This is a genomic window from Amycolatopsis sp. NPDC089917 (assembly GCF_040684635.1).
Taxonomy (GTDB): Bacteria; Actinomycetota; Actinomycetes; order Mycobacteriales; family Pseudonocardiaceae; genus Amycolatopsis.
This window is the reverse complement of sequence record NZ_JBFBGL010000006.1, coordinates 56,191-171,533: the sequence shown is the minus strand read 5'-3', so window position 1 is coordinate 171,533 and position 115,343 is coordinate 56,191. Positions and strand designations below refer to the sequence as shown.

General features: G+C 68.8%; 99 protein-coding genes and 2 tRNA genes (1 of these 101 running past the window's edge). 46 read left to right on the top strand and 55 right to left on the bottom strand.

All coding sequences use genetic code 11. The features are described 5' to 3' along the window. The 4 genes in view from AB0N89_RS07395 to AB0N89_RS07380 are tightly spaced (at most 59 nt apart) and all read left to right on the top strand, a layout consistent with a single transcriptional unit that may run on beyond the window. Window positions 1-882, top strand: partial view of an amidohydrolase family protein gene (locus tag AB0N89_RS07395; RefSeq protein WP_364201169.1) — the 3' portion only. It extends 132 nt beyond the left edge of the window; only the last 882 of its 1,014 coding nucleotides appear in the window; its start codon lies off the left edge, out of view; it ends in the stop codon at window positions 880-882. A 1-nt stretch (window position 883) separates the two neighbouring features. Continuing rightward, window positions 884-1,600 carry an iron-sulfur cluster assembly protein gene (locus AB0N89_RS07390; protein ID WP_364201167.1) on the top strand — a complete coding sequence of 239 codons (717 nt, stop codon included), beginning with the start codon at window positions 884-886 and terminating at the stop codon, window positions 1,598-1,600. Continuing rightward, entirely contained in the window at window positions 1,597-2,622 is a 1,026-nt protein-coding gene (locus AB0N89_RS07385; RefSeq protein WP_364201165.1) for an NAD(P)-dependent alcohol dehydrogenase, read from the top strand. Before AB0N89_RS07390 ends, AB0N89_RS07385 begins: the two co-directional genes overlap by 4 nt. 59 nt (window positions 2,623-2,681) lie before the next feature. Beyond that, complete coding sequence (locus AB0N89_RS07380; protein ID WP_364201163.1) at window positions 2,682-5,132, top strand: DUF6493 family protein; 2,451 nt, start codon at window positions 2,682-2,684, stop codon at window positions 5,130-5,132. Here AB0N89_RS07380 and AB0N89_RS07375 read toward each other — a convergent pair. Further along, window positions 5,115-6,248 carry an SWIM zinc finger family protein gene (locus tag AB0N89_RS07375; protein WP_364201161.1) on the bottom strand — a complete coding sequence of 378 codons (1,134 nt, stop codon included), beginning with the start codon at window positions 6,246-6,248 and terminating at the stop codon, window positions 5,115-5,117. The two genes, AB0N89_RS07380 and AB0N89_RS07375, sit on opposite strands and share 18 nt — an antisense overlap. Before the next feature lie 228 nt (window positions 6,249-6,476). After that, a complete protein-coding gene (locus AB0N89_RS07370) occupies window positions 6,477-6,680 on the bottom strand; it encodes a hypothetical protein (protein WP_364201159.1) in 204 nt (67 codons plus the stop codon). Between the two features lie 157 nt (window positions 6,681-6,837). Here AB0N89_RS07370 and AB0N89_RS07365 point away from each other — a divergent pair, with 157 nt between their 5' ends. Beyond that, window positions 6,838-7,710 (top strand): helix-turn-helix transcriptional regulator, encoded by an 873-nt coding sequence (locus AB0N89_RS07365; protein ID WP_364201158.1) that lies wholly within the window; start codon window positions 6,838-6,840, stop codon window positions 7,708-7,710. 6 nt (window positions 7,711-7,716) lie between these two features. On the opposite strand, the gene AB0N89_RS07360 is transcribed toward AB0N89_RS07365, so the two are convergent. Then, the gene (locus AB0N89_RS07360; RefSeq protein ID WP_364201156.1) at window positions 7,717-8,910 is read right to left on the bottom strand and encodes a ThiF family adenylyltransferase; all 1,194 of its coding nucleotides are present in this window, start codon (window positions 8,908-8,910) and stop codon (window positions 7,717-7,719) included. 203 nt (window positions 8,911-9,113) lie between these two features. On the opposite strand from AB0N89_RS07360, the gene AB0N89_RS07355 reads away from it, so the two are divergent. Next, on the top strand, window positions 9,114-9,983 hold the full coding sequence (locus AB0N89_RS07355) for a DUF5753 domain-containing protein (protein ID WP_364201154.1): 870 nt from the start codon (window positions 9,114-9,116) through the stop codon (window positions 9,981-9,983). After that, on the top strand, window positions 9,973-10,206 hold the full coding sequence (locus AB0N89_RS07350; RefSeq protein WP_364201152.1) for a DUF397 domain-containing protein: 234 nt from the start codon (window positions 9,973-9,975) through the stop codon (window positions 10,204-10,206). The genes AB0N89_RS07355 and AB0N89_RS07350 overlap by 11 nt, the downstream gene beginning before the upstream one ends. Before the next feature lie 64 nt (window positions 10,207-10,270). On the opposite strand, the gene AB0N89_RS07345 is transcribed toward AB0N89_RS07350, so the two are convergent. Next, window positions 10,271-11,137, bottom strand: a complete 867-nt coding sequence (locus tag AB0N89_RS07345) for a TetR/AcrR family transcriptional regulator (protein ID WP_364201150.1) — start codon at window positions 11,135-11,137, stop codon at window positions 10,271-10,273. Window positions 11,138-11,224: 87 nt separating this feature from the next. Between AB0N89_RS07345 and AB0N89_RS07340 the strand changes: the two genes are divergently transcribed. Together AB0N89_RS07340 and AB0N89_RS07335 are read left to right on the top strand one after the other, a co-directional pair. After that, window positions 11,225-13,024 carry a right-handed parallel beta-helix repeat-containing protein gene (locus AB0N89_RS07340; protein WP_364201148.1) on the top strand — a complete coding sequence of 600 codons (1,800 nt, stop codon included), beginning with the start codon at window positions 11,225-11,227 and terminating at the stop codon, window positions 13,022-13,024. 39 nt (window positions 13,025-13,063) lie between these two features. Next, window positions 13,064-13,693 (top strand): hypothetical protein, encoded by a 630-nt coding sequence (locus AB0N89_RS07335; RefSeq protein WP_364201146.1) that lies wholly within the window; start codon window positions 13,064-13,066, stop codon window positions 13,691-13,693. Between the two features lie 18 nt (window positions 13,694-13,711). Here AB0N89_RS07335 and AB0N89_RS07330 read toward each other — a convergent pair whose 3' ends face one another. Then, window positions 13,712-15,094, bottom strand: a complete 1,383-nt coding sequence (locus AB0N89_RS07330; protein WP_364201144.1) for a PLP-dependent aminotransferase family protein — start codon at window positions 15,092-15,094, stop codon at window positions 13,712-13,714. Here AB0N89_RS07330 and AB0N89_RS07325 point away from each other — a divergent pair. Next, entirely contained in the window at window positions 15,093-16,316 is a 1,224-nt protein-coding gene (locus AB0N89_RS07325) for an aminotransferase class V-fold PLP-dependent enzyme (protein ID WP_364201142.1), read from the top strand. The two genes, AB0N89_RS07330 and AB0N89_RS07325, sit on opposite strands and share 2 nt — an antisense overlap. A gap of 56 nt (window positions 16,317-16,372) precedes the next feature. On the opposite strand, the gene AB0N89_RS07320 is transcribed toward AB0N89_RS07325, so the two are convergent. The 4 genes from AB0N89_RS07320 to AB0N89_RS07305 all read right to left on the bottom strand — a co-directional run bounded on the left by AB0N89_RS07320 (window position 16,373) and on the right by AB0N89_RS07305 (window position 21,422). Then, a complete protein-coding gene (locus tag AB0N89_RS07320; RefSeq protein WP_364201140.1) occupies window positions 16,373-18,415 on the bottom strand; it encodes a M3 family metallopeptidase in 2,043 nt (680 codons plus the stop codon). A 102-nt stretch (window positions 18,416-18,517) separates the two neighbouring features. After that, window positions 18,518-19,228, bottom strand: coding sequence for a histidine phosphatase family protein (locus AB0N89_RS07315; RefSeq protein ID WP_364201138.1), 711 nt, complete (start codon window positions 19,226-19,228; stop codon window positions 18,518-18,520). A gap of 308 nt (window positions 19,229-19,536) precedes the next feature. After that, window positions 19,537-20,376 carry an undecaprenyl-diphosphate phosphatase gene (locus AB0N89_RS07310; RefSeq protein ID WP_364201136.1) on the bottom strand — a complete coding sequence of 280 codons (840 nt, stop codon included), beginning with the start codon at window positions 20,374-20,376 and terminating at the stop codon, window positions 19,537-19,539. Continuing rightward, entirely contained in the window at window positions 20,376-21,422 is a 1,047-nt protein-coding gene (locus AB0N89_RS07305; protein ID WP_364201134.1) for an LLM class F420-dependent oxidoreductase, read from the bottom strand. The genes AB0N89_RS07310 and AB0N89_RS07305 overlap by 1 nt, the downstream gene beginning before the upstream one ends. 136 nt (window positions 21,423-21,558) lie before the next feature. Here AB0N89_RS07305 and AB0N89_RS07300 point away from each other — a divergent pair, with 136 nt between their 5' ends. The 3 genes from AB0N89_RS07300 to AB0N89_RS07290 all read left to right on the top strand — a co-directional run bounded on the left by AB0N89_RS07300 (window position 21,559) and on the right by AB0N89_RS07290 (window position 23,868). Further along, entirely contained in the window at window positions 21,559-22,524 is a 966-nt protein-coding gene (locus AB0N89_RS07300) for an aldo/keto reductase (protein ID WP_364201132.1), read from the top strand. A gap of 112 nt (window positions 22,525-22,636) precedes the next feature. Continuing rightward, complete coding sequence (locus tag AB0N89_RS07295; RefSeq protein ID WP_364201130.1) at window positions 22,637-23,650, top strand: hypothetical protein; 1,014 nt, start codon at window positions 22,637-22,639, stop codon at window positions 23,648-23,650. Beyond that, complete coding sequence (locus tag AB0N89_RS07290; RefSeq protein ID WP_364201128.1) at window positions 23,647-23,868, top strand: DUF5703 family protein; 222 nt, start codon at window positions 23,647-23,649, stop codon at window positions 23,866-23,868. The genes AB0N89_RS07295 and AB0N89_RS07290 overlap by 4 nt, the downstream gene beginning before the upstream one ends. Here the strand turns inward: AB0N89_RS07290 and AB0N89_RS07285 are convergent. From AB0N89_RS07285 to AB0N89_RS07255, 7 genes are all read right to left on the bottom strand, one after another. Further along, on the bottom strand, window positions 23,861-24,604 hold the full coding sequence (locus AB0N89_RS07285) for an SRPBCC domain-containing protein (RefSeq protein WP_364201126.1): 744 nt from the start codon (window positions 24,602-24,604) through the stop codon (window positions 23,861-23,863). The two genes, AB0N89_RS07290 and AB0N89_RS07285, sit on opposite strands and share 8 nt — an antisense overlap. After that, window positions 24,605-25,201 (bottom strand): helix-turn-helix domain-containing protein, encoded by a 597-nt coding sequence (locus AB0N89_RS07280; protein WP_364201124.1) that lies wholly within the window; start codon window positions 25,199-25,201, stop codon window positions 24,605-24,607. 40 nt (window positions 25,202-25,241) lie between these two features. Then, a complete protein-coding gene (locus AB0N89_RS07275) occupies window positions 25,242-26,120 on the bottom strand; it encodes an alpha/beta hydrolase (RefSeq protein ID WP_364201123.1) in 879 nt (292 codons plus the stop codon). Beyond that, window positions 26,120-27,442, bottom strand: a complete 1,323-nt coding sequence (locus AB0N89_RS07270) for a M20/M25/M40 family metallo-hydrolase (RefSeq protein WP_364201121.1) — start codon at window positions 27,440-27,442, stop codon at window positions 26,120-26,122. The genes AB0N89_RS07275 and AB0N89_RS07270 overlap by 1 nt, the downstream gene beginning before the upstream one ends. 310 nt (window positions 27,443-27,752) lie before the next feature. Continuing rightward, window positions 27,753-28,649, bottom strand: coding sequence for a serine hydrolase domain-containing protein (locus AB0N89_RS07265; RefSeq protein ID WP_364201119.1), 897 nt, complete (start codon window positions 28,647-28,649; stop codon window positions 27,753-27,755). Between the two features lie 194 nt (window positions 28,650-28,843). Continuing rightward, window positions 28,844-30,313 carry a trypsin-like serine protease gene (locus tag AB0N89_RS07260; RefSeq protein WP_364201117.1) on the bottom strand — a complete coding sequence of 490 codons (1,470 nt, stop codon included), beginning with the start codon at window positions 30,311-30,313 and terminating at the stop codon, window positions 28,844-28,846. 46 nt (window positions 30,314-30,359) lie between these two features. Then, the gene (locus AB0N89_RS07255) at window positions 30,360-31,910 is read right to left on the bottom strand and encodes a S8 family serine peptidase (RefSeq protein WP_364201115.1); all 1,551 of its coding nucleotides are present in this window, start codon (window positions 31,908-31,910) and stop codon (window positions 30,360-30,362) included. Window positions 31,911-32,141: 231 nt separating this feature from the next. Between AB0N89_RS07255 and AB0N89_RS07250 the strand changes: the two genes are divergently transcribed. From AB0N89_RS07250 to AB0N89_RS07240, 3 genes are all read left to right on the top strand, one after another. Next, window positions 32,142-34,985 carry an AAA family ATPase gene (locus tag AB0N89_RS07250; protein WP_364201113.1) on the top strand — a complete coding sequence of 948 codons (2,844 nt, stop codon included), beginning with the start codon at window positions 32,142-32,144 and terminating at the stop codon, window positions 34,983-34,985. Between the two features lie 35 nt (window positions 34,986-35,020). Beyond that, entirely contained in the window at window positions 35,021-35,191 is a 171-nt protein-coding gene (locus AB0N89_RS07245) for a hypothetical protein (protein WP_364201111.1), read from the top strand. 158 nt (window positions 35,192-35,349) lie between these two features. Continuing rightward, entirely contained in the window at window positions 35,350-35,988 is a 639-nt protein-coding gene (locus tag AB0N89_RS07240) for a carbonic anhydrase (protein WP_364201109.1), read from the top strand. A 196-nt stretch (window positions 35,989-36,184) separates the two neighbouring features. Here AB0N89_RS07240 and AB0N89_RS07235 read toward each other — a convergent pair whose 3' ends face one another. Continuing rightward, window positions 36,185-38,800 carry a M4 family metallopeptidase gene (locus tag AB0N89_RS07235; protein ID WP_364201107.1) on the bottom strand — a complete coding sequence of 872 codons (2,616 nt, stop codon included), beginning with the start codon at window positions 38,798-38,800 and terminating at the stop codon, window positions 36,185-36,187. Window positions 38,801-38,833: 33 nt separating this feature from the next. Next, window positions 38,834-42,754 (bottom strand): hypothetical protein, encoded by a 3,921-nt coding sequence (locus AB0N89_RS07230; RefSeq protein WP_364201105.1) that lies wholly within the window; start codon window positions 42,752-42,754, stop codon window positions 38,834-38,836. A gap of 754 nt (window positions 42,755-43,508) precedes the next feature. Between AB0N89_RS07230 and AB0N89_RS07225 the strand changes: the two genes are divergently transcribed. Both AB0N89_RS07225 and AB0N89_RS07220 read left to right on the top strand, forming a co-directional pair. Then, entirely contained in the window at window positions 43,509-43,835 is a 327-nt protein-coding gene (locus tag AB0N89_RS07225; RefSeq protein WP_364201103.1) for a hypothetical protein, read from the top strand. Between the two features lie 163 nt (window positions 43,836-43,998). After that, complete coding sequence (locus AB0N89_RS07220) at window positions 43,999-45,486, top strand: hypothetical protein (RefSeq protein WP_364201101.1); 1,488 nt, start codon at window positions 43,999-44,001, stop codon at window positions 45,484-45,486. 616 nt (window positions 45,487-46,102) lie between these two features. Here AB0N89_RS07220 and AB0N89_RS07215 read toward each other — a convergent pair. From AB0N89_RS07215 to AB0N89_RS07190, 6 genes are all read right to left on the bottom strand, one after another. After that, window positions 46,103-47,641 (bottom strand): S8 family serine peptidase, encoded by a 1,539-nt coding sequence (locus AB0N89_RS07215; protein WP_364201099.1) that lies wholly within the window; start codon window positions 47,639-47,641, stop codon window positions 46,103-46,105. Window positions 47,642-47,668: 27 nt separating this feature from the next. Continuing rightward, a complete protein-coding gene (locus AB0N89_RS07210) occupies window positions 47,669-49,129 on the bottom strand; it encodes a trypsin-like serine protease (RefSeq protein WP_364201097.1) in 1,461 nt (486 codons plus the stop codon). A 26-nt stretch (window positions 49,130-49,155) separates the two neighbouring features. Further along, window positions 49,156-50,709: a S8 family serine peptidase gene (locus tag AB0N89_RS07205; protein WP_364201095.1), complete on the bottom strand. Its 1,554-nt coding sequence runs from the start codon at window positions 50,707-50,709 to the stop codon at window positions 49,156-49,158. Window positions 50,710-50,985: 276 nt separating this feature from the next. Continuing rightward, window positions 50,986-53,742, bottom strand: a complete 2,757-nt coding sequence (locus AB0N89_RS07200; RefSeq protein ID WP_364201093.1) for a LuxR C-terminal-related transcriptional regulator — start codon at window positions 53,740-53,742, stop codon at window positions 50,986-50,988. Between the two features lie 288 nt (window positions 53,743-54,030). Further along, complete coding sequence (locus AB0N89_RS07195; protein ID WP_364201091.1) at window positions 54,031-54,444, bottom strand: hypothetical protein; 414 nt, start codon at window positions 54,442-54,444, stop codon at window positions 54,031-54,033. A gap of 144 nt (window positions 54,445-54,588) precedes the next feature. Next, a complete protein-coding gene (locus AB0N89_RS07190) occupies window positions 54,589-54,720 on the bottom strand; it encodes a hypothetical protein (RefSeq protein ID WP_364201089.1) in 132 nt (43 codons plus the stop codon). A 277-nt stretch (window positions 54,721-54,997) separates the two neighbouring features. Between AB0N89_RS07190 and AB0N89_RS07185 the strand changes: the two genes are divergently transcribed. Then, window positions 54,998-56,614 carry an FAD-dependent oxidoreductase gene (locus AB0N89_RS07185; protein ID WP_364201087.1) on the top strand — a complete coding sequence of 539 codons (1,617 nt, stop codon included), beginning with the start codon at window positions 54,998-55,000 and terminating at the stop codon, window positions 56,612-56,614. Window positions 56,615-56,837: 223 nt separating this feature from the next. On the opposite strand, the gene AB0N89_RS07180 is transcribed toward AB0N89_RS07185, so the two are convergent. Both AB0N89_RS07180 and AB0N89_RS07175 read right to left on the bottom strand, forming a co-directional pair. Beyond that, a complete protein-coding gene (locus AB0N89_RS07180) occupies window positions 56,838-57,245 on the bottom strand; it encodes a hypothetical protein (RefSeq protein WP_364201085.1) in 408 nt (135 codons plus the stop codon). 101 nt (window positions 57,246-57,346) lie between these two features. Beyond that, entirely contained in the window at window positions 57,347-60,190 is a 2,844-nt protein-coding gene (locus tag AB0N89_RS07175) for an NACHT domain-containing protein (protein WP_364201083.1), read from the bottom strand. 268 nt (window positions 60,191-60,458) lie between these two features. Here AB0N89_RS07175 and AB0N89_RS07170 point away from each other — a divergent pair, with 268 nt between their 5' ends. Further along, complete coding sequence (locus AB0N89_RS07170; RefSeq protein WP_364201081.1) at window positions 60,459-61,217, top strand: serine protease; 759 nt, start codon at window positions 60,459-60,461, stop codon at window positions 61,215-61,217. Between the two features lie 84 nt (window positions 61,218-61,301). Here AB0N89_RS07170 and AB0N89_RS07165 read toward each other — a convergent pair whose 3' ends face one another. Beyond that, window positions 61,302-62,156: a hypothetical protein gene (locus tag AB0N89_RS07165; RefSeq protein ID WP_364201079.1), complete on the bottom strand. Its 855-nt coding sequence runs from the start codon at window positions 62,154-62,156 to the stop codon at window positions 61,302-61,304. Window positions 62,157-62,263: 107 nt separating this feature from the next. Between AB0N89_RS07165 and AB0N89_RS07160 the strand changes: the two genes are divergently transcribed. Beyond that, window positions 62,264-62,635, top strand: coding sequence for a hypothetical protein (locus AB0N89_RS07160; protein ID WP_364201077.1), 372 nt, complete (start codon window positions 62,264-62,266; stop codon window positions 62,633-62,635). Here AB0N89_RS07160 and AB0N89_RS07155 read toward each other — a convergent pair. Then, window positions 62,619-63,428: an ESX secretion-associated protein EspG gene (locus tag AB0N89_RS07155; protein WP_364201075.1), complete on the bottom strand. Its 810-nt coding sequence runs from the start codon at window positions 63,426-63,428 to the stop codon at window positions 62,619-62,621. The genes AB0N89_RS07160 and AB0N89_RS07155 overlap by 17 nt on opposite strands. 320 nt (window positions 63,429-63,748) lie before the next feature. On the opposite strand from AB0N89_RS07155, the gene AB0N89_RS07150 reads away from it, so the two are divergent. After that, window positions 63,749-64,561, top strand: a complete 813-nt coding sequence (locus AB0N89_RS07150) for an arginase family protein (protein ID WP_364201073.1) — start codon at window positions 63,749-63,751, stop codon at window positions 64,559-64,561. 64 nt (window positions 64,562-64,625) lie between these two features. On the opposite strand, the gene AB0N89_RS07145 is transcribed toward AB0N89_RS07150, so the two are convergent. From AB0N89_RS07145 to AB0N89_RS07130, 4 genes are all read right to left on the bottom strand, one after another. After that, window positions 64,626-65,462: an undecaprenyl-diphosphate phosphatase gene (locus AB0N89_RS07145; RefSeq protein ID WP_364201071.1), complete on the bottom strand. Its 837-nt coding sequence runs from the start codon at window positions 65,460-65,462 to the stop codon at window positions 64,626-64,628. 137 nt (window positions 65,463-65,599) lie between these two features. Next, window positions 65,600-67,009, bottom strand: coding sequence for a HAMP domain-containing sensor histidine kinase (locus AB0N89_RS07140; protein ID WP_364201069.1), 1,410 nt, complete (start codon window positions 67,007-67,009; stop codon window positions 65,600-65,602). Continuing rightward, window positions 67,006-67,704: a response regulator transcription factor gene (locus AB0N89_RS07135; protein ID WP_364201067.1), complete on the bottom strand. Its 699-nt coding sequence runs from the start codon at window positions 67,702-67,704 to the stop codon at window positions 67,006-67,008. Before AB0N89_RS07135 ends, AB0N89_RS07140 begins: the two co-directional genes overlap by 4 nt. A 72-nt stretch (window positions 67,705-67,776) precedes the next feature. Further along, the gene (locus AB0N89_RS07130) at window positions 67,777-68,400 is read right to left on the bottom strand and encodes a transglycosylase SLT domain-containing protein (RefSeq protein WP_364201065.1); all 624 of its coding nucleotides are present in this window, start codon (window positions 68,398-68,400) and stop codon (window positions 67,777-67,779) included. Between the two features lie 78 nt (window positions 68,401-68,478). Between AB0N89_RS07130 and tatB the strand changes: the two genes are divergently transcribed. Beyond that, window positions 68,479-68,847: a Sec-independent protein translocase protein TatB gene (tatB, locus tag AB0N89_RS07125; RefSeq protein WP_364201063.1), complete on the top strand. Its 369-nt coding sequence runs from the start codon at window positions 68,479-68,481 to the stop codon at window positions 68,845-68,847. A 42-nt stretch (window positions 68,848-68,889) separates the two neighbouring features. Here tatB and AB0N89_RS07120 read toward each other — a convergent pair whose 3' ends face one another. Continuing rightward, entirely contained in the window at window positions 68,890-69,240 is a 351-nt protein-coding gene (locus AB0N89_RS07120) for a hypothetical protein (protein WP_364201061.1), read from the bottom strand. A gap of 221 nt (window positions 69,241-69,461) precedes the next feature. On the opposite strand from AB0N89_RS07120, the gene AB0N89_RS07115 reads away from it, so the two are divergent. Further along, window positions 69,462-70,280 (top strand): hypothetical protein, encoded by an 819-nt coding sequence (locus AB0N89_RS07115; RefSeq protein WP_364201059.1) that lies wholly within the window; start codon window positions 69,462-69,464, stop codon window positions 70,278-70,280. Window positions 70,281-70,850: 570 nt separating this feature from the next. Here AB0N89_RS07115 and AB0N89_RS07110 read toward each other — a convergent pair. From AB0N89_RS07110 to AB0N89_RS07090, 5 genes are all read right to left on the bottom strand, one after another. Further along, window positions 70,851-72,086: an acetyl-CoA hydrolase/transferase C-terminal domain-containing protein gene (locus AB0N89_RS07110; protein WP_364201057.1), complete on the bottom strand. Its 1,236-nt coding sequence runs from the start codon at window positions 72,084-72,086 to the stop codon at window positions 70,851-70,853. A 70-nt stretch (window positions 72,087-72,156) separates the two neighbouring features. After that, window positions 72,157-73,032 (bottom strand): PfkB family carbohydrate kinase, encoded by an 876-nt coding sequence (locus AB0N89_RS07105; protein ID WP_364201056.1) that lies wholly within the window; start codon window positions 73,030-73,032, stop codon window positions 72,157-72,159. After that, window positions 73,029-75,224, bottom strand: coding sequence for a hypothetical protein (locus AB0N89_RS07100; protein WP_364201054.1), 2,196 nt, complete (start codon window positions 75,222-75,224; stop codon window positions 73,029-73,031). The genes AB0N89_RS07105 and AB0N89_RS07100 overlap by 4 nt, the downstream gene beginning before the upstream one ends. 22 nt (window positions 75,225-75,246) lie before the next feature. Then, a tRNA-Thr gene (locus AB0N89_RS07095) sits at window positions 75,247-75,318 on the bottom strand. Between the two features lie 4 nt (window positions 75,319-75,322). Next, window positions 75,323-75,394 (bottom strand) — tRNA-Arg (locus tag AB0N89_RS07090). A gap of 264 nt (window positions 75,395-75,658) precedes the next feature. Between AB0N89_RS07090 and AB0N89_RS07085 the strand changes: the two genes are divergently transcribed. The 6 genes from AB0N89_RS07085 to AB0N89_RS07060 all read left to right on the top strand — a co-directional run bounded on the left by AB0N89_RS07085 (window position 75,659) and on the right by AB0N89_RS07060 (window position 84,432). Further along, window positions 75,659-77,647 carry a hypothetical protein gene (locus AB0N89_RS07085; protein WP_364201052.1) on the top strand — a complete coding sequence of 663 codons (1,989 nt, stop codon included), beginning with the start codon at window positions 75,659-75,661 and terminating at the stop codon, window positions 77,645-77,647. Between the two features lie 244 nt (window positions 77,648-77,891). Then, window positions 77,892-80,768 carry a type 2 lanthipeptide synthetase LanM family protein gene (locus tag AB0N89_RS07080; protein ID WP_364201050.1) on the top strand — a complete coding sequence of 959 codons (2,877 nt, stop codon included), beginning with the start codon at window positions 77,892-77,894 and terminating at the stop codon, window positions 80,766-80,768. An 18-nt stretch (window positions 80,769-80,786) separates the two neighbouring features. Then, complete coding sequence (locus tag AB0N89_RS07075; protein WP_364201048.1) at window positions 80,787-80,984, top strand: hypothetical protein; 198 nt, start codon at window positions 80,787-80,789, stop codon at window positions 80,982-80,984. An 89-nt stretch (window positions 80,985-81,073) separates the two neighbouring features. Then, window positions 81,074-83,962: an AAA family ATPase gene (locus tag AB0N89_RS07070; RefSeq protein ID WP_364201046.1), complete on the top strand. Its 2,889-nt coding sequence runs from the start codon at window positions 81,074-81,076 to the stop codon at window positions 83,960-83,962. Window positions 83,963-83,965: 3 nt separating this feature from the next. After that, window positions 83,966-84,205 carry a glutaredoxin domain-containing protein gene (locus AB0N89_RS07065; protein WP_093935230.1) on the top strand — a complete coding sequence of 80 codons (240 nt, stop codon included), beginning with the start codon at window positions 83,966-83,968 and terminating at the stop codon, window positions 84,203-84,205. Next, a complete protein-coding gene (locus tag AB0N89_RS07060; RefSeq protein ID WP_364201044.1) occupies window positions 84,202-84,432 on the top strand; it encodes a ferrous iron transport protein A in 231 nt (76 codons plus the stop codon). The genes AB0N89_RS07065 and AB0N89_RS07060 overlap by 4 nt, the downstream gene beginning before the upstream one ends. Before the next feature lie 78 nt (window positions 84,433-84,510). On the opposite strand, the gene AB0N89_RS07055 is transcribed toward AB0N89_RS07060, so the two are convergent. The 3 genes from AB0N89_RS07055 to AB0N89_RS07045 form a co-directional block, all read right to left on the bottom strand. Next, window positions 84,511-85,803, bottom strand: coding sequence for an aldehyde dehydrogenase family protein (locus AB0N89_RS07055; protein ID WP_364201042.1), 1,293 nt, complete (start codon window positions 85,801-85,803; stop codon window positions 84,511-84,513). A gap of 133 nt (window positions 85,804-85,936) precedes the next feature. Next, window positions 85,937-88,270, bottom strand: coding sequence for a chitobiase/beta-hexosaminidase C-terminal domain-containing protein (locus tag AB0N89_RS07050; RefSeq protein WP_364201040.1), 2,334 nt, complete (start codon window positions 88,268-88,270; stop codon window positions 85,937-85,939). A 189-nt stretch (window positions 88,271-88,459) separates the two neighbouring features. Continuing rightward, window positions 88,460-88,915, bottom strand: coding sequence for a hypothetical protein (locus AB0N89_RS07045; protein ID WP_364201039.1), 456 nt, complete (start codon window positions 88,913-88,915; stop codon window positions 88,460-88,462). A gap of 171 nt (window positions 88,916-89,086) precedes the next feature. Between AB0N89_RS07045 and AB0N89_RS07040 the strand changes: the two genes are divergently transcribed. The 3 genes from AB0N89_RS07040 (at window position 89,087) to AB0N89_RS07030 (ending at window position 91,496) form a co-directional block, all read left to right on the top strand. Next, on the top strand, window positions 89,087-89,917 hold the full coding sequence (locus tag AB0N89_RS07040) for a peptidoglycan-binding protein (protein WP_364201037.1): 831 nt from the start codon (window positions 89,087-89,089) through the stop codon (window positions 89,915-89,917). A gap of 125 nt (window positions 89,918-90,042) precedes the next feature. Further along, entirely contained in the window at window positions 90,043-90,666 is a 624-nt protein-coding gene (locus tag AB0N89_RS07035) for a cyclodeaminase/cyclohydrolase family protein (RefSeq protein ID WP_364201035.1), read from the top strand. Continuing rightward, complete coding sequence (locus AB0N89_RS07030; RefSeq protein WP_364201033.1) at window positions 90,663-91,496, top strand: bifunctional 5,10-methylenetetrahydrofolate dehydrogenase/5,10-methenyltetrahydrofolate cyclohydrolase; 834 nt, start codon at window positions 90,663-90,665, stop codon at window positions 91,494-91,496. The genes AB0N89_RS07035 and AB0N89_RS07030 overlap by 4 nt, the downstream gene beginning before the upstream one ends. A gap of 44 nt (window positions 91,497-91,540) precedes the next feature. Here the strand turns inward: AB0N89_RS07030 and AB0N89_RS07025 are convergent, their stop codons facing one another. Further along, window positions 91,541-92,113 carry a TetR/AcrR family transcriptional regulator gene (locus tag AB0N89_RS07025; RefSeq protein WP_364201031.1) on the bottom strand — a complete coding sequence of 191 codons (573 nt, stop codon included), beginning with the start codon at window positions 92,111-92,113 and terminating at the stop codon, window positions 91,541-91,543. A gap of 113 nt (window positions 92,114-92,226) precedes the next feature. Here AB0N89_RS07025 and AB0N89_RS07020 point away from each other — a divergent pair, with 113 nt between their 5' ends. Beyond that, window positions 92,227-92,967: a class I SAM-dependent methyltransferase gene (locus AB0N89_RS07020; protein ID WP_364201186.1), complete on the top strand. Its 741-nt coding sequence runs from the start codon at window positions 92,227-92,229 to the stop codon at window positions 92,965-92,967. Window positions 92,968-93,011: 44 nt separating this feature from the next. Here AB0N89_RS07020 and AB0N89_RS07015 read toward each other — a convergent pair whose 3' ends face one another. The 3 genes from AB0N89_RS07015 to AB0N89_RS07005 all read right to left on the bottom strand — a co-directional run bounded on the left by AB0N89_RS07015 (window position 93,012) and on the right by AB0N89_RS07005 (window position 97,286). Next, entirely contained in the window at window positions 93,012-94,469 is a 1,458-nt protein-coding gene (locus AB0N89_RS07015) for a cellulose binding domain-containing protein (protein WP_364201029.1), read from the bottom strand. Next, complete coding sequence (locus AB0N89_RS07010; protein ID WP_364201027.1) at window positions 94,466-96,799, bottom strand: cellulose binding domain-containing protein; 2,334 nt, start codon at window positions 96,797-96,799, stop codon at window positions 94,466-94,468. Before AB0N89_RS07010 ends, AB0N89_RS07015 begins: the two co-directional genes overlap by 4 nt. A 121-nt stretch (window positions 96,800-96,920) precedes the next feature. Next, entirely contained in the window at window positions 96,921-97,286 is a 366-nt protein-coding gene (locus AB0N89_RS07005) for an RNA-binding S4 domain-containing protein (protein ID WP_364201025.1), read from the bottom strand. 219 nt (window positions 97,287-97,505) lie between these two features. Here AB0N89_RS07005 and AB0N89_RS07000 point away from each other — a divergent pair, with 219 nt between their 5' ends. The 3 genes from AB0N89_RS07000 to AB0N89_RS06990 all read left to right on the top strand — a co-directional run bounded on the left by AB0N89_RS07000 (window position 97,506) and on the right by AB0N89_RS06990 (window position 99,810). Continuing rightward, a complete protein-coding gene (locus AB0N89_RS07000; RefSeq protein ID WP_364201023.1) occupies window positions 97,506-99,047 on the top strand; it encodes a GMC oxidoreductase in 1,542 nt (513 codons plus the stop codon). Between the two features lie 65 nt (window positions 99,048-99,112). After that, a complete protein-coding gene (locus tag AB0N89_RS06995; RefSeq protein WP_364201021.1) occupies window positions 99,113-99,340 on the top strand; it encodes a maleylpyruvate isomerase N-terminal domain-containing protein in 228 nt (75 codons plus the stop codon). Then, a complete protein-coding gene (locus AB0N89_RS06990; RefSeq protein WP_364201019.1) occupies window positions 99,247-99,810 on the top strand; it encodes a maleylpyruvate isomerase N-terminal domain-containing protein in 564 nt (187 codons plus the stop codon). Before AB0N89_RS06995 ends, AB0N89_RS06990 begins: the two co-directional genes overlap by 94 nt. Before the next feature lie 23 nt (window positions 99,811-99,833). Here the strand turns inward: AB0N89_RS06990 and AB0N89_RS06985 are convergent, their stop codons facing one another. Further along, window positions 99,834-100,313 carry a carboxymuconolactone decarboxylase family protein gene (locus tag AB0N89_RS06985; RefSeq protein ID WP_364201017.1) on the bottom strand — a complete coding sequence of 160 codons (480 nt, stop codon included), beginning with the start codon at window positions 100,311-100,313 and terminating at the stop codon, window positions 99,834-99,836. Beyond that, on the bottom strand, window positions 100,310-101,389 hold the full coding sequence (locus tag AB0N89_RS06980) for a dihydrodipicolinate reductase (protein WP_364201015.1): 1,080 nt from the start codon (window positions 101,387-101,389) through the stop codon (window positions 100,310-100,312). Before AB0N89_RS06980 ends, AB0N89_RS06985 begins: the two co-directional genes overlap by 4 nt. A 395-nt stretch (window positions 101,390-101,784) precedes the next feature. Between AB0N89_RS06980 and AB0N89_RS06975 the strand changes: the two genes are divergently transcribed. The 3 genes from AB0N89_RS06975 (at window position 101,785) to AB0N89_RS06965 (ending at window position 103,887) form a co-directional block, all read left to right on the top strand. Continuing rightward, complete coding sequence (locus tag AB0N89_RS06975) at window positions 101,785-102,930, top strand: Cmx/CmrA family chloramphenicol efflux MFS transporter (protein ID WP_364201013.1); 1,146 nt, start codon at window positions 101,785-101,787, stop codon at window positions 102,928-102,930. Between the two features lie 12 nt (window positions 102,931-102,942). Beyond that, window positions 102,943-103,542: an SUMF1/EgtB/PvdO family nonheme iron enzyme gene (locus tag AB0N89_RS06970; protein WP_364201011.1), complete on the top strand. Its 600-nt coding sequence runs from the start codon at window positions 102,943-102,945 to the stop codon at window positions 103,540-103,542. A gap of 81 nt (window positions 103,543-103,623) precedes the next feature. Then, on the top strand, window positions 103,624-103,887 hold the full coding sequence (locus AB0N89_RS06965) for an amphi-Trp domain-containing protein (protein ID WP_364201009.1): 264 nt from the start codon (window positions 103,624-103,626) through the stop codon (window positions 103,885-103,887). Window positions 103,888-103,980: 93 nt separating this feature from the next. Here AB0N89_RS06965 and AB0N89_RS06960 read toward each other — a convergent pair whose 3' ends face one another. Then, complete coding sequence (locus tag AB0N89_RS06960) at window positions 103,981-104,706, bottom strand: SDR family oxidoreductase (protein WP_364201007.1); 726 nt, start codon at window positions 104,704-104,706, stop codon at window positions 103,981-103,983. A gap of 93 nt (window positions 104,707-104,799) precedes the next feature. Here AB0N89_RS06960 and AB0N89_RS06955 point away from each other — a divergent pair, with 93 nt between their 5' ends. After that, window positions 104,800-105,474: a TetR/AcrR family transcriptional regulator gene (locus AB0N89_RS06955; protein WP_364201005.1), complete on the top strand. Its 675-nt coding sequence runs from the start codon at window positions 104,800-104,802 to the stop codon at window positions 105,472-105,474. Window position 105,475: 1 nt separating this feature from the next. On the opposite strand, the gene AB0N89_RS06950 is transcribed toward AB0N89_RS06955, so the two are convergent. Continuing rightward, window positions 105,476-106,333, bottom strand: a complete 858-nt coding sequence (locus AB0N89_RS06950; RefSeq protein WP_364201003.1) for a fructosamine kinase family protein — start codon at window positions 106,331-106,333, stop codon at window positions 105,476-105,478. A gap of 99 nt (window positions 106,334-106,432) precedes the next feature. Between AB0N89_RS06950 and AB0N89_RS06945 the strand changes: the two genes are divergently transcribed. After that, window positions 106,433-107,125 carry a hypothetical protein gene (locus AB0N89_RS06945; RefSeq protein WP_364201001.1) on the top strand — a complete coding sequence of 231 codons (693 nt, stop codon included), beginning with the start codon at window positions 106,433-106,435 and terminating at the stop codon, window positions 107,123-107,125. Here AB0N89_RS06945 and AB0N89_RS06940 read toward each other — a convergent pair. Beyond that, window positions 107,102-107,932: a helix-turn-helix domain-containing protein gene (locus AB0N89_RS06940; RefSeq protein WP_364201000.1), complete on the bottom strand. Its 831-nt coding sequence runs from the start codon at window positions 107,930-107,932 to the stop codon at window positions 107,102-107,104. The genes AB0N89_RS06945 and AB0N89_RS06940 overlap by 24 nt on opposite strands. A 57-nt stretch (window positions 107,933-107,989) precedes the next feature. Between AB0N89_RS06940 and AB0N89_RS06935 the strand changes: the two genes are divergently transcribed. Further along, the gene (locus tag AB0N89_RS06935) at window positions 107,990-108,853 is read left to right on the top strand and encodes an alpha/beta hydrolase (RefSeq protein WP_364200998.1); all 864 of its coding nucleotides are present in this window, start codon (window positions 107,990-107,992) and stop codon (window positions 108,851-108,853) included. Here the strand turns inward: AB0N89_RS06935 and AB0N89_RS06930 are convergent. Beyond that, window positions 108,850-109,227: a hypothetical protein gene (locus AB0N89_RS06930; protein WP_364200996.1), complete on the bottom strand. Its 378-nt coding sequence runs from the start codon at window positions 109,225-109,227 to the stop codon at window positions 108,850-108,852. The two genes, AB0N89_RS06935 and AB0N89_RS06930, sit on opposite strands and share 4 nt — an antisense overlap. A 162-nt stretch (window positions 109,228-109,389) precedes the next feature. Between AB0N89_RS06930 and AB0N89_RS06925 the strand changes: the two genes are divergently transcribed. Both AB0N89_RS06925 and AB0N89_RS06920 read left to right on the top strand, forming a co-directional pair. Continuing rightward, the gene (locus AB0N89_RS06925) at window positions 109,390-110,145 is read left to right on the top strand and encodes a thioesterase domain-containing protein (protein ID WP_364200994.1); all 756 of its coding nucleotides are present in this window, start codon (window positions 109,390-109,392) and stop codon (window positions 110,143-110,145) included. A 99-nt stretch (window positions 110,146-110,244) separates the two neighbouring features. Further along, a complete protein-coding gene (locus AB0N89_RS06920) occupies window positions 110,245-111,261 on the top strand; it encodes an alpha/beta hydrolase (protein ID WP_364200992.1) in 1,017 nt (338 codons plus the stop codon). Here the strand turns inward: AB0N89_RS06920 and xylA are convergent. Beyond that, a complete protein-coding gene (gene xylA, locus AB0N89_RS06915) occupies window positions 111,258-112,427 on the bottom strand; it encodes a xylose isomerase (protein WP_364200990.1) in 1,170 nt (389 codons plus the stop codon). The two genes, AB0N89_RS06920 and xylA, sit on opposite strands and share 4 nt — an antisense overlap. Before the next feature lie 96 nt (window positions 112,428-112,523). Between xylA and AB0N89_RS06910 the strand changes: the two genes are divergently transcribed. Then, entirely contained in the window at window positions 112,524-113,699 is a 1,176-nt protein-coding gene (locus AB0N89_RS06910; protein WP_364200989.1) for an ROK family transcriptional regulator, read from the top strand. Here AB0N89_RS06910 and AB0N89_RS06905 read toward each other — a convergent pair. The 3 genes from AB0N89_RS06905 to AB0N89_RS06895 all read right to left on the bottom strand — a co-directional run bounded on the left by AB0N89_RS06905 (window position 113,656) and on the right by AB0N89_RS06895 (window position 115,317). Then, on the bottom strand, window positions 113,656-114,117 hold the full coding sequence (locus AB0N89_RS06905) for a hypothetical protein (protein ID WP_364200987.1): 462 nt from the start codon (window positions 114,115-114,117) through the stop codon (window positions 113,656-113,658). The two genes, AB0N89_RS06910 and AB0N89_RS06905, sit on opposite strands and share 44 nt — an antisense overlap. Before the next feature lie 115 nt (window positions 114,118-114,232). Then, window positions 114,233-114,664 carry a hypothetical protein gene (locus AB0N89_RS06900; RefSeq protein WP_364200985.1) on the bottom strand — a complete coding sequence of 144 codons (432 nt, stop codon included), beginning with the start codon at window positions 114,662-114,664 and terminating at the stop codon, window positions 114,233-114,235. Between the two features lie 173 nt (window positions 114,665-114,837). Then, window positions 114,838-115,317 carry an Lrp/AsnC family transcriptional regulator gene (locus tag AB0N89_RS06895; RefSeq protein ID WP_364201184.1) on the bottom strand — a complete coding sequence of 160 codons (480 nt, stop codon included), beginning with the start codon at window positions 115,315-115,317 and terminating at the stop codon, window positions 114,838-114,840. Between the last annotated feature and the right edge of the window lie 26 nt (window positions 115,318-115,343).

The following is a 115,343-nucleotide window of genomic DNA, read 5'->3' as shown; positions in this document are numbered from 1 at the left end:
CTCAGCCCCGAATCCGAGCTCTGGTCCTACGAGGAATACCTCTACTACGGCGGCGCACGCCTGATGAAGGACCTCTTCCAGGACGGCTACGTCGACCACGCCATCTTCCAGCCCGCCCACCTCGGCGCCTTCTACAACACCGGCTTCGGCCAGACCGAAGAAGCCTTCGCCCTCACCCAGGCCCACCCCGACAAACTCACCTACAACCACTGCTTCGACCCACGCCTCGAACAAGCGGGCCTCGACCAGCTCCGCCGCGACGCCGAACGCTTCGGCCTCAAAGGCGTCAAGCTCTACACCGCCGAATGGCGCGGCGACTCCCGCGGCTACAAACTCGACGACCCCTGGTGCCGCCGCTACCTCGAAACCTGCCTCGAACTCGGCATCCGCAACATCCACATCCACAAGGGCCCGACCATCCGCCCCCTCGACCGCGACGCCTTCGACGTCGCCGACGTCGACAAGGTCGCCACCGACTACACCGACCTCAACTTCGTCGTCGAACACTGCGGACTCCCCCGGCTCGAAGACTTCTGCTGGATCGCCACCCAGGAACCCAACGTGCACGCCGGACTCGCCGTCGCTATGCCGTTCATCCACACCCGCCCGCGCTACTTCGCCCAGATCATCGGCGAACTCCTCTACTGGCTCGACGAAGACCGCATCCAGTTCTCCAGCGACTACGCCCTCTGGACCCCGAAATGGCTGGTCGAACGGTTCGTCGACTTCCAGATCCCCGAAGACATGACCGAATACGCGCCACTGACCACCGACCAGAAACGCAAGATCCTCGGCCTCAACGCCGCCGCGATGTACGACCTCCCGGTCCCCGAGGAACTCCAGGTCCGGCGCGTCGAAACCCAAGCCGTCTCGGTGGCCTGACATGCGCGAACACGACGCCTACACCGCACTCCACGCCGTCTACGACCCCGAACTCGACGAACCCATCACCGACCTCGGCTTCGTCCGCTCCCTCACCGTCGAAGACGACCACGTCACCGTCCACCTGAGGCTCCCGACGTCGTTCTGCTCACCGAACTTCGCCTACCTCATGGCCTACGACGCCAAAGACGTCCTCACCGCACTCGACGGCGTCTCACACGTCCTGGTCGTCCTCGACGACCACCACGACTCCGACCTCATCAACCGCGGCCTCGCCGCCGACGCAGGCTACCGCGGCACCTTCGGCGACGAAGCCGGACAAGACCTCGACGAACTCCGGCTCACCTTCCGCCGCAAAGCCCACACCGCCGCCATGGAACGCGCCCTCACCCTGTTCCTGCGCGAAAACCGGGAACTCGCCGAGGAACAACTGCACGACGTCACCCTCTCCGACCTCCCCGCCCACCGCACCACCCACGCGCTCCTGCGCCGACGGGCCGCGCTGAACCTCGACACCGCACCGGAAGCACCGGTCCTCGTCGACGACCACGGCACGCCCTACCCCCGCGAAGAAGTCCCCCTACGACTGCGCTTCGCCCGCTCCGTCCGCATCTCCGTCGACGGCAACGCCCACTTCTGCCGCGGCCTGCTGCGCACCCGCTACCCGGAATCCGCAGCCGACCAGACACCCCGCAACCAGGAGGTCCACGCATCGTGAAAGCGATCCAGGTCGTCGGCTACCACGAGAAGCTCCAGCTGACCGAGGTCGCCGAACCCGAACCCACCGGCCCCCACGACGTCATCGTCCGCATCGGCGGCGCCGGCGTCTGCCGCACCGACCTCCACATCCTCGAAGGCCAATGGGCCGGGAAATCCGGCGTCACCCTGCCCTACACGATCGGCCACGAAAACGCGGGCTGGGTCCACGCCGTCGGCAGCGCCGTGACCAACGTGGCCGAAGGCGACAAGGTCATCGTCCACCCCCTCATCACCTGCGGCCTCTGCCGAGCCTGCCGCTCCGGCGACGACGTCCACTGCGCGCGATCCCAATTCCCCGGCATCGACACCTCCGGCGGCTACGCGGAGTACCTCAAGACCTCCGCCCGCAGCGTCGTCAAAATCGACGACTCCCTCGAACCCGCCGACGTCGCCGCCCTCGCCGACGCCGGACTCACCGCCTACCACGCCGCCGCGAAAGCCGCCCGCAGGCTCAGGCCCGGCGACCGCTGCGTCGTCATCGGCGCCGGCGGCCTCGGCCACATCGGCATCCAGGTCCTCAAAGCCCTCACCGCCGCCGAACTCGTCGTCGCCGACCGCAACCCCGACGCCGTCGAACTCGCCGTCACCATCGGCGCGGACCACGGCATCGTCGCCGACGGCACCCAGATCGACCAGGTCCTCGACCTCACCGACGGCGAAGGCGCCGAAACCGTCATCGACTTCGTCGGCGAAGGCGGCGCCACCAAGGACGGCCTCGCCATGCTCCGCCGCGCGGGCGACTACCACGTCGTCGGCTACGGCGAGAACATCGACATCCCCACCATCGACGTCATCTCCACCGAGATCAACCTGATCGGCAACCTCGTCGGCTCCTACACCGACCTCTGCGAACTCATGGTCCTCGCAGCACAGGGCCGGGTGAAACTCCACACCGCGCAATACCCGCTCGAAGAGTTCCAGACCGCGCTCGACGATCTTGACGCCGGACGCATCCGCGGCCGGGCCATCCTCGTCCCCTGATCCTCGTGAGTGGCTGGGACGGCTAGAACCGTCCCAGCCACTCACGACACAATGGACACGTGCACCTCGACGCGCTCCTCACCGGCCAACCCTCGGACGTCCTCACCCGGACCCTCGAACTCCCCCGAGCCGAGCGAAAAGCCCTCATCACCGAACTCCTGGCCGCGTTCAAGGACAGCAGCGAGTTCGTCGAGATCGAACCCAACACCTACGGCGCCCGAAACCCGCTCAAAGGCCAGCAAGCCGCGACCGCGCTCTGGGCCGTCCTCCCCGCAGGCGACCCTCTGCTCCGCAGACTCTGGATCGCCTCACCCACGATCCTCGAACGCGTCCTGCAAGACCGATCGCTCGCCGAACGCAAGACCATCGCCCTCCGCATGATCGGCCATCAAACCGCCTGGGAAGCGATCCGCCGCATGATCCTCGACGGCGACCTCGAACCCATCCGCACCCCGGACTACCACGCGGGGTGGTTCCGCTGGGCCGGCCGCTTCGGCGGAAAACCCCTGGCCGAACGCCTCCGCACAGAACCCGAAGCACTCACCGAACTCTGGGAACTCCTCGAGATCGAAGGCAACGGCGACGCCAGCTTCGCCGCCTTCGACAAATACGTCCGCGACGAAGACAAATGGTCCACCGCACTCCTCCAACTCACCGCGACCGGCGAAGTCGACCGCACCAGACTGCTCGACCTCACCCTCGACATCCTCGCCCGCGACTTCGCCGCCTTCCGCGCCCAGTGGTTCGCGGCACTCCACGAAGCGCTCACCCCGACACCCGACGAGCGCGCGGCAGCACAAACCCGCTACGCCCGGCTCTGTGGAAGCAGCCTCCCCCGCACCGTCTCCTTCGCCGTCAAAGCACTGTCCCTAGTGGACAAACAAGGCGACCTCGACGACGAGATCGCCCTCCAGCACCTCCCCGCCGCCGCGGCCGGACGCGGCGCCGCCACCGCCAAACTCGCACTCAAGCTCACCACCCGCATCACCGACCGGCGCCCCGAACTCACCGACCTCGCCAACGAAGTCTTCGAAGCGGCGCTCACCCACGAAGCCTCCGACGTCCGCGCCCTCGCCACCGCACGACTCGGCATCACCCCCGACGCGCCGACGACCGTCGACGTCGCCGACTACCCGGAACCCGTACCGCCACCGTGGGAACAGCGCAAGACGCTGACCATCCCGCTCGACATCCCGGACACCTCGGCAGCCGTCGCCGAAGCCTTGTCCTCCCTCCTCGCCGACCCAGACCAGGCCGACCTCTTGCTCGCCACCCTCGACGGCGTCCACCGCGTCGCCGAAGACCTCAAGGACGCCCTCAAACCGCTGGTCAAACGCGCCACCAAGATCGCGGGCGAGAAACACGCCGCGGCCGTCCCGAAACTGATCGCCACCCTCGTTCTCGGCCTCAGCGGCCGCGACGTCGCCCACCCACCGCGGGTCGACGGCTGGCGCCGCCCACTCCACCACCGGGTCACCGCCCTCCTGGAAGGCACCGCCTGCCCCGTCTCCGCCGCCACCCACCGAGGCGGCTGGCTCGACCCCGTCGTCTTCGTCACCCGCATGCTCGAACACCCGGAAGCTCCCGAGGACGACGTCGTCGACGCACTGCTCCGGCTCGCCCCGGACACCCGGCCCGAAGCCCTCGCGCTCGCCACGACACTCACCGGCCCCCACGCCGAAACCATCCGCTACGCCCTCGGCGGACCGGCCATCGGCGACACCGGCTGGACCGCACTCGCCGCTGCCCGCGCCCGCCACCCGGAATCCTCCGACCCCGCCGCCACACTCCGCGGGAACCCCGGACCGCCCATCACCTGGACCGCGAAGGTCGGCCCCGCCGACTACGGCATCACCTCGCTGGACGTCGAACAAACGCCCGAACCCGTCGTCGCGCCGAAGACACCCTGGCTCGGCATCCGATTCGACGAACCGGATCGCCAATGGCTCGGCTTCACCGAATGCCATGAAGCCGTCTCCTCGCCCTACGACCGCGACCATCTCGAAGCCGCCGTCGCCGGAAACCTGTTCTACAACGACTACGAAGTCGGCTATCCGGTGGAGAAGGCGACCTTGCCGCCGTTCCTGGACAGTCCTTCGATCCCCGGCTACCCCGGCACGATGCTCATCGCCACCACGCTCGTGCTGAAACGACCCACCTCGGCACAGCTGGGCACCGACGCCGCGCTGACCTTGCTGGACCGGCGGATGCTCGGCCCCCGCGCACTCGGCGAGGCGCTGGGAGTGTTCGGCCCTCAGCTCGTCCCGACGAGGCTGGCTCCCCGTCTCTCGGTCATCGCGAACGAACACCCGATCGCCATCTTGTCCACATTGGACGCATTGCTGCCGAAGCTGGAACCCGCACAGCGTGGCCTCTTCGCCTTGCTGGAACTCGCCGCCGACCTGGTGGACCGAGGCGCGGGCACGATCAGCGCCGAAACCAAGGACTGGCTGGCGGGCTTCAAGGGCAGCTCGAAGGCAGCGAAGGCGGCGTCACGCCTCAGCCGCTGACATCCGGGCCGCCAGCACGTGGGAACACGGTCCTCGGCTCTCCTGATACTTGGCCCACCAAGTACAGGTACAACCCGCCGGGGACAACCGCACGCGCTGCACCGACCCGGCGCGCGTGATCTCGTAGCCGCCGTCGGGCAAGGACCGAACGGCCCCGTCCGCCACGAGCTGACGTGCCTTCGCCAGCCTGCCGTTCGCCGGAGCACTCCCACTCGGCAACTCCCGCGGGAACCACGTGCCGTCGACGACGTCGTGGCCGGCGCGACCCGCGACGAGTTCCGGCACGTCGAGCCCTGCCGCCAAGGCGTTCAGCCAGCCGCCCTCACCCGAGAAGCCCCGGGACGCCTCCGGGGACAACGTCACGACGAGCCGCGCTCGCTCCAACTGGAGCACCCAGCTCGCGACCTCGCTGCCCGGTCGCGTGTGGACAGTCAGCCCCTGGGTGAACCGGATGAGCGGCTCGACCACTCTCAGCCGATGCAGCCCGGACGCCGGGATCGAGTCCGGGCCGGACCGCGACGTCAACCGTAACCCGCCCCCCGACCGCACGGCCCACGATCTGCCGACGGCGGTGGGCAACCGTCGCAGGAAGGCCCGCGCTTCGACCTTGCTCAACTCCGCCTTCTTGACCGCGCTCGCCGTCACAGCGGCGACCTCGGCGAAACCCGCCACCCAACGATCCGGCAGCGGCACCACCGACTCGTCGTTCTGCCCGTCGAGGGTGCGCAGATGGATCCCCTCGCCGCGAACGGTCAAATGCAAGGGATCCTGCGCCACGACTCCGGCCAGGACGGTTCGCGTCGCGTCGGACAGGTCGACGTTCGTACAGCCCTCGCCGGCACTTCCCGTGTCCGGGAGATCGAGCCTGGCGTAGACACCACAGCACGGCGAGAAGGCCTCCGCTCGCAGCGTCGTCCGGTCCGCTGTGAACACCGGGTCGGACTCGGCGATGAGCCTGTTCACCATCGAAGGCGGCATCCAGAACCGCGTCCGCGCGACCTTCCCCAGCACGAGCAGCGCTTGAGCGGCCTGTGCTCCGGGTTCGAGGAAACCGTCGAAAAGCAGCGGTGTCCCGACTGTTTCCTCGACCGGCTCGAGCGAGATCTCGGTGATCATCGGGCAACCCTAGCCAGGCCCCCCGACATTCTTTGCGGTGTATTTCTTCAGATCTGAGAAGTTGATCTTGTTCACTGCTCTGCGGTATAGATCGTTATACACTTCTTGATCGAAGAGAGTTCCGACACTGTCGGCGGCAGGCCTCGAACGTGGCTTCGAGACCTGCCGCCGCCCTCCCCCGACCCGGAGGTTCGACGCATACGGCGCACTCCCCTCCCCTGGGGTCGACTATCTGGCCGGCCCCCAAGTGGCGCCCACGTCCGGGGCAGGGTCCTGATATTCCGAAACCAAGCCGGGGCGAGTGATCGTCACTCCCCCGCCCTGGAAGGACGCACGCTCGTCCTGGCCGCAGGTTCGTCCGGCCGCGTAGCCGATCGCCAGGCCCAGTGGCAGCAAGGCCAGTTCGGCGATTTGGATCCAGTTGGCGAACATCGGTCTCCCCGCTCTTCCGTCTACCTCGTCTCTCAATGCTATTCGCCAGCTATGCGCCCTCAAAGCGGCTATTCGTGTACTATTCGCGCATTAGTGCTGAGCCGGAGTAGCATGATCGCGCACCGAGCAGCAGCCGAACCCCCTGCGAAAGAAGACCATGCCCACGTCACCGCCCCACCCCGGCTCCGACCGCGCACGGCTCGCCACGAAACTCCGCGAGATCCGGGCCGCCACCGGACTGTCCGGCAACCAGTTCGCCAAAACCTTGGGCTGGCCTCAATCGCGAGTGTCCAAAATAGAGACCGCGACACAGTTCCCGACCGGCGACGACATCACCAGCTGGCTCGCCGCGGCAGGCGCCGCCGACGAAGAGGGCTTGGTCGCAGAGCTGCTCAAACGCGCTCGTGTGGAGTCGGTGTCGTTCCGCCAGGAATTCGGCAAGCCCGGCGGAGCGACCGCCAAGCAACGATCGGTCCGCGAGCAGGAGCAGCAAGCCGCACGTGTCGCCACGTACCAACCGGCGCTGCTTCCCGGACTCGTGCAGACACCGGACTTCATGCGGAAGCTGCTCGCACTCCCCTCAGGCCCGGCGCATACGGGCGGCGCCTCCCACGTGGACATCGAACAGATGGTGGCCGTCCGGATCGAGCGACAGACGCTGCTGCACGACCCGCGCAAAACCTTGCCACTGGTGATCGGCGAAGCCGCCTTGTGGACGCGTATCGGCGACCTGGAGACACAGCTCGGCCAGTTGGACAGGCTTCAGACCCTCGCCGGCCTCCGCACGGTCGACCTGCGAGTCGTGCCGTTCGCCACCGCCACGCCGATCGCTCCCTTGCACGGATTCAAGATCTTCGACGCCGAACTCGTCGTCGTGGAGACGTACGCCGGCGAGCAGCTGATCAGGGATCCGGAAGAGATCGCTTTGTACGAGCACATGTTCAGTCTCTTGCGAGCTGAAGCCGTGTCCGGGGCCGAGGCGGCCCGGCTGATCCAGAACGTGTCGCGACAGCTGGCGGCAGACTCTTGAGGAAGATCACCCGGCTGCCCGGCACGTCCGGCATTCCGCGTGCGGTGTTTCCAGGCTCGTGACGAAACTGTGGTCCATGGTCACGAGGCTGAAGCCGTACTGACAGTTCAGAGCGAGCTTCGGCGCATCGGTGATCAGGCACATCACAGCGTGCGCCACCAGGTTGCCCGCGACTCCGGCCGTCACCGCATTGGCGGCGTGCGCCGGAATCGTCGCGGCGGGCCGCCACGTCGCCAGCGGCGGCCGCGCGGCGTCGCGATCCTGCTCCGCGAGACGGGCGCATTCGTAGCACGGTCCCGCACCCGGCCGGTAGACGCCCAGGTTGACCTGAGGGCCATGGTATCCGCCGTACACCCAGGGCGTGCCCGTCGACGTACACGCCTGGTTCGTCCAGGTCCGGATCTCCGACGGGTGATCGGCGGTCATGATCAGCACGTCACAGTCCGCGGCCAGCCTCCGCAGCGACGCCACGTCCCCTATTCGTGTCGGCTCTCCGGTGACTTCGACATCCGAGTTGGCCGCTCTCAACCTGTCCACTGCCACGTCGACCTTCAGGAGACCCAAATGCTCTTCGGCGTAGAGGATCTGACGGCCGAGGTTGGACAGCTCGACCACATCCGGTTCGACGCAGTGCAGCCGTCCCACCCCTGACATGACAAGGCTCAGGGCGGCCGTGCAGCCGACGCCACCCACGCCGACCAGCACCACTCGCGCCTGAGCCAACAGAACCTGGAAGTCCCAGCTCGAACTTCTTCGCCTCAAATCGATCCACCGGTAGAGCGACCGGCTTCGCGAATGACGCTCGAGTTGTCGCGGGGTCAGCGCGACAACCGCCGGCTCGTCGGCGTCTTCGACATAGCCGAGCTCGGCCAACGTCTCGATGGCCGCGACGACCTCGTCGGGACACGAGTCCGGGAATCGATCAGCCAGATCTGTCACGACCCGGCTCACCGTTCGGGTTCCGTCGAGAAGGTCCAGTAACGCCCACACCGCACCGTCCCGGTCTCTCAACTCGGCGGCGATGCCGAACACCTCCCCGCCGATCCGGATCCAGCCGTCGCCGAACCGGACCGGACGATGCTCATCTTTGATTCGTGGACGCACCGGAACCCCTCCCAAGGTCAACCGTTGTCTCCGCTGTAAACGTGGCGAATCGCGTCGGTACGCTCCACCATCACGATCTCGATCATCGCCGGCCACCCCCTTTCCCCCGACCACGCCGAGCGCGAGCCGGACCCCGCCGACCCGCCCTTACCGGCGGAACCTCTACAATGTAGAGAGAGCTGTTGTAGACGCCTCAAATGTAGAGCTATACATTTGAGGCGTCTACATGCTTCTGCGGGGCCATGCGGGTGATCCTGGGGTCACCCTCCGTGATAAGACTATGAGGAGGTGGTGACTTCGTGGGCACACTGACCCCCACCGCCATCAAGCGCTGGATCGCACTCGAGATGAAGCGCCTCCGGGAGGCGGCGGGCTACGACCGGGCCGCCGCGGCCGAGCGCATCGGCAAGGCGACGACGGTTATCGCACACATCGAAACCTCGCGAAACCTGCCCGCCCCCGCCGATCTGGAACTCCTGCTCGATTTTTACGGAGTACCCGAAAGGGCGCCGCGATTCCTCGACCTGACCAAACGAGCGAAACGCGGCCGCGACTGGTGGATCAATTTCGACCATGGGGTGTTCGACTGGTTCAACCTGCATCTCGGCCTGGAAACCGGTGCCGCCCGGATCAGCACCGTTGACCTCGTCGTACTACCCGGCTTGTTCCAGACCCGCGACTACGCTCTCGCCATCATGAGAGAAGGCCGTCGCTGGGACAACCAAGCCGAACTCGAAACCATGGTCGACCTGCGGATGGCGCGACAAAAAATACTCGATCGCCCTGGGGACGCGCCGCAGATATGGTCGATATTGGACGAGAGCGTCCTCCGCCGTCAGGTCGGCGGACCGGCAGTGATGCGTGATCAGCTGCAGCATCTGATGGATTTGTCCGAACGGTCGAACATAGACATCCAGGTGCTTCCTTTCACCGCCGGCGCCCATGGCGCCTCGGATGGCATGTTCATTATTTTCGACTACCCGCCCGAATTCAGCGGTGACCCCGGAACCGTGTACGTCGAAAATCGACGCGAAGGCCTTTATTACGACGACAAAGAAGACCTGCGTCGATTTCGGAATACTTTCGAACGCCTCCAGGCGCAAGCGGAGCATCCGGGACGTACACGGAATTTCATACAAAACTTGGCAAGGGAACTCAATGAACAGTGACACCACCCGTCCTACCCTGCTCGGCCTTTCAGGTTGGTGGAAGTCGAGCTACAGCGCCGGCACAGGCGGCTGCGTCGAGGTCAACGACTCCGTGACCGGCTATGTGGGAGTGCGGGACTCGAAGCTCGGCGACAACAGCCCGGTCCTCGTCTTCGAACCGCACGAGATCCGGGCCTTCGTCCTCGGCGCGAAGAACGGCGAATTCGACCACCTGCTCACGTGATGCGCAGTGATCCGCTCCGGCAATCGGGTGATGGCCGGAGCGGAACACTCCGCGAGTGCGAGCTTCAGCCTCGAGCCTGACGTCGGCGATAGGCGCGTTGCTGGCAAGCCCTCGAGCAATAGTCCCGAGGCCTGCCCCGTCCTCCCCCGCCCAGAGGGTTGCCGCAGACAACGCACTCCCCTCCTTCACTTTCGTCACGAGTTACCTCACACCCCTGGTCTTCGATGAGCATCCGCACTCCATCGAGGGTGCGATTCAGCCCGAACTCGAAGGCGTCGAGCGGCGTGTCCATCCCCCCGCTCTTCCACAGCGCTTCCAAAGCCGGGTAGCGGTCGAGGCGCTCGAAGAGGGACTCTCGTTCGCTCCACCAGCGTTCATGGGACACGCCCGTGCGTCGCTGAAGTTCCGCGGCCTCCCCCGCCTGGCGTGCGACGGACTCGACGAATCCACCCACCAGGTTCACCACGGCGATCACCTGAGCAGGCTCCAGGCCACTCCGGGAAGCCACGTCCAGCGCGTGGTCGTAGCCGGCCATGATGTTCGGACCCGGGAGGCGGCGAGTTCCGGCACTGTGGACCAGCCAAGGGTGACGACGGTGCATCTTCCACGCCTGTCGCGCCCAGCGTTCCAAGCCTTCCCGCCAGCCGAGTCCGGCGGATGACTCCATCGGGAACTCGCCGTGCACGGCGTCGCGCATGAGTTCCACCAGTTCCGCCTTGCCGGGGACGTACCGGTACAGCGACATGGTGGTGGTCCCGAAGCGTTCCGCCACCTTGCGCATCGACAACGCGGCCAGCCCCTCGTCGTCCGCGACTTCGATCGCCGCCGCGACGACGCGGCCGAGGCTCAACCCGGGCCGATCCGGTTCGGGCGCGCCCCAGAGCAGCTCGATAGCGCGCTCCGGATCCGGCTGCGCGTCGTCTTCCGTCACCAGTGCTCCTTGACGCTCGTCACTCGGTCGTGTTTAGGTAATAAACCTCAGTGTATCTCATAAACCTTGTCGCAGGAGTGCTTCAGCATGCCCGAAATCAGGTTCTTCGTATCCCTCGACGGCCAGGACGACTGGCCCGGGACCGCCGACCGGCCGTTCGCGACTCCCCACGCGGCACAGGAGGCCGTTCGCTCCCTCACTCACGGGATGACCGGCGACATCGTCGTCACGTTCACGGCCGGCGTCCACCGCCTGGCTCGACCTCTTGCTTTCGATGAATCCCAGGGCGATTCCGGCGCGAACGGCTACCGTGTGATCTATCAGCCGCACGGCTACGGGACGCCAGAGCAGGCCGAGGTCGAACTGAGTGGAGGCCGCGAGATCACCGGCTGGTCAGCAGGCGGCGACGGCGTCTGGACGGCACCGGCCGGAGACCTGGCACCACGACGGCTCACCGTCGGCGGCCGCCCCGCGACGCGAGCGGCTCGCGCTATCGGCTTACCCGGAAACGTGACGAAAACAGCGGCTGGTTACGTCACGGACAGCGTGGAACCCCGATCATGGCCGGACCCGTCCGGTCTGGAGTTCGTGTACCCCGGCGTCTACCCGTGGTCGGAAGCCCGGATCGCCGTCGCGTCGATTTCCGGTGACGCCTCGTCGACCACCATCACCATGGCGCAGCCTGCCTTCGACAACGCCAGATCGCTCTATGACTCGAAGTGGTACGGCGCCGGCGGAGACGGGACTTGGGACGGGCTCGCCGCGCCGTCCGTGCTCGAGAACAACGTGGCCTTCCTGACCGAGCCAGGCACTTTCGCGGTCAGCCGCACCGAGTCGGGCGAGCACGTCCTGCACTACCGCCCGCGCGCCGGCGAGGAGATCGGCAAGACCATCGTCGTCGCCCCTGTGCTCGAAACGCTCCTCAGCGGACACGGCGTGCACGACCTCGTGCTGCGCGGCTTCACCTTCGCCGACGCGGCCTGGACGGGCCCCACCCGCACCGGCGGCTACCTGCACTATCACGGCAACGCTCGCTACGAGGACGGCGAGTTCCAGAAGATCGACCTCGGCGAGGACGTCGGCTACGTCCACGTCCCGGCAGAGCCCGTTCAGTTGCCGGCCAACGTCAGTGTCACCTCGGCCAGCCGGGTCGTGGTGGAGGACAACCACTTCACTCGCCTCGGCGCGGGTGGACTGCTGATCGAGGGCGGCACCGACGTCGAGATCCGGGGATGCGTCTTCGACGAGATCTCGGGCAGCGGAATCGCCGTCCACACGAGCACGCGGGTCTCGATCGAGGACAACCTCGTCCACCACGTCGGCACCGAGTACCGCGGCTCGCCCGCCGTCCTCGTGGTCGAGTCCGCGGAGACGATCCTCGCCCACAACGAGATCCACGACGTCCCGCACAACGGCATCGTGGTCACCGGCGGCGAGCGGGCCAAGGGCACTCAGGTGGTCTCGAACCTCGTCGAACGCAGTATGGGGAAGCTGATGGACGGCGGTGGTATCTACCTTTCGGCACCGCAGGGCTCGTCGTTCGCCGGTGGGGCGATGGTCCGCGGCAATGTCATCCGCGACGTCCTCACGTCCTACAACTTCGGGCTTTACGCCGACTACGGCGCCGCGTGGATCACCTTCCTCGGCAACATCGTGCACGGCGCCGACACCCCGATCGTGCTCCAGGTGGGCCCGCCGATGGAGAACGTCGCCTTCGTGGGCAACTTCTGGGATGTCCGGCCCGACGGCTACGACGCTCCGCCCGAGACGGTGACCGTGGCCGCGAACACCGTGCTTCCCAAGGAGACCTTCGCCGAGGCTGTCCGGGCCGATCCGGCGGGCGCCGACATCCTCGCGCGAGCGGGACGCCGCGGTCTGAAACGATGATCACCGCTCTTTCACCGATCATCGAGGAGTCCACGGACCATGCCGACCCAGTCCACCGAAACGCCCGGGACCCGCCGACGGCTCGCGCGGATCGCGACCGAGGTGCTCGCACCGTGGGTCTGGGTGCTCGGCCTGCCGCTGATCGTCGCCTGGAAGGTCACCGGCTTCCACTTCGGCGAGACCCTGCTCTGGGGTCTCATCGTCGGTGTCACAGGCTCGTTGATCCCGATGGCGGTGATCGTGCGGGGCGCCAAGAAGGGCAAGTGGGACAGCCACCACGTCACCGATCGGGCCGGACGGCTCGTCCCGTTCGCGGTCTGCATCGGCTCGCTGGCGGCAGGCTTCGTCCTCCTGGTCGCGGGCAGCGCCCCGCACGAGATGATCGCGCTCGCGGCCGCCGAGCTCGTCTGCCTGATCTCCGCGCTCGCGATCACCTTCGGCCTGAAATTCAAGATCTCGATGCACGCGATGGTGGCGGCAGGCGCGGCAGTGATGCTCATCCGCGTCTACGGCCCTTGGCTCACGCTGGTCTTCCTCGGCGTCGGCTGGGTCTGCTGGTCCCGCGTCGAGCTAGGCGATCACACCAGGGCCGAGGTCACCGCGGGGGCAGCGGCCGGCATCGTCCTCGGCGGTGGTGTTTACCTGGCCCTTGAAGCCGTACTGGCCTGAGCCCATCCGTATAGGTCGTTATACGACATTCCCGAGCCGCCGGACACCCTCGACGAGCTCGGCTACGTCGGCCGTGGCGGCGAATCCGAGTCGCAGGAACGGCCCGGCGGGCTCGGCGGCGAAGAAGCGCTCCCCCGTGCCGACCACGACTCCTCGCTCTCGCGCGGCACGGGCGAGAGCGTTCGCGTCACTGCCCTCCGGCAGCCTCACCCACAGGTGCAGGCCTCCGGAGGGCAGTCGCGTGACAGTCCATTCAGGACATTCCCTCGCCAGTGCCGCGGCCGCTTTCCCGCACCGTTCCCGTAGTTCCGCGCCCAGTTTCCGCACGTGGCGTTCCCACGACGGCGCACTGAGCAGTTCGAGCGCGGCCTCCTGCAGCGGCCGGGAGACGAAGAAGTCGTCGACCCGGCGAATCGCCTGCATCCGGCCCAGGACCGGTCCTCGCGCGATCAACGCTCCGATCCGCAGACTCGGCGCGGCGGCCTTGGTGACCGAAGTCAGGTGGACGACCGTGCCGTCGCGGTCGTCGGCGATCAGCGGACGCGGCGCCGTCGTCCCGTGCGACAGATGGCGGGCGAAGTCGTCTTCCAGCACGAACGCCCCCGCCGCCCGCGCCACCTCCAGCACTCGGGTCCGACGCTCGGCCGCGAGCACGGTGCCGGTCGGGTTGTGGAACGTGGGCTGACAGTAGAAGAGCCGGGCTTCGGTCATCGCGAACGCCTCGGCTAGCAGGTCGGGGCGGACCCCGTCGTCGTCGATCGGGACCGGCACTGGGCGGAGTCCCGCCGCCCGCGCCGCGGCGAGCGCTCCCGGGTACGTCGGTGATTCGACGAGCACTGGGCTTCCGGGCGCCGCGATGGCCCGGAACGCCATCGACAACCCGCTTTGCCCACCGGCGGTGATCAGGACGTCGTCCGGCGAGGCCGCGGCCGGACCCGCGAACACGGATCTCAGCGCGGCCAGTCCGGTGGCGGGCGCGCGATCCCAGGCGTCCGGCCGGCGGCCCGCCCGGGCGAGCGCCGCGCTCAGGAACCGGGTCGCCTGCAACGAGCGATGCGGATAGCCGCCGTCGAGGAGGATCGCGCCGTCGGGTGGCGGCCCAAGTGTGCCGGTCAGGGACCTGGTGTCGACGCTGCGATCGGTCAACGCGACGGTCTGCCACGCCGTGTCGAGCGGTTCGCCCGTCGCCGACGGCTTGTCCGCCACGTACGTCCCGCTGCCCGGGCGGGTCACGACCACGCCTTCGGCCGCCAGCTGGGCGATCGCGCGGGAGACCGTCACCGGGCCGACGCGGTAGCGCTCGATCAGCTCCCGGCTACTGGGCAACCGGTCCCCCGACGCCGCCGCGCGAACCAGTGAACGCAGCTGGGAGACAAGCGCGGAAGTGCTACTATCCGACATGAAGGAACATGATAGTGCTACTGAAGCCGGCACGGAATCACTACTGGACGTCCCAGCTCTGCGGGCGGACACGCCTGGCAGCGAGAAGGTCGTCCACTTCAACAACGCGGGCTGCGGGCTCCTGGCGAAGCCGGTCCTGACGACGATGCTCGATCACCTGGATCTCGAAGCCGGGATCGGTGGCTACGAAGCCGCTGCCGCACGGGCAGACGAGGTCGCCGGGTTCTACCGTGAGATCGCCGCTTTGATCAACGCGCGGGCACGCAACATCGCCTTCGCGGCGAGCGCCACGCACGCCTACTCCACGGCGCTGTCCTCGATCCGGTTCGAACCCGGCGACGTCGTCCTCACCACCCGCAACGACTTCATCTCCAACCAGATCGCGTTCCTGTCGCTGCGGAAGCGGTTCGGCGTCGAGGTGGTGCACGCGCCGGACGTTCCCGAAGGCGGTGTCGACGTCGAAGCGATGGCCGCGCTGATGCGCGCGCGAAGGCCGAAACTGGTCGCCGCCACACACATCCCGACCAACTCGGGACTGGTCCAACCGGTCGCCGAGATCGGGCGGCACTGCCGCGAGCTCGGTCTCACATACCTTGTCGATGCCTGTCAGTCGGTCGGCCAATATCCCGTCGACGTCGAGGAGATCGGCGCCGATCTGCTCACCTCGACCTGCCGCAAGTTCCTCCGCGGCCCTCGTGGTTCGGGGTTCCTGTTCGTCTCCGACCGATTCCTCGAAGCCGGGCACGAGCCACTGTTCATCGACATGCACGGCGCCCGCTGGACCGCACCCGGCGAGTACGAGCCCGCGGCGTCGGCCGCCCGGTTCGAGGAATGGGAATTCCCTTACGCCACGGTGCTCGGCTGCGCCGCCGCCGCGAGGTACGCCCGTGAGGTCGGCCTGGAGGCGATCTCACGGCGCACCCCCGCGCTCGCGGCTCGGCTGCGTGAGGGCCTCGGCGCCTTGGCGGGAATCCGGGTGCTCGACCGGGGCCCGAAGCTGGGCGCCCTGGTGACGTTCTCGATCAAGGGCTGGGAAGCGGTCCCCTTCAAGGAGGCGCTGGACGCCCGGCGGATCAACTCGGCACTCAGCCACCGGGAGTTCGCGCAGTTCGACTTCGGGGACAAGGACGTCGACTGGTGCCTGCGGTTGAGCCCGCACTACTACAACACCGAGCGGGAAGTGGACGACGTGATCGCGGCCGTCGCCGAACTCGCCGTCTGAACGCGGTTCCCCCGCCTGGGCACTGGGGGTGTCCGGGCAGGGGAACCGTCAGTGGGTCAGGCCCCGGCGAGACCACGGCGCTTCAGCAGCGGCTCGATCTCCGGGTCGCGGCCGCGGAACGCGCGGAAGGCGGCCATCGGGTCGATGCTGCCACCGCGGCCGAGCAGCTCCCGGCGGAAGTGGTCCCCGTTCTCCCTGCTGAGCCCGCCGTTCTCACGGAACCACTGGACGGTGTCGGCGTCGAGGACCTCGCTCCAGATGTAGGAGTAGTACCCGGCGCTGTAGCCGCCGCTGAAGATGTGCGCGAAGTACGTCGTGCGGTAGCGCGGCGGCACGGCCTCCAGCGCGACACCGGCCTTGGTCAGCGCCTCGACCTCGAAGCGCTGGACGTCGTCGACCTTGTCCTCGGTGCCGAGCCCGTGCCACGCCTGGTCGAGGAGGGAGGCCGCGAGGTACTCGGTCGTCGAGAAGCCTTCGCCGTACTGCTGCGACGCCAGGAGCTTGTCGACCTGCTCCTGCGGCAGCGGTTCGCCGGTCACGTGGTGCTTGGCGTAGTTGGCCAGCACCTCGGGCCAGAGCATCCACATCTCGTTGACCTGCGACGGGTACTCGACGAAGTCACGCGGGACGTTGGTGCCGGAGAACATCGGGTACTGGACGTTCGAAAGCAGCGAGTGCAGGGCGTGTCCGAACTCGTGGAAGGCGGTGACGACCTCGTCGAAGGTCAGCAGGGTCGGCTCCCCCGCCGGCGGCCTGGCGACGTTGAGCACGTTGACCACGACGGTCTTGGTGCCCAGGAGCTTCGTCTGGTCGACGAAGTTGTTCATCCAGGCACCGCCGCGCTTCGAGTCACGGGCGTAGTAGTCGAGCAGGAAGAGGCCGAGTTCCGCGCCGTCGGCGTCGAAGACCTCGAAGATCCGGACCTCGGGGTGGTACTTCGGCAGGTCTTCCCGCTCGGTGAAGCTCAGGCCGTACAGCTTGGACGCGGCGAAGAAGACCCCGTCGGCCAGCACCCGGTTCAGCTCGAAGTACGGGCGCAGCGCCGCGGTGTCGACCTCGAACCGGTCCTTGCGGACGCGTTCGGCGTAGAACGACCAGTCCCACGGCCGCAGGATCGCGCCGGGGATGTCGGCTTCGAGGTAGCGCTGCAGTTCTTCGGCCTCCGCCTTGGCGTTGGCGGCCGCGACCGGGGCGAGGCGTTCGAGCAGCCCCACCGCGGCTTGCGCGGTCTTCGCGGTCTCGTCCTCGATGACGTACGAGGCGTGGTCGGGGAAACCGAGCACGGCGGCCCGTTCGGCGCGCAGCCGGACCGTCTGCGCGACGACGTCGTTGTTGTCGAACTCGTTGCCGCGGTTGCCTCGCGAAACCGAGGCGGTGAAGATGCGCTCGCGCAGCGCGCGGTCCTCCAACGACGCCAGCGCGGCCTGCGCGGTCGGCAGGGTCAGCTTGAGGACGTATTTGCCCTTCTCCCCCGCGGTTTCGGCGGCCGTGGCGATCTCGTCCTCGCTCAGCCCCGCGAGTTCCGCGACGTCGTCGACGACCACGGCGAGTTCGTTGGTGTCCTTCAGCAGGTTCTGCTGGAAGCGGGTCGAAAGGGTCGAAAGCTGCTCGTTCAGCTCGCGCAGTCGTTTCTGGTCGGCTTCGGGAAGCCCCGCGCCGGCGCGGCGGACGTCGGTGTGGTGGCGCTCCAGGAGGCGGAGCGACTCGGTGTCGAGGCCGAGTTCGTCCTTGCGCTCGAACAGCGTGTTGATCCGGGCGAACAACGCCGGGTTCAGGTTGACGGCGTCGGCGTGCGCGGCCAGCCGCGGCGCCATTTCGGCCTGCACACGCTGGATCTCGTCGTTCGCGTTCGATCCGGCGAGATTGAAGAACACGCTGGAGACGCGGGACAGCAGCCTGCCGGACTTCTCGAGAGCGACGATGGTGTTCTCGAAGGTCGGCGGCTCGGCCGAACCGGCGATCTCCTCGATCTCGGCGGCGTGCTCGGCAAGCCCCGCTTCGAAGGCGGGAAGGAAGTGCTCGTCGGCGATCCGGTCGAACGGAGGAAGGGCGTAGGGCAGCTCACTCGGCGCGGCGAACGGGTTGTCCTGCGAAATCATCGGTGTTGCTCCCGGGTCGTCGGAACTGCTGTTCTGGCCACCTTACGGGCAGTGAGGGGCCGCTGGATGCCGTCCGTGGCGGTGACGCCACCGTCGGCGTGGTCACGCTCCGGTGGTACCGCCCACCACCGCGTCGGAGCTCTGCTTTCCTTTGCCGCGCTTGGCTTTCGCCTGGGGTTCGGGTGGGGCGATACCGGCCAGGTCGCCGCCGTTGTCGTTGACTCGCAACACGAACGGACGAGTCTCGGTGTAGCGGACCACCGAAACCGACGCCGGATCGACCACGATCCGCTGGAACGAGTCGAGATGCTGGCCGAGCGCGTCGGCGAGGATCGACTTGATCACGTCGCCGTGGCTGCACAGGAGCCAGACGGCGTTGTCGCCGTGTTTCGCGGTGATCCGGGCGTCGTGCGCGCGGACGGCCGCGACGGACCGGGCCTGCATCTCGGCGAGCCCTTCGCCGCCGGGGAAGACCGCGGCCGAGGGGTGCGCCTGCACTACCCGCCACAGGGGTTCCTTGACCAGATCCTTGAGCGCGCGACCGGTCCATTCGCCGTAGTCCACTTCGGACAAACCGGGCTCTTTGACCTTGTCCAGACCGCGCGCCTCGGCCAGCTTCGCGACCGTCTGACGGCAGCGGAGCATGGGCGACACGACCAGTGCGGCGAGTGGGACCGGCGCTAGGCGCTCGACGAGCGCGGCGGCCTGCGCCTGCCCGGTTTCGTCCAGGCCGACCTTGGGCGTGCGCCCCGCGAGGACGCCCGAACCGTTCGCCGTGGACTTGCCGTGGCGCAGAAGGATCACAGTACTCACGTGGCCCACCCTACGTGTCGTGCTTTGCCCCTCTCCCGCGTTTCGTCGTCTGGAGGCGGCCAGGCTCGTGAGTGGCAAGGCTGGTTCCAACCCGTCCTTGCCCTTAAAGACCACCATGCGAGTGTTCGTCGCGTGTATCCGGAAGGCCATTTGTGGTGCTCGGTGGCGATGGAGCCGCGGAAGCGTCGCGAAAGCCACTTTCGCGACGTCTGACGTCCCGAAAGTGGCTTTCGCGACCCTCGAAGCCCGGCAGGCGGGTGAGCGAAACAGCACGCCACACTTGCCTTACCCCTCGGTAGAACCACCCGTCACATGTGCGGGCCCGCGCCGGGGTCCAGGACACCGGCGAAGATCAGCACGAACAGCAGCACGCCGAGCACGAGCCGGTAGATCACGAACGGCACGAAGCTCTTGGTCTTGATGTAGGACATCAGCCAGGCGATGACGGCGTAACCGACGCCGAACGCGACCAGCGTCGCCAGGATGGTCGGCCCCCACTGCGCCGGAGCGCCGTCCTTGCCGATGTCGGTCAGCTTGTACAGACCCGAGCCGAACACCGCCGGGAGCGCCAGCAGGAACGAGTACTCCGCGGCCTCGGCGCGGGTGTAGCCGAGCAGCAGCCCGGCGCTGGTGGTGCCACCGGACCGGGAGACACCCGGGATCAGCGCCAGCGCCTGCGCGAACCCGAAGCCGAGACCGTGCGGGACGGTCAGGTGGTCGAGCGTGCGCTGCTGCTTCCCGATGCGGTCGGCCAGCAGCAGGATCAGGCCGAACACGATCAGCGTGGTCGCGGTGATCCGCAGGTCGCGGAAGCTCTCGTCGATGGCGTCCTGCAGCAGCAGGCCCAGCACCACGATCGGCAGCGAGCCGACGATGATCAGCCAGCCCAGCCGGGCGTCGGGGTCGTGGCGCCAGTCCTTCTTGTAGATCGAGAAGAACCAGGCGCGAAGGATCTTCCCGATCTTGCTCGAGAAGTACAGGATGACCGCGAGTTCGGTGCCGATCTGGGTGACCGCGGTGAACGCGGCGCCCGGGTCGTCCCAGCCGGCGAGCGCGGCGGTGATCCGCAGGTGCGCGCTGGAGGAGATCGGCAGGAACTCGGTGAGGCCCTGGACAAGGCCGAGGACCAGTGCTTCGAACCAACCCATCAGGCGGCACCGGCCAGTTCGATCGCCTCGGCCGCGACCTCGAGAGCGTGTGCGGAGCTCTCGGGGTCGGGCATCGAGGGCGCGACGGTCAACGTCGTGACGCCGGCTTCGGCGAAGGCCCGCATCCGCTCGGCGATGCGTTCCTTCGGTCCCAACAGCGACGTCGCGTCGATGAACTCCAGCGGGACGGCCGCCATCGCGCCCTCGTAGTCCCGGCCCAGGTACTTCTGCTGGACGTCGGCCGCTTCGCTTTCGAAGCCCATCCGGCAGGCGAGCTGGTTGTAGAAGTTCTTCTCACGGCTGCCCATGCCGCCGATGTACAGCGCCGCGTACCCGCGGACCGCGTCGGCGCAGGCCTTCCAGTCGTCACCGACCACGAGCGGGACGGTCGGGACGACGTCGAAGCCGTCGAGGGAGCGCTCGGCCTTGTCCGCCCCCGCCTGGATCAGCTTCAGCTGCTCGCCGGCGTGTTCGGGCGAGAAGAACACCGGCAGCCAGCCGTTCGCGATCTCGCCGGTCAGTTCCAGGTTCTTCGGGCCGATGGCGGCCAGGTACACAGGGATCTCTTCGCGGACCGGATGCACGGTCAGGGTCAGCGCCTTGCCGGGTCCGCCGGGCAGGGGCAGCTGGAAGTGCTCGCCCTCGTACTTGACCCGGTGACGGCCGAGCGCCTTACGGACGATCTCGACGTACTCACGCGTGCGGCCGAGCGGCGACGCGAACTTCACGCCGTGCCAGCCCTCGGAGACCTGCGGGCCGGAGACGCCGAGGCCGAGGCGGAAGCGGCCTCCCGAAAGCGTGTCCAGGGTCGCGGCGGTCATCGCGGTCATCGCCGGGGTCCGCGCGGGGATCTGGAGCACCGCGCTGCCGACGTCGATCCGTGACGTCTGCGCCGCCACCCACGACAACACCGTCGGCGCGTCCGAGCCGTACGCTTCCGCGGCCCAGACGACCGCGTAGTCCAGTTCGTCCGCCTTCTTCGCCAATGCCAGGTTGGCCGCGTCGTTTCCCGCGCCCCAATAGCCCAAGTTCAGTCCGAGTCGCACGGCGTGAATGTATCCATCCGGGTGTCCCTCCTCCGTTCAGGGTGTTGACAGCCGATGACCCGCCCGGTGGTACTCGATCACGACACGCTCACCTGCTCCGCGTCCCGCACCGGCCTTCCGGCTAGGCTCGCCCGTCGTGGAAAAGCGACAGCTCGGCCGGTCGGGACTGCGGGTCTCGCGGATGGCCCTCGGGACCATGACGTGGGGCGGCGACACCGACTCGGAGGAGGCGGCCAGCCAGCTGGTCGCGTTCGTCGACGCCGGGGGCACCCTGGTCGACACCGCCGACATCTACGGTGAAGGCGAGAGCGAACGCGTCCTGGGCGGGCTGCTCGGCGACCTCGTCCCCCGCGAAGACATCGTGCTCGCCACCAAAGCCGTCGCCCGCCGCACCGACGGCCCGTTCGGCGGCGGCGCCTCGCGCGGCGCCCTGCTGAGCGCCCTCGAAGGTTCGCTTCGCCGGCTCGGCACCGACCACATCGACCTGTGGCAGCTGCACGCCTGGGACAACACGGTGCCGGTCCACGAAACACTCGCCGCCCTCGAGTACGCCGTGACCAGCGGGAAGGCCCGCTACGTCGGCGTCTCCAACTACTCCGGCTGGCAGCTGGCGACCGCCGCGTCCCGCAGTTCCGCCGTCGCTCCCCTGGTCTCGACACAGGTCGAGTACTCGCTGCTGGAGCGCGGGGTCGACCGCGAGGTCGTCCCGGCCGCGGAACACCATGGCATCGGGATCCTGCCCTGGGCGCCGCTCGGCCGAGGCGTTCTCACCGGCAAGTACCGCACCGGGACGCCCGCCGATTCGCGCGGCGCTTCGAGCGTTTTCGCGGGCTATGTCGAACATCACCGGACCGATCGCGCGGCCCGGATCGTGCAGGCCGTCGCGACGGCCGCCGACGGCCTCGGGACCTCGCCGCTCGCCGTCGCGCTGGCCTGGGTCCGCGACCGGCCCGGAGTGGTCGCGCCCGTGGTCGGGGCCCGTGACACGGGTCAGCTGACCGGTTCGCTCACGGCCGAGGAAATCACGCTTCCGCCTGCCATCCGGTCTGCGCTCGACGACGTCAGCGCGATCGAGGTCGGGTACCCGGAACGCGGCCTCTGAGCCTCTCGAATACTGGATTAGGTGACTGTTGGGTGACACAGACGTGACGCGGTGGGGTTCCTGGAGGATGCTGGACAGGTCCGTTCGACGAATAGCAGGTGGAGGCACCAAGGTGGGTCGGCTGTCCGCCGTTTCCCGGATCGCGATCCCGCTCGCCGGTGTCCTGGTGCTGTCGTCCTGCAGTTCGGACGACACCCCGAACGACACCCTGCAGATCGTGCAGAACCCCGTCGCGGTGACCGCGGCGGTCTCCCCCGCTGTCGCGGTCAAGCCCGCGGGTTCGGTTTTCGCCGCGCCCGGTGTGAAGGCGCTGGTGATGGACGAGGCGACCAAGACCCTGGTCGTCGCCGTCTCGGAGCCGCCTTCCCTGCGCATCTACGACCTCGCGGCACTGGATGCCCCGAAGGCGACCGTGGCCCTGCCCGGCCCGGCGGAGCGGCTCACGGTGTCGGGTTCGCAGGTGCTCGCGAGCGTTCCCGGCAAGAGCCTGCTGGCGAAGGTCTCCCTGCCCGGTGGCTCGCTGGAGACGGTCCCGGTCGCGGGGCAGCCGTCGGCCGGTCTCGCCGACGGCGACGCGACGCTGGTGTCGGTCCGGGACCGCAAGGTCGTCGAGGTCCTGTCCAAGAACGCGGGCCCGAGGACCATCACCGGCCAGATCTACAGCGCCGACGACGTGCTGAACACCGGTGACGGCGTGGTCGTGCTCGACAAGCTGCGCACAGCCTTGTTCGCCGTCGACGTCACCGAAGGCAAGATCGGCGAGGGGCTGCGAGCCGGTGACGGCGCCGCCAACGCCGTCACCGACGATCTCGGCCGCGTCTTCGTCACCGACGCGCGGGCGGGAGCGCTGCTGGCGTTCTCCACGACGCCGTTGCTGCTTCGCCAGCGCTACCCCGTCCCCGGCGGGGCGTACGGCATCGCCTACGACCGCACCCGTGGCCTCGCCTGGGTCACCCTCACCGAACGCAACGAGGTCGTCGGCTTCGACGTCCGCGGCGGGGAGCCGATCGAGAAGCACCGGTTCCCCACCGTGCGGCAGCCAGATTCGGTCACCGTCGACGAGCAGGGCGGCCGTGTGGTCGTCGGCTCGGCCATCGGAGAAGGGATCCAGGTGATCACGCCATGACAGTTGTGGACGAGGCGGTGGTCGAAGGGGATTGGGAATACCGGCGGCTGCAACTGCCTCCCGGTGTTTCCCGGCGGGCGGCGGCGACGCAGCTGTCGATCCACGCCGAGTTCGCCGGCTGGGAGCTCTCGACCGTCCGGCTCTACTCCGACGGCACCAGGAGGGTGTGGTTGCGCCGCAAGCGCTCCGCCACACCCCTGCCCGGCATCATCACCTGAACACGCGGCCGAGCCAGTCGGCCCAGAGCGCGTCCTGTTTCGCGGCGTCGACGTCGCCGAACAGGTGATGCATCGCGACCATCGGCCCGACGAAGCCGCGGACGAACCGCAGGAGCGCGTCCGGGGTCCGGATCCCGACCGTGTGCGCGTTCGCGAAGTAGACCTCGCCATCCACAGTGGACACGCCGCTGGTGGACAAGCGGACCCGGTCCCCCGTCTCCGGCCGTCCGGCCAGGCCCAGTTCCCGTCCCAGTGCCAGCCACGCGCGGTCCCAGTCCTCGATCATCGGACCGAACACCGTCACCGGCGCCGCCTTCCGGCCGGCGAACCGATTGAGGTACTCGACCAGGGTGCGGAAGAACAGCTCGCCGCCGGCGGTCATCGCCTCGAACTCGTCTTCCCAGTCGTCGCCGGGAAGGAAACCGCTCGTGACGGTGCGCAGTACGGTACTGCCGCCGGATCGGCCCTCGATGAGGAACTCGTAGGCGACGAACCGCCCGTCCGGTGCCGGTTCCGTGCCGTAGACGAGCCGCTCCAGCGGGTCCCAGGACGTGATCGCCGACGTGGGCTCGTAACCGCCGAACGCGGTCTTCACGGTGCCGCCGACGCCGCCGTCGACCTCGTTGCGCCCCATGAACCAGGACGTGATCCCCGGCCCGGTCGCGATGGCGTCCCAGACCTGTTCCGGCGTCGCGTCGACCTCGACCCGGTCGGCGATTTCGAATTCGTGGCCCATTCAGCGCTCCTCGGGCTCGGTTTTGACGCTCGGGTGGACGGCGACGACGATCCGGTGGTCGCGGCCCTGTTCGGCGCCCTCGTCGTGGTACTTGCTCACCAGGTTCGTGATCGCGACGGTGAGTTCTTCGGCGAACGCGGCCCTGTCCGCGGCGGAGGAGAAGCGCACTTCGCCGTCGATCGCGAACGTCGCGACTCGCTTGCGTGCCTTGGTGGAGCCGGTGATCAGCAGGCCGACGTCGCGCACCAGCCTGCCCGCGACCGCGAGCAGCCACCGGGCGGAAAGACGGTCCGGGGACTCGGCCGGATCGGGCTGTACGGCCGAAAGCGCCGTCGGCGAGATGACGTACGAGGACGCCGTCGCGCGCATCATGCGCTCGGTGACGTTGCCCTTGCGCCGTTCTTCGACGAGTTCGACGAGCCCGTGCTTCTCCAGCGCGCGCAGGTGGTAGTTCACCTTCTGCCTAGGCAGGTCCACCCGCGCGGCCAGCATCGTGGCCGACGCCGGTTCGGCCAGTTCGGCCAGCAGCCGGGCCCGGACCGGGTCGAGTGAGACTTCGGCCGCTTCCGCGTCCTCGATCACCGCTACGGAGAACATGGCAGAAAGGTCCCACCGAAAACAGAACTTGTCAAGAACGTCAGTCTTGTCGGCGAGCTCCGTTCGCCAGCGCGAGGAGCCGGGGTACGACCTGCGGAGCCGCTTCCAGCGGGATGACATGCCCGACACCGGGTAGCACGACGGACGTCCCGTTCTCCACCGCGCTCGCCAGCTCCTCGACGTCCGCCGTGGGGACGAGTTTGTCCCGCTCCCCCACGATCGCCGTCACGGGCACCGCCCCGACCTGCGACAACGCCGATTCGCGCGTGTAGGCGTCCAGGGCGGGACGGAACGCGGACACCGTCTGCGGCCAGTTGCCGCGGATCATCCGCACCGCCAGTTCGACGTCGCCGGGGACCGGGTCGTCCCCGAAGAGCCACCACCGCAGCCCGGCGGTCACCGCCTTGCTCGTGTGCTCGCGGACGAGGCCGATCAGCTTCGTCCCGAACACCATTTCGAGGTCCCGGCCGAGCTTCCCGAGCGCGTTCGGCCAGATCGCGTCCGGGGTGACGCCGCCCGCCGACATGGCGAGCAGCCCGATTCCCGCCACCCTGGCCTCGAAGACGTCCGAGTGGCGCTGGGCGAGAGACAGGATCGCGAGCCCGCCCATGTCATGGCCGACCAGGACGATCTTGCCGTCGGGGATCACCTTGTCCAGTACCTCGGCCAGGTCGTCGGCGAGATGGCCCATGGTCGCCGACGCGGCCCGCACCTCCCCGGACTCGCCGTGTCCGCGCTGGTCGTAGGCCAGGACCGCGAGGGGCTCCTCCGCGGCGTCGGCCAGCACCGGCCCGATGGCGCGCCAGCTTCGCCTGTCGAGGGCGTAGCCGTGAAGGAGCACGACGGTCACCGGCGCCGACGGATCACCCCAGCGCTCGAAGTGCAGGGGTGTCCCGTCGGCGGCCAGCAGACCGGGCATCAGGCCGAACGGAGGAAGCGGTCGAGAACGCGCACGCCGAACTTCAGCGCGTCGACCGGGACGCGCTCGTCGACTCCATGGAACAGCGCGGAGAAGTCGAGGTCCGCGGGCAGCTGCAACGGGGCGAACCCGAAATTGCGGATCCCGAGCGACTGGAACGACTTCGCGTCCGTGCCACCGGAGAGCATGTACGGGAGAGTGCGGGCACCCGGGTCTTCGGCGAGGACCGCGTTGGTCATCGCGTCGACGAGGGCACCGTCGAAGGTTGTCTCGACCGGCGGGAGCTCCATCCACTCCTTCTCGATGTCCGGGCCGAGGATCTCCTCCAGCTCGGCGTTGAAGGCTTCGAGACGGCCGGGAAGGATCCGGCAGTCGACCGAAGCCTCCGCGACCGACGGGATGACGTTCGACTTGTAACCCGCGGTGAGCATCGTCGGATTCGCCGTGTCACGCAGGGTCGCGCCGATCATCCGGGAGATGTTGCCGAGCTTGGCGACGGAACCCTCGATGTCGTCCTCGGGGAAGTCCCAGCCGGTGATCTCGGTGACGCCGTCCAGGAACTCGCGGACGGAGTCGGTCATGACCAGCGGGAAGCGGTGGTTGCCGAGCCGGGCGACGGCCTCGGACAGCTTGGTGACGGCGTTGTCGCGGTGGATCATCGAGCCGTGGCCGGCGGTGCCGCGTACGCGCAGCTTCATCCAGCGGATGCCCTTTTCGGCCGTCTCGATGAGGTACGCGCGGACGTTGTCCTTCAGCGTGATCGAGAAGCCGCCGACCTCGCTGATCGCCTCGGTGACGCCCTCGAACAGCTCAGGCCGGTTCTCCACCAGCCACTGCGCGCCGTACTTGCCGCCCGCCTCTTCGTCGGCGAGGAACGCGAAGACCAGGTCGCGCGGCGGGACGATGTTGTTGATCTTGTAGTGGCGGGCCAGTGCGAGCGCCATGCCGCACATGTCCTTCATGTCCACGGCGCCGCGGCCCCAGACGTAGTCGTCCTGGATCGCGCCGGAGAACGGGTGGACCGACCACTCCGAGGCGTCGGCGGGCACGGCGTCGAGGTGACCGTGGATCAGCAGCGCGCCACGCGACGGGTCGGCGCCCGGCAGCCGGACGATCACGTTGTGGCGCTCCTTGCCGCCGGACTCGACATAGGTGATCTCGTAGCCCGCGTCGGTGAGTTTCTCGGCGACGTACTCGGCGGCGGCGCGTTCACCGACCAGCGTGTCGGGGTCACCGGTGTTGGTGGTGTCGATGCGGATCAGTTCACTGGTGAGGGTGACTGCCTCGTCGGCGGCGGCTTCGATCAGATTCGGTTCGGTCACCAGGCATTCCTACCATTGGTCACGCCCGCGGACCGGATGCCACCGCGTGGTGGACGGCGTGCGAAGACCCACTCCCCCGTTAAGAGCGCGCACTCGCCGGAAAGCCCCGCCAGGGCTCCGGGCGGCACGCGAATCCACCGGCGGCGGCATCCCCATCGACCTCGCCCCCGGAACCTACGCCGCCACCGTCGAACACCACGGCCGCGACACCGCCGGCCGCTCTGAAGACTGGCCGTCGTGTTCGACACCGACTTGCTGGTGACCGAACGTGGCCGCCGGTGTGGCATGGGGGCGCGTCAGCGCCGACGGCTCAGCGGCAGAGGGCGGTGACGACGAGCTTGCCCTCGGCCTCCGCGACCTTCCGCTGCCCCGCCGTGTCCTGATAGTCGAACTGTCCCTGGGTCGCGGATATCTCCAGGCGCCGGCTGCCATCCGGGGTGCTGAGCAAGTAGGTCTTGTAGCCGGGGATCTCGCCGACGTGGCCGACCGCGACGCAGCCGGACCCCAGTTCGTACCGGGCGAGTCCGAGACCGTACTGCGTGCTGGCGCTGTCTGTCTCCCGCATCCGGCCCATTTCCGCGTAGAGCTTCGGGGGCAGCAGCTTGCCGCCGGTCAGCGCGGTGATGAAACGGTCGAGATCCTTCGTGGTCGTGACGATCTCACCGGCGGCCCACGCCCAGGTGGCGCTCTGCCGGGTGATGTCGACGGTCGTCAGCCGTCCGTTGTCCTGGTAGGCCTGATAGGCGTGGGCGTGGTCGCCGGGGATGGTCGTGCGGGTGCCGGGAAGGCTGGTGTCGTGCATCCGGAGCGGCTGGAGGATACGGCGCTGCACCTGGGTGGCGTAGGAGGTGCCGGTCGCCTGCTCGACGAGGAGCCCCGCCAGCACATAGTTGGTGTTGGCGTAACTCCACCGGGTGCCAGGGGCGAACCGTGCCGGTTTGGCCAGCGACAGGCGGACGAGTTCGTCCGGCTGGTAGCGATGGAAGCGGTTCGCCACACCTTCCTTGCCGACCATGGGGATGCCGGGTTCGAACGTGGTGCCGTCCGGGCTGGTGTCGCCGATGTAGTTGAACAGGCCACTGGTGTGCTGCAGCAGCATCCGGACGGTGATCCGGCGGTCCAGTCCGAACCTCGGAAGGTAACGGCCGACCGGGGTGTCGAGGTCCAGCTTGCCCTCGTCGACGAGCTGGAGCACGACGGTGGCCACGAAGGCCAGGTCATCCGTCCCGCGAACTCGACCCGAACCTGTCTCGACCGCACCGAGAAGCAGCGGCCGTACCTGCTCCTGCCCCGGATCCCGCGCACCTGAGTACCGCCTCAAAACTGTGGAGCCCACGGCCATCCAGGGGACCACGGGCTCCACAGTTCCGGCGAAGACTCAGCGCCCCGCCGGGGCGGACGTCATCGGACGGTGAGGGTGTAGTCCGTCGTCCCGGTGGCGCCGGTGCTGTCCGTCGCGGTGATGGTCACCTTGTAGGTGCCGCGCTGGTACGGGCCCATGATCGTCATGCGCGAGGTACCACCGGCTTTGACGGTCTGCGGGCTGAAACTCGGCGGGTTGGGCAGGCCGGTGGCGCTGAGCCGGACGGGACCCGTGCCCCCGTTGACGGTGATCGTCGCGTTGGCGTAGCCACCGGGTGGGACGGTGCCGGAATTCGACGACAGGGACGGTTTCGGGCCGGTGGTGCTGCCGCCGTCGCCGACCGTGAGCGTGAACTCGGCGGTCTTGGCTCCGGAGGCACCCGTGGTGGTGACGACGACCTTGTAGACGCCCGACTGAGTGCTCGTCGCGGGTTGCAAGGTCAGCTTGGCGACGTCACCGGAGTTGACGCTCGACGAAGGCTGGAAGGTGGCGGTCGTGCCGGCGGGCAGGGCGGACGCGCTCAGTTCCAGCTTCTCCGGCCCTTGATCGCCTGCCTTGGTGGTGACGCTGGTGGAGACGTGCTTGCCGGGCTCGGCCTTGCCGGAGGACGGGGACAACGCCATCGTGAACTTGCCGTCGCCGGGCTGGGTCCCGCCGATCTCGGCGCGGGCCCAGTCACCCATCGCGTTGGTCAGGCGGGCCATGATGCTGTAGCGGTCGCAGGCGCTGGAGCCCCACGACGAGACGCCGACGACGACGCCGTCGACGATGAACGGCCCGCCGCTGTCACCCGAGCAGTCGGCGGTGCGCCCGTCGTTGTAGCCGGTGCACACCATGAGGTCGCCGTTGACCCGGATGTCGAAGACCTGGCAGCCGGCGGGGTCGTTGACCGGCATGGTGGTCTTGCGGAGTTCACCGGAGCCGCCGCCCGACGACGTCTTGCCGTAGCCGAGCGACGTGCCGGACTTGCCCGGCTGGGTGAGCGCGCTGTCCCCTGAGCCCGCCACCTTGGCCCACTGGCTCTCCGGCACCGGGATGTCGTCGACGGTGGTGACCACCGCGACGTCGTAGCCGGTTCGCCAGCCACCGGAGCCGGTGTAGCCGGGATGGGTCTTGAACGAGGCGACGGCCGTGCGGAACGTTTCGTCGCCCGGGGTGTTCAAGTCGTCGTCACCGTAGAAGTAGCTCTTGGCACCGGTGGTGTCGACCATGCAGTGCGCCGCGGTGAGTATCTTGCGCTTGCCGACGACGGAGGCGGTGCAGGACTGTCCCTGCGGACCGCCGCCCCCGACACGCATGCCCGCGATGACGAACGGATACTCCTTCACGGTGGTGCGTTCCCCGTTGACGATCCGGGTTCCCCAGTCTCCCGTGCGGAGCTGGTCGGTCGGGGTCGCGGCGACACTGACCTTGTCGGGCGGCGCGGCGACGGCGGTGGTGTTCAGGACCGGCAGCGCCACCGTGGCCAATGCCGCGGCGAGGACTACGGCGAACCGTGGTTTTCTCATCATTCTCCTTCGAGGAAAAGGGAACGGGGATGTCCGTCCACTTAGGTCAGAACGTGATGGACCAGCCCGTGAGCGTGCCGGCGTCGAAGCGGTAGATGTCGCGGACCGAGAGCCGCCACGTGCCGTTCGCGTCCTCGCGTGACGCGTCCACGGTGAAGCTCTGGTGCACACCGCCGGATTCGCCGACGCCGCCCGCGCGCTTGAGCGGGTAGGCCGTCCCGCTCGGTCCGATCAGGTCGAGGTCGAGGTCCGCGGTGAAGGTGTGATCGATGTCGACCCGGACCGCCAACGCGGCCGATGCTTTGCCCTGGCAGGAGTCCTGGCTCACGGAGGTGTCCACGGCCGGGCCCGCGTCGGGGATGGCCACGTCCTGGTCATTGCTCTTCACCCCGCATCGGGGCGGCGTGCCCCCGCCGATGTCTCCGACGTAGAGCACCTTGTTGGGCGAGTCCGTCCCGGGGTTGGTGATCAGGTCCGGGCTCGCGCTGCGCACCAGCGCGTCACTGACCTGCTGTGGGGTCGCACCGGCGTTCGCGGCCAGATACAGCGCCGCCGCGCCCGCGACATGCGGGGAGGCCATGGACGTACCGCTGCCAGTGCGGAACTTTCCGGTGTGGTCACTGGAATAGATGTTGCCACCGGGAGCGAAGAGGTCGATACAGCGACCGTAGTTCCCGCCGCGGGTGCGGTCTTTGTTGAACCAGCCGACGGTGAGCGCCTCGGGAACACGCGCGGGGCTGACGCCGCACGCGTCCTGACCGTTGTTCCCCGCGGAGACCGCCACTACGATCCCCTTGGCCACCATGGCTTTGACCTGATCGTCGCCGACACCGGCGACGTCCATGCCCAGGCTCATGTTCACCACGGCGGGCCGCACGGCGTTCTTGGCCACCCACTCCATGGCGCTGACCGTGGCCGAGTCCGGGCCGGAGCCCTTGCAGTCCAGCGAGCGCACGGCCACGACCTTGGCCTTCTTCGCCACCCCGACCGTCGCGCCCGCGATGGTTCCCGCCACATGCGAGCCGTGCCAGTAACAATCGCTCGCGTCGGTGTCGTTGTCGAGCGTGTCGTAGCCGTGGCTCGCCCTGCCTTCGAACTCGGGGTGCTGGGCGTTGACCCCGGAGTCGATGACGTACGCGGTCACCCCCTCACCCGAGTTCGGGAAGGTGTACTTCTTGTCCAGGGAGGCGGTCCGCTGGTCGATCTGGTCCAGACCCCACGAAGGCGGATTCGGCTGCTCGCCCGCCGCCCTGGTCGTGCCGTCCTGCTGGACCGATTCGACCGACGGATCGGCGGCGAGGCGTCGCGCTTGCCGCTCGGTCAGATTGCGGACCGCGAAGCCGTTCAGGGTGACCGAATAGGTGTCGGTCACCTCGCCGCCGTAGCGCCGGCTGAGCGCCACGGCCTGGCCCTCGGCCGCGGCGCGGGCGCCGTTGCCGAGGGTCACGATGTACTGCCCGGGATAGGGATGGCCGGCCTGCGCGACGGCGGCTTCCGCCTGCAGTGCCACGGCTTCGCCCGCCGTGGACGCCACCGCGGCAGCGGCGACCGCGACGGTGAACAAGCTCGAAAACCAGCGTTTCCTGCGCTCTTGCATCGATTCCTCCATCATGCGTTCGAGCGGCCGTCGGCAGGGACTGGAGACAGCGGGCCGCTCGGGAATCCACTTTTCGGCGCGGGAGGCAGGGAAACAAGCGTGGTCGAGACCCGTATGCGTACGGAATCGTGCGTACGCGCCGAATGCGGGTACTCACGGGGTTACGCCGCCCCGGTGGCCGACCTACCCTCTAGGACAGTCCTTTTCGCATGATCACGGGCAGGAGTGAACATGGGTCGTGGTGGCCAGAGACCGCTTCTCCCGCGCTCCGGCTCTGTGCCGATGGTCGGCCGGGACGAGGAACTGGCCGTCCTGCTCGGCGCGGTGGACCACGCGCCGTCGGTCGTGTTCGTGGAGGGACAGGCGGGGGTGGGCAAGACCAGATTGGTCGCCGAATTCGTTGCGACCGCACGCGCCCGTGGAGCGCGCGTGGTCGTGGGTGTGTGCCAGCCACCGCCCGAGCCGTTCCCGTACGGAGTGCTTTTCGACTGTCTCAGCCAGTGCGGTGAGTACCTCGACGACCCCGGGCCGGTGGCCGGCGCCCTGCGCGATCACCTGCCCGAACTCGCCGGGCTCCTGCCTCCCGCGCCCCGTGCGCTCGCCGACGCCGGCGCCGAGCGGCACCGGATCTTCCGCGCCGTGCGAGAACTTCTCCGTTCTCTGGGAGCCACCGTGCTCGTGCTCGAAGACCTGCACTGGGCGGACGAGGAGACCCGCCGGGTTCTGCGGTTCGTGCTGGCGAGCCCGCCGCCGGGCCTGTCGATCGTGGCGACCTATCGCCGCGAGGACCTTCCCACCGTGGCCCCGCTCGGCTACGCCTCGCACGTCCCGCACGGGGTCACCGGCGTCAACCTGATCCTGCGGCCCCTCGGCGCGGCGCAGGTGCGCGCCATGATCGACGCACTCGTGGCCGAGGAGGCGACCTCGAACCGGTTCGCCGAGGTCGTCCTGCGCGAGACGGCCGGGATCCCGTTCGTGATCGAAGAAACCGTCCGTGCCTTGCGCGACCCGCTGGCGGGCGTACGCGCGGAAGGTGACCTCGCACAGCGGATTCTGGAGGGCGTCGACGTACCGGTGCAGGTGTCGGACGCGATCAGGGAGCGACTGGGCAACCTGCCCGGCGCCGCGCGGTCCGTCGCCGAGGCCGCCGCGGTGCTGGGCGTACCGGAGACGATCGATGTCCTGAGCTCCGTGGCGGGTGAACAGGAGGTCGAGCACCTCGTCGCGCTGACGGACTCCGGGGTGCTCGTGGAGGAACCGGCGAACAGGTTCGGTTTCCGGGACAACGTCTCCCGGCGCGCGGTCTGCGCGTCGCTGCCCGGCCCTCGGCGACGGGAGTTGCACGAACGCGCCCTGGCGGCTCTGTCGGCCCTTGACCGGGTACCCGCCCGCCGCCTGTCCGCGCACGCCAAAGCCGCAGGCAGGAAAAGAGAATGGTGGTGCTACGCCGAACTCGCCGCCGAGGCCGCGGAGGACGTCAAGGACATGACCCTCGCGGTCGACCTGTTGTCCGAGGTGCTGACCGATCCGGAGATCGGCGTCGAGGACACCAACCGGCTGGCCGTCAAGCTGTGCGGCTACGCCTTGATGGGGCTGCCCGGCGGTGCGGTGACGGCGCGGGTCGAGAACCTGCTGTCGGACCCCAGGCTCACCCCGGAGGTCCGGGGCGAGGTGCGCCTGTGGTTCGGGCTGCTGCTGCAACGCGAGACCGGAGAAGTGGACCGCGGCGCCGACCAGCTCGCCCGCGCCATCGACCTGCTCGCCGATCAGCCGCACCGCACCCTGCGCGGGCTGGCCGCCATGGCGGGCCCGTACCTGGGGACGGCCTCCATCGCCGAGCACCGGTCCGCGCTCGGCCGGGTGGAAATGATCACCGACCACCTGCCCACCCAAGCTTCGCGGACCGTCCTGCTGGCCACGACACTCGGCGGGCGGCTCGTCATCGGCGACTCCAGTACCTGGGAGCGCGTCGCCCAGCTGCCGTCGCCGTCCGAAGTGCACGACCCCGACGAGATCCATCATCTGGCCCGGGCGCACTGCAACGTGGCGGACGCGTGCTCGTGGATCGGGCATTACGCGCGAGCGAGGGAGTTCCTGCGCAGCGGGATCACCTTGGCCGAGCGAGTCGCCTCTTCCTACGTGATCGGTACCGCTGAGGCCACCGCCGTCCGGCTCGACTGGCTCGACGGGCATTGGTCTGGCCTGGAACAGCGGATCGACCGGTTGGCCGGGATCTACGCGAACCTGCTGCTGACCACCGACCTGAACCTGACGCGAGGCTGGCTGGCGGCCGCACGCGGCGAATGGGTGCGAGCCGAGCGGGCTTTCGCGGCGGCGGGCTCGTATCCGCTCACCCAGGTGTTCCCGGTAGGCCTATCGGCGGCCGGGGGCATGGCGGGCATGCTGCTCAGCCAGGGCAAGGTCGCCGAGGCGGAGGAACACGTGGAACGCGGCGTGGCGATGCTGCGGAGCAAGGGCGCGTGGGTGTGGTCGGGCGACCTCTTGCCCCAGGCCGTCGACTTCTACCTGGCCGTCGACCGCGTCGACGCCGCGCGTCGGCTCATCGCCGAGACCATCGCCGGCCTGAGAGGTGTCGACGCCCCGCTGGCCGCCGCGGCGTTGACCGGCTGTCGCGCGAACCTGGCCGCGGTGACGGACGACCGCGGCGAGGCGGACCGGCTCTTCCGGAAGGCGATCAGCCTGCATCACGACCTGGGCCTGCCCTACCGGGCCGCCCAACTCGCCGAGCAAGCCGAAGGCGGAGACCTCCCCGACGCCACGGTGCTCGACGTGCTCGCCCAGACCTACGAATCACTCGGGGCCACGGTCGACGCCGCCCGCTGCCGCCACCGCCTCCGCAGCACCGGCGTCCCCACGCCGTCCCGGCGCGGGAGACGCGGCTACGGCGACGAACTGTCCCCCCGTGAACAAGATGTCGCCCGCCTCCTCGCCGGCGGCCACACCAACCGCGAAATCGCCCAGGCGCTGTTCCTCTCCCGCCGCACCGTCGAGGACTACGTCGCCAAAGTCCGCCGCAAACTGCACGCGTCCTCCCGCCATGACATCCGCCTCTGACCGTCGAAGGCCACCGGTCCGCGAGAGTGGCATATGTGATCTATCTGGCACATTCGGTGATGATCTTTGCTGACGATGGCAAGGGATCTCGGGCGACGGGCGACCTTCGGAGCGGCGGCGGGGCGTTGCTGGCCGGCGACCCCGCGGGCGCGGCCACATCCTCGGAACCCTCTGCCGGATCGTCACTGGCCACGCTCGCGACCTGAACGCCTGCGCGCCTTGAGCTTCCCGGCACTCCGGAAGGCGCACCGCCTCACCACCCGACAGCCATGATCGGTACACCCGACCACAGCACCGAGCGGTCGTCGGATACGCGCACCACGACATGTCTAATTTGTCCGGCTAGACGTTGTAGGGTGCACTCATGATCGACGCGTCCCAGCTGACCCCTTCCGAGGCCTTCGACCATCTGCTCACCGGTAACCACCGATTCATCGCGGGCACCCCGGAGCACCCGAACCAGGACGCCACCCGCCGCGCCGAAACAGCCCCCGGCCAGCGTCCCTTCGCCGTCCTCTTCGGCTGCTCCGACTCGCGGCTGGCCGCCGAGATCATCTTCGACCGCGGACTGGGCGACCTGTTCGTCGTCCGCACCGCCGGCCACGTCGCCGGCTCGGAGGTTCTCGGCAGCATCGAGTACGGCGTCAGCGTCCTCGAATGTCCCCTGGTCGTCGTTCTGGGCCACGACTCCTGCGGCGCCGTCGCCGCGACCCGCGCTGCGCTGACCGAAGGGCTGGGCACCAACAGCTTCGTCCGCGACGTCATCGAACGGGTCACCCCGAGCGTCCTCGCCGCCCGCGCCGCCGGGCTCACCAGTGACGACGACATCATCGACGAGCACATCCGCCACACCGTCGACCTCCTGGCCGACCGCTCCCGCCTGCTCGCCGACAAGATCGAAGCCGGGGAGACCGCGATCGCCGGACTCTCCTACCGCCTCGCCGACGGCAGCGCCCGGGTCGTCACCACCCGCGGATTGAAAACCGACGACGTCACCGGTTGACCCCCACCGGTACCGAGATGGGTATCCGGCGAGATTGTTCGTTTGGGCTCCGTTGACGGTGATCGGCTGACGGAGGCGGAGTCGGCCGAGACCATGATCGAACGCTACGGGATGTCCTGAGACAGACCCGGCATTACTCGTACGCGTACGAGTAATGCCGGGTTTCGCGCAGTCGTCCGACGCGTCCACGGAGTGGCTATCGCGTGTGCTTGTCCAGTTCGTCCATCGCCTGGTTCGCGGTCTTGCCGACCAGAGCCGGGGTGACGTCGGCGCGTTCCTCGGTGACGGTCCTCACGACGTCGGGCCGTTCGTTCTTGGTGCCATAGGCGACCATGGCGTCGAAGAGCGCGTTGCTCTGGTCGACCATCTGCTTGGTGACGACGACAGTGTCGCCTTCGTCGGTCAGCACGGACACGAGGGCCGGCGACAGGGTGGTCATCGTCCTGATGAATTGATCGCGCAGTGCCCTGTCCTTGTTGAAGATGTCCATGATGTCTTTCCCGGTGTCCATGATCACCCGCCCGTAGTGCGTCAGCGCGGGACTGGCGTTGCGCTGCATCAGGTCACGGACGTGCCCGGCCCCCGCGAGGATGTCGTCGGCGGGCACGTCGATGTCGGGGAACTGGTCCATGTCGGTGTCGCTGATGATGATTGGGATGAAGCAGATGCACAGCAGGAACACGTACTCGTGCTCCCGGCCGAGCACGCCGACCTGTTGCCAGGATTGTTGTGCCGCCAGGGTTTCCGGCGTGTTCTGCCCGTACAGGTCCCGGGCCGCCAGCACGGTGGCCTGCGCGGCGCTGAAGAACGCCGAGGTGGGGACGAGGTAGGTGGTCAGCGCGCGGAAGGCGATCTGCTCTGCCCTGTCCTCGCCGATCGCCTGGGCCATGATGACGTAGGCGCGGTTGGCGATCCCGCTGTTGTAGTGCACACCTCCGTTGTCCATGCAGGTGTACACGTACTCGTCCATGTGATCCGGTTGCCAGAACTTGGTTTCGTCGTTCCCGTCGTTGCCGTTGTTCGGATCGGCCATGTTCCGGATGACGCCCGCCGCGGATCCTGCCCCGATCGTCCAGTCGGTGGTGACGACCTTCCCGGTCGCGTGTCGTTGCACCATCTTGCCGAAGATGTCGGCATAGCTTTCGTTGAGCGCACCGGGTGAGCCGAGGTAGTCGAGATTGGCGGTGTACTGGATGACGCCATGCGTGAGTTCGTGCCCCGTCACGTCCGGGGTCACCATGTTGTCGCCAAAGTACATCGCGTCCCCGCCCCACCCCGCGTTGACCCAGTCGACCGCGTGGCGGACGTGCGAAAGGATGGTCATGCCCTTGCCGTCGATCCCGTCACGGCCGAACTTGTCCCGGTAGTAGGTGTAGGTGGCGCCGGTCCAGTCGTAGGCCTTGTCCGCGTCGAGCACGTCGTTCGGGCCGACGTGATGGCCACCCGCCCACACCGTCTCCGGGTTCGGCGCCTCCTCGCTGTCGGTCCCCTGGTGCTGGTCGTCGAGGACCTTGATGTCGCGGCCGGTCTCGAACTTGTTGTCCGACCACCGCAGGTGACCGTTGTGCGCGTCGACGTAGTAGTCGTTCGAGGTGTTGCTCGACGGGTCGGACAGCCACACCCGCCACACCAGCCTGGTGTCGGTCTTCCTGTCCTTCGCCGGACGCTCACCCCGGACGAACAGCTGGATCGGCGCGATCAGCTTGCCCTTGGGCAGGGCCTTGCGGGCGACCGCGAGCGCCTTGTCCGCGCCGACGTCCGGGGTGGTGGACACCGGGGTAAGATCGGGCCGGGCACTGCTGCTGATCGCCCGCACGCTTTCGCCGCCCGCGTTCAGGTGCATGAGGACCACGGCGTTGTGCACCGGGACGCCGTCGACCGTCTGCTGGTAGCGGATGTGCTTCTGGCCCAGCCGGTCGGTGTCCTCCTGGATCCGCTGGAGCTGCCGGGCCGGGTCGGGCAGGCCGAACAGGGCGGCGTGATCGTTCAGCCAGCCGCCGGTTCCATTCCTCAAGGGACTGTTGACCCCGATCAGGGACGGCACGTCGAGCTGGGTGTCCATGGCCAGCAGGAAGTCGCTGCCCGATTCCTGGCGCAACCGGTCGATGGTGGCCGCGGTCGCGGACGGGTAGCCTGCCCCGGCCGGTCTGCCTCCCACCGCCACCGTCGTACTCGCCACGAGCGCGATCACCATCGCGAGCACGGCGAACCTGTGCCTCGGCCCCGCCTGCGGGATCCGGGTGATCGCGAGCGCGCAGAGCTTGCCCAGCGACGCGATCACCAGTACCCACGCTCCCGCGAACCCCGCCGCCACCAACCATGGCGTGCTCAGGGCCAGCAACGCCGGGCTCGCCTCGGTCCTCGCGACCTCGACGATCAGCAGCCCGCCGCCGACCGTGACGACGTAGCCGAGGCCGATGCCGAGCACGCCGGCGAGGCCGCAGCCGCGCCACCGGGCGAGGAATGCCGTGACCAGCAGAGCCACCGCGGGGCCGAGCAGCACCCACAGCAACGGCGAGGCCTGGCCCAGCAGTTCGACCGGCCAGATCCGCCCCGCCCAGCCGGTGCCCGCGAACCGCCAGTCGACCGGAGCGCCGAGGCCCGCGCCGAAGGCGGTGAACACTCCCCCGGCACCGCGGCGAAGCTGGTCGGCCGCCGAGGCGTCGAACCCGGAGCCGGTAGCCGCGATCAGCAAGCCGAGCCAGGTCGCCCCGAGACCGGCGAGCGTCCCGATGACGGCTTTCGCGGCCCCCAGCCCGAATCTCGACAGCCACGCGTACCCGGCGCGTGATGACTTGTTGTCGTTACGCATTCGCATAGTCCTTGTCCGTAGTCAGGCGTGGAGTTACCGGACCTGCGTGGCGTCCGGGACCCGGCGCCATTTCTGCTGGGCCGATCCCGTGCATGCCGAGATCCGCAGCGCTTCACCGACCGCGGCCGAGGTCAGGCAGCCGCCCGCGCCGTTGGCCAGGCTCAGCCAGCCTCCGCCGGCGTCGGCCAGCGACCACCGCTGACCGGCGGCGCCTTCGGAATAGGCGACCAGTTGTGCCTGATCGCCCGGCCCCCTGCCGAGCACCTTCGAGCCGCCGTAGCCGGTCTCGATCACCCAGCTCCCCGTACCCTGCTCCCGCAAGAGCCACGCCTGGGGCTGCGGCCACCAGGGCTTGGGCTTGCGGGCCTGGATCTTCGTGCCCGGTGTCCGGTCGCCGAAATCGAGATCGACGGCGAACCCGTCGCTCGAGACCAGGGATTCGGTCGGTTGCTTCGTCGGCGGCAGGACGGCGCTCAGCTCAGCGGGCTGCCACCGCTGCGCGGCGCGGCCGTCGCATTCCGCGGCGACCAGTCCCGCTCCCGCGTTGCCGGCGGTCAGGCAGGTCCCGTCGGTGTTGTCCATCAGGTTGTACCAACCGGCACCGGCCGGGCGGAACATCCAGCCCTGGTAGCCGCCGCCCGGCACGTAGTCGACCAGATTCGCCTGGTGCGAGGCCGAACTGTCCAGCATCAGGTCTTTCCCGTCCGGGTTGCCCGAGTTCGTGACCTGGGTTTCGATCAGCCAGTTGCCGTTGCCCGCGTCGTGGAACGCCCAGCTCTTGTCGTCCCCGGCGAGCGTCGTCGCGCCCGCCCCGGTGACCGGCGCGCCCGCGCTCGAACCCGGGGTCGCGAGCAGTCCCGTGGCCGACTTCAGCTTGCCCGACTGCCCGTCCTTCACCGGCGCGTCGGCCAGTTGCCCGGGAGTCTTGCCGTCCTCTCCCTTGGCGGGGGTGTTCGGGGCGAAGATCGTGCCGCAGAGCACCTGCCACGTCTCGCACACCGAACTCGGCCCTGATTCCAGGGTCTCGCTGCCCGGCTGAGCCTGGTATCCGTGTTTGCCGAAGCGGGCGAGCTTGCCGTCGCTGATCATGACGAATTCGCTCCACCCGGACGAACACGCCCATTGCGTGGGCACCGGACGGCGGCAGCCGCCCGGGATCCCGATGCCGAAGGCGGCGTCGACCTTCTTCCGGAACGTCGTCCCGGCGGGATCGGCCTGCTTGAGCGTGTGCCACATCTCGCCGGTGCCACGGACGGTGCCCGCGACGGTCTGGAGCGGGAACCCGCCGAACCGGACGTCCACCACCTTGTCGCCCTTGATCAGGTAGGCGGTGTCCAGGGACTGGCCATCGGCGAACGCGGCGTCGACCCCGGTGTCGAAACCGGTACCACGCAACGAAGGCCAGCGTTCCGCGATGGGCGCCGGGCCCTCGCGCAACCAGTCGGAGCCGCGGTCCCCGCCCAGGCCTAGAACGAGGTACTGGTCACCGCTGAACAGGTATGCCTGCCGGTTCTCGCCGGGGATGACGAAGCCGCCGTCGATCTTGTTCGCGAACCTGGTGCCCCGGAGGGCGGGCCAGGTTTCGTAGATGCCCTTGACACCGCCGTCGATGTGGGTGCTGCCCTCGACCTTCGCGTACGCGGGACCGTGGAACACGTACACGTCGTTGTGGTCCAGCGTGAGCGCGGCGTCGATCGGCCGTCCCGGTGTCGGGCCGGGATCGGTGATCGAGCCGAGGCGCACACTGTCCGGTCCTTTACCCGGGGTGCCGACACACTTCAGGGAACTGCCCTTGGGTGTGCGGGCGAACTGGGTGAGGCAGGCGCTCAGCGCGCGCTGGCCGAACGCGTTCGGGTGGATGGCCTCCTGCGCCGCACCCTGGAAGTTCGGCTGCGGCAGCCACGGCTTGTCGATGCCGGGTACCCAGCGCACCCATTCCGCCTTCTCCGCGGGCTGCGGATTCGCCGCACTGTTCGCGGCCGTCGCCTGGGCGGCCCTGTCCGCGCACAGTTCGTGGCCGTCGAACGCGTCCCGCAGATCCAGGAAGTCCGCGCCGACCGACGAGGCCGCGCCGCGGAGCATCCCGCCGATGGCGGGGATCACCTTGTCGTGCGCCCAGGTCGCGTCGTCGTTGTAGAACGGGCAGCCGTCCCTGGTGTATCGCTGATAGTTCTCTTCCTTCTCGCGGAACCGGGAGCCCACCGGCATCGGCGCGGGATAGGACTGCAGCACCAGCCGGTAGGAATCGCGCTGGTAGCCGAGGCCCGCCATCGTGTCGATGATGTTCTGCAGGGTGGCGTGGATCTTCGGCTGCGTCTCCCGCAGTCCCTTGTCCAGCTTCTCCTGCTGGGTCTTGTTGCACCTCGCGGAGGTGGCCGGGTTGAGATAATTCGTCGCGCAGGTCGTCACGATGTCCGAGAAGCCCAGATCGTTGCCGCCGACCGAGACGGTGATCAGCTTGATCTCGTTGTCCGCCGCCACCTTCTCCAGCTGCTGGATCTGCGGTTTCTCACCCTTGAAGGTCTCCGCGAGGACATGCTGGGTCAGCGCCCCGGAACAGGCCAGGTTGAACCGTCGTTCCGGCGGCACCCCGGCGACGTCGGCACCCTTGATCTCGGCGACATCGGACCGGTCGCATTTGTTGCCACTCTGGTAACCGGTGTTGTCCACATAGGCGCTCATCCCCCGGTCGGTCCCCCAGACCGAGTCCTTCTCCGGGGTGTTCGCGTTGCCCGCCCAGCGTCCTGCCTCACCGGAGATGTACGAGTCGCCCATGGACACGATCGCCGGGGACCTCAGCGAGCACGAGTAGTCGTCGGCCGCCGCCCGGAGATTCGAGGCGGGTGCCGGGAGACACTTGTCCTCTCCAGCTTTGCGGAGGGCCTTGTCGGTCTCCTTGCGGAACACGACCGGGTAGTGATCCGAGTCCGTCGAGGTGATGTAGCTCTGGCGGAATCCGGTGTACTCCTGCCTGTCCCGCTCGGGAGACGGCATGTGCGGAGTGGTGGCGGGGAAGCCGTTGGCGATCATGTAGTCGTACTTGCTGCGTTGTTCCCTGCCCACCTTGAAGGTGTTCTTCGTCGAGCCGACCGCGGCCTCACCAGGATCCAACGGGAGATCCGGTTCGAGACGATTCCCGTTCTCGTCGAAATCCCCGAGGACGAGGGTTTCCATTTCCCGGTTGTAGTCCCCGACGACGGCGTAGCGCTCACCGAGCCGCGTGGAGACTGGGGCGACCAGCTTGTCCACGTCGTTCTCTTTGTCGCCCTTGGACTCCGCGTGCAGGTTGTAGACCCAGGTGTCCCCGAACTTCAAGCCGAACAGGGGCTTGGCGGCGAACATCAGCCGCCAATCGCCGCGCGTCTTGAGCTCGGGATACTTCTTGGCGTCCTCGTCCAGTTTCCTCGGCTCCACCAAGGCGGGCTGGATCCGGCACGCGCTGGCCGGCTGATCGGAGATCATCGCCAGCGTCCGCTCGCTGCTCTTGGTCTTCAGCAGGTACACATGGAACGTGTCGCTGCGCGGCGCGGGGAACTCGATCTTGAGGTGCGCGTACCGGGTCTTGCCGAACTCGCTGGTCTTGTACTTGTCGGAGGCGAAGGCGTCCATGCACCCGCGAGGCGAGTCGGCGTACTGATCCTTGGGATCGGCCGAGGTGGTCAAGTCACCGGTACCGTCGTCGGCAGCACCGTTGCCTTCGACGTCGGTGACTTTCGCGCCGGTGTTCTCCAGCGATTTATCCCAGTTGTCCGAGTGTTCCTGCAGTGCCATCACGCGCAGTCCGTGCGCGCGCATCATTCCCGGAATGATGCTCCCCCACTTGTTGACGCCGCTGACACTGCCGCGCATGTTCCAGGTGGCCACCCGGAGATCGGTCACCGCGGCGACCGCCGGTGCCGCCGCGGACACCAGAGCGGGGAGCAGGCCCGCGATCAGGGACAGAGCGAGAACCACGGAGACTCTTCGTCTCTGCGCAGGAGCAGGTAGCACAAGTCCTCCAAAATCACGGAATCGCCGGCAGCAGCGCAGCGAAAAGATCCGGGCAGCGTCGGACACGACGCTGATCCGGGAATCGACACTCGACGGTGACGCGAAGACAAAAAGTGCGAGCCGTGCCATTCACGGCATTCGCTCAGGAAAGAGGGTTACTTCCGGATCCGGTTTCGCCCGGCGGGGGAATCGTCCGCACAGCACAAGGTCGTTCGCATACAGACTCTCCCGCGTTCCGACGCCCCAGGACGCCGACCGCACCCAGCGCGCGGTCAGACCTACTCACGGGTCAAGTAAACCGGTGAGCAGGTCGAGCCAAACAGTCAAATGCCCTTCGGTTCAGAGAACTGTGTCCGTCGGGGAAGATCGACTCCTGGCCCGTCCCGCCCACCGGGAACTCTCCCGGTCGCGATCACGTCGGCCGAGTCTCGACGGCGAGGTGACCTTGCAGTGCGGCGTGGCGGAACTGGTGGAGCGAGCAGACTCGGGGCATCGATCTCTTCCGCACACGACGGGACAGATCGGTTTCGGGATCCCCACGATCGCGCGTGCTCGGCAAGACACAACGCGTCCATGCTCGGTAGCTGGGTTGCACGGCTGTAACCGCATGCAACACCGCGCCGGGATGAGCAGTCACACCGCCAGTCTGGGTTCGCACACTCGAGTCGAGCTGGGAGGTCAGGTGGACAGATTCCACGGAAGCAAGCCTGGTAAGCGCATGGTTCGTACCCGTCTGCTGCTGACAACGCTGGCGGTCACCGTCACCGCTGTGAGCAGTCTGTTCAGCGGTGCAACGGCGACGGCCGCGGCCGGGGACAAGAGCCGCGTGGCAGACGGCTGGAACCTCCGCACATGCGGCTACGCATACTGCGGCGTCCACGGCTACACGGTCGGAGACCAGGACAGCACCACCTGGTGCTGGAAAGACGGCGACGGCCGTTGGTTCAAGGTCGACGCTTGGACGCAGAACGGGTGGAAGACGGGCTGGATCCACGCCAACGGCGTCCCGAGGCAGGCCAGCGTGCCGGGGTGCCAGAACTGGTAACACACCACTGCCGGGGGACGTCGACGCACGTCCCCCGGCCACCGACCATGGAATCTTGTGGTTTGCCTCGTGACGGTCCCCTTCACCACGACTCACGACTGATGTGCTGTTCACCCTGTTCGGATGATTGACCAGTCGCGGCGCGGAGAGAAACATCATCGATGTGGCGAGCAAGGAGGGCAGGCGGCGTCTCGCATGGATGTTGCGTGCCAACAGAAAGCTGGCCTCATCCGAGAATTGTCGATCAGCCCGCCAATTCACAAACCAGCTTCGCAAACTCCGTCCGACGCTGGCACCATCACAGGTGACTCGCTGGGAAACCGGCAAGACCTCTGCCGGCGCGGCCACAGTCCGGCACTATGAGCAAATACTCGGACTTCCCGACGACAGTCTGGTGTCCGCGTATGAAGCGGTCGGCCGTTTTTGGAACTGTTCCGACGCGATAGCACCTGCAACAGCGACTGAATCCTCCAAAGATCTTCACGAACTCATCGAAAAATCACATACCTCTGGTGCGATGACAGGAAGAGAATGGCGCCGCCTTTCCCGCATGATCCAGGCCCGACCAGGACTGGTGCTCCACCCACCACGGTTATGGACGACGATAATGCACAACCTGCTCAATGAACTCGCCACCGCCGAGGACAGGGCTTGGCTCGTCCGGCAAGAAGCCATCAGCAGACTGGCCGAGCATCCTGTCGCCGCGTCCTTCGCCGTCCGGGCGTGCATCGACATCGCAGACGATCCAGCGACCCCTGTGTGTATCGAGCCTATCTCGCTCCTCGACGCGTCCCGCTTGCCTGAAGCTACCACTTACCTGGTCGACTTGATCCGTGCCGCCCCCGACCGGCGGCCCCTGACCGGCGCGCTCTTGGCGATCACCGCGAAGGCCCGACGCGGGCACTTCACCCTCAAAACCCACGGGGCACTCGCGGATGCTCTACGCGATCTCACCTCCACCGCTGTGCACCACCGAGCCCTCAACGCGTTGGTCGATGACACGCGGTTGATTCTCGGCCCCAAACCGTACTCACCTTATGACGCGACAATTGTCACTGCGTGCCGGACGCTGGGACTCGCCACCCAGCGGCGAGTCGATGCCCACCTCGACACGGAGGACACAGTCCTCAACGACATCCTCCAGGACGCACTTTTCAGTGCTAATCCCGACCGGCGCTTGTATGCCGCGTTCCTCCTCGCGGCGACTCCCTATCGCACGGCATTGGCGCACGCCTTGGTCGATGTTCACCTCGGCGTATCCCTCGGCCGAGATCTCCCCTTCGAACACGGGCTGCAGTTATTGGCCAAACTGCGGGTTCCCGACCATCGAGCCCTCGCGCGACGGCTGTTGCTCAGCCGTGCGCAGCCGCACCAGGTGAGACACGCCGCCGCATGGGCATGTGTACACAGCCAAGGACGTCTCGACGACATGACATGGCGGCGCATACTCGCGGTCCAATTCGAGCTGGCCTCGGTACGCCCAGGTGCCTTGGACACGGATATCCTGCTTGGACTTGTGTACAGTATCGGCACCGATTCCCACGTACCATTACTGCGGGAACTGCGTGACGATCGACGACTTCCTCCTCGATCTCGACACCTCGCCAACTGGTGGATCGACCGAATCCACGCGACGCGAAGCGGTTCTTGAGAAGTCCACGCAATCCGGCATGCAAGGTGGCGCACCGGTCGTGTGGCACCGAACCAGAGCACGGAACACCGCCGTGGGGCGAAAAGGCACCCCACGGCGGTTCCAGCCGACGAGGGTCCGCCGACGAGGCTGGCGCGACAACGACCACTACCTGCCGCTCACCGAGTTCTCCGACGTCCCTGCGTGTGGTGACCGAGTCCGTGCAGTTGCCGCGTACTGGGTTCCTGGAGCGGGCCCCGTCAGCACTCGAGAGGACCGGTCGAACGAGGCAAGCTTCGAAACCGTGCGGTCACATCACGGTCGCAGACGGCGGGAGCACCGCGCGTACAGGGTTCAGTGCGGTGACGACCTTGTGTGGCAGCGCGCTCCTCGACCGCGATCGGCCATCACTCGACGACACTGGCTGCCTGAAGGAACCGATGGCCAACCGTCGAGCTCGACTATCCACCGCTCAGGCTCACGATGTCGGTGGCGGAGGTGGTCCAGGCGATCTGTCACGGGACCGCGACCGCTCGGCGAGACCGGGTTTGGCTCCTGGAGGCGATTCCGACGCCTTGACGCGATGAGGTGGGACCGGTCGCCAAGCCCGGCCCCACCTCATTTCCTCGCCCCCGGGTCAGAACGTGACGGTGAACCCGTCGATCGAGCCGGTGTCGAACCGGTAGACGTCCTGGGCGCTCAGCTTCCAGGTGCCGTTGGCGTTCTCACCGGAGGCGTCCACCGTGTACGTTTCGTGGACACCGCCCGCCGTGCCGACTCCGCCGGAGCCCTTGAGCCGGTACGCCTTCCCACTCGGCCCGATCAGGTCGAGTACCAGGTCCGCGGTGTAGGTGTGCGAGATGTCCACCTTCACCGGCAGCGACGAGGACGCCCTGCCGTCACAGCCGTCCTGCGTCACCGTGCTCGTCACCGCGGCACCGGCGTCCGGGATGGAGACCGGGGTGGTGTTCGACTTCGTGCCGCACTTCGGCGCTGGGCCACCGCCGCCGATGAACGAGACGTTGAGCAGTTTGTTCAGCGAACCGCTGCCCGGGTTCTTGACGACACCGTCGGAAGCGTTGTTGACCAGCGCGTCCCGGACCTGTTTCGGGGTCGCGGACGGGTTGGCCGCCAGGTAGAGCGCGGCCGCGCCGACGACGTGCGGTGTCGCCATCGAGGTCCCGCTCATTCCGGCGGATCCGCCGTTGCTCGGGCTCAACGAAGTGATGTTCGTGCCCGGCGCGAAAATATCGGTGCAGCTTCCGTAGTTGGAGAACGACGAGCGGTTGTCACTGGAGTCCGTCGCGTTCACCGTGATGGCTTCCGGTACCCGCGCCGGGCTGGTGTTGCAAGCGTCGGTCGAGGCGTTGCCCGCGGCGATGCCGTAGACGACCCCGGACGCGATGGATCGCTTGACCGCGTCGTCACCGACACCCGGCGCGTCCGTGGTGAGGCTCATGTTCGCCACGGCCGGTTTCGTCGCGTTGGCCGTCACCCAGTCGACGGCGTCGATGATGCCCGAGTCCGGTCCGGTGTTGTCGCAGCCCAGGACCTTCAGACCGACGATCTTGACCTTCTTGGCGACCCCGTAGGTCTTGCTGCCGATGGTGCCGGCGGTGTGGCTGCCGTGGCCGTTGCAGTCCTTGCCGTCACCGCCCATGAAGTCCTTGCCGAGGCTCGCCCGGCCTTCGTACTCCGGGTTGCCGGGGTTGATGCCGCTGTCGAGGTCGTACGCGGTGACGCCCTCACCGCTGTTGTTGTAGGTGTACTTCTTGTCCAGTGGCAGGTTCTTCTGGTCGACGCGGTCCAGGCCCCAGGTCGGGTTGGCCTGCGTGTCGGCGCCGCGGGCCGTACCGTCCTGGTAGACGGCCTTGACCGACGGATCGGCGGCGAGCCGCCGCGCCTGCTTCTCGGTCATCTTCTTGACCGAGAAGCCGTTCAGCGCGGCAGACCAGGTCGAGCGGACTTCGCCGCCGAAGCGCTGGGTCAGCGACGCGGACGACGCCTGCGCGGTCGCGAGGCCGTCCTTCAGTACCACGATGTACTGGTCGCCGTAGTGCTGTTTCGCCTGGATCACCACACCTTCGGCTTCCGCGGCGACGGCGTTCCCGACGCCGAGCGCCAGCAGCGGTGTCAGGACGCCCAGTGCCAGCAGGAGTTTTCGTTGGTTACGCATGGTGGGTCACCTCCATGGTCGTCGTGGTCACTGGACCGTGAGCGTGTACGTGGCGGTCGAGGTCTTGCCGGCGCCGTCCTTCGCCGTCACGGTGATCGGGTACGTGCCGGCCTGGAAGGGCGGGAAGACCTGCATCGTGGACGTACCGCCGCTGGAGATGGTCTGCGGGTTGAAGAACGGCGCGAACGGCAGGCCGGAGCCGGAGGCCGAGAGCGTGATCGAGCCGCTGCCGCCGGTCACGGACACCTTCGTGCTGACCATGGAGCCCGCGCGAGCGGTCCCCGAGGCCGGGTCGAGCGTCACCTTCAGGTCACCTGGCTCGCTACCGCCCTTGCCGACGGTCAGCGTCAGCGTGGTGGTCACGGTGTCGGTCGTTCCCTTGCCGGAGACGGTGATCGTGTAGTCCCGCTCCGGGGTGCCCGCCGCGGTCTCGATCGTCAGCTTCGCCGTGTCGCCCGACTTGATGCTCGACGGCTGGAAGGTCGCCTTGGCGCCGTCGGGGAGCCCGGACGCGGTCAGCGCGACGTTCTCGCTGCCGTTCTTGCCCGGCTTGCTCGTGATCGACGTCGAGATGTACTTGCCGGGGTCGACCTTCACCGAGCCCGGCGACGCCGCGAGGGTGAACTTGTCGGCGCTGGGCGCGTCGCCGATCTGCTGTTTGACCCAGTCCCCCATCTCGTTGTTCAGGCGGCTGTAGACGCTGTACCACTTGAAGTCGCTGCGGCTCCACGAGGTGATGCCGACGACCACGCCGTTGACGATGAACGGGCCACCGCTGTCGCCGGGCAGCACGGTCTTCCGGCCGTCGGAGTAGCCGGCGCAGATCATCGTCTTGGGGTCGACGCCGTTCTCCACCCCGGTGCACTGGTTCGCGTTGACGATCGGCAGGGTCAGCTTCTGCAAGGTGACGTCGGCGGGGCTGTCGTTCTGGGTCTTCTTGCCGTATCCCAGGCTGAAACCGTCCTTGCCCGGGGTCTCCAGGCCGGTGTCGGCGGACGTGGCGACCTTCGCGTAGCCGCCCGCTGGGACCGGGATGTCCGCGTCGGTGGTGATGATCGCGACGTCGTAACCGTTCCAGGGCTGGGTGAACTTGGGGTGGAGCTGGTAGTCGACGGCCTTGAGCTGGGTACCGCCGGTGCTCTTCAGGTCGTCGAGTCCGTAGAGGACGGACTTCTCGCCCGCGAGTTCCTTGCAGTGCGCCGCGACCATCACCTTGCGGGGCGCCACGACCGAACCACTGCAGCTCTGTCCCTTGGGGCGTGATCCGCCTTCACGCAGGGCCGCGATGGCGAACGGGTAGTCCTTCACCGAGGCCGGTACGCCGCCGATCCCCTGGGCGTGGGCGCCGTCGGGGATCCGGACGTCACCGGTCGGGGCGATGGCCGACGTGACCGGCTGGGGCGCCGCCCCGGCGGTTCCGCCGACGACGGGGACCGACAGCGCCGTCATCCCCAGCGCCAGCAGGCCCAGGATTCTTTTTCTCTGCACGGTGTTTCCTTTCACAGGGAGGGAAATCAGAAGGTCAGGCCGAAGCTGTCGATGGCGCCCGCGTCGAAGCGGTAGACGTCCTGGACGCGCAGCTTCCAGTCGCCGGAGCGGTTCTCGGCAGAGGTATCGACGGTGTAGGTCTTGGAGAGGTCGATCGAGCTTTCGCCACCGGCCTGCTTGAGGTTGACGACCTTGCCGCTCGGCGTCACGAGGTCGATCCTCAGATCGCCGGAGTACGGGTGCTTGATCGCCACGGCGACCGAGGTGCCCGAAGTGCCCTTGGCGTCACAGGAACCGATGGTCACGGTGCTGGACACGGCGTCACCGGCGTCCGGGATGGCGACGTCGTCGGTGCTGCTGCCGCCCGCGCAGGACGGCGGATTCGGCGTGCCGCCATCGAGGAAACCGGTGTACAGCAGCTTGTTCGGCGAACCCTTGACATCGGAGATCTTGCCGGGGGTGGTGTTGTCGAGCAGCGCCTTGGTGACCTGCGCCGGGGTGGCCGACGGATTCGCGGTCAGGTAGAGCGCGGCCGCGCCGGCGACGTGCGGGGTGGCCATCGACGTGCCGCTCATCTGCTGCGTGCCGCCGCCGTTGCGGGTGGAGGTGATGTTGCTGCCCGGTCCGAACAGGTCGGTGCAGGTCCCGTAGTTCGACGACTGCGACGAGTTGAAGATCGACCGCTTGTCCTGCGCGTCGCTCGCGGCGACCGTGATCGCCTCCGGTGTGCGTGCGGGCGAAACGTTGCAGGCGTCCTGCCCCTCGTTACCCGCGGCGACCGTGACGGTGATCCCCGCCCGGACAGCGCCCTGCACCGCCTGGTCCACAGTGGACGTCGCTCCGCCGCCGATGCTCATCGTGAGCACCGCGGGCTTCTTGGCGTTCTTGGTGACCCAGTCGATACCGGAGACGATCGTCGACCACGGAGCGCTGGAATTGCAGCCGAGCACGCGGACGGCCACGATCTTCACGCCCTTGGCGACACCGTAGGTCGTGCTGCCGACAGTGCCCGCGACATGGGTGCCGTGACCATGGCAGTCGGAGGCGTCGTTGTCGCTGTCGACGAAGTCGTATCCGCTGCTCGCGCGGCCGCCGAACTCGGATTGCCGGTAGTCCGTCCCGGTGTCGAGGACGTAGACGGTGGCACCGTCGCCCTTGTTGGCGTAGCTGTACTTCTTGTCCAGTGGCAGATCCTTCTGATCGATCCGGTCCAGGCCCCAGGTGGGATCGTTCTGGGTGTCGGTGGCGTGGGCGAGGGCGTCCTGCTCGACGGTGGCGACGGCCGGGTCCGCGGCGAGCTTCCGGGCCTGCGCCTCCGTCATGCGGCCGGCGAAGCCCCGCACGGCCGCGTCGTAGGTGCGGGTGACCTGCGCGCCGTAGCCCGAGGCCAGCGAGCGCGCGTCGGCGGTGGTGGCCTGACCGGGTTTGAACGTGACGAGGTAGGCGCCCGGGATGGCGCCGGGACCGCCCTTCAGCACGGCCTGTTCGCCCGCGGAAGCGGCGGCGGGGAGGACGAGGGTGGCGGCGGACAGGGCCGTGGCCAAAGCCAAGGTCCATCGAGGACGGAAACGTTCACGCATCGGCATACTCCTGAAGGTGGGGAATCGGCGCCGGGCGGGGAGAGCGCGAAGGCGACCGCGACGCTGTGACAACAGTGAATTTTCCGGGAGCCGAGAACAATAGTGGTCGTCCACGATAGACTACTCATTAAATTCACAGGGTCGCCACCAGCACTTTTACCGCAAGTCATGCCGGTTCGAGCGGACTGGAATCACTAAGGCCCGTATGCCGAAAAAGTAAGTGACCTCATCAATCTGCGCGGACACGAAAAGGTCAAGTCGAGTAAATCACATGATTCAGATGGTTTTCGACAAGGCGAGCCGGTCCCGCAGCAATTCTTCACTCAGCACGGCGCGCGAAGGCAGCTCGAGTTTGCACAGCGCGCGGCCGAGATGGACCTCGACGGTACGTGCCGACAGGAACAGGCGTTCGGCGATCTGGCGATTGGTCAGGTTCTGTGCGGCGAGGCCGACGACCTCGAGTTCACGCGGTGACAGCGCCTTGCCGTAGCCGCGACGGCCGCGTCGCGGGACGTCCGGACTGTGAGCCGCGAGTGCTCGGCGGCACCGCTGCGCATCGGCGAGGGAGTCCAGCGCCCGGTAGGTCGTCTCGGCCGAGGTGAGCGCGCCCAGTACCCGTTCGTGCTCGCCGAGTTCGGCGTAGCACTCGCCCGCGAGCTCCTCTGCGCCCGCGGCCGCTTGAGGTCGCGGCAACGCTTGGTAGGACCGCGCCGAGCGGCTGAACAGTTCAGCGGCTTCGGCGGCGCGAGGCCGGGCGAGCAGTCCCCGGCAGAACAAGTCCGCCGCGACAGCGAGTGGCGCGTCGCGGCCGGCGATCCCTTCCTGATACTCGGCCAGCAGCTTTTCGGCGGCTTCGGTCTCGTGCGCACCGATCAGGATCCGTACCGCGAGCGGAAGCAGTTCCGCCGCCCACACCCAGTTGTTCTTGCGGCGGACGTTCGTCAACCCGTACTCGACGAGACGACGCGCCCCCGCCAGGTCCTTGCCCGCCAGCCGGACCGCCGCCCGCCCCGCGAACGACGAGGCCTGCAGGGGAACGCTGCCCGCCGAAAGCCCGAACGCGGCGTCGAAATCGCGCAACGCCGCCGCCCGCCGTCCGCGACCGAAGTGGTACCACCCGAGCGCCAGCAGCGGCTCACCGGCCAGGGAACTGTCTTCCCCCACGCGCGCGATCAGGTCACGAGCCCCGCTGTCCACAGTGGACAACAGGCCCATCGCGACGTCGAGTCGCAGGTCCGTACCCGCGGCCAAGGCTTCCAGATAGGGCTGGTGCTCGTCCTGGATCAGCCTCCGTGCCGTCGCGAGATACGACCTGGCCACCGGGTAGTAGCCGTTCCACGCCGCCGCGTCGGCGAGGTTGATGTAGGTCCGGCAGACCTGGCGGCGCACATCGGCCGACCGCGGCGAATCCGGAAGCGTGCCGACGTCGAGCCAGACACCGGGATCGGCCACCTGCATCCGGCTGGACATCCGGTTCGCGGTGACCGCGGCGAGCAGCTCGACGTCGCGGATGCCTTGGCTGGCCCGCTCGGCCTGATCGAGCCAGCGCAGGTTCTCCTCGACCGGGATCGCGCCGAGGTGCGGGAGCGCCAGCGTGACCAGGCCACGCGCGAGCAGGGCGCGATGGTCGGAGAGGTCGGCGACGGCCAGCTGGATCTCCGAGCGGCCGGCGTCGACCTGCCCGTTCTGGTTGATCAGCACCCGGCCGAGGTTGATCCGGATCTCACCGCGGGCGGTCTTGCTCATCGGCCACTCCCGCACCGCCGTGCGCAGCAGGCGGACCGTCGGCTCCTTGATCAGCTCGTAGGCGGTTTCCCTGCTGAGCCTGACCGCGAAGTTCTCCCGGTCGGCGCGGGAAAGTCCCTCGTCACCGAGCGCGGCTTCGAGCAGGCGCACGGCTTCGTCCGGCTTGCCGTCGGCCACCGCGGTGTCGACGGCCTCCGAGGTCCATCGCACCCATTCGCCGAGTTCACCGGCCGACCGATGGTGCTGCGCGATTCTCGACGCGTCCGGTTCACCCGAACCGGAGAGAAGCCGGGCGACGCGACCGTGCAGGCGGCACCGGCGGGGGCCGGGGATGGCGGCGTGGACGGCCTCCGCCACCAGAGGACTGCGTGCGGCGTACCGCCCTCTGCCCAGATCTCGCAGAAATCCCGCGTCGAGAGCGGAGAGCAGCGCGTCGTCGACGGCATCACCGTCCAGTTCGGACACTGTCGCCAGCTCGGCGCCACCGGCGGAGCGGCCGAAGACCACAGCCGCCTCGGTGACCGCGGCGCAATCCGGATCCGCTTCCGCGAGTCTGGCCGCGAGCGCGGCGGACCAGGCCTCCGGCATGGATGTGCGAGGCGATTCCAGGACCGCGTGAACGGCTCCGCGCACACCGCCGGTCCGTCGATGAACCCGTTCGCCGAGCTCCCGCGAGCCGGCCAGCGACACGACGTCGTCGGCATCCAGCGGCGCCAAGGTGAGGATCGCGGTCACTCCCGATCTCGGAGGCCACCAGGATTCCCCCTGCCCGGGCCGATGCGCCCGGATCGTCGAGGTGGTGACGACCGCCAGCCGCGGAGAAGGGTTGTCCGCCAGGAACCGGAAGAGATCTTGGGTCTCCTCGTCGGCTTCGTCCGCGTCGTCCGCGAGCAGGACCGTGCGGTCGTGCGCGGTCAGCAGTTCCCGGAGCGCCCGGAAGACAAGGTGACGGCCGTTCGTGTCGGCAGGCGCGGCGGGGAGCACTCCCCCCAGTTCGGGAAGCAGGGGCCGGAGGACTCCGGCGAGCGGCGACAGGAGACCCGCGACCGCGGTCCACCTGCCGAGGTCGGCGCTCAGCGCTTCGAGCACCGGGCCGAGCGGGACGGGTCGACGGCGTTGGGCACAACGGACCCGGAGCACGGCGCACTCCCCGGCTTCGCGGCGCGCGAGCTCGTCGAGCAGCCGTGTCCGGCCCGCTCCCGGTTCGCTTTCGACCACGGCGAAGGCGGGACACCGGGCGATCGCCCGTGCGGTCCCCGAGACGAGATCCGCTGCCGCACCGTTCATGAAACGACTCTAAGCGCGAACCTCCCGTCCGGGATTTCTCTAAGGGCCCTCATTTAATGCGCAGTAAGGCAAGGTGTCCTGTCAGGTGCCAAGTCCGTGAAGGCCTCCTTGAGGGACTCTGGGTCCCTCAAGGAGGCCTTCACGGACCGGTGTTCGGTGGCGATCAGCGTGGTCCCGGAGCGTTGCGAAAGCCACTTTCGCAACCTTCAACGTCGCGGAAGTGGCTTTCGCAACACCCGAGGCCGGCGTACGGGCGAGCGACTGAACACGCCACCTTTGCCTTACCCCTCAATGCGAGGCCGGACGGGCCAGCTCGACGAGACTGTCGAACAGCACCTCCGCGGACCGGCACACGGCCAGCGGGGGCACCTCGAACGGGCCGATGACCTCGGTCAGCTGTTCCCAGGCGAACCGGCCCAGCACCCTGGCCAGCACGATCCTCACCGCGGCGGGCTCTCCCTCACGCGACCGCAACGCGTCTTCGCCGCCACTGAGCCGTCCTTCGGGCTCGAGCGCGTCGAGGCACCGCGAGAGCACCTCGCCGGTCAGCCGTACCACCGCCGCGCGTGACGACCCTCGCAGGTAAGGGGCGACGTCCGCCAAGCCCGCCATCCGGTGAAGCACGCCGGCCACCATGCGGTCCCGTACATAGCGCGGTCCGAGGGTGGAAACGGTCGCGGGCTCCTCGAATCGCTTCGACACGGTCCCCAGCTTTCCCGGGCGCCGAGGCCCCAGCCAGGTCCGCAGCGATAGATGAGGATCCGTAGCTATTGGGCGGCCGCGCCGAGTCAGAGGTTGATGGCCGGCCAGAGCGGTGATCGACGCCGCCTGGCCCAGAGGCGATGGTCAACGCTGTCGGCGCCTCCGCATCTTGAAGGCCACCACGCCCACCACGGCGAGGACAGCCACCGTCAGCCACAACGCGGTCGGCACACCGGACAAGAGGCCGGCGGCGGTCACCAGGGATCCGATCAACATGGGTGATGCTCCTTCGATGGTCACTATCGCGACGGCCTAACCGTTGATGACGACGCTACGAACGCCGCCCGGGTGTGTCGTCGGTTCGCGGGAGGAACCGCGGTGGAGATTTCCCAGGCAGATATCCACCCCGTCTACACCTCCAGCACCAGGACACCTGCCCGGAAACCGGTTAGCGTCACCGCCGATCGCCTCAGTGACCGCACGGGATCAGGGAGGGTGTGATGGCGAACATGCATGCCGCATCGGCGCCGGCGGTGCGCCAGGACGGTGACCGGTGACCGACGTACTGATCGCGGGCGCCGGACCCACCGGGCTCACGCTGGCCATCGAGCTGGCCCGCCGGGGCGTCGACGTGCGCATCGTCGACCGAGCCGGCGAGCACTTCCCCGGTTCGCGCGGCAAGGGGCTCACCGCACGCACCCAGGAGGTGCTGGACGACCTCGGTGTCGCCGACGAGGTGCTGCACCACGGGTTCCGGCACCTGCCACATCGGCGGTACCTCGACGGCGACTTGATTGCCGAGGCCGACCCGCACGCCCAGCGGGCACCCACACCGGATCGGCCCTATGACGGCGGGCTGCTGATCCCGCAGTGGCGGATCGAGCGGATCCTGCGCGCACGGCTCGCCGAGGACGGCGTGCGGGTGGAACTGGCCGCGGGCGTCGCCGAGTTCAGCCAGTCCGCGAACGGTGTGCGTGCGGTGCTGGATACCGGCGAGCGGGTGGCTGCGCGCTACCTGGTCGGCTGCGACGGCGGCCGCAGCACCGTGCGCAAGACACTCGGCGTGCGCTTCGAAGGTGAGAGCGGGGAGCAGGCCATGCTGCTCGGGGACGTCGAGCTCGACGGGCTCGAACCGGACGCCTGGTACCAGTGGACCGTCCGTGGACGCGGGTTCCTGGCCCTGTGCCCGTTCCGCCACGAGCGGTCCTGGCAACTGCAGGCCGTACCGTTCAGCGACTTCGGTTCGGGCGGCAGCCTCCCCGAACCCTCCCTGCCGTACTTCCGGCGGATCGTGGACGATCTCGCCGCCGGGCACGGCATCCGGCTCTCGAAGGCAAGCTGGCTGTCCACGTACCGGGTGAACGTGCGGATGGCCGACCGGTTCAGAGTGGGCCGGGTGTTGCTGGCAGGCGACGCGGCGCACGTGCATCCGCCGGCCGGCGGCCTCGGCATGAACACCGGTATCCAGGACGCGTACAACCTCGGCTGGAAGCTCGCCATGGTGTGTTCCGGCGCGCGGGAGTCGCTGCTGGACAGCTACGAGGAGGAGCGGCTCCCGGTCGCCTCGTGGACGCTCGGTGTGAGTGCCGAGGGGCTGCGCAGGGTCGCGGAGCGGTTCGTCGACGGTGGCGGCACGGACATCGCGGACGGCGCGCCCCCGGACGGCCAGCAGCTCGGGCTCGGCTACCCGGCCGGCTCGCTGTCCGTCGACGGCGACTCCGGGAACGGACCACGCGCCGGTGATCGGGCCCCCGACGCGCCCTGCGTGGACAGCTCCGGCACGCCACGGCGGCTGTTCGACGCCTTCCGCGGCCCGCATTTCACCCTGCTCGGCTTCGGCGAGTCCTGCGCCGGTCCACTGCAGGACGCCGGCACCGCCCACCGCGGACTCGTCAAGCCGGTGGCGGTCGGCGCGCCCGGCAGCGGTGCCGATCTTGTGGACGTCGAAGGGCACGCGCGGACCGCGTACGGCGTCACCGGGGACACCCTCGTCCTTGTGCGGCCTGATGGGTACCTCGCGCTGCGCGCACCCGGCGCGAGCAGGACTGCCGTGCGGGACTACCTGGACCGGGTCGGCGCCGGGGGGCAAGCGGTCACCAGCAAAGGGTCAAACCCTGTCTCCGTTCACGAACGGCCAGCGCGACCGAGGCCGCGGCGAGCCCGCTCATGACCACCGCCGTGGCCGCCAGCCGTCGGAGCCGCCACGCGGATCGGTTCGCCCGGGCCGTCTCTTCTTCGCGAGCCCGGACGCTCGCGTCGAGGAACTGGTGTTCCCGGACGGTCAAGCTCACCCGTCCGGCCAACATGATCGTTCCCTTATCCGGGGTCGGGCCGCCGTCACCCGGCCACGCCGGGCCGGTCGGCGCTACTCGCCGGACGCGGGACGTCGTGGCTCACCTTTGCGGCGCCTGAATCACCCGCGCGGAAGGGTCCCGTGCGTCAGGGTCGCGTACGCGGTCAGTGAGCAGGAAACCTGGTAGCTCCACCCCATGCTCTTCGGTGAGCCGGAAAGTGCCGCCGAGCGCGCCGGGGTCCCAGCCGAGGGCGAGCGCGCTCTCGATCAGGAACCGGACGTCGGCAGGCTCCGGGTAGGAACCGTCGGTCGCGGCCGGGGTCCAGCCCACGCTCATGGCCTTCGAGAGCAGATCCGCCTCCAGCGCACGGCCGTTCTTGCCGGCGCCCCAGGCGCGCACTCTGACGCAGCGGCGGCTGTCGACGCCGTCGCCGTCGACCTGACCGATCGTGGCCCGCCACGTGTAGGCCCGCTCCCCGATGCGGAGCGTCCGCAGCCTCTTTCGCACTGGATCACCCGTTCACCGGCCAGTCCCGGGGTGAGCGGTTACATCGACCGATCTCCGGGCGCGGTGCGCGCCTGTCGCAGATCACGTTGGCGTCGTCGACTTCACCCACGCCGTGAGGCACCGGAGGACGCCTCCGCGTCCTTCAGCAGATGAACAACCTCACTGGCGGGCACCACACCGGCCTGCCTGCGCTCGATCACCATGGCCAAGGCGGCGACCTGGTGGATCGGCCTGGCCGTTTCAGCCTGCGCCGCGAGAAACAATGCGAGCAACCGGATCTGCCGGAACTGCGCTGTCGTCCCTCGCGATGCGTCGGCGATCTTTTCGCAGGCGTGGACCAGGCGCTTCCACATCTCCCGCTCCCAGGAGTTCTCGGATCGCTGGCTGTCGCACACCGCCTGCGCCGTGCTCATCAATGCCCGAGGCTCAGGCCACACCACGAGGTCGTCCGGCCAGGCCCGCGCGAACTCCAACCGCAGTGAGTCCGCGTCGTAGTCCGCTCTTCCGTGCGCGTAGCGATAGAAGCGACGGATCACCTTGCCCGCAACGAGGGTGAAGTCCGCGGTGTCCTGCTCCCAGTCGAACAGCTCCCGGACGGCCAGGCTGGTTTCCTGCAGCGCGGCATCAGCGGCCTCGATGATCTCTTGCCGCATGACGGACACATTCGTGTGCAAGTAAGGCGTGCGGAGCTGCGCACGAGTCAGAAAGGGCTTCATCCACCGCTGGTAGTCGGTGGCCTCTTCCCGATTTCCCATGGATTTCGCCTCGGCGCGCACACGCAGCAGGGCGACGACCCGCTCGAACTCAGGATCCAGGTCCACCGCCAACTGGTCCTGAAGCACTGTCCGCGAGATGTGGTGCGGATGCTCCCCGCTTGGTACGTGCAAGCCGTCCGAGGTCCAGGCGAAGTGCCCGGGGAGCACGGCCGCTCGTTCGCCGAGTTCCTCGGCCGTGGGCAAACGGATGCCGGGTTCCTCGACAGCGGTGGCGAGCCAAGCGCTGAATGCCTTCGCATCTGACAACGGCATCCCGGTGGCGGGCTCGTTGTTCCACGGTACTGGGCTGTCGGCGCGCTTGGCGCGATACCACAGCTGCAGAAGACGGTTGGGCACCGGCGCGCGACACAGAATCGCTCCACTGTCCACTGTGGCGCTGTCACGCAGCAGGCGGGTGGTCAGGACCTTGGTCACCAGGGTCCTGACGTCGTCGGGACAGTCGTCCCGCTGGGCACGATCGAGCAGGTCGAGGGTGCGATCGCGCAACGCCGCATCCAGATCGGCGCCGTCCTGAATACAGTCGAAGGCCAGCGCGAGGGCATTGGCGCCATTGGAACGCAGGCAGGCGGCGACGATCTGATCTCCGTCGACGAGCGTCGAGTAGAGAAGGGTCGTCTCCCGCCACCACGAGTCGTCGACGTGCCCGGTCAGCATGGTCGCCAGGCCGCGATCACGGATATGGACCGCGGCCAAGTACTCCTGAAAGGTCAGATGCGCGAAGGCGTACCGCAGCTGTTCCCGTTCCACCAGCAAACCGGCACCGACCACCTCCACCAGGACGTCCCACGAGGTCAGTGGTGTCGAGATCCGGCGCATCAGCGGATCGAGCACTCCCACGATCTCCCGCGCGGGCAGCTCGCGCACGCCGGAGACCATCATATGGTGCGCCACTGCGCGCAGCAGTACCTCCAGCCGTTCACCCGGCATGGCCAGTCGCAGCTGTTTGGCGGCCTGACGCCGCCAGAGCATCACCTGGCAGATCTCGCCGTACAAGTCCACTCGCCGCCCAGGCAGGGCGCCACGGTAGCGGTGCACATTGGCGATCATGGTGAGCAGCAGCGGGTTGGTCGTGAGGTCCGCCAGGTTCTGTGCGCCGCGCAGCCGGGTCAGCAGGTCGTCGGCGGCGAGGTTCGCGGCCGTGTCGACATCCTCGTTGCGGGCGCCGGTGGTGATCCGTTCGGTCGCGGTGTACCAGGTCCGCACGAACACCGTGACCTGCGCCGGGCTCAGCGGGCGGGTGGCCAGCACCGCCGCACCCTCGACCGGCGCCTCCGAATAGCCCTGCGGCCGGGAGGTGATCACGAAGTCGTTGCCCGGGTATTGCCGGGTTTGCCGCTCCACCCATGCCGACACGGCACGCCGATACTCCGCGCGGGCCACCTCGTCGAGGCCGTCGAAGAGCACTACACAGTTGCCGTTGCGTAACTGCAGCTCCAGCCAGTCTCCCGGTTCGAGCCTGGCCAGGTCGCCGAGGCTTACCCGGACGAGGTCGGCCAGGCGGGCCGGCGGCTTGCCTGTGATCGCCTCGACATGGTCACGCAGGTAGATCAGGATCGGGACACGACGACGGCGCTCCTGCTCCCGGCAGATCATCCGGGCCGTATGGCGCAGCAGGGTGGTTTTGCCGCTGCCGGGGGTGCCGATCACGGCGAGCAAGCGCGGCCGCTCCTGGTCAAGGAAATCGTCGATGTCGTGCCGCTTGCCGGCCTCGTCCGCGGTGAGCAGGCCACCGACCTCGTGCGCGGGCCGGGGTACGAGGCTGACGTGGACATAGACCTCGTCCAGTTCCGGGGTCACGATGCCCGGGGTGGCCAGCCCTTTCAGGTCCACGTAACGCAGCCCCGCGAGGACGTGTTTGCGGTACTTCGCCGCGAACGGCTGCCTCATCCATTCGACGAACCGGACTCTTATCCGAGGCTCACGGCGCTTCTCCGTTTCCTCTGCTTCACCGGCTTCGTCGTAATGACCCCGTACCCATCGCCACAACGGCGGCACGAACAACGCCAGAAACGCCAACGTCCCCGCCGGCCAGCTCATCCCCTCCAGCGCGTTACGCACCGGGTGCGCATCGGCGAGGAGCCAATCCGGTGGCCCCAGCCGTATCGACAACGTCACCGACGCCACCAGCACCACCGCGACCAGCCCCACCCGCCACCAGGTGCGCGACACTCACATCCCCCGTCGTCATTGACGATCGAACCCGCCTGTCGGCTATGTCGCGGACAGCGCGCTCAGTGATACACCAACCGGCTGGGATCAGGACGTCGCGTGCCGGCCGCACCCCTCGATGGTATGTCCGATTCCGTACCAAGGAAGGTAGCGGATACTTTACAGAGCACTACGGTGTGGTGTTGAACGATCTGACACCACTGAATCCCTTCCCATGCTGGACTCCCCTTTCTCAGCAGGAGGCCGAAAAATCATGTGGATCCGACGTATGTCCTTGATCGCCGCCGCCCTCTTTGCCGGGTCGCTCTTCGCCGGGCCTGCGGCCGTGGCCGAGTCACCGGCCAGACCGCCGATCGAACCTTTCATCATCGGCGGCAAGGTCGTCACCACTCCGTACTCGTTCTTCGCGTCGCTGCAGCGCAACGGTCGTCATTTCTGCGGAGCGTCGTTGATCGCCCCGCAATGGCTCGTCACGGCGAAGCACTGCGTCCAGGGCTCCACCGGCGGCGGCTTCTCCGCCCGGATCGGCTCGATCAACACCGGCTCCGGCGGCGAGCTCATCACCGCGGCGAGCGCGACCCTCGGCGCGAACGACATCGCCGTGGTGAAGCTGTCGAGAGCGGCCACCGCCAAGCCGATCAAGATCGCGGCCTCCAGCCCGGCCGTCGGCACCGTCAACAAGCTGATCGGTCACGGCCAGACGTGCGGGACCCCTGGTTGCGGAGGCTCGTCGCCGCAGCTTCGCGAGGTGGACACCACAACGGCCGCGGACGCCAAGTGCACCGCGGATTTCAAGCGAGGCAAGGAGATCTGCTTCCAGGGCGCACCCGGAACCAGTGCCTGCTACGGCGACTCGGGCGGACCGTCCATTTTGGATGGTCAGCTGACCGGAGCCACCAGCCGTTCCGGCAACAACAGCAGCAACTGCCTCAACGGTCCCGGGATCTACAACAGCGTCCCCGGCTACCGCGCCTGGATCGACCAGGTCACGGGCGGTGCGGTGACCGCCTGGGAGGCGACGGCCTAACCCCCTGGAGGACCATGGCGGCCAGTGCGCCCCGGCCGGCAAGGCCGCGGGCGCACTGGCCACGCCCGGTGACCCTTCTGATCGCTAGCGGCTCTGGACTGCCGGTTCCCGAGCGGGCTCCTTCGCCTCGGTGGCGTAGTGAGCGGTGACGGTCGCGCCTGCCATGGCCAGGATCAGGCCTGCGATCGTGAATCCGGCGAAGCCGTCACGGACCCGGTCGTCGAGGAAGAGCAGGCCGATGACCGAGGACAACGCCGTGTTGGTGGTGAACATGATCGCGTTGACGGCCGTCGCTCCGCCCTTCTGCAGGGCAAGGGCGAACGCGATCGCCGCGGCCAGGCCGTTGAGGACCATCGCCCAGACGGCCGGTTCGGCCAGCATCCCCCAGCCCGAGGACGGGAGGTTCAGGGTGCGCGCCGAGACACCGACCACACTGAAACCGACTCCCGTCGCGAAGCCGAGCACCTGCGCCGCCCAGGGGCGGTCGAAGCGCCTGAAGTACCAGGCGATCGCCCCCACGACCAGCGACATCGCGGGCAGGACCCAGCGCCACCCCGACGGCAGCTCCTTGGCCGGTCCCGGCTGCGCCGAAAGTCCTAGCAGGACCAGGCCGACCGCCCCGACACCGAGCGCGGCCCAGCCCGGCGCCGCCAAGCGGGTGCCCATGAGCGCGGAGATCGCGGCGGTCACGCCGACGCTGAACGCCAGGACCGACTGGACCAGGAACAGCGGCAGCCGATGCAACGCGGCCGCGGCGCAGGCGAAGCCGACCAGGTCGACACCGACGCCCAGGAAGTAGATCCATTGGCGCCGCAGGTGCACCAGGTCCAGCGCGCTGCCGCCGAAAGCGCCCGCGCGGCGGACGCCGATCGACTCCAGCACCGAGCCACCACCCGAGGCCAGCGCCGCCAGCAGCGCGAGGACGTATCCGACGATCATCCCCGCAGTCTGTCAGGCACGGTTCGCCGCGCCGCTGAGGGCCGATATGGACAGGCTCCCCGAGTGGTTCCGACGGCGGCGGCGACCAAGACCGTCAGCGTCTCCGGGTGGGTGTGCGACGCGGGGTCGTCGGACGCTTCGCGGTCGTCGTGGAGCGATGGGTCGTGGTCCGCCTGGTGTCCGGCGCCGCCTGGGTCGTGGTGGTCGCCGGGGTCTCCGGCGGTGACGACGCAGGCGTCGTCAAGGGGCCGGTCGCCGTCGTCTCCGGAGCCCGCTTGGTCGTCGCGGGCACCACCTGGCCGGCCCCGGACCCGCCCCCGGCACAGGCGCCGAGCAGCACGCCCGCGCCCATGACCAGGCCAAAGCACCACATCCGCATGGCGCGGACCTTAACAGCCGTCGCCTGCCCGGCAGGCCATTTCCGACGGATCGACATCCGCCGGCCGGCGCGCCGTACGGGGATCACCAGAGGTGGCTGAACGCGCCTTTGTCGGGTGAAGGCCGGCTCTCGACGAAGTCGTCGTCCGCGAGCCCTCCGATCCGTGCCTTCAACGTCGCACCGTCGGCGGGCAGGAGCGTGACCGATCCATAGCTCCGCACGACGACGTACCGCCCATCGGCGCTGTCCACAAAGGACAACGGGCGGATCGTTGTCAGCATCTTTCCGGCGGCTCCCGAGCGCTCCGCACTCGCCTGCCCGACCGCCTTGGCCCTCGACAGAACACGCAGGAACCACTCGGCGCCCTCAGGGTTCACCCCGTGCTCGGTCAAAGACCGCTTCCCATCGCTGAGCAGCCCCGATCGCCGCCACGCCCGGCCCGACCGGAGGAAGGCGAGTTCGTTCACGCGGAGGGGCCGCCCGATGCCCGGCTGGGTCACGGGCAGTGCCTCCAACATGCCTTCGGCCATCCTCGTCGCGTTCATCCATCCCAGTTCCACGGTCTCGTTGCGCATCACCACACGCAACGCCCGGCCGGTGTGCTGGGGAAAGCAGCCGATCGCCACCCGCCCGGCGGAGTCGTTGTAGCGCACCGACAGCCCGAGGTCGCGATCGTCCATCGCCCGCAAGGCCTGCAGCACGTCGCCGTCGAGGTTGTCCGCGTCTCCGAGGCTGTTGGACGTCAGCCATCGATGTGCGCGAGCACGAAACTCTCGGCGCTCCTCGTCATCGCGGCCGTGGCGGCGCACCACGAGAGGGGACGGCATCGGCCCGAGGCCGAGCCGTTCCCACAACACTTCGTAGACCAGCACGGGAAGGGTGGGAAGCGTCATCGTCACCGCGCTGCGGGTCACCTCGAAACCCCCGCCCGTCTGCTCGCCGGAACGGGCCGGAGTCCGGCTCCCGGCGTGTTTTCCGGCCTCGGCCGTCGGCGACGGTTCGTGTCGGTCAGAATTTCAGCCTCCCGAAATCGATGCGACCGGAGTCGCGCACCAAGCCTGCTCGGCCGCAGCCTTGACCGTATACGTGATGATCGCGTCAGCGACAGAATCCGTCGGGTGAGGAAATGCCGCCCGGCGAGAGGTGATCTTCGGCAGACTTGCACCAGCGGAACCCCGACCCGCTCATCCGCCGAGCGAAAGAGAGACACCTCGTGGCCGACCACGGCACCGATGACACGTGGGATCTGATCGTCACGCCCTGGCACCTCGACGAGCACATCCCGGCCCTCCCGACCCCCGCCACCGCGACCCGGGTCGGCCTCCCCGCTCTCCCCGACGTCCCCGTTCCCGCCCGGATGAGCCTGCTGCACAAGGCCACTTTCGACGTCGTGACGCAGGCCGCCAGGCCTCTCGTGCTCTCCGGCGACTGCCCCACCTCCCGCGCGGTGGTGGCCGGTCTGCAGCGCCGCCATCGCGACCTGGCCGTGCTCTGGCTGGACGCCCACGGCGACTTCAACGATCCCGCCATCACGACCAGCGGTTACATCGGCGGCATGGCGCTGGCCATGCTGACCGGCCGCACCCCTGGCCTGTTCGACGACGACCTCGGCCTGCGCCCCGTCCCCGACACCAGCGTCGTGCTCGCCGATGCCCGCGACCTCGACCCCGCCGAGCGCGACGCCCTCACCTCCAGCCACGTCCATCGCGTGCCCGCCGACCCCGCCGCGATCGCCTCCGCCCTCGGCCGGCTCGGCCCGGTTCCCGTCTATCTCCACCTCGACATCGACGTCATCGACGGCGCCCAGCTGCCCGGCGCGCGCTTCCCTTCCGGCCCGGGCCCCTCACTCACGCGGATCGAGGAATGCCTGGCCGCCGCCTGCAGCACCGCTGACGTCATCGGTGCCTACATCGCGTCCGCCTGGCTCCCCGACCACGCGGGCGACGACAGCAGCCGCCAGACGATCACCCGCCTCACCGCGGCACTCGGCGCCGACCTCACCTGGACCGAACCCGGCGGCCGATGACCGCACAGGAAGGCATCGCCCGTACGCGCCGGTGCCAGGCCGCGCGATCGGCCGGCGATCGCGATCAGGCGGTCAGGACTCCGGTGGTGATCAGGCCGAGCAGCGCGAGCCCGGCGATGACGCGGTACACGATGAAGGCCGTGAAGGTGTGGCGTGCCACGAATTTCAGCAGCCACGCGATCGAGGCGTAGGCGACGGCGAACGAGACGACCGTGCCGATTAGCAGCGGCACCGGGTCCAGGCCGCCGCCGAGCGCGTCCTTCAGTTCGTACAGTCCGGCGCCGGTCAGCGCGGGGATCGACAGGAAGAACGACAGCCGGGTCGCGGCGACCCGGTCGAGGCCGCGCAGCAGGCCCGTCGAGATCGTGGCCCCTGAGCGGGAAAAGCCCGGGAACAACAGAGCGAGGATCTGTGAGCCGCCGACGAGCATCGCGTCCGACAAGGTGGCATCGGCCTCGGCGCGTTTGCCGGTGCCGAAGCGATCCGCGGCCCACATGACCGCGCTACCGGCGATCAGCGAGACGGCGACGACCCACAAGGACGCGAGCGGGCCCTTGACCAGCGACTGGAACAGCAGGCCCGCCACGACGATGGGCAGCGTCGCGAAGATCACCCACCAGGCGAACTTGTAGTCGTGTTCCTGCCTGGCCCGCGGGTCGACCAAGCCGCGTCCCCAGGCGGCGGCGAACCGGGCGATGTCGCGGAAGAAGTAGACGAGCACCGCGGCGATGGCGCCCATCTGGATCACCGCGGTGAAGCCGACGACCGCTTCGTCTTCGACCGGGATACCCAGGAACCCCTCGGCGATCTTCAGATGCCCGGTCGAGGAGACCGGGAGGAATTCGGTCAAGCCTTCGACGACGCCCAGGATCACGGACTGTCCGATATCGATGACGCTCAAGAAGATTCCCTTGGTCTAGTGGACGAGCAGGAGCCCGAGAACGCCGCTGCGCCCCGGGCAGGACGCGGCACTCGCGGTCGTACTTCGCAGGCTTCCGGGCTTACATGAGAGTTCCATGAAGGTCTCGCTGAGTTTGTCTAAGAACCGGCCGCCGGCAGGACGAGATCGAACCGGGCGCCACCGGACGGGGTGTTCCCGGCTTCGGCGCGGCCGCCGTGCTGAGTGAGTACCTGCTCGACGATCGCCAGGCCGAGCCCGGAGCCGGGCAGGGCGCGCGCGGCGTCGGCCCGGTAGAACCGCTCGAAGACGTGCGGAAGGTCGCGCTCGGCGATACCCGGGCCTTCGTCCTCGACGCGGACACGCGCCGTGGCGGCGGTGCGGGACATGGTCACGAGGATCGTGCTCCCCTCCGGTGACCATTTCGCGGCGTTGTCGAGCACGTTCAGCACGGCCCGCTCCAATCCCGCCTCGCGGGCGACCACCTCGATCCCCGCGAACTCGGCGTCGACCTGGATCCGCGGCCAGCGCGACCGGGTCCGGTCGACCGCGGAGCGCACGACGTCGGCCAGGTCGATTCGCTCCTCGGGCTCGCTCGGCCGCTCTCCTCCGGACAGGTCGACCAGTTCGCCGATCAGCGCGGTCAGCTCGACGGCCTGCACATCGAGATCGGCGAGGAGCTTGGAGCGGTCCGTGTCCGAGAGCCGGCGCTCGGGGTGGGCTTCGGCGTGGATGAGCAGTTCGATGTTGTTGCGCAGGCTGGTCAACGGTGTCCGCAGTTCATGGCCCGCGTCTTCGACCAGCCGTCGCTGTTCGGCGCGCGAGCGCCCCAGCGCGGTCAGCATGTCGGTGAACGCCCTGGCCAGCCTGCCGATCTCGCCGCGCGCGTCGACGTCGATGGCGGGCGAGAGCTCTTGAGTCCTGGCGATGTCCTCGGCCGCCCTGGTCAGATCGTCGACCGGTTTCAGCGCGGATCTGGCGATCAGATAGCCGGCCACGGCGGCACCCAGCACCCCGGCCAGTGACACGACCACCAGCCACGCGCCCAGGCGTTTCAGCGTGTCCTCGACATCTTCGGCGTCCTGGGCGACCAGGACGGCGCCTCCCCCGGGCCGCGGAACCGTCCACACCCGGAACCGGCCTCCGTCGACCCGGCGGACGTCCGACACCCGCTCGATCGTGCCTGCCGCGACCGCTTTGTCGTGATCTGTCACCGGGATCAGCGTCTTGGCCCCCGCGGTCCCGGTGACCGCGGACGCGGCGGAAAGGAACTGGACGGTCAGCCCGCCTTCGTCGCCTTCCGGCCCGGCGCCGGAAGAGGTTCCGTCAGCCGAGCTGAGCGTGGCCAGCGCGTCGGACGGCGTGGCCGACTTCGCGGCCAGCTGCGCGTAAGACTCCAGCCTGGCATCGAATTGCTGGTAGAGGTCGGCCTGGGTGACGGTCCACGCGATCGCCGACACCGCGACGACGGCGATCGCCACCGCCGCGGCCACGAGTACCCCGAGCCTGCCCCGCAGCGACAACTCCCGCCAGCGGGGCGGCTGCCTCACAGCGGCTCCTCACGCAGGACATAGCCGACTCCCCGCACGGTGTGCAGCAGCCGGGGCTCCCCTTCGGCTTCCAGTTTCCGCCGCAGGTAGCTCACATAGACGTCGAGCCCGTTGGAGGCGGTCCCGAAGTCGTAGCCCCACACCTTCTCGAACATCGCCGTGCGGGTCATCACGATCCGCGGGTTGCCCAGGAACGTCTGAAGCATCGCGAACTCGGTCCGCGTCAGCTGCAAGGGCCGGGAACCGCGGAACACCTCGCGAGTCGCCGGGTCCAGTGTCACGTCGGCGAACGCGAGCACCGGTGACGCCGTGACCGGGGCCGTCGCGGCGTTGTAGTCGGTCCGCCGCAGCAGCGCACGGACCCGGGCCAGCAGTTCCTGCAGCGCGAACGGCTTCACCAGATAGTCGTCGGCGCCCGCGTCGAGCCCGGCGACCCGGTCGGTCACCCCGGTCCGGGCCGTGAGCATCAGGATCGGCACCGTGTCGCCCTCGGCGCGCAGTGCGCGGCAGACATCGAGACCACCCAGCACGGGCATCGTGACATCGAGCAGCACGCCGTCCGGGTGCTCACCACGGATCAGCTCGAGCCCCACCGCACCGTCGCCCGCCACCGAAACGGTGTAGCCCTCGAACCGCAGTGTCCGTGACAAGGAGTCCTGCACCGCGGTCTCGTCGTCGACGATCACCAAATGCATCCGCGGGCCTCCTCCGACCTCATGACACAGAGTGACTGTAGTCGATTCCCGGCGGAACCGGCCCGGCGTGTCTCATCCGGGCTGCAGAGCTTTTTCGGCCTTGTCCCAGTTGGCGTGGAGTGTGTCCAAATAGGACTGCGCCTGGGTACCCGGTTTCGTCCCGCGGGCGAAGGCCTTCATGTTGCCGGGTCCGGTGTTGTAGCCCAGCGCGAGCAATTCCTCCGTCGTGAGCGACCCGGCGCGTTTACCCGGGAGCTGCGCGGCCAGGTCGTGCAGATACCAGGCCGCCGCCCGGATCGCCAGGTCGGGGTCGTCGGGCAGTTCCTGCCAGGCCCGGCCGGCGAACGCCCGTCCTCGCCGGGTCTGCTCGTAGGCCGCCTTGTGCATGTTCGCCACCCCGAACGACGCGTCCGGCTTCAGTTCCTGCCACTGCCGTTCGAGTTCGGGATCATGTGGCTTGTACGACTCGTTGTAGAGGATCGCCATGACCAGCCGGGGCGACACCTCGGCTTCGGCCGCCCGCGCCTTCACCTGCGGGGCGAACCGCGCGGGATCGTAGTTCCCGTCGACGGCCGCCGACGACGTGCTGGTCGTACCGGTCGCCGGCGACGGGGGATCGTTCGGCCCGGCACACCCCGCGAGCACGACCGCGAGCACGCAGCTCACCATCACACGCCGACCTCGAAGCACCGCCATCACCCGCCACCTTCCGACACCACTGCCTGCCCTCGGTCTACCATGACGGCAACGACGTTGCGGTGAGGGAGAACTGACGTGTTCGGTCTCAGCCTCGAGCACCTGCTGGTCCTGCTGGTCGCCGGACTTTTCGTCCTCGGCCCCGAGCGGCTGCCGGAAGCCGCCCGATGGCTGGCCCGTACCCTCACCAAGGCACGGGAGTTCGCCACCGGTGCCCAGACTCAGCTGCGCACCGAACTCGGCGCCGAGTACCAGGAACTCCGCAAACCGCTGCAGGACCTTCGAGCGCTGCGCTCACTCGATCCGCGAACCGCGGTCGGCCGCTACCTGTTCGACGACACACCTTCGCCCAAGAACGCGGAGTCTTCCGGCGCTTTCCCTTCCCGTGACGCCGGCGCTCCGCTGGCCGCAGGGGAACGAGCGCCGTTCGATCCGGACGCGACCTGAGGAACCGGCGGCCGGTTCCGGACCTGCCTGGCGCCGAGTCGATCAGGCTGCGTCGTCGAGGCTCTGGTCGCGAACGACCGCGAGGTAGACGCGACGTGACTCGTTGTCGTTCTTGGCGCACTCCGGCAACGCTTGCTTCCGCTTGCGGGCGATCGTGACGGCCGTCCCGACGACAGCCAGCGTGGCGAACCCCGCGATGACGATCGGCTTGTTCAGCAGCCGGGCTGCCGCTTCGACCACATCCCCATTCGGCTCGGGAAGGGAGATTTCCTTGAGGTGGACCACGATGCGTCCGGCGGTGTCACGCACCACGCTGCCATAGCGGTTCAGTTCACCGGCAAGGAGACGCGCCTCGATCTCCGGCGGAATGACGAAGGTGGACTCGGCAATCACTCGTGGTCCTCGGCTGTGGTCGTAGTCGTTCTGTCGAACAGGATACTAGCGCTGGCGCCGGGCGCCGTTTCGCAGTTCCGCACTGTCGTTTCAGGAGCAATCGACACAACCTTCGGCACTGGGGGACGGCATTTCTCACGCTGACGCCACGACCGTTTCCCGTGCTATTTTCCTTTCCCCAAAGACCGGGGGGCCTGGTCATCGCAGTGGGGAGAGCGGAGATGACCGGCGTGATTCGCAATGCCGTGAAAGCCATCGATGCGGGTCGCCGGGACCTGCCGCGGCCGGCACGGTCGGCGGGCGCCCGATTCTCGGCGGGAGCGGCACTGCTGCTCACTGCCGCCTGCAGCACACCCACCGCCGCTCCCCCGCCCAGTGCCCCACCGTCCTCGACGACGAGCACGGCGCCCACGAGTACGGCGCCGCCGGTCGACCTTTCATCGCTGCGCCAGGGCAAGATCCCGGCGAACTACCCCGAACCGGATCTGAGCGGCCTGCCGCCCAAACCCGCGGCCTCCGCGCCCCTGCGGGAGCGACTCGGCTGGGAAGCGCTGGAAAAGGTGACCCGCTTCGCCAGTCGCGTCGACGCGGGCGCGCGCTCGTCCTGTCCCACACTCGACCCCGGCCGCACCACCACACTGACCTGCACGGTGACCTACCTCGGCGAGAAGTACGAGTACGGCCTGCGCGACATCAAATTCCAGGGGACCGGCATAACGGACGGCCGCACCGAACAAGGCACCATCTCCTACAACGCGGACCTCAGGGCCGGGCCGATCATCCGCGACCAGGTCGAGTCGGTGCTGCGATATCAGAACAACACCGAATACGAAGCCTGTGACATGCCCGAGCACGTGCGCTTCGAATTCAGCTCGACGCGACGGCGGCCGTCCGGGTCGTCGATCATGGGCCAGTGGATCCACGTGCCCGGCATTTCCTGCCGTCATCTCGATCCCAAGACCCGGACGATCAGCACCCTTCCGCTGGAACTCTACGAATCCGGCGCGGCCATCCACCCCTCATCGCGGGTCGGCGGCTGAGGGAGGCGCCTTCCCGGCCGTCACCCATCACCCGTATCGGTGATTCTCGCTGATTCACCATTCGTGGCAAGTGGATCACCGTTTCGTGTCACGCGCACGCCCACTTGCCGTAGCGGAGGACTGGCTTCCACATCGACCCGCCTCGGCCCTGCTACCCACAGTGTCAGGACCCGGGAAACCCACCCCTGGCGCAAAACCCGAAAGACTTACGTGTTTATCGTGGGAAGATTCATGACTCCCCGTCCGCCCGGGAAATCGTTTTTTGACAGTTCGCCAACCCGGTGAAAATCTTCGATCGCTCCTCGCGAGAGCAACAACCGAACACGAAATCCGAACAAGGAGCCCCTCACATGCAGATGTTCACCCAGCACGTGCACCACGGCCACGACCTGATCTCGGGTCTGCTCGCGCACCTGGCTCACGTGCTCGGCTGGCTGGTCTGACGCTCTAGACACAGGGTTTGACGGGGGCCGGTCTGTTGGCGCGGGTCGGCCCCTCCGTGTTTGCGACCCGGTCGGGGGACACAACCGTGTCCCCCGACCGGGTTTCGGTATTCGGGCCCGATTCACCCTACGAAAGGGTGAACCCCAGCTCTCTGCCTCGCGTCACGAGTTCTTCCCGGGCCGCCGGATGCGCGACGTGGTCGATGATCTGCCGCGCCTGCTCGCTCGCGTCGTTGCCCCAGATGGTCGCGACGCCGTGTTCACTGACCAGGAAACTGTGCTGGAACGACGTCACCGGCCCGGCCAGCCGGGGCACGACCGTCGAGACGTCGGCCTTCGGATGCCACGACGGCAGCGCGATGATCGCCCGGCCGCCCGGCGAGTGCAACGCCCCGACCACGAAGTCGGTCTGCCCGCCGAATCCCGAGTAGATCGCCCCGCGCACCCGGCTCGCGTTGGCCTGCGCGAACAGGTCCACTTCGAGGGCGCTGTTGACCGAGACCAGACCGCGCTGCCGGGCGATCACGGCCGGATCGTTCGTCTTTTCCGTGCGCAGCAGACGAATCCGCTGATTGCGGTCGAGCCAGCGGTACAGCTCGGCACTGCCGAACACGAACGACGCCGTCATCGGTTCCGCCGGATCGAGGGCCCCGGCACGGTCGAGCGCGAGCACGCCGTCGCTGAACATCTCCGACCAGATCGCGAGTCCGCGCCGTCCGGTCACCGCCGCCAGGGTCGCGTCCGGGATCCCGCCGATGCCCAGTTGCAGGGTCGCGCCGTCCGCGACCAGCCCCGCCACCCGCTCGCCGATGGTCCGTGCCGTGTCCCCCGCGGCTCGCGGAACCGGGGACAGGAGCGGTTCGTCCGCCTCGATGACGTAGTCGATCTCGTCGACCGGAACCAGGCCGTCGCCGTAGGTGAACGGCATCTCGCGATTGACCTGCGCGATGACCAGGCCACCGCGGGCCCGCACCGCCTCGACGGCCGCGGGCAGGATGTTCACCTCCGTGCCCAGCGACACCGCGCCGTCCACCGGAGCCGAGGTGTGCAGCAGGACGACGTCCGGCGGCAGCGAGTGCTTGAGCAACCGCGGCACCAGCGACAACCGGGACGGGAAGTACCGCAGCCCGGGGCGGCCGCGCATCCCGGCGCCCACGAACGGTGTCTCCAGCAGCACGCCTGGACGGTCCGGCATGCCGGCTTGCGCGTTCAAGGCGAACAGCCGGTACTCGGCCAGCGCCGCGTCCAGGACCTTCAAGGCCCGCATCGGCGTGGCGAAGTTCCCGCTCACCACCACCCGCGGCCGCGGCGCGGGAACGCCAGCCAAAACGGAACCGAGCTGACTCTCCGACAGGACGCGCATGAGCCGATCATGCCCGAGGAACCACGTGGCGGCTCCGGATGTTGTCCCAGCCCACAGCAGCCGCGGACGCTCACCGGAGAAAGGCGTCCAGTTCGGCCCTGGCGGGCGAGGTGGCCGGACCGTGCCTGGTCACCGCGATCGCGGCGGCGGCGTTCGCCCGGCGCGCGGCTTCGAGCAGTCCGGTCCCGGCCAGCACTTCGGCGGCGAGCACCCCGCAGTGAGCGTCTCCCGCTCCGTTGGTGTCCACGGTGGCCACCGGGAAACCGGGCACGGTGACACTCCGGCCGCCCGTGACGACCCGGCATCCGGCGGGTCCCTCGCGGACGATGAGCACCTCGACGTGCTCGCCGGCCTCCTCTAAGGTCTTCGCTTCCCCGGCGCTGCAGCTCAGGATGTCCACCTGCGCCAGCACCGCCGCGAGCTCGGCGGCGGGGATCTTCCCGGCGAGCGGTCCGGGGTCGAACAGCACGGTGGCCCCGCCGGTGCGCGGCAGCCAGTCGATGAGCGCTCGCGAGTTCGTCTCGTGCAGCAAGCTGTACCCGGTGACGTACACGACGTCCTTGTCGGTCGGCGTGATCGCGTCGAGCAGGCCGGGCGGCATCCGGCCTTCGGCACCTGGTCCGGTGACGAACGTGCGCTCGCCGTCGTCCTGCACCAGCGCCACCACGATCCCCGTGCCACCCTCGGCGGATGGCGCGTGCGCGAGCGCGATGCCCTCGGCGGCCATCGCCGCCCGGGCGACATCGGCGAAGCCGCCGGTGCCGTGCAGACCGGCGTAGAGGACGTCCGCGCCCGCCCTGGCGGCCGCCGCCATCACGTTGAATCCGCCGCCCGGCAGGAAGTCCATCGAGGACGCCATGACATCGCCGCCGGGCACCGGCAGCTCCGGAACCCGCATGACCAGGTCCAGCACCACCTGTCCGGTGTGGATCAACCGCCCGTTCACCGCACGCCCACCCACCGGCCACCGCCCCAGCCGAGCCAGCGACGTCCCTTGTGGACTGTCCCATCGGGGTCGAACCGATATCCCGCGACGATGGCGGCGAGCCCGTCCACCGCCGGTCCGAGATCGGTGCCCGCCGGCTGCGGGCGCAGTTCGTCGACGACGGTCCGCTGCTTCTCGGTGTCACAGAAGCTGAGGAAGAAGATCCCCTGCCGCCACGCGTAAGCCGCGTTCTTGACCGCCGTCAACGCGGCGTGCCTGTCGGTGGTCGGCACCGCGGCGCGGCGTAGCGCCCAGCCGAGCGAGCGCGTCGCGAGGCCGGGTGCGAGCGCCGTCAGCTGATCCCACAGCCCGAGCCCGTCGGCCAGCACGGCCAGGTTGTGCGTGGTGACGATCTGCCCCTGCTCCAGGACGGTGCCGTTCGCGGCCACGCCGGACACACGTCCGCGATGCGCCTCCGCCGCCCTTTCTCTGCACACCTTCGCGAAATCGTCGGCGGTCTTGCGACCCCACCGCGTCGTGGCCTCTTCCGACCAGGTTTCCGGCAGGTCGTAGTACCGCGCGTACAGCGAGCCCGCCATGACCCGGCTCGCGATCAGCGCGGCGTCGCGGAACTTCGTGGTGAAGGTGCCCATGAAGATGTCCGCCGCGACTTCCTCGACCAACGGCATCGGCGAACCCGCCTGCTTGGCGAGCGCGGTGAACTCGCTCACCAGCGGGTTCGGCAGGATCGCGTGCGGGAACGCGGTGAGCGCGAGCATCGTCGTCTGGGCGAGGGTCTGCCGCGCGGCCTCGGCGGTGTCACGCCGATGCGCCCTCAGCGGCTCGGTCGCGGCCACCCAGGGCAGTTCGGTGAAACCGACCTGGGTCGCGAGATCGACCAGCAACAGGCTGCGACGGCGCCGGAAAGCGGCGTACGTCCGTGCGTACAGCGCCGACAGCGCCGGATCTTCGATGTTCGCCGCGAGCAGGGACGCGGTGATCTGCGGCAGCACGGTGGCGAGCACCTCGCCGGAGGTGATCACGTCGCGCGCGACCAATTCCTCGACCGGGGCCTCCCACGCCCTGGCCACCTTCACGACGAGACCGTCCGGGACGGTCCACCCGTCGATGTCCGCGGTGATCGGTTCGAGCGACGGGACTCCACCGCCGTCCGGGTACGCGTCGAGGCGGACGGCGACGGCTTCCGCGAGTTCGGCGCGGGTCGGCCTCCCCGCGACCGAAAGCCCGTCCTCGCGCAGCGCCGTCCGCTGGTCGGAGCCGGGTGCGCCGTGCCTGCCGATGGTGTTGGCGAGCGCGCGGCGTACCCAGCCGACGTCCCGCGCGCTCAGCGAACGGCTGTCCGTTTCGCACGCGGCCAACGCGGTCCGCAGCCGGGTGAAGTTCGCGCGAGGATGTGCTTTGACGCCTTCGGTTTCGGCGAGCAACGCCGTCCGGCGCGTGCTCCAGTCCGCGGGCCAGACACGGCACGGCCAGCCGCCCGCGACGACACCGTCGTCGTGCAGTGTGGGCAGTTCGCCCTCGACGGTGTCGCACCAGAGCTCGACGAGCCGGTCGTACAGTGGCCGCTCCCGCAGCCTCGCGCGCATAATGTCGATCGCGGACGGCGTCCTGATCGCGCGCAAAGAGGTCTTGACCTGCTCGACGGACTGGAGCTTGACGACGGAACCGGCGGGAACGGACGGCTCGCCGAGGACCGGCGTCATCCTCAGCCGGTGCATGAGCGGGCGCGCCGCGGCGACGAGGTCGAGCGCCGCCTCGTTGTGGTCGTGCGCGAGCAGCCACGCGACCGTCATCAGTGCGGCGTGTTCCGGGATCTCGACGCGGTACGTCCCGGCCGCGAGCGCGCCGAGCAGCACTGCCTGGCCTTCGTCGGTCAGGTGGTAGAGGTTCAGCCGCTCCCGATCGGTCGTTCCGGGCACGCCGTCGGGCAACGCGCGGAGCAGCTCGATCTCGTCTTCGCGCAAGGGTTCTTCGGCGAGGTACCGGCCGCTGGCGAACCCGCCGTGCAGCACTTCGAGTGTCACCCAGGCCGGAGTGTCGGCGACCGGCGTGCGGGAGCCGACGGTCAGCGTGCCGTCGGCCATCCCGTCGAGCACGGCACGCCAGCTCGCCGCCCGTGCCGAATCGGTGCCCGCGTGCCGCAGCGCGCGGCGCAACTGGCCGTACGCGTAGCCGAACTGCCCCTCGTCCACCGGTCTCCCCTTGTCCATCGAGACCTGGAGGCGAGATTCGAACTCGCGCCCTCCCGGTTACGAGCCGGGTGTTCTACCGCTGAACCACTCCAGGATGAACATGGAGGCGGGACTCGAACCCGCGCCCTCCCGGTCCGAAGCCGGGCGATCTGCCGCTGATCCACTCCATGATCACCGCCGATACTAGCCATCCTGCCGACACCCGTCACTCCGATATCCGCGGCGGGCAGGCACCTGCGGCTCCGGTTGCCGCAGGCCACCCGCCGAGAGTCCTTTATGGACCATTACGGTTCGTATATCCACAGTGGACATCGAAGTCCCCGGACGTGAGCGGACGAGCGCGCCCGCGTCCGATCGGCGGTTCCCGCAGCCGCCCGGGTTTCGCCATACTCCGGTGATCGGCGCACTCGGGCGAATCGGGAGGGGTTCACGTGGTGCGGAGAAAGTTCTTGCTGTGCAGGTTTTCCTCGGTCCTTCTGCTCGGCGGCGGCCTTGTCACGGGCGGCGCGCAAGAGGCGGCGGGAGCACCGGCGACGGTCGTCGATCTGGGCGCGTTCCCCGGCGACAGCTACAGCCGCCTCACTGGGATCAACGACTCGGGCACCCTGGTCGGCGACTACAGCACCGCCGTCGAGTCGTCGATCGCCGTGCGCTGGAATCCCGACGGCACGATGGTCCGGCTCGCGGTGCCGAGCGGGCACTCCAGAGGCGAGGCGCGGGCGATCAACGCAAAGGGCTTCGTCGTCGGCTCGGCCTACGACGACCAGTCCACGCAGCGGCCCGCGCTGTGGCGCCCGGACGGTTCGTTCGCCGAACTGAGCTCGCCCGATCCCTTCGGGATCTCGGAAGCCACCGCGATCAACGACGGCGGTGTCGTGGCCGGCACCGTCGCGACCTCGCCGTTCCGGCGCGCGGCGCGGTGGGACGCGAACGGCGTCATGACCTTGCTTCCCCTGGCACCGGGCGACTCCCAGTCGACGGCCACGGCGATCAACGACGCGGGCGTGATCGTCGGGACCTCCGGCAGCCAGGCCGTGCGCTGGGAGCCCGATGGCACGATCGTCCCGCTGGCCCCGCTTCCCGGCGACGATCGCGGCTCGGCCGAAGGCATCAACAACGCCGGAGTCGTCGTGGGCGGTTCCGGCGCCCATCCCGTGCGCTGGGGACCGGACGGCACCGCCACCGCGCTGCCCTACCTCCACCCCGAGGACCCGGTGGGCGGCGCCAGGGCGATCAACGACTCCGGTGTCGTCACCGGCCTCTCCGGCATCGGCGGTGGGCATCACTCCGCGGTGGTGTGGGACGCCAAGGGCGCGATCACCGATCTCGGCACATTGCCGGGACACGGCCAGAGCACGGGGACGGCGATCAACTCCCGCGGCGTGGTGGCGGGCGACTCCGAACAAACCTCGGTGCGCGGACGGCACGCCACGCGGTGGACGGCGCCGAACAAGATCACCGATCTGGGGCGATCGCTCCCCGAGTACGAATACGCCGAGGCGTTCGCGATCAACGCGCGAGGACAGGTCATCGGCGAATCCGTCGAGCCGGGAGGCGCACTGCACCCGGTCACCTGGACACGCTCCGGCGCCCTCACCGATCTCTCCCCGGGCACCGACCGCCTGAAGGCCAACGGCATCAACGCTCAAGGCCTCATCGTCGGCATCGACAGAAGGTCGAAGGACAAAGACCGCGCGATCCGCTGGGAGCGGGACGGCACCATCACGACGCTCAAGATGCCGGAAAACCACACGCACCGCTCACACGCCTCGGGAATCAACGACAGCGGGCTGATCGTCGGCAGCGCGCGGTCCCGGCGCGGCAGCTCACAACCGACGCGATGGGCCCAGGACGGGACGCCGAGCCTCTTGCCCGTCCTGTCCGGCGACGCCGGTGGCGGCGCGAGCGCGATCGACAACCGCGGGGTGATCATCGGCAGTACCGGCCCCAGCGGCAACACCGGCCTGCACGCGGTCCGCTGGGACCCGGACGGGAACGTGACCGAGCTGACGGGCCTTCCGGGCGAGACGTACACCGCCGCCACCGCTCTCGACGAACGCGGCGACATCGTCGGTTACTCCGGATTCCACCCCGTCCGATGGAGCCCCGACGGCCGGATCACCACGTTGCCGCTGCCCGCGGGCGCCCACCACGGCGAGGCGACCGGGATCAGCGGCGCCGGGGTCGTCGCGGGATGGTACGAATCCGGTGTCGCCGGAGTCCCCGGACAGGCGCTGCGCTGGAGCCCGGACGGCACCGTGACCGTGCTGTCCGCGCTGCCCGGCGGACACCGGACCAAGGCCGACGGCATCAACACCCGCGGCGACATCGTGGGTGTGTCGGACAACGGCGAAGGCCAGCTGCACGCGGTGCTGTGGCCGGCCACCGGGAACGCGGACGTCCGGCCGCTCGTCATCCGGTAGCCCGGCGCTTCAGGCGGCGCGGGCCGGACCCCCAGAAAACCGGCCCGCGCCCCGTACCGCGGCGCTCCCCCTTCGACCGCCGCGCCACCCGACCATGGTCGGCCCGGGACCGGTCCCCGCGCATGGGTGCCGGGACCCCATATTCCGCGGTGCGACTACCCGGTCGTCACTCTCCGGGCATCTTCGTGTGTGCGCTGAATGTGGGGGTATCGCCCCCATGTGCGTATCCGGCCGAGCTGAAACCATGCTTGGTGTGACGCCCCAGACATCGGCGACGTCCCTGCCGCTGGAGTGGTGGGTGCACGGCCAGACCCCGCGCGAACTGAAAGCGGACAAGCCCGCATGGGCGGACTTCGCCGAACACGCTGTCACCACGCTTCTGCCGAAGCGCCCCCCAGTCGGTGACTGGCGTGTCGAGTTCGCCGGGGTCTTCAGGTCGTTCGTCGACGCCGCCTGCCGTGTCGCGGTGCCCGACGACCTCGCCGACGCCGACGTCGAAGCACTCCGCCGGGGTTTCGCGGCTCAACTCGACCAGCATCTGCTCAAGCTTTCGGTGCGCACGCTGGTCCTCGAACTCCACCGTGCCCGTAAGGCCGGGACGCTCCAGGGCGAGACGGCTGAAGAGCGCTTCACCGACTTCGTGCGACGGCAGTCCACCCCGGCCGGGCTCGTCCGGCTGTTCAGCGAGTACCCGGTCCTGGCCCGGCTCCTCGCGCAGGCCTGCGTCCACGCCGCCGAGGCCCACGCCGAAACGCTGGCCCGGTTCTCCGCCGACGCCACCGCGCTGCCCGGTGCGGTCGTGGACGGCGAACTCGGCACCCTCGTCGAGGTGTCGGGCGGGATCGGCGACTCCCACGCCCGAGGACGCGCGGTCAAACTGCTCCGGTTCTCCGGCGGCGCCAAGGTGATCTACAAACCGCGCCCGCTGATCCTGCACGAACGGTTCACCGACGTCGTCGACCTGCTGAACAAACGGCTGCCCGGTCTCGAACTGCGGACCGCCGACGCCCTGCCTCGCGACGGGTACGGCTGGCTCCGGTTCGTCGAGCACCGGCCGTGCGCCGACATCGCCGACGTCGACCGTTTCTACCGCCGCCAGGGCATCCTCCTGGCGCTCCTGCACGCGCTCGACGCCACCGACGTCCACTACGAGAACATCATCGCCTGCGCCGACCAGCCCGTGCTGATCGACATCGAGACGTTGTTCCAGCCCTCGCCGCCCGATCCGGCGGAGGGCGATCCCGCGGCGGCGATGCTCGCGCGATCTGTCCAGCGCACCCTGCTGCTCCCCCAGCTCTTCGCCGGGGAGCACGGCGCCGTCGACATCTCGGGGCTCGCCGGACACGGGGGCAGACTGCCCACCGACCGGGTCGATTGGGCCGATCCGGGCACCGACAGGATGCACTTGGTCCGGGTACCCGGCGAACTCGCGGGCGGGAACAACCTCCCCCGCCTCGACGGCCGCGACGTCTCCCCCGCCGAGCACAGCGCGGCGCTGCTGGCCGGATTCCGGCACGGCTACGACGCGATCTCCACCGCGCGGGACGAACTCGCCGAGCAGCTCCGGCGCTGCTCCGAGGACCCCATCCGGGTGCTCATCCGGCCGACGAACTTCTACTTCCGCCTGCTGGACGAGACCACCCATCCCGATCTCCTGCGCGACGCCGCCGACCGCGACCGCGCGTTCGACCTGCTCGAAGAGGACTCGGCGGGCGAAGACAAGCTGCTGCGGCTCGTACCGCACGAACGGGCCGACCTGTGGAACGGCGACGTCCCGATGTTCACCTCGAACCCCGGCTCGACGTCGCTGCTGGACTCGCGCGGCGACAGCGTCGAAGGCATCGTCGACCGGCCGTCACTGGACACCGTGCTGGCGAAGGTCGCCGACATGGATCCGCTCGACCAGCGCGACCAGGAATGGCTGATCTCGGCCACCCTCGCCATCAGCACGGCGACCACCGGGCATCACGGCGGCGGCGAGACCGCCGAAACCGCGGTGCCGAACCAGGCCCCGGACGCCGAACGGCTGCTGGTCACCGCGTGCGGGATCGCCGATCACATCGTCGCGAACGCCTTCTCCGACGAGCACCGCTCCAACTGGCTCGGGATCGAGCTCGTCGACGACCGCTACTGGACCGTGCTGCCGATGGGCGCGGGACTCGGCGAGGGCTACTGCGGTGTCGCGCTGTTCCTCGCCCAGCTCGCCGAGCTGACCGGGATCGCGCGCTACCGCGATCTGGCCGCGTACGCGATCAGACCGCTCCCGGGCCTGTTCGCCACTCTCCGGGACGACCCCGAGCTGGCCGCCACCGCCGGCTGCGGCGGGCTCCTCGGGCTCGGCGGCGTCGCGTACACGGTTGCCCGGCTCAGCACGCTGGTCGGTCTTCCCGCGGGCGACCTGATCGAACAGGCCGTCGACCTCATGCCCGAGGCCACCACCGGCACGCCGCCCGGATTCACGACCGGGCTGGCGGGCGGCGTCGCGTCGATGCGCTCGGTCTATGTCCAAACAGGACTGGACGCGGCGCTGACGAAGGCGGACCGCTACACCGGACAGCTGCTCGACCGCGAACGTCCACAAGGGACCGGTTTCGCGCGCGGTTCGGCCGGGATCGACTGGGTCCTGCGGGCACACGGCCGGACCGGCGAAGAACCACCCGGAAAGGCGGACGATCGGGCGGAAAGCACCGGCGGCTGGTGTGACGGCCTCTCCGGCGCCGCGCTCGGCCAAGCCGCCCACCTGCCCGATCCCGGTCACGCCAGGGATCTGGACCGGACGATCAAACAGCTGACCGACGGGGCACCGCTGAAGGATCTCAGCCTCTGCCACGGCGAGTCCGGAGTGCTGGAAGTGTTGTGCGTGCTGGCGGAGAACGGGCACACTGGCGCCGCCACCGCGGTGCGCCGCCGGACCGGTCACCTGCTCGCCGCCATCGACCAGCGCGGTGCGCGCTGCGGGACTCCCGGCGCGATCCCCGCGCCGGGGCTGCTGAGCGGCCTGGCGGGTATCGGCTACGGCCTGCTGCGGCTGGGGTTCGGCGACCGGGTCCCGTCCGCGCTCCTGCTCCGCCCCGACCGGCCGCATCCCGCGGCCACCGTCATCCCGCCGGTAAACCGATAACGAGGAGAAGAAACCGAAATGTACGAAAGAGACCTGCCCGCCACCGAAGACGCCCTCGGCGCCGTGAACCTGCCGCGCGCCCTCGAGGTCGGTTCGCGCAACCACGCGCTGGCGGGCAGCAAGCCGCGGCTGAGCGCCAACCCGCTCGCCACCCTGTCCGGCGGCGACCCCGGATCGCCTTCCGTCGTCAGCGTGTTCACCGGCGGCTGGATCTGAGAAGCGCTCACGGAGGCGGGTTCGCGCCGCCCGCCTTCGTGATCGACTTTTCGCCGTGACGCGGCAATCCGCTCGCTATAGTCACGGCGGTGGGAATCCGTTCGTCGCGGATGATCGGCCGTGACGCCGAACTGGCCGAGCTCTCCGGAGCTCTCGATCGCGCCATCGCGGGCAGCGGCGGCGCGATCTTCCTCGTGGGCGAAGGCGGCATCGGCAAGTCACGGCTCGCCGTCGAAGCCGCCTCACGAGCGGTCGCCGCGGACATCCCGGTCCTGCAGGGCCGGGCGAGTTCGATCGGCCCGCTGGTCCCGTTCCGGCCGCTGACCCAGGCACTGTTGTCGCATTTCCGCGGCGGCGGCCCGCCCGAGGTGGCCGAACTCGACCCGTTCATCCCCGTGCTCGCCCAGCTCATCCCCGACTGGAGCCACGGCGACCGGCCACGGGAATCGGGCTCCCTGATGGTGCTGGCCGAAGCGGTGTTCCGGCTACTGGCCGTCACCAGCCGCGACCGCGGCGCGCTCCTGGTACTCGACGACCTCCAGGACGCCGACGCCGAGACGCTGTTCATCCTCGAATACCTCGTCGACAACCTGGCCGCGGCGCAGACCCTCTTCGTCGGCACGCTCCGTAACGAACCCTCCGACGCCCTCCGCCTGGCGACCTCCGGCGCCCAGCGGATGAGCTGCGCCGTCCTCGAACTCGACCGGCTCGGCCTCTCCGACACCCGCGCCCTCGCCGCCGCCTGCCTGGAGACCGAGCCGGACTACCTACCGGCTCCCGCGGCGGAGCTGCTGTGGCGCAACAGCGCCGGTCTGCCGTTCATCGTCGAGGAACTGCTGCACGGCATGGTGAACGACGGTCTGCTGGTCGAGAGCCGGGACGGGTGGCGCGTCATCGGCGAACTCCGTGCCCGCGTGCCCGCCGCGCTGGTCACCAGCATCGGCCTCCGGATGGAGCAACTCGGCGAGCAGGCGGGCGAACTGCTGTCGGTCGCCGCGATCATCGGACGGCGCTTCCCGCTGTCGGTGGTGCAGACGGTCACCGGGACGAACGACCGGACCCTGCACAACCACCTCAGCGCCGCGGTCTCGGCGAACCTGGTGACCACCGACGAGACGACGGCCGGCTGGTACGCGTTCCGGCATCCGCTGACCGCGGAAGCACTGCTGGCCCGGCAGTCGCCGGCGCGGAAGGCGGACCTCGCCCGTCAGGCCGCCGACGCCGTCGAGAAGCTGTACCCGGGCCTGCCAGGCGATCTGTGCGCGCTCGTCGCGTCGCTCCGCCTGACCGCGCTGGACGAGCGGGCGGCAGGCCACCTGTTCGCGGAGACCGGTCGCCGCGCTCTCGACGCCGGAGCCGCGGACTCCGCGGTCACGATGCTCACCAAAGCTGTCGACCTGCTCGCCGGGGCCGACGCGGGCGACCGGGCCGAAGTGCTGGAGACCCTGCTGTACGCACTCGGGCAGACCGGGCAATTCGACCGCGCCGTCGAGCTTTCGGACGGCTTCGGCGAGATCGGCACGCTCGAACGAGCCGCCAAACTGCACACCCAGCTGGCCTGGGCCGCCTACATCGCCGGACGCCACGACGAATGCCTCGGCCAGATCGAACGGGCCCGCGCTCCCCTCGGCTCGGCGATCTCGCCCGCCCAGCAGGCCGCGCTCGACGCCGTCGAAGCGAACCTCTGGCTCGACGTCCCCGGCCGGACCGGCACCGCGGAACGACTAGCGCGCCAGGCGTGGAAAGTGGCCGAGGAGACCGAGCAGCCGTTCGTCGTCTGCCAAGCGCTCCAGGTGCTCGGCATGCTCGCGCTGCCGCGTGACCTCACCGAGTCGGAGCGCTACATGCAGCTCGCGCGGCGGACCGCCGAGGACAACCACCTGCACCACCTCCGCACCCAGGCGCTGGTGCGGCTCGGGGGACATCGCGTGCTGATGAACGGTGACGAACAGACCTTGCTGCTCGCCCGCGCCGACGCCCAGCGGACCGGATCGATCACGCTGCACTGCGCGGTCGACTCCGTCCGCACCATGCACGCGATCCTGCGCTGCGAGTTCGGGACCGCGCACGCGCTGCTGGAGGAGAACCTCGCCGTGCTCGGCAGGCTCCGGCTGACCGCGTTGCTGCAGTACGCGCACATGACCAGGGCGATGTCGGCCGGGCACCGCGCGGACCGCCCGGCGATGGAACAGGCCCTTGTGGACTTCCGGGAGAGCGGCGGCGAGAACGCGCAGGAGATGGTGCTGAGCATCGGGCTCGCGCGGGTCTTCTGTTCCCTGCTGGAGGAGGATCTCGACCGGGCTCGCCGCGAGCTCGACCAGGTCATCGACCTGGAGGGCAGGCGGCCGAGCCGGTTCCACCTCGCCGGTCAGCACGGACTCAGCACGCTCCTCGACACGCTCGGCGGCGCCGACTGCCCCGAGGACGGCTCCGCCGTGAGCGGGATGCGCTGGAACCGGCAGTTCGTCGAGTTCGCGCACGCCGTCGAGCACGGCAGGCGAGGCGACACGGCGGAAGCCGGGCGGGCGGTGGCCGCCGCACTGGAGACGTCGGCGCCCTACCCTCTGGCCCGGCACCTCGGACTCCGGCTGATCGCCGAACCGGCCGCGGCCGACGGCTGGGGCGATCCGGCGAGCTGGCTCAAGGAGGCCGAGGAGTACTTCCACGGCCGGGACATCCAGGCGGTCGCGGGCGCTTGCCGGAGCCTGCTCCGGAAACTCGGCGCCCCCGTCCGCCAGCGCCGAGCCGGTGTCGACCGGGTCCCCGGCGACCTGCGCGCGGCCGGCGTCACCGTGCGCGAGTACGAGGTGCTGCTGCTGCTCGCCGAGCGCATGGGCAACAAGGACATCGGCACCCGGCTGCACATCTCGCCCAGGACGGTCGAGAAACACGTCGCGAGCCTGCTCGCCAAGACGGGTCTCGCCGACCGCTCGGCCCTCGCCGAACACGCCGCCGGACCGCGACCTGGCATGCTGTGATCCATGAGCGACCTCACCGTGTACGGCGCCGGCTGGTGCCCCGACGTCAAACGCAGCCGTGCCTTGCTGGACGCGAAGGGCGTCGAATACGCCTACGTCGACGTCGAGGCGGACACCGGCGCCGAGGAAACCGTGCGAGCGCTGCAGAACGGTGAACGGCGGATCCCGACCATCGTCTGGCCGGACGGCACCCACCTGGTCGAGCCGAGCGACGACGAACTCACCGCGCACCTGAACCGGTGACCCTTCCGGACGTCCCGGTCGGCACGCGGGTCGTCGTGCGGTACCGGATCGAGGCCGGCTTCACCGACGCGCTCGGCTACCTGCGCTCCCGTGACGACGCGGAATGCACGGTGGAGACCAAACGCGGGCTCGCGACGATCCGGCTGGCGGACATCGTGCTGGCGAAGACGGTCCCGCCTCCGCCCGCGCCGCGTGGGTCTCGCACGGTGGGTTCTGCCGAGGGGTAAGCCAAAGTGCCAGGCGACATGGGGAACAGGATCGGGAACAGCCGACCCGACAGACCTCATACCTCGGCTCGGCGAGGTCTACTCGAGCGGCTTGTCCAGCACCGCCTTCACGTGGCTGAAGTTGTCGATCGAATAGCGCCCGTGATAGCGGCCCATCCCGCTCTCCCCCACCCCGCCGAACGGCAGTTCGGGCGCCGCGAGATGGATGATCGCCGCGCCGAACACGAGACCACCGGACGACGTCTCCGTCTCGACCCGGCGCTTCGTCTCGTCCGACTCGGTGAAGGCGTACAGCGCCAGCGGCTTGTCGCGTTCGTTGACGAACGCCAACGCCGCGTCGAGGTCGGCGACCTCGATGATCGGCAGGATCGGGCCGAAGATCTCGTCCCGCATCACGGGCGCGTCCGGGGAGACACCGGTGAGCACGGTGGGCGCGATGTACTTCTCGTCGCGATCGGCCTTGCCGCCGACGACCGCGGTCCCGTCCTCCAGCAACGCGGCGAGCCGGTCGTAGTGCCGGGTCGAGATGATCCGGCCGTAGGAGTCGCTGGTCGCCGGGTCCTCGCCGAACATCGCCTCGACGGTCTCGGCCAGATGCCGCGCCAGTTTCGGGCCGGTGTCGCCGATCGCGAGGACGTAGTCGGGCGCGACGCAGGTCTGGCCCGCGTTGGCGAACTTGCCATAGGCGAGCCGCTGCGCGGTCACGGCGAGATCCGCTCCCGGCTCGACGATCGCGGGGCTCTTCCCGCCCAGTTCGAGCGTGACCGGCGTGAGGTGTTTCGCCGCCGCGGTCATGACGATCCGGCCGACGGTCCCGTTCCCGGTGTAGAAGATCGTGTCGAACTTCTGCTCCAGCAACGCCGTCGTCTCCGGGATCGCTCCCTCGACGACGCGGACGCCTTCGACGTAGCCCGGCAGGTGCTCGGCGATCGCGGCCGAGGTGTTCGGGGACAGCTCGCTCGGCTTCACGATCGCGCAGTTCCCCGCTGCCAGCGCCCCGACCAGCGGCGCGAGCACCAGCTGCAGCGGGTAGTTCCACGGCCCGATGATCAACGCGACGCCGAGCGGCTCACGCACGACCCGAGCGTCGCCCGGGCGCAGCGGCCGCGGGATGTCGGCGGGCTCCGGGTTCAGCCAGGAGTCGAGATTCTCCAGCGTGTGATCGATCTCGTTGCGCACGAGCGCGATCTCCGCGCGTTTGGCCTCGACGGCGTTCTTGCGCAGGTCGGCGTAGAGCGCCTTGAGGAAGACGTCCTCCTGCTCGGTCAGGAGCGCACGCAGGCCCGCGAGCTGCTTCCGCCGCCAGGCCACCGGTTTCGTGACGCCGGACCGGAAGAGTTCTCGCAGGTCACCGACTTCTTTGCTGATCATGGTCCGAGCCTAACCGCGTCGGACTCACTCCGCCCGACCGTATAGGTCGTTATACATGCGGGGAAGTCCGTGAAGGCCTCCTTGAGGGACTCTGGGTCCCTCAAGGAGGCCTTCACGGACAGAGCCCTCGGTGCTACGGGTAGCTCACGAGGTTGCTCGGCCGCGTGTCCGGCGGCGTCACCGCCCCCGCGTCGTTGATCACGTGGGTGATGGTCCCCTTGTAGTTGAGCGAGACCGTCACCAGGTTGTGGAACCGGACGCCGGAACGGTTCGGCACCTCGAACGCGTGGTAGAGGTTCACCGCCGGGTTGTCGTTGAAGAAGCAGTAACTGCCCAGGCCCCACGCCTCGTGCGTGTTCACGTTGTCCCCCACCTTGTAGGCGGCGTACCCGTTGAGCCCGTTGGGACTCTTCCAGCCCGCCTGATTCGGGACGTCGTAGGGGATCTCGTTCTGGAAGAAGATCGTCTTGCCGTTCTGGCCGTTCCAGATCACCTGGTACTTCTGGTAATGCTCGACGAACAGACCGGTCGCGAGCACGTTGTCGCCGTTGACGACCACACCGGTGTCGCCGGTGTTGGTCGTCCACCCGTAGGTGCCCGCGTTGCCGTGGTCGGCCCGCCAGGCCCAGATGTGGTCGATGATCGTGTCACGGCTGTTGACGATGAGGCTGTTCGTCGCCTTCCCGGCGATCTGGCCGCCGATCCGGAAGAACACGTCCTGCAACGTCGTCGGGTTGGCCGCGTGGTTCGCCGTCGAGCCCGCCGGGCCGACGGTGAGCAGCGACTGCGAGTTGGTGGTCCCGGCGTCGAACAGCAGACCCTTGAGCCGGACGCCGTCCACGTCGGCGACCTTCATCGCGTCGACACCGTTGTCCGGCACCAAGGTCGGGTAGCCGACGCCGAGGACGACCGTGTTGGCCTTGGTCACGTTCAGCGTCTGGTTGAGGTGGTAGACGCCGGGGGTGAAGAACAGGTTGCAGCCCTGGGAAAGGGCATTGTTGATCGACGACGCCGTGTCCCCCGCCTTGACGACGTGGAACTGGCTCATCGGCAGCGAACTGCCCGGGGTGCCGCCGTTCGCCCAGCTCGGCCCGGAAGCGTTGGTGCGCAACGAAGGCAGGAACACGCGATACTTGCCGGACCCGTCCACGTAGAGGTACGGAACGTCGCGGGACACCGGCGTGGTGCCGAGCGTGGTCTCCGGCGGGTTCGGGAAGGTGTTCGCCGGGGCTCCGTTCGTCCCGGAGAAGACCATGTTCCAGACGCCGCCCTCCCAGCTGCCGTAGTTGCTGTCGCGGGTGTACCACTGCTGCTGCGAGATCGACGCGGTCTTGCCCGAAACCTTGCTGTCGGCGGTGTAGCCGCCGCTGGCGAAGCCGTAGCTGGCCGGGAAGAGGTCCAGTCCGCCGCGGATGTCCATCCGCCGGAACGGCGCGGCCTGCGCGACGGCCCAGCGGGTCGCGCCGCCGCTCGGCACGACGGCGAGGTTCTCCGTCGACCGCCAGAAGTTCTGCAGCGCCACACCCTTGTCCGACTCGTTGAACGCGTCGACGGTCACGTCGCCGTTGATCACGACGTCGCCCGGGTTCTGCCCGAGGCCCGCGACAGAGGTGTAATAGCCGACGTTGTCGTGGATCCCGTTGTACACACCGGGCTTGAACAGATGCGCGTACCGGCGCTCGGTGAACTGCGCGGTCAGGGTGTCCTTCTGCGCGTTGAAGTCCGCGTCGAGCTTGGCCTGGATCGACGACGCCGGCATACCCGGGTCGAAGATCCGCACGTTGGGCCCGAAGTCCGGGACCTCGGGCTGGGCCGGGCAGGTCGCCTGCGTCGATCCGATCGTGTAGCTCGCCGAGGCCACCGCGGAGTTCGCGGAGCCCGATTTCAGCGCGATCGCGGAAACCGTCGAGGACGCGGAGACCGTGATCGGGCCGGTGTACACAGTGGACGACGCGGTCGGCGTGGAACCGTCCACCGTGTACCGGATGGTCGCGCCCGCGGTCGCGGACGACAGCGTCACCGTGCGGGCGCTCGGATAGCTGCCGCCCGGCGGGTCGAACGTCGGTGAGGCGACGGTCGTGCCGCTGCCGCCGTGGGTGTAGCCGAAGTGCGGGGTGTCGTACTGCGGCCCGTTCTTCTCGTAGGTGAACCAGTAGTCGAGCACCGTGCCGGCGGTGAGCGAACCGACGGTGTGCCGCCACGTGCCCCCGCTGTCGGTCATGCGGACGTTCTGCTGTCCCATCCCCGGGACACCGGTGTAGTGGATGTCGACGTACCGCGCGGGCGCCGCCGGCGTGAAGGAGAACTGCGCCTGGCTCGCGTTCAAGGACGCGGCGCTCTGGCTGTAGTCCGCGGCCGCGGCGGTGGCACCGCCGAGACCGGCGACGATCAGGAGCGCGGAAAGGCCGAGGGCGAGCGCGCCCCGGACCCCTTTCCGCCGTTTGGGCTGCACAAAGATCCGGTCCACGTCGTGACACCTCCGGCGTTGGAAATCCACGGGCGAAGCAATTCGTTGCGCGCCACAACAAAGTAGCGGTCCGCGAGATATGTCCAGATCACGCTTCGGTAACAGTGATGGTCCAAACCATCGAATGGGCTTTTCGGCCGTCGGAGACACGGCCGTTCGGCGGCACCGAACGGCGCGATCGGGTGCCCGTCAGCAGTCGGGGACGACGTACAGCGTCGAAGCTTCGCCGCCGTGCATGGCCCTCAGGCTGGTCCGGCAGGCCAGGAGCACCTCGCGGTTCGCGACCGTGTCCGGCGGGACGCCGCAGCCGTCGCAGGAGAGTTCGACCGATCCGGGGAACGTCTCGTCGACCTCGACGTCGATGGTGCGATCGCAGCGGCGGCACCATCGGTGCCCGGTGACGATCAGGACGTGCATCGGATCCGAGACGCACTGATGCACCCAGCAGCGGTGGACGTAACAGGTCGTCCGGACGTGCGCGCTCAGCCCGTGTTCCTCGGCCACGTCCTCGGCGGCGAGGATCGCGGCCAGCCGCCGGTCGGCGATCCCGGCGTACAAATCCCGGCGCCGCGCGGGCGGGGCCGCGTCGGCCTCCGCGAGCAGTCTGAGATGAGCCCTCGAGGGTGGCGAAGTACGAAGCACCATGGGATCTCGACCTTTCGGCGTCCACGGAGAGTCTTATCAGGTCACCCCCGGTTTCGCCGGAACGACACCCGACCGGGCGAAACGCCGATCCGGGGGGAGTTCGTTTGTATGGCCCTTGTATTCGCCCTGCTCATGCTGACCGCACAACTGAGTTCGTTCAGGAGACAGGAATTGTTGACCAAGGTTGCCGTGGCCGCGACAGCGGCCGCGCTCTCCTTCGGCGTGGCCGCACCGGCCAGTGCCGAAGTGACCGCGGCCGCGTTGCCCGCGGCCAGCATGGAAGCGGTGCTCAAGGCCGCGCAGATCGACCCGCGCCGGGCCGACAGCGCCTTGACTCCGGGCGCCAAGGACAGTGTGCTGCTCGTGGAGCAGGCACTGGCCGCCAAGGGACTGCTCGACCAGCAGTACGTCGACGGCCATTTCGGCACGTCGACGATCACCGCGTATTCGAGCTACCAGAAGTCGCTGGGCTACACCGGGATCGACGCTTCCGGCCTGCCGGGCAAGACGTCGCTCGAAAAGCTGGGCGAAGGCAAGTACACCGTGACCGCGACGGTCGCGGCGGGTAGCCGCCTGACCTACCACGGCAAGACGATGAACACCCGCACCAAGGCGATGCTGGTGAAGGCGGAGGGTCTGCTCGGCAGGCAGCTCACCATCACGCAGGGCTCGTACAACCCCGGCGGCGTCGGCGCTTCGGCCGGTACGCACGACGGTGGTGGCGCGCTCGACATCGGCGTCGAAGGCATGTCCTCGGCCACGCGGACCGACGTCGCGAAGAAGCTCCGTCAGGTGGGCTTCGCGGCTTGGGTCCGGACTCCGGCCCAGGGCTTCGCCTACCACATCCACGCCATCGCGCTGTCCGATCCGGACCTCTCGTCCGGCGCGCAGCACCAGGCCGGTGACTACTACCTCGGCTACAACGGCCTCGCCGGCCGCGGTTCCGACGACGGCCCCGCCGTCTCGCCGAAGCTCACTTGGGAGGAATACCAGCGGTCCTGACCCCGCCGCGGTCCAAGGCCACCTTCGCCCGGCGTTGATCGTCGCGAAGGTGGCCTTCGGGCTGTCCGCGAACCCCCCGGGTAGGCTTCGGCGCGACGGCAAAACCAGCGGGAAGGGAACAACGCGTGGAGGCTCAACCGGTCGGTCAGTGGCTCGACGAGCTGGCTTCGAAGGCCTCGACGCCCGGTGGTGGCGCGGGTGCCGCGATGAACGCCGCGGTCGGTGCCGCCCTGGTCTCCATGGTGTGCAACCTGACCATCGGCAAGCCGAAGTACGCCGAGCACGAAGCCACCATGACCGAGGCGCTGGGCAAGGCCGAGGACCTCCGGGCGCGCGCGCTCGGCCTCGCCGCCGACGACGCCGCCGCGTTCGACGCGGTGGTCGCCGCGTACAAGCTCCCGAAGGCCACCGACGAGGAGAAGAAGGCCCGCACGGCCGCGATCCAGGCCGCCCTGGTCGGCGCCGCCGAGGTCCCGCTGCGCACGGCCGCCCTCGCCGCCGAGGTCATCGACGTCGCCGCCTCGATCCTCGAAGGCGCCAACGTCAACGTCATCTCCGACATCGCGGTCGCGGCCTCCTCCGCCAAGTCCGCGCTCGAATCGGGAGTGGTCAACGTCGAGGTCAACCTCGCGTCGATGTCCGACGAGCAGCTCCGCAAGGAGACCGCGGCCCGCCTCGCCGAGTACCTGCCCGCGGCCGGGCGCGCCGACGTCCTCATCGCCCAGGTCCGCGAAAGGATCGCCCGATGACCCTGATCGACGGGCGCGCGATCGCCGCCGCCATCACCGCCGAGGTCACCGAGACCGCCGCCAAGCTGCGTGAATCGGGCACCTCCCCGACGCTTGCCGTGCTCGTGCCGACCGACGACGACGCCACCGCCTGGTACGTGCGCTCGATCGAGCGCGCCGCGAAGAAGGTCGGCGTCGACTGCCGCGTGGTCCAGCTCGAGAAGCCGACCGGCGAGGACGTCACCCGCGAACTCGACAAGCTGTCGGCCGACCCGTCGGTCCACGGCATCATCTGCCAGACCCCGTTGCCCGAAGGCGTGACGCTCGACGACGTCGGCGCGCATATCGCCCCGCGCAAGGACGTCGACGGCGCCAACCCGGTCAGCCTCGGCCGTCTCGCCGCGGGCCTCCCGACCTACGCGCCCGCCACCGCGGCCGCGGTGCTGGAGATCCTGAAGCGCGAGCAGGTCGCCCTGTCCGGCGCCCAGGTCGCCGTCGTCGGCCGCTCGACCGTCGTCGGCAAGCCCGCCGCACTGCTGCTGCTCGGCGAGAACGCGACGGTGACCGTCTGCCACTCCCGTACCAAGGACCTCGCGACGGTCACCAAGACCGCCGACGTCCTGGTCGTGGCCGTCGGCCGCGCGCACTTCGTCGGCGCGGATCACGTCAAGCCCGGTGCCGTGGTGATCGACGTCGGCACCAACCCGACGCCGGAAGGCGGGCTCGTCGGCGACGTCGACCAGGCCGCCGTCGAAGGCATCGCGGGCTCGATCACGCCGGTCCCCGGCGGCGTCGGCCCGGTCACGACGTCGCTGCTGCTGCGGCACACCGTCACCGCCGCGCAGTCCTGATCCACTGAGAAGGCGGCGAGTCCACTGAGGACTCGCCGCCTTTTTCATGCCCCGATGACCGTCTCGACCACTTTCCGCACCTGTGCCGTCTCGGGCGCGGGGCCGGTGCGGTCGGCGAAGAGCAGATGCGTGGCGCCGATCAGCGTGGCCCCGAGCGTCTCGACGTCGGCGTCCTCGGCGATCCTGCCCCGGTCGCGTTCCTCCTTGAGGTAAGCGCCGATCATCACCGCGGCCTGCGTCAGCACCGGGATCCCGGCAGGCCACTCACGGCGTAACCGGGCCCGCAGCTCGTCGCGGAAGATCACGAGCGGGACGATCGCGACCGCGACCGACTCGAACACCGCCGTGAGCGCGGCCGTCAGGTTGTCCACGACGGTCCCGGTGCCGGCGGCTTCGCGGAGGCTCTTCTCGTCCAGCTTCTCGATCCGGTCCAGGACGAACTCTGCGAGGAACCCGTCGAAATCGTCGAAATGCCGGTGCAGCACGCCTTTCGCGCAGTCCGCCTCCGTGGTCACGGCGCGACTGGTGAGCCCGCTCGGGCCGTCCCGCAGAAGGACCCGTTCGGCGGCGTCGAACAACTGCGCGCGGACGGCGCGCAGGGCTACCCCGGTCGGCATACGGCTCCCTTGCGTTGACGAGTGGGCACATGCCCACTTAAGGTGGGCGCATGCCCACTCTACCTTCGGGGCAGGAGCCTCACCGGTATCGACAGGCCGCGGAGTCCTTCGGCGTGGACGTCGAACGCTATGACCGGACCAGGCCCGCCTATCCCCCGGATCTCATCGACCACCTCATCGCCGCCGCCCCCGGCCGCGAGACCCTCGACGTCGGAATCGGCACCGGGATCGAAGCGCGCCAGTTCCAGGCCGCGGGTTGTCACGTCCTGGGCGTCGAACCTGATCCGCGGATGGCCGAGTTCGCCCGCATGAGCGGAATCGACGTCGAAGTCGCGAGGTTCGAGACTTGGGCGCCCGCCGGACGCCGGTTCGACCTGCTCGTCTCAGGACAGGCCTGGCACTGGGTCGACCCGGTGGCCGGTGCCGCAAAGGCCGCCGAAGTACTGAGGTCAGGCGGAATCTGGTCCGCGTTCTGGCACGTGCCCGAACCGCCCGAGGAGGTCACCGACGCCTTGGCGGACGCGTACCGGCGACATGTGCCGGACGCCCCGATCGATCTCGGGAACACGCCGAAGAAGCCCGCCGACCCGTACGGACCGCTGCTGGACACGGCCGCTGACGGCCTGCGCGAAGCGAGTGGATTCGGCGAGCCGGAACGAAGCCGCCACGACTGGGAACGGATCCACACCCGCGACGAGTGGCTGGACCAGCTCCCGACGTTCGGTTCGCTCACCTGGGTCGAACCCGTTCTCCAGCAGAAGATCCTCGCCGAAGTCGGGGCGGCGATCGACGGGATGGGCGGCCGGTTCACCACCCGCTACGCCACCGTCGCGCTCACCGCGGTCCGCGACTGACTCGCCGGTGGCGGGAGCCGCGCCGCTCCCGCCACCGGCGTCCGTCAAGGCGTGACCGGGACGTTGGTCAGCCCGTTCACCGCCCTCGACACGGTGTTGGACGCGTAGACCACGTTGGGCCGTTCCGAGCACTTCGACGCCGAGGTGATCTTGATGGCGTACTGGCCGACGCCGCCGAGGTCGGACTTGTTGTCCCGCCAGACGTTCCCGCAGCCGTTCTGGAACGACGGGGTCGTCCCCGGGTTGTGCGTCTCGTAGCCGTTCGCGAACGTCCCCGGCGAGGCGAAGGTGCCGGTGTTGCCCTCGATGACGTACCCGAATCCCTTGACGTCGACCCACGAATCGGCCGAGTTCTGCCCAGAGACCCCTTGGCCGTCGAAGGTGTTGCCTCGGATGACGCCGCCCTCGGTGCCCTCCTTGACGTCGATGCCTTCCGCGGCGACGTACGGTCCGATGTGGTTGTTCAGGACCTGGACCCGGTCACTCCGGTCGACCCCGCCGGAGTTGCCGTGACACTCCCAGTTCGAGTTCGCCGAGCCGAGGTAGACGCCCTCGCCGTACCCGGCCTGCACGAGACCTGTGTGGCTGATCGTCGAGTCACGGATGACGCTGTCGGCCGACGAACGGCGGAAGTGGACACCCTCTTCGTCGATCTGATGGACCCGCACGCCTTCGATCACGGTGTGGTGCGAGTTGTCGGCGACGATGCCCTTCTTGGACTCCTGCACGGTGAAGCCCTGGAGATGCCAATACGGCGCACCGTAGAGCCAGAATCCGTACCCCGGGTCCCAGCCCGCCGTCGGCGCCGGGCAGGAAGGCGCCTCACCCGACGGGCCGTCGTTGATCAGGATCGCCGTCGACGGCCCGGTCACCGTGATCGGCGCGCCGGCCGTTCCGGGTTTCGTGGCCACGAACGAACCCCGATAGGTCCCGGCGGCCAGGCGGATCGTCTGCCCGCGGCTCGCGGCGGCCAGCGCGGCCTGCAGTTGCGGCGTGGTGCTCACGTCGACGACGTCACCCGAGGGGACGCTGGTCGTCGTCGGCGGCGGCTTGCTCGTCGTGGTGGTGGATGACGTCGGGGTCGTGGCGGTGGTGGTCGGCGCCCCTCCCCCGCACGGGCTGCCGTTGACCGTGCATCCGGTCGGCAGGCCCAGCCCGCTGGTGTTGAAGCCGAACGTCGCCGCCCCACCGGGTTTGATCGTGCCGTTGAAGCCGGCGTTGGTGACCTTGTAGTGCTGGCCGGTCCTGGTGAGCACCGAACTCCACGACGTCGTGACCGACGTCCCGGCGGGGAGATCGAACTCGACCGTCCATTGTGCGCTGTTGGCGTCTCCGGCGTTGGCCAGCGTGTACTTCCCGCCGTACCCGCTGTCCCAGACCGATCCCTGGGCGAACGTGGCGGTCAGGCTGGGCGCGGCGGCCTCGGCGGTGACGACCGCGCCGAACAAGCCGGCCGCCGACGCCATGGCCGCGAACGCGGCGAGCAGTCGTTTCCTCGTCATTCCGTGCCTCCGCAGTTCGTTCCGGCGATGGTGCACGCGACCGGGAGTCCCTGACCGGCGGCGGTGAAACCGAACGTCGCCGTGCCGCCGGGTTTGACGCTTCCGTTGTGGGTGGCGTTCCCGAACCGGTAGTGCTGGCCGGTCTTGGTCAGCACCGAACTCCAGGAGCTGGTGATCGACGTCCCGGCGGGCAGATCGAACTCGACCGTCCACGAGCCCACCGCGGCCGAACAGGTGTTGGTGACGGTGAACCCGCCGCCGTAGCCGCTGTCCCACACCGATTTGCGAGCGAACGCCGCCGTCAGGCAGGCGCCGGGGTTCGGGGAGGTCGTGGTGGTCGGTGTCGTCGAAGTGGGCGTGGTCGTGGTCGGCCCAGTCGACGACGACGGCGGCTGGGTCCCGTCGACGGACTTCAGGAACAGCGAGGACGCGGCATCGGTCTTGGACGCGTCGACCCCGTGCCCGCCGGTGTAGTCCCGCTGCTCGTTCTTCGCCCAGTCGGCGATCGGCGTGCCGCCGACGTCGAGGTGCTTGTACGCGGTGCCGTCCCACCCGAACGCGTAGACGCGGTGCCGGTCGGCGTAGAAGTCGTTATACGGGCCGTTGTCCGCGAGCTGTTTGGTCATGGCGTTGTTGAAGAAGACGTTGCGCGGGCCGGACGCGCCCGACCATTTGACGGCCTTCTTGCCCGCGCCCCACCAGATCGGGAACCAGTTCGAATCGTCGGGACCGCCGCCGCCCTCCTCACCGCAGTTGGCCCGGCAGTTCCCGGAGCGGTGCGCGTACGGGACCTTGACCGTGTTGAGCTCGAAGAGGTTGTTGCGTTCCCAGCCGCCGTGCAAGTTCAGGTCGGAGTCGAACGAGTTGCCGATCACCACGTTGCCCGAGGCGGACCACTGGAAGGTGAAGTGCCGCAACAGGGTCGAGGTGTTGCCGGCGTAGAGCGAGTCCCAGACCCGGGAGCCACGGAAATACCCGTTGCCGCCCTTGCCCTTGTTCCAGGAGCCGTTGAGTTCGTTGTCGACGATCTGGAGGTTCTTGGCCTCCTCGGTGACGATCGGATGCGAACCGGTCATGTCCGCGCGGATGCCGCGGACCCAGGAGTTCGCCGCCCATTTGAAGACGATCCCGTGCATCTCCGCGGCGGGCGCCATGTTGCCGTAGTTGTTGTTCGCCTCCGCCGGGTTCAGCCCCGGCATGTCCTGGGTGAAGCCGAGGTTCTCGAAGCCGACGCCGAGCACCGGGTCGACCAGCGGGGAGGCTTTCGAGTCGTAGGTGGCGCCGTCGATCGGGGCCGAACCGTCCGAGGTGGAGTTCACCGGGACGTCGTACTCGAGCGGCTTGTCGAGGGTGATCGTGCGCGCGGCCGTGTCGAGCGCCGCGATCGTGAAGATCTGCTGCCGCATGTGCATGTTCAGCAACGGGAACGTCGTCGGCGTCGCCTGCTGCTGCTCGTAGAACTTCCGCGAGTTGGCCGCACGGATGTTGACCAGGTTCCCGGCGGCAAGCGACGTCAGCGCACCGCTGCTCGCCAGGTGGACGACCTTGTCCCCCGTCCGGGCGGCGAAAGCGGTGTCGCCCGGCTTGCCGCGCAGCTTCACCCCCGCCTTCCAGTGGACGTTGATCGTGCCCTCGAAGATGTCCTTGCGGTTGGCGGGCGCCGACGCGTAGTCGCTCGCGTAGGACGAGTGCACTCCCCTGGACTGGACGCGGAACAGCCCGCGACCGGGCCACAGCCAGCCGCCCTTGCCCGCGCCCGAGGTCATCCCGTCCTCGTCCCAGTCGGAGCCGTCCGGGGTGAGCGTGTCGTAGAGGGTGTTCGCGTCGGGCTTGTAGACGAACTTGGTGGCGTCCTTGCCCGCGCCGCGCAGGATCAGGTAGTCGGCGTCGACGTGGATCTCGTGCGTGACGTCGAACCGGCCGGCAGGGAAGGTGATCGTGCTCAGTCTGGTGTAGCTCCCCGACGGCGAGCACGCGCTCTTGATGCCGTCGATCGCCGCCTGGATCCCGTTCGTGTCATCGGCGCCGTCGTCCGGTTTGACGTCGTACTGGCTCGCCAGTTCCGCCGCGGTGACCTGGCAGGTCGCGTTCGGGTTCACTTCGCCGGAGCCGGGCAGCGCGGCGCCGCCCCGGTAGCCGGCCTTGGACCAGTCGTAGAGCCCCGCGACCGGGGCGCGGCGATTGGCCGCGCCGACGTCGAGACCGGGCAGCGCGCCGGGGCCCGGCGCCGCGACCGCCACGTCGGGCGGTACCTGCAGGAGTGCGGCGATGACGACCACGGCGGCGACCGCCGGTAGGACGGCACGACGAAGAGGACTTTTTCGGGACACCCGAAACCTCCGTGACGGACTGACGGAAGGTGTTGCGGCGTGTACACCCGGACTCAGTCTTTATAGTTCACGTGCCTGTCACCCGTCAACGGATGTGAATACCGTCCATGTATGTGAACGCTTAGTGGTCTCCAGAGCGAAAACGGTCGAGCACACGACGTTCCCGCTTGGTCGGGCGGCCCGCGCCTCGTTCCCGCCGCGCCACCGGCACCGCGGACTCGGGCGGCGGCGCGGGAGTCCGGTCGATGAAACAGGTCGCGGCGTCGGCGGCGCCGACCCGTTTCTGGATCACCCGCGTCACTTCAAGGATCCGCGTGGTGTCGTGGACCCGGGCGCGCACCTCGTCGCCCGCCACGACCGTCGTCGCGGGTTTGGCGGGCTTGCCGTTCACGCGGACATGGCCGCCGCGGCACGCCGCTGCGGCATCCGGGCGCGTCTTGGTGAGCCGGACGGCCCACAGCCAGCGATCAACTCGAGTGGACTCCACAGCAGTACATAGTGGCCCATTCCCCGGCAGAGTGCCCGGCCACCTGGCCCGAGCACTCCGAAAGAACTGTCACCTTTATTGCCACCCGACATTGTCGAAGGTATAACTTGTTCTAAATCCCTCAACGGTGAGGAAGATCACGTGAGCGACGAAGCCATGTGGAGAAGCCCTTCCGGGCAGTTGTCCCGCCGCCTTTTCATTGCAGGAACTGGTTCTATCTTGGGGGCAGCTGCCCTGGGTGGAACCGCCTCCGCGAAAAGTTCGATCACCGATGCCGCGCGAATCCCGGCGCTCGTCATCGGCTCCGGGTACGGCGGTTGCGTCGCCGCGCTCCGGCTCGCCGAGGCGGGTGTCGACGTCCATCTCGTCGAACTCGGCAAGGCCTGGGACACCCCCGGCACGGACGGCAAGATCTTCGCCAACACCACCACTCCCGACTACCGGTCCTTCTGGCTGCGGACGAGAACCAAACAGCCGTTGAGCAACTTCCTCGGCTTCCCGCTGGACAAGGACGTCCCGCGCCATACCGGAATCCTGGACGCCGAGGAGTTCGGCGGCATCACCGTCTACCAGGGCCGCGGCCTCGGTGGCGGCTCCTTGGTCAACGGCGGCATGGCCGTCACGCCGAAACGCGAGAACTTCGGTGCCATCCTGCCCTCGGTCGACGCCGATGAGATGTATGGCGTCTACTACCCGCGCGCCAACGCGGGTCTCGGCGTCGCCACCATCGACCCGAACTGGTTCGAGACCGCCGAGTGCTACCAGTACGCGCGGGTCGGCCGGAAACACGCGCAGCGGTCGGGTTTCCCGTTCCTGTTCGTCCCGGACGTGTACGACTGGGACTACATGAAGAAGGAGCAGGCGGGCACGGTCCCGAGGTCCGCCTTGGCCGGGGAGATCCTCTACGGCAACAACGCGGGCAAGAAGTCCTTGCAGCAGACGTACATCCCGCGAATCAAGGCGACCGGGCGGGTGACCATCTCGGCGCTGCACCGCGTCACCTCGGTCACGCCGGCGTCCGGCGGCGGATACACCGTGGTGATGGAGCAGCTCGACACCACCGGCACGGTGACCGCGACGAAATCCGTCACGGCGGACAAGGTGTTCTTCGCCGCGGGCAGCGTCGGAACGAGCAAGCTCCTGGTCAAGCTCAAGGCCACCGGCGCCTTGCCCAACCTCGACAACGAGGTCGGAAAGGGCTGGGGCGACAACGGGAACGTCATGTGCGGCCGAGCCAACCACATGTGGGACGCCACGGGAGCGCTGCAGTCGTCCATCCCGACCGCGGGCATCGACAACTGGGCCGCGGGCGGCGCGTTCGCCGAGGTCGCGCCGTTGCCGACCGGCATCGAGACCTACGCCTCGTTCTACCTGTCGATCACGAAGAACCCCAACCGCGGAACGTTCTCGTGGAACGCGGGCGCGAACAAGGTCGACCTCGACTGGCAGACCGCGTGGAAACAGCCGTCGATCAACATGGCGAAGACGATCTTCGACAAGATCAACGCCAAGGAAGGCACGATCTACCGGACCGACCTGTTCGGCACGTACAAGATCTGGGGCGATCACCTCACCTATCACCCGCTCGGCGGCGCGATACTCGGCAAGGCGACCGACAATTACGGCAGGCTCCACGGCTATCCGGGGCTTTACGTCATCGACGGCGCGCTGATTCCGGGTAATACGTCGGTGAACCCGTTCGTCACCATTACCGCGCTGGCGGAACGGAACATCGAGAAGATCGTCGCCACCGACCTGTGACGCCCCGAGCGGCGGGTGATTCTCGCCCGCCCCGCCCACCTGCCGCGTTCCGGTAGCGTGGCGGCATGCTGGACTACGGTCTCGACATGTCCGGTGTGGAGCGCGACATCGCTCTGCCCGATCTTGTGGCTGAAGGAGAAGAGCTCGACTCATTGGTCTCGGCGGAGGCCGACTGGTCCAAGCCCACACCGGCGGCGGGGTGGACGATAGCCCCTCAGATCGCCCACCTCGCCGCGGCGGACGCGAACGTCCTCATCGCCTCCGGAGCCCGGACTCGTTCGGCGCAGTCCTGAAGCGAGCGGAAGCCGGAGGCAGCGCTCACGCCGATCTCGAAGCCGCCGCGGGTGCGGCCGAACCCCGGTCGGTCCTGCTGGAACGCTGGCGCGCCTGCCGAGCCGAAGTAGCGGTGGTGCTGCGGGAAATTCCTCTGGGGCAAGGGTTTCCGTGGTTCGGTTCCGAACTGACAGCGGCACTGATGGTGCCCCTTCGGCTCATGGAAACGTGGGCACACGGGCAAGACATCTTCGATACGCTCGGAGTGGTACACCGTCCGACGGATCGACTCAAGCACGTGGCGGCGCTGGGAGTGGCAGGGCGCGAGTTGTCGTTCTACGCGGCTCGATTACCTCCACTGTCAGAGGCTTTCGTGTCGAACTCGCCGGCCCCGTCTGGACTTCTGCCTCCGGGTCACCCACCGCAGGCCACTCTCCGAAACCGGCCTCACCGCGGCAGGGTGAGGCCGCTCGGAAATGGCTGGAGCTAGCGCGCGTTTTCCTTTAGCGCGTCTCAGAACTTCGGCAGTACGCAGACCGCGTCGATCCCGAGAACATGGTTCAGTCGTCCGAAGGCGAGCCAGGAACCGATGCTCATGCTCAGTTCCACGATCTCCTTCTGGCTGTAGTGCTCGGCCATCCGCTTCCAGAACTCGTCGTCGATGCCGTGGTGGTCGACCGCGTAGCGTTCGGCGTACTCGGCGGCCAGCCGGGTCCGGTCGTCGAACGCGTCGGTGGTGCGCCACTCGGTCACCGCGTCGGCGAACTCCTCCTCGACCTTCACGCCGTCGCGTTCGGTCCGCCAGTCCAGGCAGAAGACGCAGCCGTTGATCTGCGCGATCCGCAGCCGCGCCGCCTCGAACTCGCGGAGCCCCAGTGTGGTGTGCGAGTAGACCGCGAGCGAGAGCTTCGACGCCGCGACGCCGATCCCGGGCACCATCTCGCCCCACACGTAGCCGATCGGGTCCTTGCCCTCGGGAATGTCGATGTTCATCGCGCGCTCCTTCCGAGTTTGCCGGTGGCCGGTCGCAAGGGGACGTCGAGTGCGTCGTAGAGACCGGGTTTCGCGTCCACGAGCCAGTCGATGGCGCCGACCAGCCTGCCGACCGCCGTCGCGTTGCCGCCGGCGGACCGGTTCTCGCCCCCGTCGGTGGCCTCGACCGAGACCTCGATCCTGGGGCTGCCTTCGATGATCACCCGGTGCGCGCCGTCGCCGCTGGGCGGTGTCGGCCAGTCCGGCGCGCACGACGCGTGGATGCGGGTGACGTGCTCGATGACGATGCGGGGTTCGCCGTCCACGATGCCCTGCACCTCGAACCGGACCGCGCCCTGCGTGCCCGCCTCGAACTCCCCCATCGCCCGCGTGGTCACGGTTTCCTCGAGCGGGCGACGGTCGAGCGTCTCGCGGATCTCGTCCAGTTCGACACCGAGGCCGCGGGCGATCAGGCGCACCTGCCCGCCCCAGACCATCGTGGGGACCGACGGGGCCAGCATCGGCGGCTGATAGTCCATCGGCTGGCCCATGCCGACCAGGTAGCGAACCGAATCCGGCTGGTCGTAGGTGGTGTAGTCGAAGATCTCCTGGCAGCGGACCGCGTCCACGGTGGTGCCGAGACCGCTGATCAGCAGCGGCAGGATGTCGTTGCCCCAGCCCGGATCGACACCGGAGACGAACAGCGAGCCGCCGCCCTCGGCGATCGCCGCAAGCACCGGCTCACGAAGTTCCTCAGGCGCGTTTCGCTGGTCGTACAACGCGTAGAGCGCGGGTGTCACCACCACCGCGCCCGCCCTGACGGCGCGGACGATATCGGCCAGCGCTTCGACAGGCCGGATGTCACCGGACGCCGCGTACACCACCGCCCGCGGACCCGCCGCCAGAACCGCTTCGACGTCATCGGTCGCCGCCACGCCCAGCTCACCGTCGAGTCCCGCGAGCGCGGCCGCGTCGCGACCGACCTTCGCGGAATCGTGTACGAGCACTCCGGTGAGTTCCAGCGCCGGATGCGCGTCGACGGCCCGGATGGAGGCACGGCCGATGTTGCCTGTACCCCAGACAACTGTGGGAATCATGAAGTCGAGGTTAACCGAATCACCGATCGGTTCCCAGTACCGAAACAATCACGAAAACCGCAGGTCAGAGTGCATTACTAGGGTTCATTCCCGGCGGCAACGAAAGCGTTCCGGCACGCGGAACGAGCACCGTTCCCGTCGGTGAGCGGTAACCGTGTCGACGCTCGCCGACGGGCCTGTGTAGTGTGCGCTCTTGTGACGAGCCCCGAGTCCGACAGAACCCCGCCGCCGGTCGTCCGGCGGCGAGTCGTCCTGTCCGGCCGTTAGGCATCGGCCCTCTCCCTTCCCGATGACTTGCTTTCCGATGACCGGAGCGCTGTTCCGTGCGCCCGGCCGGGTTTCCCGCTGTCCCGCGCACGGCTCCTCCTGTTCCGTCTTCTGCTTGGAGTCGTCCGTTGCCCCTGTTCGTCTATGTCCTCGGCCTTGCCGTTTTCGCGCAAGGCACCTCCGAATTCATGGCTTCCGGTCTCGTTCCGGGGATCGCCGGTGATCTGTCGGTCCCCGTGGGCGCGGCCGCCGCGCTGACGTCCGCCTACGCCGTCGGAATGATCGTCGGTGCTCCGGCCATGGCCGTGCTCAGCGCCCGCTGGCCGCGCCGCCGGGCCTTGGCCGGATTTCTGGCCGCCTTCATCGTGGTGCACGTCGTCGGCGCCGTGACAACGAGTTTTCCGGTGCTGTTCGGTACCCGGATCATCGCCGCGATCGTCAACGCCGGCTTCCTCGCCGTCGCCATGCCGGTCGCGGTCGCCCTGGCACCGCAAGGAAAGCAGGCACGCGCGACCGCGGTGCTGTTGGCGGGCATCACGCTGTCGTGCGTCGCCGGTGTGCCCGCCGGAGCCGTCCTGGGTGATCTCGCGGGCTGGCGTTCCGCGTTCTGGGCGGTCGCCGCGTTGTGCCTTCCCGCGCTGGTGCTGGTGTTCCGTTCGGCGCCCGCAGACGCGGCGAGCACGCACGAGATCTCCATCAGGCGCGAAGCAGGTGAACTGAAAGCGCCTCCGGTGCGGCACGCGATGGTCCTCGCCGCCCTGGTCAACGGCGCGACCTTCGCGACGTTCGCGTTTCTCGCGGTCATCGCGACGGACGTCGCCCGTCTTCCGGGTGGAGCGGTTTCCGGCTTGCTCGCGGCCTTCGGTGTCGGCGCGTTCGTCGGTGTCACGATGGCGGGCCGTAAGGGCGATGGCGAGCTCAAGCGTGGGCTCGTCCTCGCGTTGTGCGCCCTGCCGGTCGGCTGGGCGGCACTCGCGGTGACCGGAGCGCATCCGGTCGCGCTGTTCCTCGTGACGACTGTCCAAGGTGGACTCTCCTTCGGCTGCGGTTCCGCGCTCGTGGCGCGGGTCATGCACGTGGCTCCCGGCGCCCCGACACTCGGTGGTTCGTTCGCGACGGTCGCGCTCAACGCGGGTGCGTTCCTAGGGCCGGTCCTCGCCGGTTTCGTCACCGAAACGACGGGCGACTATCGCCACGCCGTCTGGATCAGCGCGGCGATCGCCCTCGTTCCGCTCCTGCTCGTCCGGCGCAGGAAGGTTCGGCTGCCTGGGTAACATCGGCGGACCATGGAGATGATCACAGTGCCGGCGGGCGAGGTAACGCTCTCGGACCGCCGCACTCAACGGAGCTGGGCCGTCGGCGTCGAGTCCTTCCTGCTCGCGCCCGGTCCGGTCACCCGCGAGTCCGGCAGGCTGCCCCTCGTCGAGGTCTCCTGGGAGGACGCTCTCCGGTTCTGCAACACGGTGTCCGAACGCGAAGGGCTGACCCCGGCCTACCGGCTGGAGCCCGAAGTGACCTGGGACCGGACCGCGAACGGCTACCGTCTCCCCACCGAAGCGGAATGGGAGCACGCCTGCCGAGCGGGCACGACCGGCCCTCGCTACGGTCCGCTCGACGAGATCGCCTGGTACCGCGAGAACTCGGCGGAGTCCGTGCACGAAGTCGGCGGGAAGGCGCCCAACGCGTGGGGCCTGCACGACATGCTGGGCAACGTCTGGGAATGGTGCTGGGACGTGTACGACGCCGACGTGTATGGCGAGTACCGGGTCCTGCGGGGCGGCGGCTGGTTCGACGAGCACTGGAGCTGCCGGGCCTCGGTGCGGCGCCGCAGTCACCCGACCTTCCGCGTCGACGACGTCGGCTTCCGCCTCGCCAGGTCGCTGTGACCCCGGCCGGAGCGCGTGATGATCACGCGATTGAATGACGTCACGGACACCCCGCCGGGGTGCCGGAACCTGGAGGAAACCGTGACCGGAACCGCTCCCCGAGACGTCGAAGTCGTCTACTCCACCGCCGACGTCGTCGCGAAACTGCGCCGCCTCGCCGACGCGCTCGAGTCCGAGACCTCGTTCCGCATCCAGATCGCCGGGGAGCGCTTCCGTGTTCCGGCCCGCGCGCAGTTCTCGATCGAGCACGAGCGCGGTGACGGTGAGGAAGAGGTCGAGTTCCAGCTGAAGTGGAAGATCGAGGAGACCGACTCGGACGACGACTCCGAGGGCACCGTCGTCTGATCTCCCGTCCCTACAGGACTTGATCGGCGGGCCCGTGTTTCGGTGACGGGCCCGCCACCGAGCCGTCGGATCTGCCCATGTGGAGCACCTTCCTCAGGCGATGCCGCCGTTCGCGCGGAGGACCTGGCCGTTGACCCAGCGGGCCGGGCCGGCGAGGAACGAGACGACCTCGGCGATGTCGGTCGGCGTGCCGAGGCGTTCGAGCGGGGGTTGAGCCGCCATCCGGGCGATCGTCTCCTCGTCCTTGCCGTCGAGGAACAGGGCCGTGGCGGTCGGGCCGGGGGCGACCGCGTTCACGGTGATGTCTCGGCCGCGCAACTCACGGGCGAGAACCAGGGTGATCGCCTCGACCGCGCCCTTCGTGGCGGCATAGGCCGCGTACCCGGGGAGGGCGAGACCGAGCACCGAGGTGGAGAAGTTGATGATCGCGCCGCCGTCGCACACGCGGCGGGCGGCCTGCTGGTCGACCACGAAGGTGCCGCGGATGTTGGTGCGGTGCAACCGGTCCAACCGGTCGAGGTCCAGTTCGGCCACCGGCGCGAGATACATGGTTCCGGCGGCGTGGACGACGACGTCGATCCCGCCGAAGGTCTTCTCGGCGGTGTCGAACAGAGCCGTGACGGCGTTCTCGTCCGCGACGTCGGCCTGTACCGCGATCGCCTGACCGCCCGCGGCGATGATCGCGTCGACCGCCGTGTGCGCCTCGTCCTTGTTGCCGCCGTAGCCGACGACGACCGCGAATCCGTCGGACGCCAGCCGCTCGGCGGACTCCCTTCCGATACCCCGCGACCCGCCGGTGACGATCGCTACGCGTGTCATGTGAGCACTCCCATCAGGCGTTTCCGTTGATAACGACATCAAGGTATCACCGATATCGAACCAGCGCTACCGGATCGGTGTTATCTTTGATACATGACGTTGACGACGAAAGACCGGATGGTCCGCGCGGCGGCGGAACTTCTGCTCGACGGCGGACGCGACGCGTTGTCGACGCGTGCGGTCAGCGCCGCCGCCGGGGTGCAGGCGCCGACGCTCTACCGCACCTTCGGCGACAAGGACGGCCTCCTCGACGCGGTCGCCACCTATGGCTTCCAGAGCTACCTGTGCGAGAAGCACCACCTCGGCGAGACCGAGGACCCGGTCGGCGATCTCCGGCGCGGCTGGGACCTGCATGTCGAGTTCGGCCTGACCCAGCCCGCCTTCTACATGCTCATGTACGGCGAGCCCCGGGTCCGCGAAGCACGCAAAGAGGCGGACGCGATGCTCCGCCGGATCGTCGAGCGCATCGCCGAAGCCGGGAGGCTGCGCGTACCGGTCGAACAAGCCGCGCAATTGGTGCACGCGACCGGGATGGGCGTGATCCTCTCGCTCATCGCGAGCCCACCCGAGGACCGTGACCCGGACCTGATCACCGCCGCGCGGGAACACGTCATCACGACGATCACCACCGACAGCGTGGACGACGCTTCGGACATCCCCAGTCGCGCGATCGCGCTCAAAGCCGCTCTGGAAAAGGAACCTGGGGACGCGCTGACCCCGGCCGAGCACGCGCTGCTCGCCGAGTGGCTCGACCGCATCGCGCGGTGAACTACCGGCCGACCGCCCTCGCCGCCGCGACCGCCTGCCCGGCATAAGACCGTCCGAAAAGGACGGTGTGCACCAGGAGCGGGAACAGCTGATGCGCGCCGATCCGGTCGGTCCAGCCCTCGGCGAGCGGAGAGACCTCCTGATAGGCGGCCAGCACCCGGTCGAGTAGCGGACAGCCGAACAACTGCAGCATCGCCAGATCGGTCTCGCGATGGCCGCCGTGCGCGGCCGGGTCGATCAGGGCGGCCTCGACGGCTCCCCACAGCACGTTGCCGTTCCACAGATCGCCGTGCAGGCGGGCCGGAGGTTCCGCGGGTCCGGCCATCTCCGGAAGCCGCGCGCAAGCCTTCTCGATGACAGCGGCTTCGCCCGCGTCCAGCGTGCCCTCGTCGACGGCGCGGCGGACATAAGGCAGGACCCGGTGCTCGGCGTACCACGTCGGCCAGTCCTCCCCCGGCGCGTTCTCCATCGGGGCGAGACCGATCCACGCGTCGGCGGGCCCTTCCGGCGGAGCCGCGCCGAACGAGGGCGCTCCGGCCGCGTGCAACGCGGCCAGCCCGCGCCCCAGCCGTTCCGCCGCGTGATGCGTCGGCCGCCCGCCGCCGACCAGTTCCGTGACGAGCCATTCCTCGTCGTGGCCGCGGACCTCGGGCACCCGGACGGCCGCGGCCTCACCCAGCCATCGAAGTCCCGCCGCCTCCGCGGGTGTCGCGTTCCGGGCGTGCCCTTGTTTGACGACCACCGTGTCGCCGCTGTCGAGCACCACTTCGGTCACCGCGCCCGAGAGCCCTCTCTGCTCGGCGACCGTTCGTCCGGTGAACCTCGTGACAGCCTCGGCGGGCGTCGAAACGTGGGTCATGACCAGCAACCTACCTCCGCCGATCGGGTGAACGCTCGTTGTCTAGAGTGCTCTCCGGGGGAATTCCACGCATTTCCACATTCCGAGGGGAGATCGGTCGTGTCCAAACGCCCGAGAGTTCGTCATGCCTTCATCATCGCGACTGCCGGTGTCGCGCTGGTCGGCTGCACACCGCCGGCGAACACCGGCCAGGCCAGGAGCGCCGCCGCCACGCCGTCCGGAGAGGCGCCCGCCAGCCCGTCGCCCACGACGACGGAGATGCCGTACCTGACCACCACGCCCACGCTGGAAGTCGCCGGCGACGCGGTCAAACCGGGTACGAAGCTGAAGTTCGGCGAGCAGGCGATCATCCCGTTCTACAGCCGTTACGCGAAGGGCGTCGTCGGGCTCACGGTCACCGTCGAATCGGTGAAGGCGCCCGACGCCGACATCGACGGCCTGCCACTCAAGGACGAGGACAAGGCCAAACTGCGGGGCAAGAACTTCTTCTTCGTCCACGAGAAGCTGACGAACGTCGACGGCACCAACCTCGCCGAGGTGACCGCGCCGCTCCTGACCGCCAAGACCAGGAGCGGTGGCTGGCCGGGCTCGCTTCTCGGCATGGGGAAGGCCGACGTCACCGGCTGCGAGGACCAGAACTTCGCGCCCAAGGACTTTTCGTTCAAGGGAGCGGTTTTCGAGTCCTGCCGTCTGCATTTCGGCGTCGCGTCGGACCCGATCACCTCGCTGGCGTACACGACCCAGCCTTACGAAAGCGCCGACTCGCGCTCAGTGACCTGGCGGAACAAATAGCCCGGCCGGCTTCCCCACCTCGGTCGGACTGCATCCGGTCAAGGCGCGGAACTCGCGGATGAGGTGCGCCTGGTCGCTGTAGCCGCCCAGGTGCGCCACCTCCGCCCAGGAAAGGGAGGACGTCCGGTCCAGCAGCGCCAGCACGCGATTGAGCCGGGCGATCCGCCCGGCGGTGCTGGGATTCAGCCCGATCCGGTCACGGAACTTGGCGTTGAGATGCTGCCTGCTCCAGCCGATCTCGTCCGCGAGGGCGTCGACGCGGACCGGGCCCGCCACAAGCCGGTCCCACGCGCACCGGACCGCCGGCGCGAGTTCGGGACCGCGAGCGAGCCTCGAGATCAGGTACTCGTCCAGCAGCCGGAACCTCTCCGGCCAGTCCGCCGCCTCCGCCAGCCGTTCGGTCAGCGGCCCGGACGGCATCAGGCCGGACGCGGCGATCACCGAATTCGTCAACTCCCGCAACGGGATCCCGAACAATCCATACGCGCCCAGAGGGGTCAGGGCGACGGCGATCCCTCGCGATACCCCACCTTGCTCCGCGAGCAGCGGCCGGTCCCGCAATCCCAGTACGGGTGATTCCGGGATCGCGCCTTCCCCGTTCGGACGGTGCGGGACTTCGAGGTCGATCACCCAGATCAGGACGGACAACGGAGTGATCTGCCACGAAGTCGGTCCGGCGTCGGGCAGGTCGTGCGCGACGTAACTCGCGACGTGGGCGGCGAGACCGGGGTGCGGCGACCGGAGAATCCGCTCGCCGGGCGCGCGGGCGATGTCCCGCCGCGGCACCACGAGACCCCACCCGCCCATTCCGCCATCTTACTTTCGTTCAAGACCGGGAACGGGGCTCTTCCTACCGTTCCGCTCATGGAAAAGATCGGGAGTTTCAGGAATCCAGCGGCCGAGAAGCGTTACTTCGCCGCGTACGACCGCGCCATGGCCGAGTGCCCGGAGCCGGGCGCGGTCTTCGACATCAGGACGCACCACGGCATCACTCGCGTCTACCGCCACGGCGACGACGGCCCGCCGATCGTCCTGCTTCCGGGGCTCATGGCGACTTCGGCCTGTTACGCGGCACTGCTTCCCGCTTTGGCGGAGCAGAACACGGTCTACGCGATCGACACTCTCGGCGAGGCGGGTGGAAGCGTTCACAAGATGCCGTTCGAGGACATCCGTGACCGCGCGAGCGCTCTCGACGACGTCTTCGACCACCTCGGGCTGACCGGGCTGCACCTCGTGGGCGGCTCGACCGGCGGCTGGCACGCCGTCAACCAGGCGATCCACTTCCCCGGCAGGCTCGCGTCCATCGCGCTATTGGACCCGACGACGGTCTCGGCACCGTTCTCGAGAAAAGTGTTCTGGTACGGCCTGCCCGCCGCCGTGTTCGACAACGAACGCCTGTGGCGGCGTTTCGTGACCTGGTCCGCCGGAGAAGACATCCTCGACCAGCCCGCGGCCCGGCTGATACTCACGGGAATCCGGTGCTATCGCCCGCGGATCCCGTTCCAGGTGTGCCCGAGCGACGAGGCGCTGCGGCCCCTCGAAGTCCCCGCGCTCGCCCTCTTCGGCGGGCGCAGCGTCGTGCACGATCCGGCCACCGCCGCGGCCCGGCTCGAAAGCCTGCTCCCCCAGGCCGACGTCGAAATCCTGCCCGATGCGGGCCACTACCTCTACCTGCGGCCGGAGGATCGCGACCTGGTCATCGACCGCGTCCTCAAGTGGGTGGCTTAGGCAACCCGCGTGGCCGCCTGGGCACGTGCGGCGGCCAGGCTGGCCCGGCACGCGACGATCAACCGGGCCGAGGCGGCGCTTTCGCCGTGGCCGCACCGAGGACAGGACATCGTGACGGTGCCGGACAGTTCGTCGACCGAGACGGTCAGCGCAGTCGCACACGAGCGGCACCAGCGGTGCCGGGTGATCGGGTTGACGTGCACCGGCGAGGCCACGCACTGGTGGATCCAGCGGCCGTGCACGTGGCAGGTCAGGCGGTCGTCCGGGACCAGGCGCCCGATATCCTCGGCGTCGTCCTCCATCGCCAGCAGAACCGGCAGGGTGCGGCTCACCGGGTTCAGCCGCGTGATCGAGGCCAGTGTCGTGGTGTTCATCGCTTTCTCCTTCCGGCTCTTATCAGGACGTCGAACGGGGAGCGCCAGATACGACACGGCCGGGCAGCCTTTCGCCGAAAAGCTCCCCCGGCCGGGGGAGTTGATCTTGGTCGATTCCAAACCGTTACCCCATTCGAGTTAACGGAGCGTATCTTTCGGATCATGACGGCCACACTGACCCAACTGTCCACAACGGACGGTCGTGGCCGTGGCTACCTGCTGATTCCGCCCGCCGGCGGGACGCTCCAGGCGTTCGGCCCACTCTCCGAAGTGGCCGGCGCGGACGTCTGGGGAGTCGAATATCCCGGGCACGGCGAACAACTCGCCGAAGCCCCGGCGTCGTCGATCGAAGAACTCGCCACGCTCTTGTCCGATGCCACGCCGAAAGAGTGGTTCTCCCGCACCGTGACGATCGGTTTCGGAATGGGCGCTTTCGTCGCCCTCGAAACGGCGCAGCGGCTGGGCGTCGCCCCGGGCGCGCTGATCGTCGTGGACGCCTGTGCCCCGCAACGACGCTCGCCGGACAAGAACGCCAAGGCCGGGGCGTCGGCCATGGGGCGGGTGTTCGGCCGCACCGGGCTCACCCCGGTCGCGGGCTACCGCGACTCGCCCGAAAGCTGGGAGTACGCCCTCGACCTGCTGCTCGGCGATCTCCAACTGCTCAACGCCTACCGCGGGCCGGTCAGGACGCGGCTCTCGTGCCCGCTCGCGGCCGTGCGCGGCACCGACGATCCCGCGTCCGCCTCGGGCGACGACGCCACGGGCGGCTGGCGGGTGTGGACCTCCGGCCCGTTCGTCGGCCGGGTCGTCCCCGGCGGGTATCTCGGCGTGCTCGAATCCGGCCGTGAGGCCGAGTTCTGGGGCCGGATCCACCGGCTGGAAGCGGCCTTCCTCGACGCCGAACCGGACGTCGCTTAGCCGGATGACGTACACCGGTGACGTCGTCCGACAGTCGCCGCGCCCCGCGCCACGCCCTTAGTTTCATCCCGTACCAGGCGTTTCGCGGGAGGAATCAGGATGCTCAGCAGGAGAAGGTTCGCACAGGCCGTCGCCGCCGCGGCGGCGGGCGCCACCGTGGCGGGTTGCTCGGCCCAGCCCGCGGCCGCACCGGCGGCTGCGCCTGCCACGACCGGCGGGAACACCTCGTTCGGACCGCTCAAGCAGATCGACGCCGGGGAACTGAGCATCGGATACGCCGAAGCCGGTCCCGCCGACGGACCCGTGGTCGTCCTTCTGCACGGCTGGCCCTACGACATCCACAGCTACGTCGACGTCACCCCGCGTCTGGTCGCGGCCGGGTACCGGGTGATCGTGCCGTTCCTGCGGGGCTACGGGCCGACGCGGTTCCTGTCGAAGGACACCTTCCGCAACGGCCAGCAGTCCGCGATCGCCGCCGACATCGTCGCGCTGCTGGACGCCCTCAAGATCGAGAAGGCCGTCTTCGGTGGCTTCGACTGGGGCGCCCGCACGGCCGTGATCATCGCCGCGCTCTGGCCCGAGCGATGCAAGGCGCTCGTCTCGGTGAGCGGCTACCTGGTCACCAACCGGGAGACGAACAAGCAGCCGCTCTCCCCGACCGCCGAGCTCGGCTGGTGGTACCAGTACTACTTCGCCACCGAGCGCGGCATCCTCGGCTACACGAAGAACCGCCACGACTTCAACAAGCTGATCTGGAAGATCGCGTCGCCAAAGTGGGCCTTCGACGACGCGACCTACGACCGCTCGGCGGCCTGTTTCGACAACCCGGACCACGTCGCCATCGTGATCCACAACTACCGCTGGCGGCTCAGCCTCGCCGACGGCGACCCGAAACTCGACGCCCTCGAACAGAAACTCGCCCAGGGCCCGGCGGTCTCGGTGCCCACCATCACGATCGGCAGCGACTTCGACGGCCCGAACACCGACGGCAAGGCCTACCGCTCGAAGTTCTCCGGCAAGTACGAGCACCGGATCCTGAACGGGATCGGCCACAACGTGCCGCAAGAGGCGCCGGAGGAGTTCGCGAAGGCGGTCGTCGACGTCGACAAGCTTTAACGGCCACCGGTGAGGTGTTCGAGGGCGAGCTGGGACAGGCGGATGAAGCCGTAACCGCGTTCCGCCGCCTTGTCCGGGTCGAAGTCCTCGAACGCCGACCGGTCCGCCAGCAGGTCCGCGGCCGTCTCGCCCTCGTTGAGCGTCGGCTTCGCCAGTTCCGGGACGAGGGCGGCGTCCAGCGCGGCCCGCACCTCGGGGTCGGCGCGGAAAGCACGCGATCGTTCGGCGAACAGCAGGTAGCTGGCCATGTTGGCTTCGGCGCTGGCCCAGACCCCGTCCATGTTCTCCGTGCGCAGCGGCTTGTAGTCGAAGTGGCGCGGCCCGTCGTAGCCGCCGTTCTCCAGCAGGTCGACCAGGAAGAACGACGACAGCACGTCGCCGTGGCCGAAGACGAGGTCCTGGTCGAATCGCGGGCCGCGCTGGCCGTTGAGGTCGATGTGGAACAGCTTGCCCTGCCACAGGGCCTGCCCGATGCCGTGGACGATGTTGAGCCCGGCCATCTGCTCGTGGCCGACCTCCGGGTTCACGCCGACGATCTCGTGGTTGTCCAGCGTGGAGATGAACGCGAGCGCGTGCCCGACGGTCGGCAGCAGGATGTCGCCGCGCGGCTCGTTCGGCTTCGGTTCGAGCGCGAGCCGGAGTCCGTAGCCCTGGTCGATGACGTACTGGGCGAGGAAGTCGATGCCCTCGCGGTAGCGGTCCATCGCCGCGCGGACGTCCTTGGCGGCGTCGGTCTCGCTGCCTTCGCGACCGCCCCAGAGCACGAAGGTCGACGCGCCGAGTTCGGCGGCGAGGTCCAGGTTCCGCAGCACCTTCCGCAGCGCGTAGCGGCGGACGTCGCGGTCGTTGCTGGTCAGGCCGCCGTCCTTGAAAACGGGGTGGCTGAACAGGTTCGTGGTCACCATCGGCACGACGAGACCGGTCTCGGCGAGCGCCCCCTGGAAGCGCTTCAGGTGCCGGGCGCGTTCCGCGTCGGCCGAGCCGAACGGGATGAGGTCGTCGTCGTGGAAGGTGATGCCCCAGGCACCGAGATCCGAGAGGCGGTGCACGGCTTCGACCGGGTCCAGCGGGCCCCGGCTCGCCGGGCCGAACATGTCGTTCGCCTGCCAGCCTACGGTCCACAGCCCGAAGCTGAACTTGTCCTCACGCGTCGGTGCCTGAACCATCTCGCCTCCACGAATTAGTTTGATGCCTGAACTTATCGACGCGTCCGGCGGCGGGTCAAGCCTTTCGTTCAGGCATCGAACGAATACAATCGCGCGATGATCGGCACGCGCCCGGCGGGACAGCACACCGTGCGGCAGCACAACGCCGCCCTCGTCCTGCGCGCGATCTCGGACGGCCCCGGCACTTCACGAGCAGGTCTCGCCGCCGCCACCGGCCTGACGAAGGCCACCGTGTCGAGCGTGGTCGACCGTTTGATCGCGGCGGATCTCGTGGCCGAAGGCGAACCGGAACAGCGTGCCGGCCCCGGACGGCGCGGCACCGTCGTCTCCCTCTCCCCCACCGGCCCGCACGGGCTCGGCATCGAGATCGGCGTCGACTACCTGGCGTCCTGCCTCGTCGACCTGACCGGCGCCGTCCGAGCCGAAGAGGTCCGGTACGCGGACAACCGGACCCCGCGCGTCTTCCAGCGCGTGTCGGCGTTCCTTCGCCGGGCGCGGAAGCAGGCGGAGGATCTGGGCGTACCCGTCGGCGGCGTCGGCATCGCGGTTCCGGGCCTGGTCGAATCCGGCGTCGTGCGACTCGCCCCCAATCTCGGCTGGCGCGACGTCGACCTCGCGGACCGGCTCGGTGAGACCTTCACGGTCGCCAACGAAGCCAACTTCGCCGCGCTCGCCGAGCTCTGGCACGGCTCGGCGCTGCCGGATTTCGTCCACGTGTCCGGGGAGATCGGGATCGGCGCGGGGATCGTGCTGGACCGCGCGCTGTTCGAAGGCGTCCGGGGTGCGGGCGGCGAGATCGGCCATCTGCCGGTGGCGCCCGACGGCCCGCCGTGTTCCTGCGGCGCGAACGGCTGCCTGGAGCGGATGGCAGGCCAGGAGGAGATCCTGCGACTGGCCGGCGTCGAGACCGTGGACGCCCTGATCTCCGCGCTGGAATCCGGCGACGACGCGGCCCTTTCGGCGGTCACCGTCGCCGCCGGGCATCTCGGCGTCGGACTGTCCACTGTGGTCAATCTGATGGACGTGCCTGCCGTGGTGTTAGGCGGAACCTACGCCCGGCTCGAACCGTGGCTGCGTGGCCCGTTGCTCGCCGAACTCGAGCGCCGCGTGCTCAGCACGGCCTGGTCGCCGGTGCGCGTCATCCGCTCGGCGCTCGGCACGGGGGCGGCCGTACGCGGCGCCGCCGGATCGGTGATCCGCGGCGTCCTCGCTGATCCCGAGCACCATCTCACGACTCACTGGCCATCCGATCAGGACTCTCGGGATCGGTGACGTCCGGCAGCAAGGGCGCGATCGCCTGCGCGCGCTGTTCGATGTCGGGACGCTGGACCCGCCGCGCGTAGTCGATGAGCGCTTCCCGGTCGTCGAGCGGCAGCCAGCCCTGCTCGCTCCCGGTCTCCAGCCGCACGAGGTGCTGCACCAGCTCCACCGATTCGGCGCCGAAGTCCCGCATGCGGCGCGTCAGCACCTCCGCCGCGGCGAGGTAGCCGTTGTTCCACGCGTGGACCGCCAGCAGGTGCGCCGTCGCGGCGAGGATGTCGCCGAGGTGGAACCCGCCCTCCGCGGCGAGGTGCCCGGCGAGCCGGAAACTACGTCTGCCTTCACCGACCGGCCCCTCCTCGCGAATCGCTTCGAGCAGTGCCCCGATCTGCCGTGTCAGGTAGTCCTGACCCGCGCCCTCCACCGTCACCGCATTCCTCCACCCAGTCGCCGCGATCGTAGGAAGGTGTCAATGGCGAGTAGATCAGATACATCGAATGCCGAACCGTTACCACCCGAATGGAGTGTTCGGCGATGCCTCTCGGTCAACAGGGTGCCACGGCTCCGGTCTCCCCTGCGGGGCACCAACCCGGATGCGCGCGCAGCCAGTTGTCGCGTTCCTTCAAGACGTCGCGCTGGGTCAGCCCTCGCGCGGCGTTGACGCAGCCGCCGGTCTGGCATCTGGTGTTCGTCCCCGGCTCGTAGCACTGGTTCTCGTCCTCGCGGCAGGCCGCCTCGCGCTGCCCGGCCTTCGTCTTGGTGGAGTTCTTGGTCTTGGTGGGTGCCGTGGTCTTGGTCGGCGTCGCGATGGTCGAGGTGGTGACGACCGTCGTGGTCACTTCCGTGCCCGACGGGCTCGGCGTAGTGGACTCCACGCTCGTCGTGACCGCCGGGAGCGTCCGTGGTCCGGCCGCCGCACAGGCCGCTGCGCCGAAGAAGAGCATGGCGGCCGACATCAGGAGCAGGACACGCGCCACGATTCCTCCGCCTCCGCCATCACGACCCGCCTGTATTCGGCGAGAGGGCGGAGAGCGTTACAGAGTCCGGGGCCGCTCGCCGGGATGCCTCCAGCGCCACGTTCGGGACACTGAACGTCTCGGACGTGGCGCTCGGGGCATGCCGACCGGGACCGAACGGGGGCCAAGCGCGTTCAGAGGCGAGTGCCGCCGCCCTGCTGCTCCTCGAAGATCAGCCAGGTCCGGGTCGACCGCACTCCGTCCAGCGCCTGCAGGCGTTCCAGGACGACGTCCCGCAGCGACGCGTTGTCCGGCGTCCGCACCAGCAGCAGGATGTCGAAATCGCCGCCGACGAGCGACACGTGTTCGACGAACGGGATCTCCCGCAGTTCGGCCGACATCGTGCGCCACGACGTCTGCTCGACGGTGATCAGGATGTACGCGCTCGTCCCCAGTCCGGCCCGACGCGGATCGATCCGGGCGTGGAAGCCGGTGATGACGCCTTCGGACATCAGCCTGTCGAGCCTCGCGTAGGCGTTGGTGCGCGAAATGTGCAGCCGTTCCGCCAGCGCGCGGATCGCCAGCCTGCCGTCGGCGGCCAGTTCGGCGAGGATCGCGCGGTCGATGTCGTCGAGGGCAAGGACCGTTCGTCCCGGATCCGCCCCGTGAGCCACGCCACTGTTGGACGTCTGGCTCGACT

Bases quoted from the DNA above. Each gene is read 5' to 3' on its own strand.
- AB0N89_RS07390 (WP_364201167.1), top strand. From the start codon at position 884: ATGCGCGAACACGACGCCTACACCGCACTCCACGCCGTCTACGACCCC.
- AB0N89_RS07375 (WP_364201161.1), bottom strand. From the start codon at position 6,248: ATGATCACCGAGATCTCGCTCGAGCCGGTCGAGGAAACAGTCGGGACA.
- AB0N89_RS07370 (WP_364201159.1), bottom strand. From the start codon at position 6,680: ATGTTCGCCAACTGGATCCAAATCGCCGAACTGGCCTTGCTGCCACTG.
- AB0N89_RS07365 (WP_364201158.1), top strand. From the start codon at position 6,838: ATGCCCACGTCACCGCCCCACCCCGGCTCCGACCGCGCACGGCTCGCC.
- AB0N89_RS07350 (WP_364201152.1), top strand. From the start codon at position 9,973: ATGAACAGTGACACCACCCGTCCTACCCTGCTCGGCCTTTCAGGTTGG.
- AB0N89_RS07340 (WP_364201148.1), top strand. From the start codon at position 11,225: ATGCCCGAAATCAGGTTCTTCGTATCCCTCGACGGCCAGGACGACTGG.
- AB0N89_RS07335 (WP_364201146.1), top strand. From the start codon at position 13,064: ATGCCGACCCAGTCCACCGAAACGCCCGGGACCCGCCGACGGCTCGCG.
- AB0N89_RS07325 (WP_364201142.1), top strand. From the start codon at position 15,093: ATGAAGGAACATGATAGTGCTACTGAAGCCGGCACGGAATCACTACTG.
- AB0N89_RS07330 (WP_364201144.1), bottom strand. From the start codon at position 15,094: ATGTCGGATAGTAGCACTTCCGCGCTTGTCTCCCAGCTGCGTTCACTG.
- AB0N89_RS07320 (WP_364201140.1), bottom strand. From the start codon at position 18,415: ATGATTTCGCAGGACAACCCGTTCGCCGCGCCGAGTGAGCTGCCCTAC.
- AB0N89_RS07310 (WP_364201136.1), bottom strand. From the start codon at position 20,376: ATGGGTTGGTTCGAAGCACTGGTCCTCGGCCTTGTCCAGGGCCTCACC.
- AB0N89_RS07290 (WP_364201128.1), top strand. From the start codon at position 23,647: ATGACAGTTGTGGACGAGGCGGTGGTCGAAGGGGATTGGGAATACCGG.
- AB0N89_RS07285 (WP_364201126.1), bottom strand. From the start codon at position 24,604: ATGGGCCACGAATTCGAAATCGCCGACCGGGTCGAGGTCGACGCGACG.
- AB0N89_RS07280 (WP_364201124.1), bottom strand. From the start codon at position 25,201: ATGTTCTCCGTAGCGGTGATCGAGGACGCGGAAGCGGCCGAAGTCTCA.
- AB0N89_RS07275 (WP_364201123.1), bottom strand. From the start codon at position 26,120: ATGCCCGGTCTGCTGGCCGCCGACGGGACACCCCTGCACTTCGAGCGC.
- AB0N89_RS07260 (WP_364201117.1), bottom strand. From the start codon at position 30,313: ATGAGAAAACCACGGTTCGCCGTAGTCCTCGCCGCGGCATTGGCCACG.
- AB0N89_RS07255 (WP_364201115.1), bottom strand. From the start codon at position 31,910: ATGCAAGAGCGCAGGAAACGCTGGTTTTCGAGCTTGTTCACCGTCGCG.
- AB0N89_RS07250 (WP_364201113.1), top strand. From the start codon at position 32,142: ATGGGTCGTGGTGGCCAGAGACCGCTTCTCCCGCGCTCCGGCTCTGTG.
- AB0N89_RS07240 (WP_364201109.1), top strand. From the start codon at position 35,350: ATGATCGACGCGTCCCAGCTGACCCCTTCCGAGGCCTTCGACCATCTG.
- AB0N89_RS07235 (WP_364201107.1), bottom strand. From the start codon at position 38,800: ATGCGTAACGACAACAAGTCATCACGCGCCGGGTACGCGTGGCTGTCG.
- AB0N89_RS07225 (WP_364201103.1), top strand. From the start codon at position 43,509: ATGGTTCGTACCCGTCTGCTGCTGACAACGCTGGCGGTCACCGTCACC.
- AB0N89_RS07215 (WP_364201099.1), bottom strand. From the start codon at position 47,641: ATGCGTAACCAACGAAAACTCCTGCTGGCACTGGGCGTCCTGACACCG.
- AB0N89_RS07205 (WP_364201095.1), bottom strand. From the start codon at position 50,709: ATGCGTGAACGTTTCCGTCCTCGATGGACCTTGGCTTTGGCCACGGCC.
- AB0N89_RS07200 (WP_364201093.1), bottom strand. From the start codon at position 53,742: ATGAACGGTGCGGCAGCGGATCTCGTCTCGGGGACCGCACGGGCGATC.
- AB0N89_RS07190 (WP_364201089.1), bottom strand. From the start codon at position 54,720: ATGTTGATCGGATCCCTGGTGACCGCCGCCGGCCTCTTGTCCGGTGTG.
- AB0N89_RS07170 (WP_364201081.1), top strand. From the start codon at position 60,459: ATGTCCTTGATCGCCGCCGCCCTCTTTGCCGGGTCGCTCTTCGCCGGG.
- AB0N89_RS07165 (WP_364201079.1), bottom strand. From the start codon at position 62,156: ATGATCGTCGGATACGTCCTCGCGCTGCTGGCGGCGCTGGCCTCGGGT.
- AB0N89_RS07155 (WP_364201075.1), bottom strand. From the start codon at position 63,428: ATGACGCTTCCCACCCTTCCCGTGCTGGTCTACGAAGTGTTGTGGGAA.
- AB0N89_RS07135 (WP_364201067.1), bottom strand. From the start codon at position 67,704: ATGCATTTGGTGATCGTCGACGACGAGACCGCGGTGCAGGACTCCTTG.
- AB0N89_RS07130 (WP_364201065.1), bottom strand. From the start codon at position 68,400: ATGGCGGTGCTTCGAGGTCGGCGTGTGATGGTGAGCTGCGTGCTCGCG.
- AB0N89_RS07115 (WP_364201059.1), top strand. From the start codon at position 69,462: ATGACCGGCGTGATTCGCAATGCCGTGAAAGCCATCGATGCGGGTCGC.
- AB0N89_RS07110 (WP_364201057.1), bottom strand. From the start codon at position 72,086: ATGCGCGTCCTGTCGGAGAGTCAGCTCGGTTCCGTTTTGGCTGGCGTT.
- AB0N89_RS07080 (WP_364201050.1), top strand. From the start codon at position 77,892: ATGCTTGGTGTGACGCCCCAGACATCGGCGACGTCCCTGCCGCTGGAG.
- AB0N89_RS07075 (WP_364201048.1), top strand. From the start codon at position 80,787: ATGTACGAAAGAGACCTGCCCGCCACCGAAGACGCCCTCGGCGCCGTG.
- AB0N89_RS07065 (WP_093935230.1), top strand. From the start codon at position 83,966: ATGAGCGACCTCACCGTGTACGGCGCCGGCTGGTGCCCCGACGTCAAA.
- AB0N89_RS07055 (WP_364201042.1), bottom strand. From the start codon at position 85,803: ATGATCAGCAAAGAAGTCGGTGACCTGCGAGAACTCTTCCGGTCCGGC.
- AB0N89_RS07045 (WP_364201039.1), bottom strand. From the start codon at position 88,915: ATGGTGCTTCGTACTTCGCCACCCTCGAGGGCTCATCTCAGACTGCTC.
- AB0N89_RS07030 (WP_364201033.1), top strand. From the start codon at position 90,663: ATGACCCTGATCGACGGGCGCGCGATCGCCGCCGCCATCACCGCCGAG.
- AB0N89_RS07025 (WP_364201031.1), bottom strand. From the start codon at position 92,113: ATGCCGACCGGGGTAGCCCTGCGCGCCGTCCGCGCGCAGTTGTTCGAC.
- AB0N89_RS07015 (WP_364201029.1), bottom strand. From the start codon at position 94,469: ATGACGAGGAAACGACTGCTCGCCGCGTTCGCGGCCATGGCGTCGGCG.
- AB0N89_RS06995 (WP_364201021.1), top strand. From the start codon at position 99,113: ATGCTGGACTACGGTCTCGACATGTCCGGTGTGGAGCGCGACATCGCT.
- AB0N89_RS06985 (WP_364201017.1), bottom strand. From the start codon at position 100,313: ATGAACATCGACATTCCCGAGGGCAAGGACCCGATCGGCTACGTGTGG.
- AB0N89_RS06980 (WP_364201015.1), bottom strand. From the start codon at position 101,389: ATGATTCCCACAGTTGTCTGGGGTACAGGCAACATCGGCCGTGCCTCC.
- AB0N89_RS06970 (WP_364201011.1), top strand. From the start codon at position 102,943: ATGGAGATGATCACAGTGCCGGCGGGCGAGGTAACGCTCTCGGACCGC.
- AB0N89_RS06960 (WP_364201007.1), bottom strand. From the start codon at position 104,706: ATGACACGCGTAGCGATCGTCACCGGCGGGTCGCGGGGTATCGGAAGG.
- AB0N89_RS06955 (WP_364201005.1), top strand. From the start codon at position 104,800: ATGACGTTGACGACGAAAGACCGGATGGTCCGCGCGGCGGCGGAACTT.
- AB0N89_RS06950 (WP_364201003.1), bottom strand. From the start codon at position 106,333: ATGACCCACGTTTCGACGCCCGCCGAGGCTGTCACGAGGTTCACCGGA.
- AB0N89_RS06940 (WP_364201000.1), bottom strand. From the start codon at position 107,932: ATGGGCGGGTGGGGTCTCGTGGTGCCGCGGCGGGACATCGCCCGCGCG.
- AB0N89_RS06935 (WP_364200998.1), top strand. From the start codon at position 107,990: ATGGAAAAGATCGGGAGTTTCAGGAATCCAGCGGCCGAGAAGCGTTAC.
- AB0N89_RS06930 (WP_364200996.1), bottom strand. From the start codon at position 109,227: ATGAACACCACGACACTGGCCTCGATCACGCGGCTGAACCCGGTGAGC.
- AB0N89_RS06925 (WP_364200994.1), top strand. From the start codon at position 109,390: ATGACGGCCACACTGACCCAACTGTCCACAACGGACGGTCGTGGCCGT.
- AB0N89_RS06920 (WP_364200992.1), top strand. From the start codon at position 110,245: ATGCTCAGCAGGAGAAGGTTCGCACAGGCCGTCGCCGCCGCGGCGGCG.
- xylA (WP_364200990.1), bottom strand. From the start codon at position 112,427: ATGGTTCAGGCACCGACGCGTGAGGACAAGTTCAGCTTCGGGCTGTGG.
- AB0N89_RS06910 (WP_364200989.1), top strand. From the start codon at position 112,524: ATGATCGGCACGCGCCCGGCGGGACAGCACACCGTGCGGCAGCACAAC.